General features: G+C 61.4%; 101 protein-coding genes and 1 pseudogene (2 of these 102 only partly in view). 52 read left to right on the top strand and 50 right to left on the bottom strand.

Annotated features, from left to right (window positions below):
• From rfbG to BLR69_RS21460, 7 genes are all read left to right on the top strand, one after another.
• Window positions 1–291, top strand: partial view of a CDP-glucose 4,6-dehydratase gene (gene rfbG, locus BLR69_RS21490; protein WP_197681374.1) — the end only. It extends 795 nt beyond the left edge of the window; the window shows 291 of its 1086 coding nt (coding positions 796–1086); its start codon lies beyond the left edge, outside the window; the stop codon is at window positions 289–291.
• Between the two features lie 23 nt (window positions 292–314).
• Complete coding sequence (rfbH, locus tag BLR69_RS21485) at window positions 315–1631, top strand: lipopolysaccharide biosynthesis protein RfbH (RefSeq protein ID WP_071494817.1); 1317 nt, start codon at window positions 315–317, stop codon at window positions 1629–1631.
• Window positions 1632–1642: 11 nt separating this feature from the next.
• Window positions 1643–2446 carry an ABC transporter permease gene (locus tag BLR69_RS21480; protein WP_166794293.1) on the top strand — a complete coding sequence of 268 codons (804 nt, stop codon included), beginning with the start codon at window positions 1643–1645 and terminating at the stop codon, window positions 2444–2446.
• 3 nt (window positions 2447–2449) lie between these two features.
• The gene (locus tag BLR69_RS21475) at window positions 2450–3196 is read left to right on the top strand and encodes an ABC transporter ATP-binding protein (RefSeq protein WP_071494715.1); all 747 of its coding nucleotides are present in this window, start codon (window positions 2450–2452) and stop codon (window positions 3194–3196) included.
• Window positions 3180–4964, top strand: coding sequence for a thiamine pyrophosphate-binding protein (locus tag BLR69_RS21470; RefSeq protein ID WP_071494714.1), 1785 nt, complete (start codon window positions 3180–3182; stop codon window positions 4962–4964). Before BLR69_RS21475 ends, BLR69_RS21470 begins: the two co-directional genes overlap by 17 nt.
• A 154-nt stretch (window positions 4965–5118) precedes the next feature.
• Entirely contained in the window at window positions 5119–5700 is a 582-nt protein-coding gene (locus BLR69_RS21465) for a LemA family protein (protein WP_071494713.1), read from the top strand.
• Window positions 5697–6863 (top strand): hypothetical protein, encoded by a 1167-nt coding sequence (locus BLR69_RS21460; protein ID WP_071494712.1) that lies wholly within the window; start codon window positions 5697–5699, stop codon window positions 6861–6863. The genes BLR69_RS21465 and BLR69_RS21460 overlap by 4 nt, the downstream gene beginning before the upstream one ends.
• Here BLR69_RS21460 and pbpC read toward each other — a convergent pair whose 3' ends face one another.
• The 3 genes from pbpC to BLR69_RS21445 all read right to left on the bottom strand — a co-directional run bounded on the left by pbpC (window position 6864) and on the right by BLR69_RS21445 (window position 15656).
• Window positions 6864–9164: a penicillin-binding protein 1C gene (gene pbpC, locus BLR69_RS21455; protein WP_071494711.1), complete on the bottom strand. Its 2301-nt coding sequence runs from the start codon at window positions 9162–9164 to the stop codon at window positions 6864–6866.
• A complete protein-coding gene (locus tag BLR69_RS21450) occupies window positions 9145–14949 on the bottom strand; it encodes an MG2 domain-containing protein (RefSeq protein ID WP_071494816.1) in 5805 nt (1934 codons plus the stop codon). Before BLR69_RS21450 ends, pbpC begins: the two co-directional genes overlap by 20 nt.
• A 77-nt stretch (window positions 14950–15026) precedes the next feature.
• A complete protein-coding gene (locus BLR69_RS21445) occupies window positions 15027–15656 on the bottom strand; it encodes a LysE family translocator (protein ID WP_071494710.1) in 630 nt (209 codons plus the stop codon).
• A gap of 136 nt (window positions 15657–15792) precedes the next feature.
• Between BLR69_RS21445 and BLR69_RS21440 the strand changes: the two genes are divergently transcribed.
• The gene (locus tag BLR69_RS21440) at window positions 15793–16266 is read left to right on the top strand and encodes an Lrp/AsnC family transcriptional regulator (RefSeq protein WP_025854407.1); all 474 of its coding nucleotides are present in this window, start codon (window positions 15793–15795) and stop codon (window positions 16264–16266) included.
• A gap of 138 nt (window positions 16267–16404) precedes the next feature.
• Here the strand turns inward: BLR69_RS21440 and BLR69_RS21435 are convergent, their stop codons facing one another.
• From BLR69_RS21435 to BLR69_RS21410, 6 genes are read right to left on the bottom strand one after another with little or no spacing between them, the layout of a single operon-like run.
• Entirely contained in the window at window positions 16405–17337 is a 933-nt protein-coding gene (locus tag BLR69_RS21435) for a phosphatidate cytidylyltransferase (RefSeq protein WP_017528659.1), read from the bottom strand.
• A gap of 1 nt (window position 17338) precedes the next feature.
• Complete coding sequence (locus BLR69_RS21430) at window positions 17339–17959, bottom strand: lysophospholipid acyltransferase family protein (protein WP_071494709.1); 621 nt, start codon at window positions 17957–17959, stop codon at window positions 17339–17341.
• A 9-nt stretch (window positions 17960–17968) separates the two neighbouring features.
• Window positions 17969–18412, bottom strand: a complete 444-nt coding sequence (locus BLR69_RS21425; protein WP_071494708.1) for a hypothetical protein — start codon at window positions 18410–18412, stop codon at window positions 17969–17971.
• Window positions 18402–19700: a phosphatase PAP2/dual specificity phosphatase family protein gene (locus tag BLR69_RS21420; protein WP_071494707.1), complete on the bottom strand. Its 1299-nt coding sequence runs from the start codon at window positions 19698–19700 to the stop codon at window positions 18402–18404. Before BLR69_RS21420 ends, BLR69_RS21425 begins: the two co-directional genes overlap by 11 nt.
• Window positions 19701–19702: 2 nt before the next feature.
• Window positions 19703–21451 (bottom strand): bifunctional alpha/beta hydrolase/class I SAM-dependent methyltransferase, encoded by a 1749-nt coding sequence (locus tag BLR69_RS21415; protein ID WP_071494706.1) that lies wholly within the window; start codon window positions 21449–21451, stop codon window positions 19703–19705.
• A gap of 11 nt (window positions 21452–21462) precedes the next feature.
• On the bottom strand, window positions 21463–22086 hold the full coding sequence (locus BLR69_RS21410; protein ID WP_071494705.1) for a CDP-alcohol phosphatidyltransferase family protein: 624 nt from the start codon (window positions 22084–22086) through the stop codon (window positions 21463–21465).
• A 320-nt stretch (window positions 22087–22406) separates the two neighbouring features.
• Between BLR69_RS21410 and hflK (BLR69_RS21405) the strand changes: the two genes are divergently transcribed.
• From hflK (BLR69_RS21405) to cfaB, 8 genes are all read left to right on the top strand, one after another.
• Entirely contained in the window at window positions 22407–24311 is a 1905-nt protein-coding gene (hflK, locus tag BLR69_RS21405; RefSeq protein WP_071494704.1) for a protease modulator HflK, read from the top strand.
• A gap of 12 nt (window positions 24312–24323) precedes the next feature.
• The gene (hflC, locus tag BLR69_RS21400; RefSeq protein ID WP_071494703.1) at window positions 24324–25313 is read left to right on the top strand and encodes a protease modulator HflC; all 990 of its coding nucleotides are present in this window, start codon (window positions 24324–24326) and stop codon (window positions 25311–25313) included.
• On the top strand, window positions 25310–26344 hold the full coding sequence (gene hflK, locus BLR69_RS21395; protein ID WP_071494702.1) for a protease modulator HflK: 1035 nt from the start codon (window positions 25310–25312) through the stop codon (window positions 26342–26344). The genes hflC and hflK (BLR69_RS21395) overlap by 4 nt, the downstream gene beginning before the upstream one ends.
• Window positions 26341–28227: a cation-translocating P-type ATPase gene (locus BLR69_RS21390; RefSeq protein ID WP_071494701.1), complete on the top strand. Its 1887-nt coding sequence runs from the start codon at window positions 26341–26343 to the stop codon at window positions 28225–28227. Before hflK (BLR69_RS21395) ends, BLR69_RS21390 begins: the two co-directional genes overlap by 4 nt.
• A gap of 116 nt (window positions 28228–28343) precedes the next feature.
• Entirely contained in the window at window positions 28344–28598 is a 255-nt protein-coding gene (bufA2, locus tag BLR69_RS21385; RefSeq protein ID WP_071494700.1) for a BufA2 family periplasmic bufferin-type metallophore, read from the top strand.
• Window positions 28599–28662: 64 nt separating this feature from the next.
• Window positions 28663–29508, top strand: coding sequence for an MNIO family bufferin maturase (gene bufB / locus BLR69_RS21380; RefSeq protein WP_071494699.1), 846 nt, complete (start codon window positions 28663–28665; stop codon window positions 29506–29508).
• Window positions 29499–30287, top strand: coding sequence for an HvfC/BufC N-terminal domain-containing protein (locus BLR69_RS21375; protein WP_071494698.1), 789 nt, complete (start codon window positions 29499–29501; stop codon window positions 30285–30287). Before bufB ends, BLR69_RS21375 begins: the two co-directional genes overlap by 10 nt.
• Window positions 30288–30374: 87 nt before the next feature.
• The gene (gene cfaB / locus BLR69_RS21370) at window positions 30375–31559 is read left to right on the top strand and encodes a C17 cyclopropane fatty acid synthase CfaB (protein WP_071494697.1); all 1185 of its coding nucleotides are present in this window, start codon (window positions 30375–30377) and stop codon (window positions 31557–31559) included.
• 133 nt (window positions 31560–31692) lie between these two features.
• On the opposite strand, the gene cls is transcribed toward cfaB, so the two are convergent.
• Window positions 31693–33132, bottom strand: coding sequence for a cardiolipin synthase (cls, locus tag BLR69_RS21365; RefSeq protein WP_071494696.1), 1440 nt, complete (start codon window positions 33130–33132; stop codon window positions 31693–31695).
• Between the two features lie 130 nt (window positions 33133–33262).
• Between cls and BLR69_RS21360 the strand changes: the two genes are divergently transcribed.
• Entirely contained in the window at window positions 33263–33784 is a 522-nt protein-coding gene (locus BLR69_RS21360) for a DUF3617 domain-containing protein (protein WP_071494695.1), read from the top strand.
• Here the strand turns inward: BLR69_RS21360 and BLR69_RS21355 are convergent.
• From BLR69_RS21355 to folE2, 8 genes are read right to left on the bottom strand one after another with little or no spacing between them, the layout of a single operon-like run.
• Window positions 33768–34586 carry a His/Gly/Thr/Pro-type tRNA ligase C-terminal domain-containing protein gene (locus BLR69_RS21355; protein WP_071494694.1) on the bottom strand — a complete coding sequence of 273 codons (819 nt, stop codon included), beginning with the start codon at window positions 34584–34586 and terminating at the stop codon, window positions 33768–33770. The two genes, BLR69_RS21360 and BLR69_RS21355, sit on opposite strands and share 17 nt — an antisense overlap.
• Before the next feature lie 11 nt (window positions 34587–34597).
• Window positions 34598–35935: a dihydroorotase gene (locus BLR69_RS21350; RefSeq protein WP_071494693.1), complete on the bottom strand. Its 1338-nt coding sequence runs from the start codon at window positions 35933–35935 to the stop codon at window positions 34598–34600.
• A 3-nt stretch (window positions 35936–35938) separates the two neighbouring features.
• Window positions 35939–36499 (bottom strand): gamma carbonic anhydrase family protein, encoded by a 561-nt coding sequence (locus BLR69_RS21345; RefSeq protein ID WP_058424331.1) that lies wholly within the window; start codon window positions 36497–36499, stop codon window positions 35939–35941.
• Entirely contained in the window at window positions 36496–36909 is a 414-nt protein-coding gene (gene hisI / locus BLR69_RS21340) for a phosphoribosyl-AMP cyclohydrolase (RefSeq protein ID WP_071494692.1), read from the bottom strand. Before hisI ends, BLR69_RS21345 begins: the two co-directional genes overlap by 4 nt.
• The gene (locus BLR69_RS21335) at window positions 36906–37784 is read right to left on the bottom strand and encodes a metal ABC transporter substrate-binding protein (protein ID WP_071494691.1); all 879 of its coding nucleotides are present in this window, start codon (window positions 37782–37784) and stop codon (window positions 36906–36908) included. The genes hisI and BLR69_RS21335 overlap by 4 nt, the downstream gene beginning before the upstream one ends.
• Window positions 37785–37795: 11 nt before the next feature.
• Window positions 37796–38662 (bottom strand): metal ABC transporter permease, encoded by an 867-nt coding sequence (locus tag BLR69_RS21330; protein WP_071494690.1) that lies wholly within the window; start codon window positions 38660–38662, stop codon window positions 37796–37798.
• Entirely contained in the window at window positions 38662–39330 is a 669-nt protein-coding gene (locus BLR69_RS21325) for a metal ABC transporter ATP-binding protein (protein ID WP_071494689.1), read from the bottom strand. The genes BLR69_RS21330 and BLR69_RS21325 overlap by 1 nt, the downstream gene beginning before the upstream one ends.
• Window positions 39327–40223, bottom strand: coding sequence for a GTP cyclohydrolase FolE2 (gene folE2, locus BLR69_RS21320; RefSeq protein WP_071494688.1), 897 nt, complete (start codon window positions 40221–40223; stop codon window positions 39327–39329). The genes BLR69_RS21325 and folE2 overlap by 4 nt, the downstream gene beginning before the upstream one ends.
• Before the next feature lie 127 nt (window positions 40224–40350).
• Here folE2 and BLR69_RS21315 point away from each other — a divergent pair, with 127 nt between their 5' ends.
• Entirely contained in the window at window positions 40351–41553 is a 1203-nt protein-coding gene (locus tag BLR69_RS21315) for an N-acetylmuramoyl-L-alanine amidase (protein ID WP_071494815.1), read from the top strand.
• On the opposite strand, the gene BLR69_RS21310 is transcribed toward BLR69_RS21315, so the two are convergent.
• Window positions 41550–41918 (bottom strand): glutamine synthetase, encoded by a 369-nt coding sequence (locus BLR69_RS21310; RefSeq protein WP_071494687.1) that lies wholly within the window; start codon window positions 41916–41918, stop codon window positions 41550–41552. The two genes, BLR69_RS21315 and BLR69_RS21310, sit on opposite strands and share 4 nt — an antisense overlap.
• A gap of 127 nt (window positions 41919–42045) precedes the next feature.
• Here BLR69_RS21310 and dksA point away from each other — a divergent pair, with 127 nt between their 5' ends.
• From dksA to BLR69_RS21290, 4 genes are read left to right on the top strand one after another with little or no spacing between them, the layout of a single operon-like run.
• Window positions 42046–42450 (top strand): RNA polymerase-binding protein DksA, encoded by a 405-nt coding sequence (dksA, locus tag BLR69_RS21305; RefSeq protein ID WP_071494686.1) that lies wholly within the window; start codon window positions 42046–42048, stop codon window positions 42448–42450.
• Window positions 42451–42477: 27 nt separating this feature from the next.
• Window positions 42478–43686, top strand: a complete 1209-nt coding sequence (gene zigA, locus BLR69_RS21300; RefSeq protein ID WP_071494685.1) for a zinc metallochaperone GTPase ZigA — start codon at window positions 42478–42480, stop codon at window positions 43684–43686.
• The gene (locus BLR69_RS21295) at window positions 43686–44330 is read left to right on the top strand and encodes a DUF1826 domain-containing protein (RefSeq protein ID WP_071494684.1); all 645 of its coding nucleotides are present in this window, start codon (window positions 43686–43688) and stop codon (window positions 44328–44330) included. Before zigA ends, BLR69_RS21295 begins: the two co-directional genes overlap by 1 nt.
• Window positions 44331–44374: 44 nt before the next feature.
• Window positions 44375–45337: a CobW family GTP-binding protein gene (locus BLR69_RS21290; RefSeq protein WP_071494683.1), complete on the top strand. Its 963-nt coding sequence runs from the start codon at window positions 44375–44377 to the stop codon at window positions 45335–45337.
• Here BLR69_RS21290 and BLR69_RS21285 read toward each other — a convergent pair.
• Complete coding sequence (locus BLR69_RS21285; RefSeq protein WP_058424321.1) at window positions 45331–45726, bottom strand: DUF3301 domain-containing protein; 396 nt, start codon at window positions 45724–45726, stop codon at window positions 45331–45333. The genes BLR69_RS21290 and BLR69_RS21285 overlap by 7 nt on opposite strands.
• 118 nt (window positions 45727–45844) lie before the next feature.
• Between BLR69_RS21285 and pdxY the strand changes: the two genes are divergently transcribed.
• Together pdxY and BLR69_RS21275 are read left to right on the top strand one after the other, a co-directional pair.
• The gene (gene pdxY, locus BLR69_RS21280) at window positions 45845–46717 is read left to right on the top strand and encodes a pyridoxal kinase PdxY (RefSeq protein ID WP_071494682.1); all 873 of its coding nucleotides are present in this window, start codon (window positions 45845–45847) and stop codon (window positions 46715–46717) included.
• Between the two features lie 82 nt (window positions 46718–46799).
• Window positions 46800–47828: a hypothetical protein gene (locus BLR69_RS21275; RefSeq protein WP_071494681.1), complete on the top strand. Its 1029-nt coding sequence runs from the start codon at window positions 46800–46802 to the stop codon at window positions 47826–47828.
• 33 nt (window positions 47829–47861) lie between these two features.
• On the opposite strand, the gene BLR69_RS21270 is transcribed toward BLR69_RS21275, so the two are convergent.
• A complete protein-coding gene (locus tag BLR69_RS21270) occupies window positions 47862–48347 on the bottom strand; it encodes an acyl-CoA thioesterase (RefSeq protein WP_033897247.1) in 486 nt (161 codons plus the stop codon).
• A 291-nt stretch (window positions 48348–48638) separates the two neighbouring features.
• On the opposite strand from BLR69_RS21270, the gene BLR69_RS21265 reads away from it, so the two are divergent.
• Window positions 48639–50402 carry a cation:proton antiporter gene (locus tag BLR69_RS21265; protein ID WP_071494680.1) on the top strand — a complete coding sequence of 588 codons (1764 nt, stop codon included), beginning with the start codon at window positions 48639–48641 and terminating at the stop codon, window positions 50400–50402.
• A gap of 84 nt (window positions 50403–50486) precedes the next feature.
• Here the strand turns inward: BLR69_RS21265 and BLR69_RS21260 are convergent, their stop codons facing one another.
• The 3 genes from BLR69_RS21260 to uvrD all read right to left on the bottom strand — a co-directional run bounded on the left by BLR69_RS21260 (window position 50487) and on the right by uvrD (window position 54384).
• Entirely contained in the window at window positions 50487–50894 is a 408-nt protein-coding gene (locus BLR69_RS21260; protein ID WP_028618538.1) for an SMI1/KNR4 family protein, read from the bottom strand.
• Between the two features lie 135 nt (window positions 50895–51029).
• Window positions 51030–51899, bottom strand: coding sequence for a Tim44 domain-containing protein (locus tag BLR69_RS21255; RefSeq protein ID WP_058424317.1), 870 nt, complete (start codon window positions 51897–51899; stop codon window positions 51030–51032).
• Between the two features lie 301 nt (window positions 51900–52200).
• Window positions 52201–54384 carry a DNA helicase II gene (gene uvrD, locus BLR69_RS21250; RefSeq protein ID WP_071494679.1) on the bottom strand — a complete coding sequence of 728 codons (2184 nt, stop codon included), beginning with the start codon at window positions 54382–54384 and terminating at the stop codon, window positions 52201–52203.
• A 247-nt stretch (window positions 54385–54631) separates the two neighbouring features.
• Between uvrD and BLR69_RS21245 the strand changes: the two genes are divergently transcribed.
• The 3 genes from BLR69_RS21245 to BLR69_RS31225 all read left to right on the top strand — a co-directional run bounded on the left by BLR69_RS21245 (window position 54632) and on the right by BLR69_RS31225 (window position 58935).
• Window positions 54632–57505, top strand: coding sequence for a GGDEF domain-containing phosphodiesterase (locus BLR69_RS21245; RefSeq protein WP_071494678.1), 2874 nt, complete (start codon window positions 54632–54634; stop codon window positions 57503–57505).
• Window positions 57506–57666: 161 nt separating this feature from the next.
• Window positions 57667–58533 carry a transcriptional regulator HexR gene (hexR, locus tag BLR69_RS21240; RefSeq protein WP_003177007.1) on the top strand — a complete coding sequence of 289 codons (867 nt, stop codon included), beginning with the start codon at window positions 57667–57669 and terminating at the stop codon, window positions 58531–58533.
• Window positions 58534–58737: 204 nt separating this feature from the next.
• On the top strand, window positions 58738–58935 hold the full coding sequence (locus BLR69_RS31225) for a PA3496 family putative envelope integrity protein (RefSeq protein WP_076955234.1): 198 nt from the start codon (window positions 58738–58740) through the stop codon (window positions 58933–58935).
• Here the strand turns inward: BLR69_RS31225 and BLR69_RS21230 are convergent.
• A complete protein-coding gene (locus BLR69_RS21230; RefSeq protein WP_058424314.1) occupies window positions 58865–59839 on the bottom strand; it encodes a LysR family transcriptional regulator in 975 nt (324 codons plus the stop codon). The genes BLR69_RS31225 and BLR69_RS21230 overlap by 71 nt on opposite strands.
• A gap of 195 nt (window positions 59840–60034) precedes the next feature.
• On the opposite strand from BLR69_RS21230, the gene BLR69_RS21225 reads away from it, so the two are divergent.
• On the top strand, window positions 60035–61450 hold the full coding sequence (locus BLR69_RS21225; RefSeq protein WP_003195732.1) for an acetyl-CoA carboxylase biotin carboxylase subunit: 1416 nt from the start codon (window positions 60035–60037) through the stop codon (window positions 61448–61450).
• 11 nt (window positions 61451–61461) lie between these two features.
• Window positions 61462–63270, top strand: a complete 1809-nt coding sequence (oadA, locus tag BLR69_RS21220) for a sodium-extruding oxaloacetate decarboxylase subunit alpha (protein ID WP_071494677.1) — start codon at window positions 61462–61464, stop codon at window positions 63268–63270.
• Window positions 63271–63345: 75 nt separating this feature from the next.
• On the opposite strand, the gene BLR69_RS21215 is transcribed toward oadA, so the two are convergent.
• On the bottom strand, window positions 63346–64638 hold the full coding sequence (locus BLR69_RS21215) for an autotransporter outer membrane beta-barrel domain-containing protein (protein WP_071494676.1): 1293 nt from the start codon (window positions 64636–64638) through the stop codon (window positions 63346–63348).
• Window positions 64639–64894: 256 nt separating this feature from the next.
• Between BLR69_RS21215 and BLR69_RS21210 the strand changes: the two genes are divergently transcribed.
• Complete coding sequence (locus BLR69_RS21210; protein ID WP_071494675.1) at window positions 64895–66220, top strand: type II toxin-antitoxin system HipA family toxin; 1326 nt, start codon at window positions 64895–64897, stop codon at window positions 66218–66220.
• Complete coding sequence (locus BLR69_RS21205) at window positions 66217–66492, top strand: helix-turn-helix domain-containing protein (RefSeq protein ID WP_071494674.1); 276 nt, start codon at window positions 66217–66219, stop codon at window positions 66490–66492. The genes BLR69_RS21210 and BLR69_RS21205 overlap by 4 nt, the downstream gene beginning before the upstream one ends.
• Window positions 66493–66563: 71 nt before the next feature.
• Here BLR69_RS21205 and BLR69_RS21200 read toward each other — a convergent pair whose 3' ends face one another.
• From BLR69_RS21200 to BLR69_RS21190, 3 genes are read right to left on the bottom strand one after another with little or no spacing between them, the layout of a single operon-like run.
• A complete protein-coding gene (locus BLR69_RS21200) occupies window positions 66564–67235 on the bottom strand; it encodes a GNAT family N-acetyltransferase (protein WP_071494673.1) in 672 nt (223 codons plus the stop codon).
• Between the two features lie 10 nt (window positions 67236–67245).
• Window positions 67246–67692, bottom strand: a complete 447-nt coding sequence (locus BLR69_RS21195) for a GNAT family N-acetyltransferase (RefSeq protein ID WP_071494672.1) — start codon at window positions 67690–67692, stop codon at window positions 67246–67248.
• Complete coding sequence (locus tag BLR69_RS21190; protein WP_071494671.1) at window positions 67689–68327, bottom strand: FMN-binding negative transcriptional regulator; 639 nt, start codon at window positions 68325–68327, stop codon at window positions 67689–67691. Before BLR69_RS21190 ends, BLR69_RS21195 begins: the two co-directional genes overlap by 4 nt.
• An 87-nt stretch (window positions 68328–68414) precedes the next feature.
• On the opposite strand from BLR69_RS21190, the gene pdxR reads away from it, so the two are divergent.
• Complete coding sequence (gene pdxR, locus BLR69_RS21185) at window positions 68415–69950, top strand: MocR-like pyridoxine biosynthesis transcription factor PdxR (protein ID WP_071494670.1); 1536 nt, start codon at window positions 68415–68417, stop codon at window positions 69948–69950.
• Window positions 69951–69958: 8 nt separating this feature from the next.
• Here pdxR and BLR69_RS31220 read toward each other — a convergent pair whose 3' ends face one another.
• The 9 genes from BLR69_RS31220 to aspA all read right to left on the bottom strand — a co-directional run bounded on the left by BLR69_RS31220 (window position 69959) and on the right by aspA (window position 87055).
• On the bottom strand, window positions 69959–70813 hold the full coding sequence (locus BLR69_RS31220; protein WP_232000929.1) for a hypothetical protein: 855 nt from the start codon (window positions 70811–70813) through the stop codon (window positions 69959–69961).
• A complete protein-coding gene (locus tag BLR69_RS21180) occupies window positions 70732–74607 on the bottom strand; it encodes a dermonecrotic toxin domain-containing protein (RefSeq protein ID WP_232000928.1) in 3876 nt (1291 codons plus the stop codon). Before BLR69_RS21180 ends, BLR69_RS31220 begins: the two co-directional genes overlap by 82 nt.
• A 94-nt stretch (window positions 74608–74701) precedes the next feature.
• Window positions 74702–79306 carry a dermonecrotic toxin domain-containing protein gene (locus BLR69_RS21175; protein ID WP_071494669.1) on the bottom strand — a complete coding sequence of 1535 codons (4605 nt, stop codon included), beginning with the start codon at window positions 79304–79306 and terminating at the stop codon, window positions 74702–74704.
• A 104-nt stretch (window positions 79307–79410) separates the two neighbouring features.
• Complete coding sequence (locus BLR69_RS21170) at window positions 79411–80502, bottom strand: polyamine ABC transporter substrate-binding protein (protein WP_071494668.1); 1092 nt, start codon at window positions 80500–80502, stop codon at window positions 79411–79413.
• On the bottom strand, window positions 80499–81533 hold the full coding sequence (locus tag BLR69_RS21165) for a histone deacetylase family protein (protein WP_071494667.1): 1035 nt from the start codon (window positions 81531–81533) through the stop codon (window positions 80499–80501). The genes BLR69_RS21170 and BLR69_RS21165 overlap by 4 nt, the downstream gene beginning before the upstream one ends.
• Before the next feature lie 131 nt (window positions 81534–81664).
• The gene (locus tag BLR69_RS21160; RefSeq protein ID WP_071494666.1) at window positions 81665–82657 is read right to left on the bottom strand and encodes an AraC family transcriptional regulator; all 993 of its coding nucleotides are present in this window, start codon (window positions 82655–82657) and stop codon (window positions 81665–81667) included.
• A gap of 50 nt (window positions 82658–82707) precedes the next feature.
• Window positions 82708–83685 carry an asparaginase gene (locus BLR69_RS21155; RefSeq protein WP_071494665.1) on the bottom strand — a complete coding sequence of 326 codons (978 nt, stop codon included), beginning with the start codon at window positions 83683–83685 and terminating at the stop codon, window positions 82708–82710.
• A 77-nt stretch (window positions 83686–83762) separates the two neighbouring features.
• Window positions 83763–85214: an alanine/glycine:cation symporter family protein gene (locus tag BLR69_RS21150; protein WP_071494664.1), complete on the bottom strand. Its 1452-nt coding sequence runs from the start codon at window positions 85212–85214 to the stop codon at window positions 83763–83765.
• 416 nt (window positions 85215–85630) lie between these two features.
• A complete protein-coding gene (aspA, locus tag BLR69_RS21145; protein WP_025854459.1) occupies window positions 85631–87055 on the bottom strand; it encodes an aspartate ammonia-lyase in 1425 nt (474 codons plus the stop codon).
• Between the two features lie 182 nt (window positions 87056–87237).
• On the opposite strand from aspA, the gene BLR69_RS21140 reads away from it, so the two are divergent.
• On the top strand, window positions 87238–88149 hold the full coding sequence (locus BLR69_RS21140; RefSeq protein ID WP_071494663.1) for a LysR substrate-binding domain-containing protein: 912 nt from the start codon (window positions 87238–87240) through the stop codon (window positions 88147–88149).
• Between the two features lie 7 nt (window positions 88150–88156).
• Here the strand turns inward: BLR69_RS21140 and BLR69_RS21135 are convergent, their stop codons facing one another.
• The gene (locus BLR69_RS21135) at window positions 88157–89899 is read right to left on the bottom strand and encodes a zinc metalloprotease (RefSeq protein WP_083365820.1); all 1743 of its coding nucleotides are present in this window, start codon (window positions 89897–89899) and stop codon (window positions 88157–88159) included.
• A 362-nt stretch (window positions 89900–90261) separates the two neighbouring features.
• Here BLR69_RS21135 and purE point away from each other — a divergent pair, with 362 nt between their 5' ends.
• The 4 genes from purE (at window position 90262) to BLR69_RS21115 (ending at window position 92816) form a co-directional block, all read left to right on the top strand.
• Window positions 90262–90753, top strand: a complete 492-nt coding sequence (purE, locus tag BLR69_RS21130; RefSeq protein WP_003176980.1) for a 5-(carboxyamino)imidazole ribonucleotide mutase — start codon at window positions 90262–90264, stop codon at window positions 90751–90753.
• 11 nt (window positions 90754–90764) lie between these two features.
• Entirely contained in the window at window positions 90765–91850 is a 1086-nt protein-coding gene (locus tag BLR69_RS21125) for a 5-(carboxyamino)imidazole ribonucleotide synthase (RefSeq protein WP_071494662.1), read from the top strand.
• A gap of 105 nt (window positions 91851–91955) precedes the next feature.
• Window positions 91956–92201 carry a GlsB/YeaQ/YmgE family stress response membrane protein gene (locus tag BLR69_RS21120; protein WP_058424295.1) on the top strand — a complete coding sequence of 82 codons (246 nt, stop codon included), beginning with the start codon at window positions 91956–91958 and terminating at the stop codon, window positions 92199–92201.
• 78 nt (window positions 92202–92279) lie between these two features.
• Window positions 92280–92816 (top strand): DUF3299 domain-containing protein, encoded by a 537-nt coding sequence (locus BLR69_RS21115; protein WP_010207590.1) that lies wholly within the window; start codon window positions 92280–92282, stop codon window positions 92814–92816.
• A gap of 122 nt (window positions 92817–92938) precedes the next feature.
• Here BLR69_RS21115 and BLR69_RS21110 read toward each other — a convergent pair whose 3' ends face one another.
• Entirely contained in the window at window positions 92939–93838 is a 900-nt protein-coding gene (locus tag BLR69_RS21110) for a D-hexose-6-phosphate mutarotase (RefSeq protein ID WP_071494661.1), read from the bottom strand.
• A gap of 58 nt (window positions 93839–93896) precedes the next feature.
• Window positions 93897–94301 (bottom strand): acyl-CoA thioesterase, encoded by a 405-nt coding sequence (locus BLR69_RS21105; protein WP_003176975.1) that lies wholly within the window; start codon window positions 94299–94301, stop codon window positions 93897–93899.
• 458 nt (window positions 94302–94759) lie between these two features.
• On the opposite strand from BLR69_RS21105, the gene BLR69_RS21100 reads away from it, so the two are divergent.
• The 10 genes from BLR69_RS21100 (at window position 94760) to BLR69_RS21055 (ending at window position 105815) form a co-directional block, all read left to right on the top strand.
• Window positions 94760–96049, top strand: a complete 1290-nt coding sequence (locus BLR69_RS21100) for an MFS transporter (protein WP_058424292.1) — start codon at window positions 94760–94762, stop codon at window positions 96047–96049.
• A 219-nt stretch (window positions 96050–96268) separates the two neighbouring features.
• Window positions 96269–97255 (top strand): phosphate ABC transporter substrate-binding protein PstS, encoded by a 987-nt coding sequence (locus tag BLR69_RS21095; RefSeq protein WP_016978637.1) that lies wholly within the window; start codon window positions 96269–96271, stop codon window positions 97253–97255.
• Window positions 97256–97742: 487 nt separating this feature from the next.
• On the top strand, window positions 97743–99776 hold the full coding sequence (locus BLR69_RS21090; protein ID WP_172832163.1) for an ABC transporter permease subunit: 2034 nt from the start codon (window positions 97743–97745) through the stop codon (window positions 99774–99776).
• Between the two features lie 15 nt (window positions 99777–99791).
• Window positions 99792–101462: a phosphate ABC transporter permease PstA gene (gene pstA / locus BLR69_RS21085; protein WP_071494659.1), complete on the top strand. Its 1671-nt coding sequence runs from the start codon at window positions 99792–99794 to the stop codon at window positions 101460–101462.
• Window positions 101463–101531: 69 nt separating this feature from the next.
• Window positions 101532–102365 carry a phosphate ABC transporter ATP-binding protein PstB gene (gene pstB / locus BLR69_RS21080; protein WP_025856391.1) on the top strand — a complete coding sequence of 278 codons (834 nt, stop codon included), beginning with the start codon at window positions 101532–101534 and terminating at the stop codon, window positions 102363–102365.
• A gap of 70 nt (window positions 102366–102435) precedes the next feature.
• On the top strand, window positions 102436–103197 hold the full coding sequence (gene phoU / locus BLR69_RS21075; protein WP_058424288.1) for a phosphate signaling complex protein PhoU: 762 nt from the start codon (window positions 102436–102438) through the stop codon (window positions 103195–103197).
• A 168-nt stretch (window positions 103198–103365) separates the two neighbouring features.
• On the top strand, window positions 103366–104277 hold the full coding sequence (locus BLR69_RS21070) for a response regulator (RefSeq protein WP_071494658.1): 912 nt from the start codon (window positions 103366–103368) through the stop codon (window positions 104275–104277).
• A gap of 192 nt (window positions 104278–104469) precedes the next feature.
• Window positions 104470–104793 carry a type II toxin-antitoxin system RelE/ParE family toxin gene (locus BLR69_RS21065; protein WP_071494657.1) on the top strand — a complete coding sequence of 108 codons (324 nt, stop codon included), beginning with the start codon at window positions 104470–104472 and terminating at the stop codon, window positions 104791–104793.
• Between the two features lie 4 nt (window positions 104794–104797).
• Window positions 104798–105097, top strand: coding sequence for a helix-turn-helix domain-containing protein (locus BLR69_RS21060; protein WP_071494656.1), 300 nt, complete (start codon window positions 104798–104800; stop codon window positions 105095–105097).
• A gap of 55 nt (window positions 105098–105152) precedes the next feature.
• Window positions 105153–105815, top strand: a complete 663-nt coding sequence (locus BLR69_RS21055) for a M23 family metallopeptidase (RefSeq protein WP_071494655.1) — start codon at window positions 105153–105155, stop codon at window positions 105813–105815.
• A gap of 3 nt (window positions 105816–105818) precedes the next feature.
• On the opposite strand, the gene BLR69_RS21050 is transcribed toward BLR69_RS21055, so the two are convergent.
• The 3 genes from BLR69_RS21050 to phoB all read right to left on the bottom strand — a co-directional run bounded on the left by BLR69_RS21050 (window position 105819) and on the right by phoB (window position 109486).
• Window positions 105819–107159, bottom strand: coding sequence for a hemolysin family protein (locus BLR69_RS21050; protein WP_058424283.1), 1341 nt, complete (start codon window positions 107157–107159; stop codon window positions 105819–105821).
• A gap of 269 nt (window positions 107160–107428) precedes the next feature.
• Window positions 107429–108715, bottom strand: a complete 1287-nt coding sequence (gene phoR / locus BLR69_RS21045) for a phosphate regulon sensor histidine kinase PhoR (RefSeq protein WP_232000994.1) — start codon at window positions 108713–108715, stop codon at window positions 107429–107431.
• A gap of 81 nt (window positions 108716–108796) precedes the next feature.
• Entirely contained in the window at window positions 108797–109486 is a 690-nt protein-coding gene (gene phoB, locus BLR69_RS21040; RefSeq protein WP_003176964.1) for a phosphate regulon transcriptional regulator PhoB, read from the bottom strand.
• A gap of 155 nt (window positions 109487–109641) precedes the next feature.
• Here phoB and BLR69_RS21035 point away from each other — a divergent pair, with 155 nt between their 5' ends.
• Entirely contained in the window at window positions 109642–110022 is a 381-nt protein-coding gene (locus BLR69_RS21035; protein WP_071494653.1) for a COG4315 family predicted lipoprotein, read from the top strand.
• Between the two features lie 113 nt (window positions 110023–110135).
• Here BLR69_RS21035 and ubiA read toward each other — a convergent pair whose 3' ends face one another.
• Both ubiA and BLR69_RS21025 read right to left on the bottom strand, forming a co-directional pair.
• Window positions 110136–111026, bottom strand: coding sequence for a 4-hydroxybenzoate octaprenyltransferase (gene ubiA, locus BLR69_RS21030; RefSeq protein WP_071494652.1), 891 nt, complete (start codon window positions 111024–111026; stop codon window positions 110136–110138).
• Window positions 111026–111589 (bottom strand): chorismate--pyruvate lyase family protein, encoded by a 564-nt coding sequence (locus BLR69_RS21025; protein ID WP_071494651.1) that lies wholly within the window; start codon window positions 111587–111589, stop codon window positions 111026–111028. Before BLR69_RS21025 ends, ubiA begins: the two co-directional genes overlap by 1 nt.
• Before the next feature lie 194 nt (window positions 111590–111783).
• Between BLR69_RS21025 and BLR69_RS21020 the strand changes: the two genes are divergently transcribed.
• From BLR69_RS21020 to BLR69_RS21010, 3 genes are all read left to right on the top strand, one after another.
• Window positions 111784–111951 (top strand): rubredoxin, encoded by a 168-nt coding sequence (locus BLR69_RS21020; protein ID WP_015886569.1) that lies wholly within the window; start codon window positions 111784–111786, stop codon window positions 111949–111951.
• 37 nt (window positions 111952–111988) lie between these two features.
• On the top strand, window positions 111989–113137 hold the full coding sequence (locus tag BLR69_RS21015; RefSeq protein WP_071494650.1) for an NAD(P)/FAD-dependent oxidoreductase: 1149 nt from the start codon (window positions 111989–111991) through the stop codon (window positions 113135–113137).
• Window positions 113138–113328: 191 nt separating this feature from the next.
• A complete protein-coding gene (locus BLR69_RS21010; protein ID WP_071494649.1) occupies window positions 113329–113604 on the top strand; it encodes an HU family DNA-binding protein in 276 nt (91 codons plus the stop codon).
• 109 nt (window positions 113605–113713) lie between these two features.
• On the opposite strand, the gene BLR69_RS21005 is transcribed toward BLR69_RS21010, so the two are convergent.
• The 4 genes and pseudogenes from BLR69_RS21005 to BLR69_RS20995 all read right to left on the bottom strand — a co-directional run.
• Window positions 113714–114190 (bottom strand): Imm26 family immunity protein, encoded by a 477-nt coding sequence (locus tag BLR69_RS21005; RefSeq protein WP_071494648.1) that lies wholly within the window; start codon window positions 114188–114190, stop codon window positions 113714–113716.
• Window positions 114187–114549 carry a GIY-YIG nuclease family protein gene (locus BLR69_RS31580; RefSeq protein ID WP_367889371.1) on the bottom strand — a complete coding sequence of 121 codons (363 nt, stop codon included), beginning with the start codon at window positions 114547–114549 and terminating at the stop codon, window positions 114187–114189. The genes BLR69_RS21005 and BLR69_RS31580 overlap by 4 nt, the downstream gene beginning before the upstream one ends.
• Window positions 114550–114634: 85 nt before the next feature.
• Entirely contained in the window at window positions 114635–115204 is a 570-nt protein-coding gene (locus tag BLR69_RS21000; RefSeq protein WP_071494647.1) for an imm11 family protein, read from the bottom strand.
• 1 nt (window position 115205) lies between these two features.
• A pseudogene (locus tag BLR69_RS20995) lies at window positions 115206–115343 on the bottom strand (RHS repeat-associated core domain-containing protein) (its annotated part continues 609 nt past the right edge of the window); the annotation flags it as partial.

Genomic DNA, 115343 nt, shown 5'->3' with positions numbered 1-115343 from the left:
TTCGGCCCCGCAGAGTCCGATGCCCAACCCGTGAGCTGGATTACCGAACGTATGACTCAGTGTTGGTCCGATGGTGCTCAATTCCGTATCGAGGCCAATGCTGCGGCACCTCACGAGGCGAATTACCTCAAGCTGGATTGCTCCAAGGCCCGTGCACGGCTGTCTTGGACACCACGCTGGTCCCTCGCTCGAGCGTTGGATGAGGTCGTGTACTGGCACCGTGAATTCCTGGCCGGTAGCGACATGCGACAAGTGTGTATTGATCAAATTTCGAGCTTTTCTAAAGCTTGACCATAATGAACACGGATTACCTGATGACCACCCAAGACGACCTCAGAAAACAGATTGACGATCTGGCCCAGCAATACTCCAAGACCGCCTTTGCGCGTCGCGAATTCGTACCGGGCGTGACCGCCATTCCACCCGCAGGCAAGGTGATCGACGGTGCCGAAGTGGGCCTGATGATCCAGGCCTCTCTGGATGGTTGGTTGACCACCGGCCGTTTCAATACCGAGTTTGAAAAGCGCCTCAGCAAGTTTCTGGGCGTCAAGCATGTGCTGACCACCAACTCCGGCTCTTCAGCCAACCTGCTGGCGTTCACTGCGCTGACTTCTCCAACCCTGGGCGATCGCGCAATCAAGCCGGGTGACGAAGTGATTGGCGTGGCTGCGGGCTTCCCCACCACCGTCAACCCGATCATCCAGAATGGCGCCGTCCCGGTATTCGTCGACGTTGACCTGGAAACCTACAACATCGACCCGGAGCTGATCGAAGCGGCCATTTCGCCGAAAACCAAAGCGATCATGCTGGCTCACACCCTGGGTAACCCGTACAACCTGCGCAAGATCCGCGAGCTCTGCGACAAGTACAAACTGTGGTTGGTCGAAGACTGCTGCGACGCCCTGGGTTCTACCTATGACGGCAAACTGGTCGGCACCTTTGGCGACATCGGCACCTTGAGTTTCTACCCCGCGCACCACATCACCATGGGTGAGGGCGGTGCGGTCTTCACCAACAAGTCCAAGCTACGCCTGGCGGTCGAATCCATTCGTGACTGGGGTCGCTCGTGCTTCTGCCCACCGGGTGAGGACAACACCTGCAAGAAGCGTTTTTGCTGGCAGCTGGGTGACCTGCCGTATGGTTATGACCACAAATACACCTACTCCCACCTCGGCTATAACCTCAAGATTACCGACATGCAGGCTGCTTGCGCGTTGGCGCAAATGGACAAGCTGCCGTCTTTCATCGAGGCCCGCAAGCACAACTTTGCCTACCTGAAAGAACGACTTGCGAGCTGCGCGGAATTCCTGGTGCTTCCTAAAGCCACTGATGGCGCAGAGCCATCCTGGTTCGGCTTCCCGATCACCTTGAAGGATCACATTCCGTACCAACGTCTGGATCTGCTGACCTACCTGGACGAGCACAAAATTGGTACCCGTTTGCTCTTCGCCGGGAATCTGCTGCGCCAACCGTATATGATTGGCCGCGAATATCGAGTGTCGGGCACCCTCGAAAACACCGACCGGATCATGAGCAAGACATTCTGGGTCGGCGTTTGGCCTGGACTTACCCCTGAAATGCTTGACTACGTCGTTGATCGTATCGAAACGTTCTTCGGTATCAATAAATAATAGGACGCCCCTTGAGTAAGCGCTTTTCTAAACGAGTCAGTGAAGCCTGGAGTGATTTGCGCACCGCTTTGGTTGCGACGGAAACCTGGATTTTCCTAGGGAGCCATGACATCAAGCAGCGGTATCGGCGGTCCGTGTTGGGGCCGCTGTGGATCACCCTCAGCACCGCCGTATTGATCGGTGGCTTGGGGGTGATGTATGCCGGGTTATTCAAACTGGATGTGCATGACTACATCCCCTACCTTGCTGCGGGCATGATTACCTGGAACTTCATGACTCTGGTGGTCACCGAAAGTTGCTTCGTGTTCACAGGGGCGGAGGGCAGTATCAAGGCGGCACGGATACCCTTGTCGTCGTATGTGCTGCGGCTGGTGTGGCGCAATATTCTTGTGTTCCTGCACAACGCGGTGGTGCTGGTCGCGGTGGTGGTGTGGTTCCTGCCGTTCAATTTCATGAACTTGCTGATGGCCCTCGTCGGGCTGGCGGTGATCGGGGTTTTCCTGTTCTGGCTGGCATTACTTGTCGGCTTGCTCAGCGCGCGTTTCCGCGATATCCCGCTGATCGTTTCGAACGTGATGCAGGTGGTGTTTTTCATGACGCCTATCATGTGGAAGGCAGATGTTCTGAATTCCCGGATGTGGATCGCCGAGATAAACCCCTTCTACTACATGCTCGAACTCGTCCGTAATCCGCTGCTGGGCCAACCATTGACATGGTCCCTCTGGGGGAATGTGGGTGGGGTTCTGCTGGCTACCGCGGTGGTATCTTTTCTTTTGTTTGCGCGTTTTCGTACGCGCATTGTTTATTGGTTGTAGTCCATGGCCCACATCATTGCTAAGGACCTGGTGGTCGAATTTCCGATTTACCAGGGCGCGCAGCGGTCGATGCGCAAAACGTTCCTCAAGGCGGCGACAGGCGGCAAGCTGGCTGGCAACGACTCTCGGGTTACGGTACGTGCGGTTGACGGTGCCACGTTCTCGATCAACGACGGTGAGCGAATTGGTTTGCTGGGTCACAATGGCTCGGGCAAGACCACACTGCTCCGCGCCTTGAGCGGTGTGTTCGAGCCGGCCAGTGGCACGCTAGACATAGAGGGCACGATCACGTCGCTGCTGGATATCTCCCAAGGGTTTGACCTCGATTCCACGGGTGTCGAGAACATCACGCTGCGCGCGATAACCATGGGGCATTCGCCCAAGCGGATCAAACCCTACATCGATGAAATCTGCGATTTCTCCGGGTTGGGCGATTACCTGAAGCTGCCTGTTCGCACCTACTCCAGCGGGATGATGATGCGGCTGGCGTTTGCTATCTCAACCTGCGCCGAATCCGACATCCTGTTGATGGACGAATGGCTGAGTGTTGGCGACGACGACTTCAAGGAACGCGCCACAGAGCGGCTTACCCATCTGTTCAACCGTGCAGCGATCGTCGTGATTGCCTCGCATGACAAGACGATGCTTGCGCGCACCTGTACGCGGATTTTGCACGTGGAACACGGAAAGGTCATTCGTGACGAAACCGCCAAAGAGTTCTCTGGGAGTGATCATGCAGAAAAAGTATAGCGATTGGATTAGCACCTGGTTGGCAGAAGCGGGCTACACACACTGCTTCTTCGTGGCGGGCGGCAACATCATGCACCTGCTGGAAAGCCTCAGCCACAACCTCACCTGCGTCCCTGTGGTGCATGAGGTGGCGGCAGGTATCGCGGCGGAATACTTCAACGCCACCAATAGCCAAGGGCACAAAGCCTTGGCGCTGGTCACCGCAGGTCCGGGCCTGACCAACATCGTCACGGCGTTGTCCGGCGCCTTCCTTGAGAGCCGTGAACTACTGGTCATCGGTGGGCAGGTCAAGACCGCCGACTTGAGCCATGGCCAATTGCGCCAGCGCGGTATCCAGGAAATCGACGGCATTGCTATCGCTCGCCCGATCACGGTTGCAGCCGAGCGCCTGGACACCCAGCTCTCCCGCGAAGCCTTCCTGGCCCTCTGCGCAGCGACCGAACGTGGCCGTCCTGGGCCTGTCTTTATCGAGCTGCCGCTGGATGTGCAAGGCCGCTTGATGAGCGCCGAAGAGCTGCCGACCACGCCAGCGGCGGCCATTACTGGCAAGCCGCTGCCGTTGCCGACGGGTGTACGCACTGCCGAAACTTCGCTTGATGAAGTCTTGGCCCTGCTGCGAGGCGCTCAGCGCCCGGCGGTGTTGATTGGCGGTGGCGTCAGCCTTGAAGCGGCTGCAGCGTTGGCCGCCGTGGCCGAGCAACACTCCCTGCCGTTGTTCACTACTTGGAATGGCCTGGACCGTATCGCTGCCGACCATCCATGCTATTTCGGTCGACCGAATACCTGGGGCCAGCGCTATGCCAACTTGCTGCTTCAGCAGGCCGACGTGGTCCTTGCGCTGGGTACGCGACTGGGTCTGCAGCAGACGGGTTTCAACTGGCAAGAGTTCGGGCGTGGCGGCAAGGTCGTGCAGGTGGACTGCGATGTGGCCGAGCTGACCAAGGGGCATCCTCGTGTCGATGTGCCAATCTGTGCCGACGTCAACCCATGGCTCAAGAGCCTGGCTTCCAAACTCGATGGCCAGTGGAGCGAGTGGCACGGTTACTGCCGCGAAGTTCAGGCGGCGTTGCCACTGATCGAAGAAAACGTCACTCACGAAGGGTATCAGTCACCCTTCAAGCTGGTGGAGCATCTGTCCACCTTGCTCAAATCGGACGATGTAGTCGTACCTTGCAGCAGCGGCGGTGCATTCACGGTCATGATGCAGGTGTTTGCGCAAAAAGCCGGTCAGCGCGTGGTGACCAACAAGGGCCTGGCCTCAATGGGCTATGGCTTGAGTGGTGCCATAGGCGCGGCATTTGCCAACCCCGATCAACGTGTGGTGCTGGTTGAGGGCGACGGCGGCTTCGCTCAGAACCTCCAGGAGATCGGTACGGTTGGTGTCAATCGTCTGAACGTCAAGATCTTCATCTTCGACGACTCGGGTTATGCGTCTATTCGCTCTACCCAGCGCAGCTACTTCGGTGGCCGTTACGTCGGCTGTGACATCGAGACGGGTCTGGGGTTGCCAAACTGGGCTGCTCTGTTCAAGGCCTATGGGATTCCAGTCGTGCATGTGGAGCCTGGCTTCGAGCGTTCGCAGGATTTCAGCGCCCAACTCGATGGCGAAGGTCCTGCGGCCTTCATTGTGAAGGTCGACCCTGAGCAGACCTATTTCCCGAAAATCACCAGCCGGGTTACTCCGACGGGGATGGCGTCCAATCCGCTGCACCAGATGTCGCCTGATCTGGATGAAACGTTGGCAACACAGGTTGCGCGTTTTCTGTAATGAGCCGTTGAACGGGCGGCCTTGAGGCCGCCCGATTCTCAAACACTTGCCGTGAGCCCGCGTCGCGTTCTCCCAGAACAGTGATCTCGATACATTCCCCCCTTTACCCCTAGAATGCCTCCTGTGGATAACTCATTCAGGGACGCCTTCTACCATGAACATCGAACTGCTTATCGCCGGTATCGTCGTGCTGATCATTGTCGTCGGCCTGGTCGGCTGGATGGTGGGGGTCTACAACGGCCTGGTGATGCGGCGCAATGATGTGGACAAAGCCTTTGCCAACATCGACGTGCTGCTCAAGCAACGGGCCGATCAGATCCCGGACCTGATGCGCGTGGTGCAAACCGCCATGAACCATGAGCACGCGCTGTTCACGCGCCTGAGCGATGCCCGCCAGCAGTACCTCAACGCCGGTAGCCTCAACGATAAGGTCGACGCCTCCAACCAGTTGAATGCAGCGCTCAAGTCGGTGATTGCGGTGGCAGAGGGTTACCCCACGCTCATCTCCGGCCCCAACATGGTCGAGTTGCAGCACGCAATCTCTGCGGTCGAGGAGCGTATTGCCGACCGTCGCGAGTTCTTCAACGAATCGGTGAACCTCTACAACATTGCCATCGCGGTGTTCCCCGACCTGTTCTTCGCGCGGATGCTCAGCTATCAGCGCATCCCACTACTGGCCATCAGTGCTGAAGAAACGCGTTACGAAGGCGTGAAGCTTGAGGTGCCGGGGGTATGAAAACCACTCAGGCAGGTGAGGAGAAAAACAAATCGCGGTGGAAAACCGTGCTGGCGCTGCTGTTTTTGGCGGGCTTCGCGTTCTTGCTGGTCTACGCGCCGATGAGCGTGGTGGCGATGTTTTTCCCGGTGCTCGTCCTGGTCTGCCTGCTGGCCAGCTTTGGCCCCAACTTTTACAAGACCGAACAACGGCTGGCCACCAGTCAGATACGTTCACTGGCCATGGGCCTGGTGGAAATCCGCGGCAAGGTGCTAGTGGATACACCGCTGTTGTCGCCGGTGCATGGCAAGCCTTGCGCGGGCTATGTGTGGATCATTGAAGAGGGCGAGAAGGACGACGACGGGCGCTGGAGTTGGAGCCGGGCCAAGAGCGAGGCGCGTTGCAATGACTTCCGCCTGCAGGACTCCACCGGGGAAATCAGCGTGGTCGCCGAGGGTATCGACCTGTTTGGTAATAAATCACCTGACGACTACGAGCCCATCGGCAGCTCCCGCCGCCAGGGCGAGATCCTGTTGAGCCAAGACCTGGATGTGATGCTGATTGGCGATGCTGGCGAGCGCGATGGCCGCACGGTGATTGCCCAGGGCAGGCAGCCCAAGTCGGTGTTCGGCGTAGCGCTGACAGCAGATGTGGAAAACCGCCGCGTGCTGGCGCCGCTGTGGCGTGTCGGCAGCTTCTACGCTGCAGTGGTGGCGATGTTGGCCGTGGGTGTAATGGCCATGACCCCCGCGCATTTCGCCCAACTGCATCTGCCGGGCCCCGACACTTATCAACAGATGGAATCACTCGGCCCTGTGTATAAGCTGCTGGCCTGGCTGTACCGTGAGGGTGGCTTCCCGATTCCGTTCATGGCGGCCTTCGGCTTCATGCTGACGCTCTTTATAGTGTTGATATGGGCTCGATTGCTGCTGCCCAAGGGCATGCGCCTGGCGGTAGGCCGCGTGCTTGGCGCGTGGATGGGGCTGGGCATGGTGATCGGCGGCGTGGTGACCCTGTTGCTGTTTGTCGCCCATGTGGATGCCTTGAAACAGTTCCTGGTGTGGATGCTGATCTTGCTCGGCACTCTGGTGTTCTCACTGTTCGAGCAGCGAAAAATGGGCGTGGCGTACAAGCATTTCGCCAAACGTGTGAGCAAGAGCAGTTTCGGCGACGAAGACGCCTGATCACGGCACAAATTCCACTTTCAACCCCCGGCTCGCACTGCGTCCCTGATCATCACTGACCCGCAACCGATACTCCCCCGACTTGCCCGGCCGCCAGTTCAGTGTGGCTTGCGGCGAACCCTGGCCGATCAAGGTTTGATCAGCAAACCAATACAGCGTTGCCGCGTCGCTGGCCGCGTTGGCATTCAGCGGGATACTTTCCTGGGGTTGAGACAAGCGCAACTGGTAGCTCACCTGGGTCAGCGGCGAACGGATCTGCGGCGCTTCGCTTTGGTCACTCAAGCGGTTGGGCTGGCAGTTTTTCAGCACGTTGGGTGGCCTGCGCCTAGGCAGGCCGGCGGCGCGGTACAGGCGTTGCACGTCGCTGGGCCAGAATTCGAAGACTTCTTCGCGGGTGTACTGCGGCTCGAACGGCGGGCAGGCGGCCTTGCCGGTGCGGGTGTCGATCAGCACCGGGCGGTGCAGGTTGGACACGCGAATCGGCGAGACGCCGGGGATGTACCAGGTCTTGCGGGTTTGCGGGCACCAGCGGTTGGGCAATTCGCCGGACGCGGCGCAGACGTTGATGCGTACCAGCCCGGCGGGCGGTTTGTCAGGCTTGATGACGGTGGTGGGCAAGGCCAGGGGCAGGGCGTCGGCGATGCGGAAGAACAGTGGTGCAGCGGTCTTGGCGCCGATAAACGCCGGGTTCGGGCGGCCATCGAAGTTACCCACCCACACCACCAGCACGTAAGGGCCGACCAGCCCCGCGCTCCAGGCATCGTGAAAGCCCCAGGAGGTGCCGGTTTTCCAGGCAGTGCGCCAATGGCGGCCGGGCAGGCCATCCGGGCGTGGATTACGGCGCAGCATGTCGCGCACCATGAAGGCGGCCTGGGGCGTGAGCAACGGCGCACCGGTGGATTGCGGTTGTTCCTGCAAATAGCGCAACGGCCGCAGGTGCCCGTCACCGGCCAGCATCACATACAGCCGCGCCAGTTCTTCCGGGGTCATCTCGCCGCCACCAAGGGCCAGGGCCAGGCCGTAGTGGCTCTCGTCGCGCAGGCCCTTGATGCCGGCGCGTTGCAGCAGTCCATACAAGGAGGGCGATTTGACCTGGCTGGCGAGCCACACCGCCGGAATGTTGCGACTACGGATCAACGCATCTCGCGCTGTCAGTGGGCCGACAAAACTGCCGTCGAAATTTTCCGGTTGGAAGTAGCCGAAGTTACTGGGCAAGTCTTTAAGGATGCTCATGGGGTGGATGACCCCCTGATCCAGCGCCAACCCGTATAGAAACGGTTTGAGCGTCGACCCCGGTGAGCGTCGCGACAGCACGCCATTGACCTGACCGTGCAGGCTTGTGGATAAGTAATCCGCCGAACCTACCAGCGCCTTGACGCTCTGGTCGCGGCTGTCGATCAGGATGGCCGTGGCGTTTTCCACCCCCGTGCTGCGCCGCTCGGCGATAAATCCGGTGATCAGGCGTTCGAGCAATTGCTGCAACGGCAGGTTGAGAGTGCTGTTCAGCTCATTGCCGGTTTGGGAGGCCAGCAGGTGTTCACTCAAGTGCGGGGCGAGGAACGGGATCTGCTGGCGGTTGCGCGCCTCCAGGGGCAAATCGAGCAAACTGTCGTTACGCGGGTCCCGTGGATAAGTCTCGCGCCAGTCCGCCATCAAGCGCAGCCGCGCATGTTGCAGTGACGGCCCGAAGCGCGCCCGACGCCCCGGCTGCTGCGGAATCACCGCCAGCGCCAGCGCTTCGGACAACGACAACTGCGCCGCCGACTTGCCGAAGTAGATGCGGCTCGCCGCCTCGGCCCCTTCGATATTGCCGCCCATGGGCGCCAGGTTCAGGTAGGCCTCAAGGATGTCGTGCTTGCTGTAGCGCGCCTCCAGCCACAGCGCCAGCGCCATCTGCTGCAACTTGCCCGGCACCTGGCGGGTGTTCAGGTCCCACAGGCGTCGGGCCAGTTGCATGCTCAAGGTCGAGCCGCCCTGGCGCTGACCACCGCTGTAGGTGGCCAGGGCCGCCCGCAGCAACGCCGGGGGATTGATCCCCGGGTGCCAGTAGAAATTGCGATCTTCCTTGAGCAGCAAGGCTTCGACCAGTGACGGCGATATCCGCTCCAGGGGTAGCCACAGGCGGTATTGACCGTCATCCGCCAGCGTCATGCGCAACAGCGAACCGTCGTCGGCCAACACCACTCGCGATGAGGTGACAGCCTGTTCCAGCGGGGCATGGGGCCAAAGCCGCAGGCCCGCCAGCACCACCGCCGCTACAAGCAGCGGCGGCGCCAGGCGCTTAAGGCTTGGTAATTTCAAGCTGGCCTACTTTGCCGCGCCCTTGCAGGGTGGTTTCGTACATGCCTTCGGCGTAGGCCGGTGGCGTGTTGAAGGTGCCGGCGTTGGTGGCGCGCACGCGGTAGACGAAGGTGCCGACATCACGCAGCGCAGTGCCGTACAACACCACGCGATCATCACGCACATCCACATACTCCGGCTGCCAGTTGCTCAGCTCGGTTTCACCGATGGGCGCTTGCCAGCTTTGTTCTTCCTGGCTGTCTGCTTCCACGTACTCGGATTCTTCACCCTCACTTTCCTCCGTGCTGGCGGCTTCTGGCTCCGGCGGCAAGTTATACACAGGCTCGACACCGCCGGGCAGCAGGTCGACCACGGCCACTTGTTGCACCTGATCACGGTCGGTAGCGCGCAGGCGCAGGCGTACCAGGAACTCATCACCCACCGCGACTTTGCTCACCGGTTCGCCCTTGAGGTCGAGGTATTCGTGGATGATTTCCAGGCCATTGTTGATCGGCTTGAGCTTGGCGCCCTTGTCGAAACCGGCTTCGCTGAGCATGTAGAACGCCGCTGGACCGTCGGATTTTTCCATCACCAGCTTTTGCGTGGCGCCCGGCACGGCGGCGCGCGGTGGCTGACCGGCCATCTCCAGCAATTGCTGTTGCTTGTCACCCAGCCAGGCGGTGGCCTTGAGGGTCATGTCGCTTTGCGCACGCTGGCCGTAGTTGTCCAGGGCACGTAGCAGCAGGGCCGCAGACAGTGAGTTGTAACGCTGCTCGTTGAGGCGCTTGCCGAGTTTATCCAGCAGCGCTGCAGGCACATCGTCCATCAACTCAGTGAAATGTCGCGCCAACAGGTGCAGGTGTTCGGCGTCGTGCACCAGCGGGTCGTAATACAGGCCGTCGCTGTCCCACTTATCCACAAGCGAGCGCCATGGGATTTTACGGAACAGCGTGTCAGCCTGACGATCCTGCTTGAGTAGCTTGTAGCTGGCTGCCAGGTAAGCGGCGCCGAGGTCGTTCTGCCAGCTGTCCTTGAAGTAGCTTTCGTAGCGCTCGCGGATATCGCTCAATGCACCACTCACCAGAATCCCCTGACGGCTCAGCAGGTAACTGGCGTAGGCGCGGTTGCGTAATTCCGACAGGCCTTCGCTAGGACCGTTGGCTAGGTCGGTCAGATACGCGTTCGAGCGCACCAGCAGGTCTTCCGGCACTGGCAGCCCGCGCTCCTTGGCTTCGATCAGGAAGTCGGTGGCGTAGAGGCTAGCGTACGGCGCCACATCCGGGTTGGCCGCCCACAAGCCAAAGCCACCGGCCTGGTTCTGACGCTGGCGCAGCATGCGTACCGCACTGCCGAAAGCGTGCTCGGCTTCAGGTGCATTGCCGCCCCAGATCAACGCCGGCATGGCCTTGGACACCAGTTGCTCGGTGCAGGCGTAGCCGTAGTCGTCCAGGTAATGCTTGAGGCCGTTGGCCCATACCAGCGGCGAGGCAGCCACACCCAGTTGCACATCGCGCAGTTGGCTGAACAGTTCGCGGGTCGGTTTCAGCTCTTTGCTGGCGCTGTCGAAGCGGCCCAGGCTCAGGGCGACGCGATGTTCGCTCAGTGGACGGATCGAGGTGGTTTCGGCGACCTGAATGCGCTTGCCATCCGGCAACACCGCGACAAAGCGCAAATCCGCCGAGCCGAGGGTGTCGCCGACCTTGATCTTGAACTCGGCCGTGCCTTCCTTGCGCGGTTGCAGGGACAGCGTGCTGCCCTTGTCACCCTGCACCACCAGACCGTTGCTGGTCTGCACTTCAAACTTAACGTCCGTCGCCGCATCGAGGTTGCTGAACACCCCGGCGCTGACGTTGAACACATCCCCCGGTGCCACAAAGGCCGGCACGTTCGCCGTGATCACGATGGGCCCGCGCACGTCGGTACTGGCTTCGCTCACACCCACGCTGTCGCTGTCCACGGCCACGGCGAACAGGTGCAGCTTGCCGTTGAAGCTGTCCGGCACCTGGTAGTGCAGCACGGTTTCACCGGCTGGCAGGTCGACCAACCCGGACCACCAGGCCACTGGCGGCTGATGTTTACGCTTGAACGGGTTGAGGTGACTGGCCAGCGCACCTTCCGTATCACCACCCGGCGCCGCCCCACTGAGCAAACGGCTGAATTCCGGCAGGATCAGGTCAAGGATCTGACTGGTGCCGACTTCCAACGCACGCTTCTGGAAGAAGAAGCCCAGCGGGTCCGGTGTCTGGTAGCGCGCCACTTGCAGGATGCCTTCATCGACGGCGTACACCACGGCACGGCCCGGGCGGTCGGCGTTGACCTTGATATCCAGCGTCTGCCCCGGTTCGATCTTCGCCGGGCCTTCCACCTTCAAGGCCATGCGCCGCGCATCCAGGTTGATGCTGAACGGTACCACGCCATAGGACAGCGGGCTCATGTACACCTCGGCCGAGCCCATGTCGCGCACAAACTGCACGTTGACGTAGGCATTGCCCTCAAGCCCTGCGGGAACACGGATATGTTGCACGCTGTTGGTGCTGTCGGCCTTGAACCACTGCTGGGTGTAGACCTTGTCGCGCTCGATGGTGATCAAGCCGGCACCGGTGTACGGGGCACGGATACTGATGGCGATCTCATCACCGGTGGCGTAGCTGCGTTTATCCAGGCGCAGTTGCAGTTCGGCGTTGCGTTCCAGGGAGCGCGAGGTGTTGCCACGCCCGGCCACGCTGTAGTCGATCTGGTTCAGCAGGTTGCCGTTGGCGTCCTTGAGTTGCAGGGTAAAGTCGCCCGGCGCTGAGGTGTTCAGGGTCTGTTTGGCGCCTTCTTTCGTCATCACCAACGGTGACGCGGGCTGGCTGATGTTCTTGATGCGTGACTCGTACTTGTAGGTGCCGTTGGACTGTTTCACCAGCACCGACACATAACGGTGCTCGACCACTTCGCTGGTCAGGCCGTCCACCGCCAGCGGTGTCAGGTCTGGCGCGACAGCCAGCCATTGCACTTGTCGCGGTGCGTCCTTGGCGACGTACGACAGCGAGTCCTGACTTTTCACACCCACCAGGTAGGGCGCGGACGACACCAGCAAGGCACTTTGCGCCGCCACATTGCGACCGCCTTCGGCCTCGAACACCTGGGTCATCACCTGTAAACGATAGGTGCTGTTGGCGAAGCGCTGCAGGTTGAGGTCGAGCACGGCCTGGCCGTTGTCGTCGACGTTGGTTTCGGCCAGGTCTTCGGTCGTGGCGTCTTCCAGCGAGTCGTTAAGGCGGAAACGGTAGTCCGGGTAGCGATCAAACGCTGCGAGCGTCGGGCTCAGGGACATCTTCGCGGTAACACGACGGCCGGCTGCTGGCGCGCCAAACAGGTGCATGGCGGTGACCTTGGCCACCACTTGGTCCGGTGGAATCCAGCCTTGCACCGGCGTGTCATGCAGGCTCAGGCTGACCTTCATGCGGTCCGGCTCGAAGTCGCGGACCTTGAAGCTCACGCTGCCCAGGTCGGTGCGGGTCTGTTTCTGGCCGATCAACTGCAAGGTCGCGGTGTACTCCCCGGCGGGGGCGACTTCGCTGCTGGGGAAATCAAAGGTTTCAAAGCCACTGGCGGATAGCTTCAGCGGCTGGCGAATCACCTCCAGCCCACGCGGGTCGGTGATTTGCAGCTCCACCGGCAGGCCTTGCAGCATGCCCTTCCAGTTGCCGCTGCGCACGATCATGCCCAGGTGCGCGGTTTCGCCGGGCCGGTACAGGCCACGGTCGGTAAACAGGTAGGCGCTGAGGCGATCAATCGCACCGTCTTCTTCCAGGCCGCCGACGTCGAAACGCGACAAGTCCAACTGCTGAGACTGGCGGGCGATCGGCAGGAACGACTGGTCATTGCCGCGCGTGACCACATACATCAGCGGCGTTTTCTCACGACGCAGTTCATCCAGCTTGGCGAAGTGCGCGTGGCCTTCGGCGTCGGTGCGGCCACTGCTTACCGGCAAACCGTTGCGACCGATGATGTCCACTTGTGCGTCGGACACCGGCGAACCATTGCCGATCGACTGCACGTACACGTCATGGCTGCCATCGCTGGAGCGCTTGGCGATGATGCCCAGGTCCGTCACCACGATGAAACGCAGGTCGCTGGTGCTGCTGCGGTCGTACTCGAACGTGCGCGTGGCCGGGTCGTCCTGCGGGCTGAGCTTGAGCACGAAAATGCCGCGCCGACCGCCGTTGGCCGTGAGGTAGTGGCTGAGGTCGACATTGTCGTAGACGGTTTTCGCCGGGTCATTGGATGACAGCGGGATATCCAACGCCTGACGCTCGACCATGCGATCAAAATATTCGTTGCCGAAGTTCGGCCGGGCAAAGCTGCCGCTGCTCTGGTCCACCAGGTGTTGCAATTGGTTGGGCAGCAGGCGGGCGATTTCCACATGGGCGCCGGGCACGCCACGGGCCATGAAACCCAGGCGTTTTTCGCCGTTGAGGCTGAGCAAGGCGCCGTCGGACAAGAACTGCAAGGTACGCGGATACGCCGGCATGCTGATCAGCGACGCCGTAGGACTTTTTGCCAGATAGCCGCCGATGGCTTCCAGATTGGCAGGAACGCGCACATACACCGCGCGACCGGCCGGGGCCTTGAACTTGAAGGCGTGCAGGGTGTTCAGCGGTTCGACGCTGGGCACGTGGGTCAGGTTGACCTTGGTGCTGCGGGCGAGCAGGGCGTCATCGATGTCGTTGCTGCTGTAGGGGCGCGTGTCGTCCTGGGCTTTTTCCGGCAGGAGCCAGGCCTGCACCTTACCGGCGATGGTCTCATCGGCCACGGCGCTGGAACTGCTGAACATCAGCACCGGCTCCGGCTCGCCACGTTGGTTGTCGACAAAACTCACTTCGGCGCCGGTAAAGGTCAGGCGATAGCGACCGGGCACGGTGACTTCCGCCACCAGCGGAGCGGTGCTGGCGTTGCCGCCGTCGCGGGCCTTGATGCCTTCGTCGAGCTTGGCGTTGACCGGCGTGCTTTCCAGCGGTGTGGCCAGGGCGGCGGAGCGTACGTAGGCGTTGAGTTTCTTCTCGTCGAAGGTGATTTCCGGGCGGTTGGGCAACTGGGCGTCGCGGTAGGCCAGGCCTTTGCCGAGGGTCACGCTCACCCGCTTGCGTAGGCTGTCCTCATCCACAGGGTGGGAAAAGCGGAAGGTCGCCACCAGCTGTTTCAGTGTTGGGTTGGACGGGTCCTGGTACAGCTCGTTTTGCGCCAGGGTGGCGCGGAATGGTTGGGTGGAGAACTGCGTGCTGTACTGGTCCAGCAACACGCCATCGGCCAGCAGGTTTTTCTTCGCCAAGTCGAGGGTGTAGTGGGCATCGATGGGCCAGTCTTTTTCCGGTACGAACAACAGGCTGCGGTCGTCCGCCCAGCGCCAGGTGCCCGCCACCGCCGGTTTGAGGGTGATGCCCTCGGTGACCGGCTTGCCGATGGCCGCCAGCGGGGCCACGGATTCGCCGAAACGCACCTGCAAGTTATCCACAACCGGCGTGGGCTGGGTGTAGTCGGTGAGGTTCGGTTTGTGCAGCGAATAGCTCGCGGTATGCGGTTGCGGCAGGTTGGAATACCAGTGCCAGCCGTAGAAACCAGCGGCCGCCAGCAACGCCAGGCCTACTACGCCGGCACCGGTTTGACGTGGATAAGCGCGGGCTTGCCTGCCCAGGTTAGCCAGCCCACGGCCGATGGCGCGCAGCCAATGGGGCGGATGCCACTGGCCAAAGACGGCCCCCACCACAGTCAATAACGCACCGACAATACGGCGGCTGATCGCTTTGAACGAATCGAACATGGTGAGCATCCCTGGCTAAGTGCGGCGTATCTTACACGCGTCTTTGATACAAAAGATGACGCAGATACGCCGACCCGCTAGGCGTGTTGCACAAAGGTGAGGCGCACCGCAAAACCGATCAAAAGACTGCCGAATAACCACTGTTGCACACGCTGCGCCGAGCGATTGCGTGCCAGCCACTGACCGATGCGCGCTCCGGCCAGGGCGTAGCAGCAGTCGAAGGCAAAACCGACGGCCACCAGGATTACGCCCAGCAACGCAAACTGCGCCGCCACCGGGCCGGCCTGGGGGTTGATGAACTGTGGCAGCAGGACCGAACAGAACAGCAGAGCCTTTGGGTTGAGCAGGTTGGTGAGCAGGCCGCGTTGAAACGCTGCCCGCCAGGCATGGGCGGCCAGCGTGGTGTTAGTTGTATCGAGTGCCGGCAGCATGTTCGCTCGCAAGCACTGCACGCCGAGCCACAGCAGATACGCCGCGCCGCCGAGGCGCACCACGTCGAAGGTCCACGGCGCCACCTTGAACAACGTCGCCAAGCCCATGCCCGCCAGCGCCACATGACAGGCGCGGGCCAATCCCAAGCCAATCGCCGTGGTCAGCGCCAAGGCCTTGCCCTGGCGTGCGCCGGTTTGCAGCAGCAGGATCATGTCCGGCCCTGGCAGTAGATACGCCACCGAAAGAGCCACCAGGAATAACCAGAGTTCCGCCATGTTTCACCCCCCGTGTGTGTCGGCCAATTCTAGGGCGCAAGGGCGGGGCAGGTGGTTGCGTAGTCAGCCAGAAAAGCGTCTAGTCTTGGCACTCTCTGCCACTGAATATCTAATCTGCCATTCATTTATGCCAAATCTGAAACTCGATGCGTTTGACCGCAAGATTCTCGAAGCCCTGCAACGTGACGGCCGCTTGAGCAATGTGCAACTGGCTGACGAAATCGGCCTGTCTGCTTCACCTTGCCTGCGGCGCGTACGCCTGCTGGAGGAAGCCGGCGTTATTCGCGGCTACCAGGCCACGCTGGACCGTGACGAAGTGGGCCTGGGGATGATGGTATTCGTGGGCGTGAAGGTGGAGCGGCATAACGACACCGAGGCCAATGCCTTCCGCGAAGCGGTAACGGCGTTGCCGGAAGTGATCTCGGCGTTCCTGGTGTCGGGGGAGTCGGACTTTCTGTTGCAGGTGGTGGTGCCGGATTTGCGTGGGTATGAGCGGTTTGTCACTGGCAGCCTGCTGAAACTGCCAGGGGTAAGGGACATCCGCAGCAACTTCGCGATCCAGACCGTGAAAACCCCAGGCGCATTGCCGCTGGGGCATTTGCCAGGCTAATGCCGGTGAATCACTGTAGGAGCGAGCTTGCTCGCGAAGAACGTCAACGATAACGCCGGCATTCTGGATGCACGCGGCGCTCTCGGGTTTTTCGCGAGCAAGCTCGCTCCTACAGGGTTATGCGGTGGTGATGTGACTTCAGGTCCACCAGTAGCGCACAAGATGGAAGAAGATCGGCGCCGCAAAGCATACCGAATCCAGTCGATCCAGCATCCCGCCGTGCCCTTCGATCATGTGCCCCCAGTCCTTCACGCCTCGATCACGCTTGATCGCCGACATCACGATGCCGCCGGCAAAGCCGAGCAGGTTGATCAGCAGCGCAATCAGGAACGACTGCCACGGGTTGAAGGGTGTGGTCCACCATAGCGCGGCGCCGATCAGGGAGGACAGCAGAATCCCGCCGACGAAGCCTTCGACGGTTTTGGACGGCGACAGGTTGGGCGCGATCTTGTGTTTGCCGAACAACTTCCCACATACGTACTGCAGCACGTCCGACAGCTGCACCACGATCACCAGGTAGGCGATCAGCAGCAGGTTACGGCCTTCGTAGCCGGGGATATCGAGGGTGAGCAGGGCGGGCACGAACGACACGCAGAACACCGCGATCATCAGGCCCCATTGCACTTTCGAGGCGCGTTCGAGGAAGTGCGTGCTATCGCCGCCCAGGGAGGCGAGGATCGGCAGCAGCAGGAACACGTACACGGGGATGAAGATCGAGAACAGCCCGTACCAGTCCGAATAGATCAGCAGGTATTGCAGCGGCAGCGCCAGGTAGAACGCGGCGACCAGCGCGGGGTAATCGCTGCGGCGCGTGGGGGTGAGGGTGAGGAATTCGCGCAGGGCGTAGAACGACACCGCGTAGAACAGCAGGATCACCGCGCCGGTGCCGAGCCAGAAGGCGATGCCGATGACCACCACCATCACCCACCAGGCGTTGATGCGGGCGTTGAGGTTGTCGATCACCGCGTTGGGCGTACCACGGGTGCGCAGTTTGAGGATCAGGCCGATCAGCGAGGCCAGCACCAGAATCGCGCCGATACCGCCGAACAACATCAGGGTTTGGCTATCCATGTCAGACGTGCTCCGGGGCGAGGGCGAGCAGAGCATCGCGGGTACGGGCGAGGAAGGCGGCTTTGTCTTCGCCGTCTGCCAATTGCAGTGGCGCGCCGAAGCTGGTGGTGCACAACAAAGGCAGCGGCAGCACGCGGCCCTTGGGCATGACGCGGTTGAGGTTGGCGATCCACACCGGGATCAACTCGGCCTGTGGGTAACTTTTCGCCAGGTGGTACAAGCCGCTCTTGAACGGCAGCAGGCCGTCTTCGAGGTTGCGCGTGCCTTCCGGGAAGATGATCAGCGAGTCACCGCCTTCAAGGGCGTTGAGCATCGGCTGTAGAGGGTTATCCACAGGGTCCTTGCGTTCGCGGTCGATCAGCACGCCGTTGAATACGCGGTTGATGATGTAGCGGCGCAGGGCGCTCTTGTTCCAGTAATCGCTGCCGGCCACCGGGCGCGTGAATTTGCGCAGGTTCTGCGGCAATGATGCCCACAGCAACACAAAGTCGCCGTGGCTGCTGTGGTTGGCGAAGTAGATGCGTTGCACCGGCACTGGCGCGCACCCCAGCCACAGGCTGCGCGCTCCTGTGACGGTGCGGGCCATGGAGGTAATCAGCGTGGCGACCACGGGTTCGAACATGGGAATTCCTTATCCGGCGAAGGGCAGCCAGGGGCTGGCGAGGATCACGCCCAGGGTCAGCAGCGCTTGCGCGCCGAGCAGCCAGGCTTGTTTGCGCAACAGTTTGAGCGCGCCGCGACGGCGTTCGGTCCAGGGTCGGCCGACACGCTTGGCTGATTGCAGGCCAAGGGTCAGCAGGGCCTGGTCGAGGTCTGGCGTGCGTTCGATGTCGCGGGCCAGCAGGGCGAACAGATCGGCGTCGAACGCCACACGCAGCGCCCAGTATTTTTGCAGCAGGCCGAGGATAATCATCCACAGGCTGAGCAGCAGGCAGATCGTCGAAATACTCGCCATCAACAATTGGGCCAGACCGAACAGCACACCGGCCAGAGTCAGGCCTGTGGATAACTGATCCAGCGAACGGCCACGACGCAGCAGGCTGGCAACCATCTGCAGTTCCATATCAGCGGGCATGGGGCAAACCCTCCAAAGCTTCACGGTGTGCGGGGTGCAGGACCACATCGGTCCGTGCTGTACAAATGATAGCCAGCGCACTCTCGACCGTCGCGGCGCGCCCGGTGTGCAGCAGCCAGGCGCCGACGGCGGTGGCGCTGCGCGAGTAGCCGAGGGCGCAGCACACCAGCACGGGGCCGCTGGCGCGCAGACGCTCGATGGCTTGGGCGGCTTGCAGGCATTCGGCAGGCGTGGGCGCGATCAGGTCCAGCACCGGGACGGATTGATAGGCGTGCCCCTGTGGATTAATCGGCAATTCGGCACACAGATCGACGATGGCCGTGAAGGGCGCTTGCTCGCTTGTGGTAGGAATACGCCCGAGCCAGACGTTATCCACAATCAGGTCAGGCTGTGGATGTTTGCGTGTCCACAGGCGCGAGTTGATCCAGGCGGCGGCCAGATACGGTGCGTACAGCCAGCGTGCGGCGGGGGTCAGTTGGCCGTCGGTGCGTTTCTGGAAACCCGCAGCGCCCAGTACGAAGTAATTGGCCTTGATCAAGGCGAGGGAAACCGCTGGCCACAGTAGCCACAACCAGGCGCCGCCCAATACAAATGCTGGAATCGCCAACAGCACCGCGCCAAGCCCATAGCGCACGCCCAACCGCCAACGCGTGGGATCCCGCGTCAGCCGTGCACTCAACAACGGGCTCGGATGTTCCACCGGCCACAACCATACGCAGATCCACCCGGCGAGGGCGCCTGTGGGTAAGTCGATAAAGTGATGTTGATAAGTGGTCAGCACCGAAATGCCGATCAACGCGAACCAGCCATGCACCAGCCAACGCCAAAAGCCTTGGGTGTGGCGCTGGTACATGACCCACAGGATCACCAGCAGCGCGATATGCAGCGACGGTGCCTGGTTGAACGGTTTGTCGAACCCGGCCAGCACCGCGAACAGCCAGCCGAACACACCGTCCAGTTCCGGCCGTTCGAAGGTGAAACGCAGCGGCCAGATCAGGAAGCAGCTCACGGCGATCACCTGGGCACTCAGCAGGCGCAGCGCATGCTGCTTCAACTCATGCCGGGTGTTGGGCAATAACAACGAAAACCCATAAAGCAGGTCGATGGACCAGTAGGGCACGATGGTCCAGGCCCAGAACGGCATATGGGTTTCCCAGCCGAACACCAGCGTGCCGACGTCGCTGCGCTGGCTGGTGACCCAGGTGGCAAAGCCGTAGGTGCTGAAGAACAGCGGCGCCAACAGCAGCAGCCACAGCACCGCAGGCTTCAATAAACCGGGTTCGCGCATGTTCAGATCTTCTGTGCCAGGGACACGGTGAAAATGCCCCACTCATCCACACGCTGGGTGATCTTGCGGAAACCAGCCGCTTCCACCAATTGATCCATTTCCGCCTGGCTGCGCCGGCGCATCACCCAGGCCTGGCCCTGGCGGTGGCTGGTCAGGGCGCGGGCGATCAATTCCAACTGCGGGTGCCACGGTTGGCCGGTGTAGACCAGGTAACCGCCCGGTTCCACCGCTTCGGCCAGCCCGGCCAGCGAACCGCCGACCATGCCGTTATCGGCAAACAACTCATACAGCCCGGACACCACCGCCAGGGTCGGCTTGGGGTCGAGTGCCGCCAGGTCCTGGCGGTCGAACGCATCACCTTTGACGAACTGCGCGATATCCCCCAAACCCTTCTCGCGAATCAACGCGCCACCGTCGCGCACGTTGATGTCGCTGTAGTCGCGCAGCAGGATCGATTCCGGCAGTGGCGACACGCCCTGCAAGGCTTCCAGGATGTAGCGACCGTGGCCGGCGGCGATATCGACGATGCGCACTTCACGATCTTCACCGCGCAACCTGGCCATGGCCAGGCGCAGCAGTTCCTCCACATTCAGCTTGCGCTGGCGAATACCGCGCCAGCCGATGGAGTTGAGGTAATTGGTGTCGACCATCCGCCCCAGCCCACCCTTGCCGGTGGGCGTGTTGCGGTACACGTAGTCCAGGGTGCTGCCGGAGTCGAAACCGGTGTCGAAGCCCAGTTTCACCCCGTCCGACAGGTTCTTGCCCAGGCCCATGCTGGCGCGGGTCATGCGCCAGTAGAGGTCGCGCAGGGAGTTGCGCGGCAGCGGTGCGGCAAGGGCTTCGGACTCGGCGCAGGTGGCGCCGAGTTTGTCGGCGTCCAGCAACGAAGCGCGATCCAGCGGGTGTTCGAAGTTCTGCAGGATGAAGCGCCGGGCGCTGCTCACGGCGCTGGCGCGATCACGTTCGCCGAGGGTGTCGTGGAAGAAACCGGGGAGGATGTGCAGCTCTTTTTTCAAGCTGCCCAAGCGGTCGAAGAACTGCTGCTGGGGTTTGCGGTGCACCACGAAGTCGGAGCCGGAGACCAGCAACTGGGTAGGCACCTGGATCGCCTGGGCATCGGCGACCACACGGTCGGCCGCTTCATACAGGCCCAGCAGCACATTCACCGAGATCGCCTTGGTAATCAGCGGATCGCTGTCGTAGGACGCCACGCGTTCCGGGTCATGGCTGAGGAACTTGGCCTTGACGTAGCTGTTGACGAAAAAGTTGCCGCGAAACTTGCGCATCAACGCCAGGCCCGGTCGGGCGAACGGCACGTAGAGCTTGACCTTGAACGCCGGCGAGGCGAGCACCAGGGCACGGATTTTCGGCGCGTAGTCGTGCACCCAGGTCGCCGCGATCACCGCGCCGACGCTTTGCGCGATGACGGCGAAGTTTTCTTCCTCGATGCCATACGTGGCGCCGATGTGGTCGCAGAAGGTCTGCACATCGCGGGCGCTGGTGGCGAAGCTGGGGCTGTCACCGCGCTCGCCGGGAGACTGGCCGTGGCCACGGGCGTCCCAGGCGAAGAAGTCGAATTGCGGCAGGTTCAGCTCATCCACCAGGTGGGCGATACGCCCTGAGTGCTCATGGCCGCGATGGAACAGCACGATGGCCTGGCGCTGGCCGGTGTTCTCGGTGGCCGGCCAGTGCCGATAAAAAAGCTCGACGCCATCATGGGTACTGAAGGTGTGCTGCTGCTGTTCGCGCATCGCAAAAATCCTTATGCAATCGGTGAGGTTTCTTGTTGTTCTTTAAGGCCCTGGCGCACCCGGTTGACCAGGGTGTAGGCGAGCAGGGCGGCCACCAGCCACATCACCGCGTCGACCCAGCCGGCGCCCAGCCAGCCCAGTGCCACACCGGTGGCCAATACGCCGAGTACAAAGGCACGATCACTTTTGCCCATCGGCCCGTCATAGCGGCGCGATGCACCGACCATCGGCCCGAGCACACCGGCGTACTCGCTGAACACCGCCAGCAGCGCCACCAGCAGCACCGGCGCCAGGCTCACACCGGGGATCAGCGCAAACGGCAGGATCAGCGCGCTGTCGGCGATCACGTCGCACAGTTCATTGAGGTAGGCGCCCAGACGCGACTGCTGGCCGAATTCCCGGGCGAGCATGCCGTCGATGGCGTTGAGGGCCATGCGCAGGATCATCCACAGCGGAATCAGCGCGAACAGCCACAGGTGGGTGGCGAAGCTGGCGATCAGCAGGCCGACCAGCAGCGAAATCACGCCGGCCAAGACAGTGATCTGGTTGGCGGTGGTGCCATTGTCGTAGAGGCGCTGCACCAGTGGGCGCAGCAGGTTTTGAAAACGCGGTTTGAGCTGATAGATCGAAATCATGGGGGGTGACGCTTCCTTGTCCGTGGACCCGCGAAAAACTGTTCTGGAGTGTGCCGATTAATCCTCGCCTGCACCAGTGATGGCGCGTGTTTCTGGGGGGTTAGTCACGATCTTGACGGTGCGGGAGATCAAATGTGGGAGGGGGCTTGGCCACGATGGCAATGGGCCGGTTGAAACCGGTGTTGGCTGACACACCGCTATCGGGGGCAAGCCCCCTCCCACAGGGGAACGGTGTACCGCTTAAAGCGATGTTTATCGAACAAAAATTTCACGCACCGTGTTATATCGTAACGAACTGTGTACGGGTGGGCGTTGAGTCGATGCAAGTGGATCTGGAAGCTGACGGCGCTTCGGTAGAAGGCCTTCCGCGTTTTCAACAAGGGCAGTTCCATGCCCGTCGATTGCGCCAGGCCGGTATCAGCCTGACGGTGCTGGCTGTTGCCGGTTGGGTGCTGGCGCTGTTTGTCGCGCTGTTTGCGCCGCTGTCGATCTGGCCGGTGGTGTTGATCAACTGCGCATCGGCGTTGCTGTTGCTGGTGGCCGGGCTGCAGTCGGCGTGGTGGGTGGCGGATTGGCGCGCCCAAGCGTTGGAAGAACCTGCGGTTGAAGTGCCGCTTGAAGACCCGGGCCGCTATGCACGCTTTATGCTGCGTTTTGCCAAGCAGATCGGCGCACCCGTGTTGTGGCTTGGTGGCTGGTCGTTGCTGGCGCTGATCAGCGTTGTCGAGTTCTGGAACCTGGGGTTGCCTGCCGCACCGGTCGGCCAGTCGGCCAGCATTGGCGCAGCGCTGGCGTTGGCTTTGGCGTTTGGCTTGCTGGTATTTGAACGCCGCCTGGCCCAGGAAACCACCGCGCAATGGCCCGAAGCCGCGCAACTGGCGCAGTTGAGCCGGGTGGCGATTGTGTGCCTGGTGCTCAGTGCGATTTGCCTGCTGTTTGCCGGTGCCGAGTCCGTTTGGCCATTGCGCCTGGCGGTGTTGATCGGCCTGCTGCCGGCGCTGGTCTCGCTGGAGTTTGTGCTCAGGGCCATGTTGTCGCTGTTCAGCCCACGCCAGCCCCGCCTTGAACCGCGTCTGATGGCACAAAGCTTCATCGCCGGTCTGCTGCGCTGGCCGCCTCAACCCTTGCTCGCCTTGCAGCACGAATTGCACAACCGCTTCGGCATCGACCTGCGCCAGATCTGGGCGTTTACCTACATGCGCCGGGCGTTCCTGCCGGTGCTGCTGGTGGTGCTGGCGGTAGGTTGGGCGCTCACCGGCGTGCACGAAGTGCCCCTGCAAGGCCGTGGGATTTATGAGCGCTTCGGCAAGCCCGTCGAGGTGTTCGGCCCCGGTTTGCATGCTGGCTTGCCCTGGCCGTTGGGTCGTGTGATCAGCGTCGAGAACGGCGTGGTGCATGAGCTGGCCACCAGCGTCAGCGACGCTGCTACGCCAGAGTTGGCGCCGGCAGAAGGCCCGGCGCCGCTGATCGCCAACCGCTTGTGGGACGCCAGCCATGTGAACGACAAGTCCCAGGTGATCGCCAGCAGCAGTGGCGACAAGCAGAGCTTCCAGATCGTCAACATGGACGTGCGTTTCGTCTACCGCATCGGCCTCACCGACCAGGCTGCGCTCGCTGCCACCTATAACAGTGCCAATGTGCCGAGCCTGATCCGCAGCACCGCCAGCCGCATCCTGGTGCATGACTTTGCCTCGCGCACCCTCGACGAGCTGCTCGGCGAGCAACGTACGAGCCTGGCCGACGAAATCGGCCGCGCCGTGCAGGCCGACCTGCAAAGACTCGACAGCGGCGTGGAAATCCTCGCCACGGTGGTCGAGGCGATCCACCCACCGGCCGGCGCCGCCAACGCCTACCACGGCGTGCAAGCTGCGCAGATCGGCGCCCAGGCGCTGATCTCCCGCGAGCGCGGCGCGGCCAGTGAGCAAACCAACCAGGCCCTGCTGCAAGCCAGCACCGCACGCGACCAGGCCACGGCCACCGCCCGCGAAGTCAACGCTGGTGCCCAAGCCGCCAACCTGCGTTTTGCCGCCGAACAAAAGGCCTACGCCACCGCCGGCCAGGCGTTCGTGCTGGAACAGTACCTGGGTCAACTCAGCCAGGGCCTGGCCCACGCCAAGCTGCTTATTCTGGATCACCGCCTGGGCGCCGATGGCGCACCAACGATCGATCTGCGTTCTTTTACCTTGCCGGCCGATCCTTCGCAGCCGCGTAAAGCCGTTCAATAAGGAGTCGGTCCGTTGAGCGCTCATTCTCACGATCACGGTCATCATCATGGCCATCACCACCACCATCATCACGCTGATGAGCACGCCGCCGGCCCATTCCCCTGGCGGCGCATGGCCTTGGCGGTGCTGCTGGTGCTGTTTGCGGCCGCGGCCGCCAGCCTGGTGCAGGTACGGTCCGGCGAGGCCACGGTGATTACCCGGTTCGGCAACCCGGCGCGGGTGCTTCTGGAGCCCGGCCTGGGCTGGCGTTGGCCGGCGCCGTTCGAGGCGGCGATCCCGGTGGACTTGCGCTTGCGCACCACTTCCAGCGGTTTGCAGGACGTGGGCACCCGCGATGGCCTGCGCATCATCGTGCAGGCCTACGTGGCGTGGCAGGTGCAGGGCGATGCGGATAATGTGCAGCGCTTCATGCGCGCGGTGCAGAACCAGCCGGATGAAGCGGCGCGGCAGATCCGTACCTTTGTCGGCTCGGCGCTGGAAACCACGGCGGCCAGCTTCGACCTGTCGAGCCTGATCAACACCGATGCCAGCCAGGTGCGCATCGCTGATTTTGAAGCACAACTGCGTCAGCAGATTGATCAACAATTGCTCAATACCTACGGCGTGCGCGTCGTTCAAGTCGGGATCGAACGGCTGACGCTGCCGTCGGTCACGTTGACGGCCACCGTCGATCGGATGCGCGCCGAGCGTGAAACCATCGCCACCGAACGCACCGCCGTGGGCAAGCGCGAGGCGGCGCAGATCCGCTCTGCCGCCGAACGCGATGCGCGCATCGTGCAGGCCGACGCCACGGTGAAAGCCGCCGACATCGAAGCGCAATCCCGGGTCGAAGCCGCGCAGATCTATGGCCGCGCCTACGCCGGCAATCCCCAGCTATATAACCTGCTGCGCTCGCTGGATACCTTGGGCACCGTGGTCACGCCGGGCACCAAGATCATCCTGCGCACCGACGCTGCGCCGTTCCGCGCGTTGGTAGACGGGCCGAAGGACATCCAGCCATGACCGAGCGTGACAGCCCGGACAGCCCATGGATCCAGGCTGGGCGCCTGACGTTCCTGGCGCTGTACGCGGTGACGGTGCTGGCGGCACTGGCCTGGGCGTTTTCCAATGTGCGCCAGATCGACCCGCAGAACCGCGCTGTGGTGCTGCACTTCGGCGCCCTCGACCGCATCCAGAATGCCGGGCTGTTGCTGGCCTGGCCGCAGCCGTTCGAGCAGGTGGTGCTGTTGCCGGCGGCCGACCGGGTGATCGAGCGTCGGGTGGAGAACCTGTTGCGCTCCGATGCGGCGACCCAGGCCGACCGCGTCGCCAGTTTCGCCACGCCGTTGAGTGATGCACTGGCCGGGTCCGGTTACCTGCTGACCGGCGATGCCGGCGTGGTGCAGCTGGATGTGCGGGTGTTCTACAAAGTCACCGAGCCTTACGCCTTTGTGTTGCAGGGCGAGCATGTGCTGCCGGCCCTGGATCGACTGGTGACCCGCAGCGCCGTGGCCCTGACCGCCGCGCGTGACCTGGACACGATCCTGGTGGCCCGCCCCGAGCTGATCGGCACCGACAACGGCGCCGCCGAACGTCGCGAACGGCTGCGCGGCGACCTTGTGCAAGGCATTAACAAGCGCCTCGTGGAGCTGGCTTCCACAGGCTTGGGGTTGGGCATCGAAGTGACCCGCGTCGACGTGCAGTCGAGCCTGCCGGGCCCGGCGGTGAATGCCTTCAATGCGGTGCTCACCGCCAGCCAGCAGGCGGATAAAGCCGTGGCCAACGCGCGCACCGACGCCGAGAAACTCACCCAGACCGCGACCCAGCAGGCCGACCGCCTGGTGCAAGTCGCCCATGCCCAGGCCAGTGAACGCCTGGCCAATGCCCAGGCGCAAACCGCCACGGTCGCCAGCCTGGCCCAGGTGAAAGACCCGGGCTTGCTGCTGCGCCTGTACCGCGAGCGCCTGCCGAAGATTCTCGGCCAGGCCGGTTCGGTGACCACGGTCGATCCGAAAGACGACTCCCGCTTGATCATCCAGGGAGCCGAGCAATGAGCGCACCCATGCTGACCTCCGCCGAGCAGCGCAGTGCTGCCCGGCAATTGACCCTGGCCATGCTGGCCCTGGGGTTGCTGGTGCTGGGCCTGGTGTGGCGCTGGCTGGCGCCGGACCAGAGCGGCGTGAGCCAGTTGCTGCTGGGTGTCGCGTCGCTGTTGGTGGCGGTGCCGGTGATGCGTTCGGCCTGGTACAGCCTGCGCTTCCCGAGCCTGCACGGTATCACCGACCAGTTGATCGCCCTGGCCATGCTGGGCGCCTGGGCTACGGGTGACCTGCTGACCGCCGCGTTGCTGCCGATCATCATGATTTTTGGCCATGTGCTGGAAGAACGCAGCGTGATCGGTTCCCAGGAGGCGATCCATGCCCTGGGCAAGTTGACCCGCAGCCATGCGCGTTTGGTGCAGGCCGATGGCAGCATCCAGGAAGTGGACAACGGCACGCTGAATACCGGTGACATCGTCGAGGTACGCGCCGGCGACCGCGTGCCGGCGGATGGCGTGGTGCTGTCGGGCCAGGCGAGCCTGGACACGGCGCCGATTACCGGTGAGTCGGTGCCGCTGGAAGCCAGCATGGGTGTGCAGGTGTTTGGTGGGGCGATCAACCTCGATGGCTTGCTGCGCCTGCAAGTGACCCGCACCGGTCACGAATCTACCCTGGGCAAAGTCATCGCGCTGATGCAGAACGCCGAGCGCTCCAAGCCGCCGATCACGCGGCTGCTGGAGCGGTATGCTGGCAGTTATATGGTGCTGGTGTTGTTGCTGGCGGCGGTGACCTGGTTTGTGACCAATGACGCCCAGGCGATGCTCGCCGTGCTGGTGGCGGCGTGCCCATGTGCGTTGGTGCTGTCGGCACCGGCCACCGCGATTGCCGGGATTGCCGTGGCGGCGCGGCATGGGATTCTGATTCGCAGTTCGGCGTTCCTCGAAGAGCTGGCGGACCTGACCTCGCTGGTGGTCGACAAGACCGGCACCCTGACCTTTGGCACCTTGCGCCTGCAATCGATTGAAACCACGGCGCCGGATCGGCAGGTGTTGTTGAACCTGGCGGCGAGCCTGGGCTCGGCCAGCAGCCACCCGGTCAGCCGGGCGTTGGCGGGGTTGGCGACGCAGGAACAAATGCTGGCGTTGACGGACATCCGCGAACGCCAGGGCCTCGGCGTGGTGGCGCACACCGATCAGGGCGAAGCGGCCTTGGGCAGGCCAGAGTTGTTCGAGCAGTTGGGCATCGAGACCACCGCCGTGCCGAACCACGATGGCCCTATCGCCGGGCTGGCGTTGAACGGTCAGTTCCTGGCCTGGCTGCTGCTGGCCGATAGCGTCAAGCCGGAGGCCCGCCAAGCCCTGCAAGAGCTGCGTGACCTCGGCCTTGGCCGCCAACTGTTGCTCACCGGCGACCGCCAGAGCGTGGCGGACAGCCTGGCGCTGGACGTGGGCATCAGCGATGTCGAAGCCCAGGCCCTGCCGGAAGACAAGCTTAACCGTGTGCTGGGTGAAATCGGCAGCGGCTTCCGGCCCATGGTGGTGGGCGATGGCATCAACGATTCGCTGGCGCTCAAGGCCGGAGTGGTCGGCGTGGCCATGGGCGCAGGCGGTGCGGACATCGCCCTGGCGTCAGCGGACGTGGTGTTGATCGGCAGCGACCTGCGGCGCCTGGGGACGTGCGTGCGCTTGAGCCGCCAGTGCCGGCAGACGCTGCAGGTCAACGTGATCATCGGTCTGGGCTGGACCTTGGCTATCGTGATATTCGCCGCGTTTGGCTGGTTGGGCGCTGCCGGGGCGATGATTGCGGCGGTGTTGCATAACCTCAGTACCTTGCTGGTACTGGGTAATGCCGGGCGTTTGCTGCGCTTTCAGGAACCCCTTTTGAAGCTTGAAGAATAATTTTCAGAAATTTTTGCACACAGCTGTAACGCGGATGAGGGGCCTCACTCTAGTGGTGTGTCGAGACTGAACAATCCGTTCAGACCGACACCCCTACGATCATGAGGAATACAACAATGAACATCAAATCCGCTGCTGCTGGTGCCGCTCTCGCTATGGCTGCCGCCACCATGTTTGCCGGTGTTGTGACTCAGGCCCAGGCCGCTGATACCGCTGTGCACTGCTACGGCATCAACGCGTGCAAAGGCCAGAACGACTGCAAAACCAAGGACCACGCCTGCAAAGGCCAGGGTGCTTGCAAAGGCCAGGGCTTCAAGGCGATGGCCAGTGCCGATGCCTGCACCAAGGCTGGCGGCAAAGTCGGCGAATAACCGACAAACGAGTGCAACCGCAGCGGGCCCCCCGCCGCTGCGGACACTTTCCCAGGAGTGTCTTATGCCTGCCTCCCTTTCAAGCCTCGGCTACGGCCTGGGTTTACGCAGTGAGTACTACCAGCAGATCCTCGAACAGTCGCCGACCGTGGACTGGTTCGAAGTGATCTCCGAGAATTACCTGGTCCAGGGCGGCAAAGCCTTGTACTACCTGGATGCGATAGCCGAGCGTTATCCCCTGGTGATGCATGGCGTGTCCCTGTCCATCGGCGGGCCGCATGCCCTCGATACCGACTACCTCAAGCAGATCAAACAGCTTGCCGAGCGCATCCAGCCAGCGTGGGTGTCCGATCACCTGTGCTGGAGCCGTGGCAGCGCCCATCAGTTGCATGACCTGCTACCGCTGCCTTACACCGAAGAAAGCCTCTACCACGTGGCCGCCCGGGTGCGCCAAGTGCAGGAGGTGTTGGAACGTCCGCTGGTGCTGGAAAACGTTTCCAGTTACGTGCGTTCCAAGGCCGATGAATTCACCGAGTGGGAATTCCTCAACGCCCTGGCCCACCTGTCGGGGTGCCAGTTGTTGCTGGACGTCAACAATGTGTACGTCAGCTCGCGCAATCATGGCTTCGATGCCTGGACGTTTATCCGCAACCTGCCGCCGCACAGCATCCGCCAGCTGCACCTGGCAGGGCACATGGACTACGGCGACTACGTGGTCGATACCCATGACCACCCTGTGTGTGATCCGGTGTGGGCGCTCTATCAACAAACGCTGGAGCACCTGGGGCCGGTGTCGACGCTGCTGGAGCGGGACGATCATTTCCCACCCTTCGAAGAGTTGCTCACCGAGCTGAGCAAGGCCCGTGAACTGGGGGCCATGGCGTTGGCCAGGAGACCGTTATGCGCCTGACCGATTGGCAGTTGGCCTTTGAACAGCACCTGTTATCCGAAACACCCGTGGCCAACAGTGGCTTCGCCGCGACCCTGCTGGGCGGGCCGACGCTGGATGTGGACACGGGCCTGGCGATTTATCACAACGCCTATATCTCGCGATTGCAGGACGTCTTGCGGCATGACTACAGCGCCATTCTTTATTGGCTGGGGGATGACGAGTTCGCAGCACTGACCGAAGCCTACGTGCGCCGCTACCCTTCGGCCCATTACAGCCTGCGCTGGCTGGGCGAACGTTTCCCGGCGTTTATCCTCGAGCATCTGGTGGCGGAGCAAAGTGCGCCGCTGGCGGAGCTGGCGCGGTTGGAGTGGGCGTTTACCCTGGCGTTTGATGCGCCGCAGGGCAAACCGCTGACCCTCCACGACATGGCAAGCCTGGCGCCTGAAGACTGGCCGGGCCTGCAAGTCACGCTGGCGCCCTCCGTGCAACAGGTCCTCTGCGACTTCAATACCGTGGCGATCTGGCGCGCCAGCAAGGACGAGTCTGACTTCCCCCACAGCCAGGCGCTGGACCCGGCGCACATCTGCCTGGTATGGCGGCACCAGAATGTGTGCCAGTACCGCAGCCTGGAACCTGCAGAAATCTGCGCCCTGGCGGGCATGGTGACCACCGGCTGGAGTTTTTCAGAACTGTGCGCCGAGCTGGCAGTCACTTATGCAGAGGGTGCCCCATTGCAGGCCGTGACGTGGCTGAAACAGTGGGTCCAGGACGGTTTGCTCGAGCGCCGAGCCCCATAGAAGACCGCTATCAAATCGATAGCCTCCTACTTTGTCTTGGGATGGTCTACCCTCACAGCAGACGTCTGAAACAAGGGGGGACTACTCATGCTCGCGCAACTTCCACCGGCCTTACAGAATCTTCAGCTACCGCTGCGTCTTCGACTCTGGGACGGCCATGAATTCAACTTGGGCCCCGAGCCCAGTGTGACCATCGTGGTGAAGGACCCCACGGTCGTGACCAAGCTGACCCATCCCACGCTCGATTCACTGGGCGAAGCCTTCGTCGAGGGCAAACTGGAGCTGGAAGGCTCTATCTCCGAGGTCATCCGGGTGTGTGACGAATTGAGTCATGCCCTGATCGAAGACGACGAGGGGAGTCGTCCGGTGCGCTCGATCCACGACAAGGCCACCGACGCAGCGGCCATTTCCTATCATTACGACCTGTCCAACGAGTTCTACCAGCTGTGGCTGGACCAGGACATGGCGTACTCCTGCGGTTATTTCGAAACCGGCAGCGAATCCATCGACCAGGCGCAACAAGACAAATTTCGCCACCTGTGCCGCAAGCTGCGGCTGCAGCCGGGTGAGTATTTGCTCGACGTAGGCTGTGGTTGGGGCGGGTTGGCACGGTTTGCTGCGCGGGAGTTCGGGGTCAAAGTGTTTGGCATCACCCTGAGCAAGGAGCAACTGGCGCTGGCCCGTGAGCGGGTCAAGGCCGAAGGGCTGCAAGATCAGGTGGACCTGCAATTGCTCGACTACCGCGACCTGCCGCAAGACGGCCGTTTCGACAAAGTGGTGAGCGTGGGCATGTTCGAACACGTCGGCCACGCCAACCTGGCGCAGTACTGCAAAACCCTCTTTGGCGCCGTGCGCGAAGGCGGCCTGGTGATGAACCACGGCATTACCGCCAAGCACACCGATGGTCGCCCGGTCGGTCGTGGTGCCGGGGAGTTCATCGAGCGTTATGTGTTTCCCAACGGCGAGCTGCCGCACTTGGCGATGATGACCGCCGAAATCAGCGAAGTCGGGCTGGAAGTGGTCGACGTCGAAAGCCTGCGCCTGCACTACGCGCGCACCCTGGACCATTGGAGCGAGCGCCTGGAAGACAACCTGGAAGCGGCGGCGAAGATGGTGCCGGAGCAGGCGTTACGCATCTGGCGGCTGTACCTGGCCGGTTGTGCGTACGCGTTTGCCCGGGGCTGGATCAACCTGCACCAGATTCTGGCGGTGAAACCCCATGCCGATGGCAGCCACGAACTGCCGTGGACGCGGGAAGATATCTACCGCTGAGCCTCTGGGAACACTGAGGATCCAAATGTGGGAGCGGGCTTGCTCGCGAATGCGGTGTGTCAGTCACTTGTGATGTAACTGATCCACCGCATTCGCGAGCAAGCCCGCTCCCACATGGGTTTTAAGTTGCCTGCTAGAGAATCGGTGAAATAAGCCGCGCGACCCGCATGCCCAGTTGTTGCAGGCGGCGGGTCTCGCGGCTTTCTTGCTGGCTGACCTCGTGGGCCAGGGCGAAGTCGTCCAGCAGCATCTGCTCGACTTCCCGGGCGAAGGCTTCGTCGACCGTCAGCAACATCACTTCAAAATTCAGTCGGAACGAACGGTTGTCCATGTTCGCACTGCCGATGGCGCTGATTTCGCTGTCCACCAACACCACCTTCTGATGCAGAAAGCCCGGCGTGTAGCGGAACACCCGCACACCGGCGCGCACCGCTTCGATCGCGTAAAGGCTGGACGCCGCGTAGACGATGCGATGATCGGGCCGTGAGGGCAGCAACAGGCGCACGTCGACCCCGCGCAGCACCGCCAGGCGCAGGGCGGCGAACACGGCTTCGTCGGGGATGAAGTACGGGCTGGTGATCCATACGCGTTCGGTCGCCGCGTGGATGGCTTCGACAAAAAACAATGAGCAGGTTTCATACGGGTCGGCGGGACCACTGGCAAGCAATTGGCAGAGCACGCCGTCTTCCGGGTAGGTATCCGGCAGGATCAGCGGCGGCAACTCGCGTGCCGCCCAGAACCAGTCTTCGGCAAACGACTCCTGCAAACACGCCACCACCGGGCCGGTAACCTGCACATGGGTGTCGCGCCACGGCGCCAGCGGTGGTTTCTTGCCCAGGTATTCATCGCCGACGTTATGCCCGCCGACAAACCCGGTGATGCCGTCCACCACCACGATCTTGCGATGGTTGCGGAAGTTGACCTGGAAGCGATTGAGCCAGCCGCTGCGGGTGGCGAACGCTTTGACTTTTACCCCGGCGTCGCGCAGCGATTGCACATAACGATGGGGCAGGGCGTGGCTGCCGATGCGGTCGTAGAGCACGTGGATGTCTACGCCTTCAGCGGCTTTTTCCTTCAACAGGGCGTGGAGTTGGCGGCCCAACTCGTCGTCATGAATGATGAAGAACTGGAACAGCACCGCTGTCCTGGCGTTGCGGATCGCCTCGAAGATCGCGCTGAACGTGGCCTCGCCATTGATCAACAAGCGCACTTCATTGTTGGCCAGGCACGGCATGCGGCCCAGCTTGGGCATGGCGCGCAGCGAGGTGTAGGCGCTGGAGTTGCGTGCCGCCAGGGCTTCCTCGACCCAGGGGCGCCAGTTCAGCGCGGTGATCGCGGTGTGCATTTCCTGGTTGGCTTGGCGGCGGGCCTGGATGTAGGCGTCAAACGTGCTGCGGCCGAAGATCAGGTAGGGGATCAGCGTGAGATAGGGCATGAACATCAGCGACAAGGCCCAGGCGATCGAGCCTTGGGCGGTCCTGACGGTCAGCACCGCGTGGATCGCGGCGAGAGTCCCGAGAAAGTGCAGCGTGGCGATGAAGTAGGCGAGCAGGTGCGGGCCAAAAAAATCCATGGACGACGGTACTCCAGACAATCCAGTGCCTAACAGACCATGTTCGGTCACGAATGTCGCTATTTTATTTGGCGTGCAACACTGACGCCTTTGCGGCGTCTAACGCCAACAATTGCCCAGGAGTTACCCGATGAATGCTCGTCTGCTTGGTTTAGCCATGGTTATTGGTTTGTCGCTGCCCGTGGCAGCACAGGCGCAGATGCTGGCGCCGGGCTTGTGGGAATTGACCACCAGCAATATGAAAGTCGATAACCAGGACCTGCCGGATCTGTCGCTGATCCTCGGTCAACTCAAGCAACAGATGACCCCCGAACAGCGCGCCATGCTTGAAAAACAGGGCATCACTATGGCCGGCAAAGGCGTTCAGGTGTGCCTGACACCGGCGCAGGTCGCTTCTGATTCTATCCCCCTGACCGACCCGCAATCGGGCTGCAAACAGCAAGTGACCGACAAGACCGGCAACCAGTGGAAATTCCGCTTCAGTTGTCCGAAAGCCCAGGGCACGGGCGTGGCGACCTTCCAGAGTCAGAAGGAATTCACCACCACCGTCAACGGCACCTTCAATGCCACCGGCATTCAGCAGAAGGGCAGTCTCGACAGCCACGCTCAATGGCTGGGCAACGACTGCGGTACGGTCAAGCCTCGCGCGTAAGCCTTTCGCACAAGGCCTCGACACTCATCTGACCGAGGTCTTCTCCCTGGCGGCTACGTAGACTGACGTAGCCACCCGCTTTCTCCTTCTCGCCCAATATCACCAAATACGGCGCTTCGTGGAGGCTGTGTTCACGGATCTTGTAGCCGATCTTCTCATTGCGCCGGTCCATGACCGCCCGTACGCCCACGCCCTTTAATGCATCGCATACCTGTTGGCCGAAGTCGGCCTGCTGTTGACTCATCGTGAGCACCGCCACCTGTTGGCTGGCCCAGCAGGTGCCCGTGATACGTTGCAGTGACGCATTGCTGGCAACCCTGGTCAGTTTGAAGGCGCGGATCACCCCCGTGCTGGGCACATGGGGGCCTTGGCCCAGGGCCTCGAAATCTCCCAAGCGCCGTACCGGATGATTGGTGTTTGCCAGTTGGCGCATACGCACCTCAAGCCGTCTCAGGTCGGTGGGCGTGAAGGTGTGTTCGTAGACTGAGTCGTAGTAAAAGCCATCTTCTACTACCGCTCCGGCTACCCGTTGAGCGGCGGGAAACAGTTGCTTGATGGCCATTGCCAACAGGCTCGCGCAGGAGCGCCGCAGAATCTCCAACCCCTCGCGATCCTGGGTGGTGATGATCTGGAGCCGGGTGTCCTGTTCCAGCACGTGCTCGCAACCCACCAGCTCACCCTCGACGCGGCCGGCAACCGCTGCCTTGGCCAGCCCCACCCCGATACTGGCAGCCACTTCATAAACTGACAAAGCGCCGTCGTACTCGCGTTGGGTGCCGTCTGGCAGGGTGATGCGGATCATCGCCGTCGTCTCTAGCGCTGGAAATGCAAAGGTAATCCTTGGCAGCTGTCTATTACCTGACCGTTATCAAAGGCCATGTGCCCGGACACCAAGGTGGTGCTGACGCTATGGCGGAAGCTGCGCTCGGCGAAAGGCGTCCAGCCGCAGCGGGCCAGGATTGGTTGGCTGCTGACCGGTTTGCCGTCGGGCTCGGGTTTGATCAGCACCAGGTCGGCCCAATAACCTTCGCGCAGATAGCCGCGATCAGGGATGGCAAACAGATCGGCGACGCGATGGCTGGTTTTCGCGACCAGGGTCGCCAGCGGCAGGTGCCCATCGGCTACCAACTCCAGTAGCGCGGGCAGGGCATGCTGAACCAGCGGCAAGCCCGCCGGCGCTTCACGGTAATCCAGCTGTTTTTGCGCCCAGCTATGTGGTGCGTGGTCGCTGCCGATCACATCCAGGCGGTTGCTCAACAAGGCCAGGCGCAAGGCGTCGCGGTCGGCGCGGCTCTTGATCGCCGGGTTGCATTTGATCTGGTGGCCGAGGCGGTGATAGTCGCGGTCGTCGAACAGCAGGTGGTGCAGGCAGACTTCGGCGGTGATGCGTTTTTCGGACAGGGGCTTGTCTTCGAACAGTGCGAGTTCACGGGCGCTGGTCAGGTGCAGCACGTGCAGGCGTGTGCCATGACGCTTGGCCAATTCCACGGCAAAGGACGACGAGCGATAGCACGCCTCGGCATCGCGGATCAGTGGGTGCGCGACGGCGGGGATCTTGTCGCCGAAGCGTTCGCGCAAACGTTGTTCGTTGGCCTGGATGCTCGGCGTGTGTTCGCAATGGGCCAGCAGGATGGTCGGCACTTCGGCGAACAGTCGCTCCAGGATCCGTGGGTCATCCACCAGCATATTGCCGGTGGACGCCCCCATGAACACTTTCACCCCGGCGACCTCACGCGGGTCGAGGGCGGCGACGGTGTCGAGGTTGTCGTTGCTCACGCCGAAGTGAAAGCCATAGTTGGCCACCGAATGCAGGGCGGCGCGGCGTTTTTTATCGGCCAGGGTTTCCAGGTCCAAAGTGGCCGGGCTGGTGTTGGGCATGTCCATGAAGCTGGTGATGCCACCGGCCACCGCGGCGCGGGATTCGCTGTAGAAGCTGCCTTTGTCCGGCGCGCCGGGTTCGCGAAAGTGCACTTGGTCATCGATCATGCCCGGCAGCAGCCACTGGCCTTGGGCGTCGATTTCCACTGGCTCGTTATAGCCGTCAAGGCTACTGGCGATCTTCTCGATGCGGCCATTGGCGACCAGTACGTCGGCGTCGAATTCCTGGCCTTCATTCACCAGGCGGGCATTGCGAATCAGCACGCGGCTCATGGCTCAGAACTCGTTTTGCAGGGCTTTGTAGCCGCGCACCAGATCGACGTTGGTACGCGCCACGTCTTCGGAAAACTCCGAGGCGCTCACGCTCACCGGCGGGAATTGCGACAGGTCGGTGTTGGGCCCTATGCGGGTGGTGGAGGGCACGTAGAAGGCGGCGGGTAAATCGCGGCCGTCGACCACCGAGTTGTGGCGCACTACGCAGCCATCGCCCACGGCACAGTTGAACAGCACGCTGTTGAAGCCGATGAACACGCGGTCGCCGACGCTGCAGGGTCCGTGGACGATGGAGCGGTGAGCAATGGAGGTGAACTCGCCGATGGTCACTGCTGCGCCGGACTTGGAGTGGATGACCACGCCGTCCTGGATGTTGGAGTTGGCGCCGATGGTGATCGGGTCCATGTCCCCGCTGGCGTCGACTTCATCGGCGCGAATCACCGCGTAGGGGCCGACGAAGACGTTCTCGCCGATGATGACCTTGCCGCAGATGATTGCGGTCTTGTCGACGTAGGCCGATTCGGCAATGACGGGAAGATCGCCGGACGGGTTTTTGCGGATCATGCTGAGGGCTCCGTGATGATGTGAACGTGGTCGCCATCGATAGCGTTGTAGAAGCAGGTAGGGCGGCCGGTGTGACACGCCGGGCCTTGCTGGTCGACGATCAGCAACACAGCGTCGCCGTCGCAATCCAGGCGTGCTTCGACCAGCTGTTGCCAATGGCCGGAGCTTTCGCCCTTGCGCCATAGCTGTTGGCGCGAGCGCGACCAGTAGCAGACTTGCCCGGTGGCCAGGGTTTCCTTGAGGGCCTGGCGGTTCATCCAGGCCAGCATCAACACCGCGCCACTGCCGTGTTGCTGGGCAATGGCGGCGATCAGGCCGTCGCTGTTCCACGGCAGTGCATCGAGTACAGGTTCGAGTGGAAAGCGGCTGCCCACGGCAGCCCCTTCCAGGTCGAGCATGCTCAGGGTCATGGCTTGCTCAGGGCCGCACACAGGGTGTTGAGGTTGTACTCGAACAGTCCGGTAAAGGTGCTGGCCGGGCCTTGGGCGGCGAGTGCGTCGGAGTACAGCGTGCCGCCGATCTGCGCGCCGCTTTCGTCAGCAATCTGCTTGAGCAGGCGTGAGTCTTTGATGTTTTCCATGAACACGGCCTTGACCTTGTCTTTGCGGATCTGGGTGATCAGCGCGGCGACTTCGGCGGCCGAGGGTTCACGTTCGGTGGATAAGCCCTGAGGCGCAAGGAACTCAATGCCGTAGGCCTGGCCCAGATAGCCGAAGGCGTCATGGGAGGTGACGATGCGGCGGTTGCCTGGTGGCAGCGCACCGAACTTGGCCTTGGCTTCGGCCAGCAGGCGGTAGATCTCTTTCAGGTAGGCCTGGCTGTTGCGCAGGTAATCCGCCTTGTTCGCCGGGTCGGCGGCGACCAGCGCCTTGGTGATGTTGTTCACGTAGATTTCGGCGTTGGCCAGGTTGTGCCAGGCGTGTGGGTCAGGAATGGTTTCGCCGTCTTCTTCCATGGTGTGGGAAATCACGCCTTTGCTGGCGGTGACCACAGTGGCCTTGGTTTCGGTGCTGGCCACCAGACGGTCCAGCCATGGCTCGAAGCCCAGGCCGTTCTTGATGATCAGCTTGGCCTTGAGCAACGCCTTGGCATCGTCCGGCGTTGGCTCGTAGGTATGGGCGTCGGCGTCGGGGCCGACCATGTTGCTGATCTGGATGTGATCGCCACCGATCTGGTGGGTGATGTCATCGAGAATACTGAAACTGGTCACCACCTGGAGTTTGTCGGCGGCCTGGGCCATCGACAACGGCAGCAGCAGACTGAACAGCACGAGTAAAGCGCGCATCGGGAAACACCTCATTGGGATGTAAGGGAGGGCGGGCGGCGCAGCAAGCCGTGCACCGGACCGAAGACCACGGACAGCAGATACCCGGCGCCAGCCACCAGCACGATGGCCGGGCCGCTGGGCAGCGAGTAGTAGAACGAAAGCAACAAACCCAGCCATACCGACAGGCATCCCAGCACCGCCGATACTGCGATCAACACCGGCAGGCGCCGGCTCCAGAAACGCGAAGCGATGGCCGGCAGCATCATCAAACCCACCACCATCAAGGCGCCGATGGCCTGGAAACCGATCACCAGGTTCAGCACCACCAGGGTCAGGAACAACCCGTGAGCCAGTGGGCCGAGGCGGCTGACGGTTTGCAGGAACAGCGGATCGAGGGTGTCCAGCAGCAACGGTCTGTAGATCACCGCCATGGCGATCAGGCTGAACCCCGAGACCCAGAGCATGCCGGTGAGGGTGGTTTCATCCACGGCCAGGGCGGAGCCGAACAGCAGGTGCAGCAGATCCAGACGCTTGCCGGCGATGCCGAGGATCAACACGCCGGCGGCGAGGGAGATGGGGTAGATGGCGGCCAGGCTGGCGTCTTCACGCAGGCCGGTGCGGCGGGTGATCCATGCGGACAGGCCGGCCATGCTCAAGCCGGCACCCAGGCCGCCGATGGTCAGGGCCGGCAGGCTAAGGCCGGCAAACCAGAAACCGAGGGCGGCGCCGGGCAGGATGCCGTGGGCCACGGCGTCACCGATCAGGCTCATGCGTCGCAGGATCAGGAACACCCCGAGCGGTGCGGTGCTGCAGGCGAGTACCAGTCCGCCGATCAGCGCGCGGCGCATGAATACGAAGTCGAGGAAGGGCATCCACAGGTGGGCGGCGAAGTGCATCAGGCCACCTGCATTTGGGGCTGTGGGCGGATCAGCTCTTTGCTGGGGCCGAACAGGCAGCCGGTGTTTTTGATCTGCACCACCTGCTGGGTGTGGTGGCGCACGGAAGCGAGGTCATGGCAGACCACGATCAGCGTACGGCCTGCGTCGTGCCAGGCGTGAATATGTTTCCAGCACAGCGCCTGGCCTTCTTCATCGAGGGCGGCGTGGGGTTCGTCGAGTAACAGCACCGGCGCTTCGGCCAGGCTCATGCGGGCGAGCAGGGCGCGTTGCAGCTCACCACCGGACAATGCCATCAACGGGCGGTGTTCCAGGCCGCTGAGGCACCAGTCCTCCAACACGGCTTCAAGGCGCTGGCTGCGTTGTTGCGGGGAGAGCTGGGTGCCCCAGAATCCGGCGGCGACCAGTTCCTGCAGGCTGATGGGGAACTGGCGGTCCAGGTGTTGTTGCTGGGGCAGAAACGACAGGCCGCCACGGCGTGGAACCGCCACCGTGACCTTGCCCGCCAAGGGTTTTTGCAGGCCGGCGATGACTTTGAGCAGGCTGCTTTTGCCGGTGCCGTTGGCGCCGATGATGCCGGTGAGGCTGCCTTTCTCAAGGGTGAGGTCGAGGGCGGGCGTCAGTGGTTGGCCCGGGGCGCCCCAGCGTAAGGTGGTGCAGGTGATCATGCAGGGTTTCTCGTCCAGCGGCTTTCAGCCACGGCATCGTGCGCGTGCAGGCTTCCGGCGTGGATCACTTTCAGGTGGAAGGCTTTGACGGCATCCGAGCGTTTCAAGGCGAGGTTCAGGCGGCGGGCGGCGTCTTCGCAGAACATCAGGTTCTGCCCGTTGGCCAGGGCGAAGGCTTGTTCGTCCGCGCGTTTTACAGCGGTTTGTACGGCCGTGCCGAGGGCGGCTTCGACGTTATCGATCAGTTCGGTGATGGGCAGGCTGGGTTGGTCGCCATCCAGTTCGATCAGCAACTGCGCGTTGCTGCGCTGGCTGTGGGGTGTGGCGACGATGCCGTTGGCGCTGCCGAGCCAGGTCAACACGTCCTCATGCTGCAGCGGGGTGTTGCCAAAGTCTTCAAGAAATTGCTGCTGAATCAACTGCCTGGCGAGGGCAGCCGAGCACGGGCAGGTTGAGGAATAGGTAACGTCAATTTTTAGTTCCACGTGGAACATCTGTTTTTCCAGGCGCGCTTCGATGCTCACCGGGTAGCCTTTCCAGCCGGCCAACGGGCTGACCAGCGCCGAGCGCTTGAGCAGCAGATCAGTGTGGATGCGCAGGTAGGCGTTATTAGATAAACCTTCATGACTGTCGAGAAAACGCTGCAGTACAGTACGCAGAAGTGCAGGCGTAAGGGGCTGCTGGTCGAGCATCTCCAGTGCCAGGTACAGGCGTGACATATGAATGCCACGGGCGGTGCCATCGTCCAGGCTCACGCCGGCATCGGCGGTGGCGGTGAGGCGCTGGCCGTCGATGAGGATTGGCAGGGCGATGCCACACATGCCTACCCAGTCGAGTGGCAAGGCCTGGCGTGAAGCCTGCGCGGCGATATCCGGCAGAGTCAGCGCATTCATGAGCAGGTCCATCATTGGAAATAAAAAGACATGTTATAGTATAACTATTGTGTCGACGATGGTTTTTCTGCGCCAGCCTTTTTTCAGTCATGTAGAGCAGGGACGCTCCTTTTTTGCGGTACTTTTCATGCACAGACGTCAGCTTCTTAACCTGCTTCTGGCCAGCCCTCTTTTCACCTTGCCATTCGCCGCCCACGCCACGCAGATCAGCAATGCCCGCCTGTGGCGCTCGGACGACAAGCTGCGGCTGGTGTTCGACCTCAGCGGCCCGGTGCAATACAAGACCTTCACCCTGAGCGCGCCGGAACGCCTGATCATTGACCTGAGCGGCGCCGGCCTCAGCGGTGATTTCTCTCAGTTGGCGCTGAAGAACAGCGGCATCACCTCGATCCGCTCGGGGCATTTCGGCAAAGGCGATACGCGCATCGTGCTGGACCTGGCCGCACCGATGCAGCTCAACAGCTTTCTATTGCCACCCCAGGACGGCCAGGGTCATCGCCTGGTGCTGGACCTGACCAGCGCCACTCAGGCGCCTCGCCAGATTGCCGCCGAACCTGCGCCGCGCGTGGATAAGGCGCACCCCAAGCGCGACATTATTGTGGTGGTCGACCCCGGCCACGGCGGCAAGGACCCGGGGGCGGTCGGGTCCAAGGGCCAGCGCGAAAAAGACGTGGTGCTGTCCATCGCGCAACTGTTGGCCAAACGCTTGAAGCGCGAGAAGGGCTTTGATGTGAAGTTGGTGCGCAACGATGACTTCTTCGTACCGCTGCGCAAACGGGTGGAGATCGCTCACAAGCACAATGCCGACATGTTCATCTCCGTGCATGCGGACGCGGCGCCGCGCATCACCGCCTCGGGCGCGTCGGTGTATGCCCTCTCCGAAGGCGGCGCGACTTCAGCCACGGCGCGGTTCATGGCACAACGGGAAAACGGTGCCGATTTGCTTGGCGCCACCAGCCTGCTCAATCTGAAGGACAAGGACCCGATGCTGGCCGGGGTGATTCTGGATATGTCGATGAACGCCACCATCGCTTCCAGCCTGCAACTGGGCAACTCGATCCTGGGTAGCCTGGAAGGCATCACCAGCCTGCATCAGAAGCGCGTGGAACAGGCGGGATTCGCGGTACTCAAGTCACCCGACGTGCCGTCGATCCTGGTGGAAACCGGGTTTATCTCCAATGCGCGGGACAGTGCGCGGCTGGTCACCGCGCGGCATCAACAGGCGGTTGCCGATGGGTTGTTCGAAGGCTTGAAAAAGTATTTCCAGAAGAACCCACCGATGAACAGCTACATGGCGTGGGTGCAGGAACAGAAGAACGCCCAGGTCTAGCAACCCGTTATACGGCTGCAGGTGAATTTGGCGCTGGCGCCACCCGAACTGGAAAACCGGTTGAGGGTGGTCCAGCCCACGCGCCGCGTGTAGCCGACCCACGCCTCACCATCCGACGCCAACCCGGTAAAGAACGTCAGCTGCCCGTAGCGGCTGTTGGTCTGCGCCCAGTAGCGCTTGCCGATCACCTCATACCCGCGCAAATACGTGGTACTGCCGACGGTCGCCACGCTGTAGGCATTGCCCAATGGATCCACACAAGCCAGCAGGTTGGCGCTGCGCGTGCAGTGGGCCAACAGGCTGGGGGCCTGGGCGCAGGCAGGTCCCGCCGCAGCCAAAAACAGGGCGCACACCAGGTATTTCATCAGGTTTCTCGCGGCAGGGAAGTGTTCAAGCATTGCGCCCTTCGTCGTGGTGAGCAAGAGGGTATTGGCTTATTTGTATTGTTATACTATAACATAAAAGCACAGCCTGACCCGTGAACCGCTCTCCATGACCGAACAAGACCTGCTGGCCCAGCTGCCCGACGACTACATGAATGAGGCCCAACAAGGCTTCTTCCGTGAGTTGCTGCTGGCCCAACGCAATGAGCTGCAAACGCGTATCGACGCCCAATTCCTGCTGCTGCGTGAGCAGGAAACCAACAGCGACCCGGCCGATGTCGGTAGCGCTGAAGAACAGCGTCAATGGCAACTGCGCCTGCTGGAGCGGGAAAAGAAGCTGCTGGACAAGATCGACGACGCCCTCGAATTGCTGGCGCGCGGCGAGTACGGCTGGTGCCGCGAGACTGGCGAGCCCATCGGCCTGAAGCGCTTGTTGCTGCGTCCTACCGCAACCCTGTGTATCGAAGCCAAAGAACGTGAAGAGCTGCGCGAACGCCATAAACGGGCGATCTGACCGGCCAACCCTGATGAGGAATACCTGATGCCCAATCGTCTCCCCGTTACTGTGTTGTCCGGCTTTCTCGGCGCCGGTAAAAGCACGCTGCTTAACTATGTCCTGCGCAACCGCGAAAATCTGCGGGTGGCGGTGATCGTCAACGATATGAGCGAAATCAACATCGATGGCAGCGAAGTCCAGCGCGACGTCACCCTCAACCGTGCCGAAGAAAAACTGGTGGAGATGAGCAACGGCTGCATCTGCTGCACTTTGCGTGAAGACTTGCTGGAAGAAGTCGGAAAACTCGCCAAGGAAGGTCGGTTCGATTACCTGCTGATCGAATCCACCGGCATCTCCGAGCCCTTGCCGGTGGCCGAGACCTTCACCTTTCGTGACGAGAACGAGCAAAGCCTGGCCGACATCGCCCGCCTGGACACCATGGTCACCGTGGTCGACGGCATGAACTTCCTGCTCGACTACCAGGCCGCCGAAAGCCTGGCCTCGCGCGGTGAAACCCTGGGTGAAGAAGACGAACGCTCCATCACCGACCTGTTGATCGAGCAGATCGAATTCGCCGACGTGATCCTCATCAGCAAGATCGACCTGATCAGCAGCCGCGAACGTGAAGAGTTGATGGCAATCCTCGAGCGCCTCAACGCCCAGGCGGAAATCATCCCGATGGTCATGGGCGAAGTGCCGCTGAACAAGATCCTCAACACCGGCCGTTTCGACTTCGAGCGCGCGGCCCAGGCTCCGGGCTGGTTGCAGGAATTGCGCGGTGAACATGTGCCGGAAACCGAAGAGTACGGCATTGCCTCCACCGCTTACCGCGCGCGCCGCCCGTTTCATCCACAGCGCTTTTTCGACTTTATCGACCGCCCGTGGGTCAACGGCAAACTGCTGCGTTCCAAGGGGTTTTTCTGGCTGGCCAGCAAACACCAGGATGCGGGCAGTTGGTCCCAGGCCGGCGGTCTGATGCGTCATGGTTTTGCCGGCCGCTGGTGGCGCTTCGTGCCAAAAAGCCAGTGGCCTCAGGACGAAGAAAACGTCGCGGCGATCATGGGCAACTGGCAACTGAGCACCGGCGACTGCCGCCAGGAGTTGGTGTTTATCGGCCAGAACATCGACTTCACCCGCATGCGCGCCGAGTTGGATGCGTGCCTGCTCAACGATGAAGAAATGGCCTTGGGCGTCGACGGTTGGCGCCTGCTGGCCGATCCTTTTGGCCCCTGGTATGAGGAGGCAGCCGCCTGATGCTGGCCCCGGTTATCCCCCTGCGTCCCGTGATTCGCCAGACCCGCGGTGACACCCCGCTGGCGCTGTCCGACATTCTCGAAGACGGCGTCAACCTGGCGCTGTGGCAGCGCCACCTGCCACTGCACATCGCCGAGTTCGGCGCCTTGCTGGTGTCGCTCAACGAGCCGTTGGCCGATTCCATGGTCATCGAGCTCAACAACGAAGACGCCGAGCCAAACTTGCAGGGCTTGGCGTCGAGTTGTCGTGATCTTGAGGGCTACGAAGGCTTTATCGCCGATGTGTCGTGGCTGGTCAGTGCGTTCGCCTGCCTGCTCGGCGCCAAGCGTATAGGCGTGCGCCTGCGTCTGCTGGATAAAGCCATGTGCCCGCGTTTTCACGTCGACCACGTGCCGGTGCGCTTGATCACCACCTATGCCGGGGTTGGCAGCCAGTGGTTGCGTGAAGGCGTGATGGACCGTCGCAAACTCAGCCAGCCGGATGCCGAACCCACCGAGCGTATCGAGCAGATCCACTGTGGCGAAGTGGCCTTGCTCAAGGGCACCAAATGGCATGGCAATGAAGGTCATGGCCTGATTCACCGTTCGCCCGCACTGAGGGCCGACGAGCGCCGCTTGATCCTGACACTGGATTGGCTCGCATAACCGCGTAGGATCAAACGCTCTACACGGTCCGAACGATGCCTCTCATGCTGCAGAACATTCCCACCCACGTGATTGCCGGGCCCTTGGGCGCCGGCAAGACCAGCCTCATCCAGCACCTGCTCGGCCAACGCCCGGCCAATGAGCGTTGGGCTGTGTTGATCAACGAGTTCGGGCAGATCGGCCTGGACGCTGCCTTGCTCACGCGAGATGACGACGGCATTGCCTTGGGCGAAGTTGCGGGAGGTTGCCTGTGTTGTGTGAATGGCGCTCCGTTCCAGGTAGGTCTGGGCCGTTTGCTACGTAAGGCTAAGCCCGATCGGTTGTTTATCGAACCCTCGGGCCTGGGTCATCCGGCACAGTTGCTCAAGCAGTTGCGCGAAGCGCCGTGGCAGAACGTGCTGGCCGTCCAGCCGTGTGTGGTGGTGCTGGATGCGCAAGCGCTGGCGGCGGGCAAGCCCTTGCCCCCAGCGCAGCAGGAGGCGTTGGCGAGTGCCGGGTTGCTGGTATTGAACAAGGACGAAGCACTGGACGCGGCGCAGCGCGAGGTGATCGAGCGCCAGTTACCCGAATGCCCGCTTTACTGGACTCGCCAGGCGCATCTACCGCTGGCGCATTTACCTGGGCTTGGCGCACGAGGTGTTGCGGCTGTGGATAACTTCGCCGTACCCCAACGCCTGGGGCAAATGCCGGCCATCTGGACCGATCCAGGCCAGCCCATTTGCCTGAGTCAGGCTCAAGAGGGCGGTTGGAGCATTGGTTGGCGCTGGCACCCCAGCCAGCAGTTCGACACCCAGCGGCTGCATCACTGGCTTACAAGCCTTGATTGGCGCCGCGCCAAACTGGTTATCCACAGTGCCGAAGGCTGGGTGTCCGCCAACGCTGTGGATAACGGCCCGCTCGCCTGGCAACCCAGCGAATGGCGTCGCGATTCACGCATCGAATTGATCTTCAGCGAGCCACAGGACGTGGACACGTTACAGCGTGCGCTGGCCGCCAGCCGTCAGTGACGGTTCTTGGACGCATGGTCCTGGCGCCACTGGCTCAGCTCAATCACTTCGGCGCTGGGCAGCGGCGTCTTGATCTCGAAAGGGTAGGGCGCCAGTTCGATCTGTGCGCTGTGGGCACCGAACTGGGTGATAGTCCCCGGATGGCGGGTTTCGCCGGTCACGGTGAACTCGAAGTTGTAGATGCGTGCCAGGCGCCGCCGACCGTTGGCATCCTTTACAAAGCCGATGCGCTTGAGTGCCACTGCACCGTCGAGCAGTTCGATGTCGAGCTTGGCGCAATGCTGCTTGACCCGCTCCAGCGCCCGCTCGCGCAGGCCGTGGTTGTGCCATACCCAGGCGGCACCGGTCGCCAGCAGCATCAACACGAACATGTTTCCCAGGGTCAGCATGCGAAAAAACTCCAACAAAGTGAGAGCAGCTTAACTGTGTCGCCGGTCTGTCGTACAGGCTGCGTTTAGTCGCATACTGCGCGGCCAGAATTTCATTGGTTTTACGGAAATCTCCCGCATGAAACGCACACCTCATCTGCTTGCGATCCAGTCTCATGTGGTCTTTGGCCACGCCGGAAACAGCGCCGCCGTTTTCCCCATGCAGCGCGTCGGGGTGAACGTCTGGCCGCTGAACACGGTGCAGTTCTCCAACCACACCCAGTATGGCCAATGGGCGGGAGAAGTGTTGGCGCCACAGCAGATTCCGGCGCTGGTGGAAGGCATTGCCGCTATCGGCGAGCTGGGCAATTGCGATGCGATTCTGTCCGGCTACCTGGGCAGTGCGGATCAGGGCCGGGCGATCCTGACCGGCGTGGCGCGCATCAAGGCCATCAACCCAAAGGCCTTGTACTTGTGCGACCCAGTGATGGGGCATCCGGAAAAGGGCTGCATCGTGCCTCAGGAAGTCAGCGATTTCCTGCTGGACGAAGCCGCGGCCATGGCCGACTTCCTGTGCCCCAACCAGTTGGAACTGGACAGCTTTGCCGGGCGCAAGCCGCAATCGCTGTTCGATTGTCTGGCCATGGCCAAGGCGTTGCTGGCGCGTGGGCCGAAGGCCGTATTGGTCAAACACCTGGATTATCCAGGCAAGCTGCCGGACGGTTTCGAGATGCTACTGGTGACCGCCGATGGTAGCTGGCATTTGCGTCGGCCGCTGCTGGCGTTTCCCCGTCAGCCGGTGGGCGTCGGCGATTTGACCTCGGGGCTGTTCCTGGCGCGTGTTCTGTTGGGTGACAGCCTGCTCGCCGCCTTTGAATTCACCGCCGCAGCGGTCCATGAAGTGCTGTTGGAAACCCAGGCCTGCGCCAGTTACGAACTGGAACTGGTGCGCGCCCAGGACCGCATTGCCCATCCTCGCGTACGTTTCGAAGCCACGCCTATCGGGTTGTAGGAATATTCCTGATTGAGCCAGGCAAAGGGCGTCCGGTACTATCGGGCGCCTTTTAGTCCCCTGTGTTTTTCAAGGAAGAACCATGTCCCCTGTATTTCCTTCGCCACGGGCGCTGACCGCCCTGGTGCTGACATCGTTGCTGGCCGGTTGCAGTGTGAACGGTACTTACCCTGACGCTACCGAGCCGGACGCTGCCAAGCTGCGCTTCATCTCCAATACCTCCAACACCACCATCGACGTCTACGACGCGCAGCATTGCATGGGCCAGACCACCGGCATGCTCAACAATATTTTCCTGGTCGATACCCGGCGGCGTGTCGGCATGTCGGTGCCCCCGCCTGCCAAGGCCAGGGGCTTGCTGGAGTTCAAGCTGGCGCCCGGCAAGGAAACCATGTTGATGATCAACACCAATGGCGGCAGCTATGTCTGCGGCAAATCAATGAGCATCACGCCAAAGGCCGGGGAAGAGTACGAAGTGACCTTCGATATGGCGCGTGGCATTTGCACGACCTCGTTGCAGCGCCTGACGCGCTCGGGTGGCAAGGATGTGCGCATTCCACAGCCGATATTCGAGAACGGCATGCCATCGTGCGCGGGCAAAAGCCCGATATTCGGCAAGGTAATCCCGGACACGCCACACCGTACCGCGATGATCAACGCAATCGTTGAAACCCATATGCAACTCATCACGTTGATGGAGCCTGACACGGCGCAGCGCCCGCAAGCCGTCGAGGAGGAAATCGCCGAGCGCAAGGCGCGATTCGGCCAGTTCACTCCGCCTGAGGCCTATTGGACTCAATACCGTCAGAACTATGCACTGGTAAATCAGGAAATGGCCGGCCGCAAGGCGCGTACCCTCGCGCTGTATGAGCGGGTTTACCGCATGCGCCTGAGCGGCACCGAAGATGCCATCCTGGAGCAATGGCAGAACCCGACGGACGCCGCCGTGGTCGAGCGCGTCAAGGCGAACGACAAGTTGATGGCGCAGTACTACAAGAACACCAGCAAAGCGGTGATGGTGGACATCGTGAACCATCATATGGAGCGCATGAGCCAGTTGGACCAGCGCTTTGATGTGTGTGCCCACGACGATCAATGCTGGCGGTTGTAGGAGCGGGGGCTCGCTCCTACAGGGGGAAAGGGCCTACAGCGCGTCTGCCTTGATTTCCTGGTAGCGCTTCTCCAGTTCCTGTCGGATCTGCCGGCGCTGCTGGGCCTGTACGAATCGGCGCTTGTCTTCGCTGTTCTGAGGTTGCAGCGGGGGCACGGCGGCCGGTTTGCGCTGGTCGTCCACCGCGACCATGGTGAAGAAGCAGCTGTTGGTATGGCGCACCGAGCGTTCGCGGATGTTCTCGGTCACCACCTTGATGCCTACCTCCATCGAGGTGTTGCCGGTGTAGTTGACCGACGCGAGGAAGGTCACCAGCTCGCCGACATGGATCGGCTCGCGGAAGATCACCTGGTCCACCGACAGGGTGACCACATAGCGGCCGGCATAACGGCTCGCGCAGGCGTAGGCCACTTCGTCGAGGTACTTGAGCAGGGTGCCGCCGTGGACATTGCCTGAGAAGTTGGCCATGTCAGGGGTCATCAATACCGTCATCGACAGCTGGGCGTTTCCGGGTTCCATAGCACACTCACGGGTTGTAGGCATTGGTTGGGGGGCACCTCTGCGGGTGCTGGAATCTTTGCAGCGCCATCCATAACGGGACGCCGGTGGGCGGCTTGCCGTCACGCGCGCACCGATCTGTTTCCATATATTGCACCGGCTTTCCGGCGGAAGTCGCGGTGTTAACCTTCAAAAGCCCATCCCAGGGCATTTCTTACGATCAAGGCAGACTTTTCCTTCCGCACTTTGCGATATTTCAAAGGCGCGCGCGGAAGTGAGAAAAGCACCAGTACCCTCAAGGAGCCCCTCGCCATGCACGCCATCAGCTTTATCCAGGACTTGGCCGTGATCATGCTGGTGGCAGGGGTTGTCACCATTCTGTTTCACCACCTCAAGCAGCCGGTGGTGCTGGGCTACATCGTCGCCGGGTTCATCATTGGCCCGCACACCCCGCCGTTCGGCCTGATCCACGACGAAGACACCATCAAGACCCTCGCCGAGCTGGGGGTGATCTTCCTGATGTTCTGCCTGGGCCTGGAATTCAGCCTGCGCAAACTGTTCAAGGTCGGCGCCACCGCGTTTATCGCGGCCTTCCTGGAAATCATCCTGATGATCTGGATCGGCTACGAAATCGGCCGCTGGTTCGACTGGAACACCATGGACTCACTGTTCCTCGGCGCGATCCTGGCGATTTCCTCGACCACCATCATCGTCAAGGCGCTCAATGACCTGAAGATGAAGAACCAGCGTTTCGCCCAACTGATTTTCGGCGTTCTGATCGTCGAGGACATCCTCGGCATTGGCATCATCGCCTTGCTGTCGAGCATCGCCGTCAGCGGCACGGTCAGCTCCGGCGAAGTGTTCTCAACCGTCGGCAAGCTCTCGCTGTTCATGATTGTCGCGCTGGTCATCGGCATTTTGCTGGTACCGCGCTTGCTGGCCTACGTGGCCAAGTTCGAAAGCAACGAGATGTTGCTGATCACCGTACTGGGGTTGTGTTTCGGTTTCTGCCTGCTGGTGGTCAAGCTGGAATACAGCATGGTCCTAGGCGCTTTTCTGATCGGCGCGATCATGGCCGAATCCCGGCAGTTGATTAAGATCGAGCGCCTGATCGAGCCGGTTCGCGACATGTTCAGCGCCATCTTCTTTGTCGCCATCGGCTTGATGATCGACCCGCAGATCCTGCTGCAATACGCCTGGCCGATTGCGGTGATCACCGTGGCCGTGGTGCTGGGCAAAATGCTGTCCTGCGGCCTGGGGGCGTTTATCGCCGGCAACGATGGCCGTACCTCACTGCGCGTGGGCATGGGGCTGTCACAGATTGGCGAGTTTTCCTTCATCATCGCGGCGCTGGGGATGACGCTGCAGGTGACCAGTGATTTCCTCTATCCCGTCGCGGTAGCGGTTTCGGCCATTACCACACTGCTCACGCCGTACCTGATTCGCGGTGCCGACCCGCTGTCGTTGAAGATCGCGTCGGTCATGCCCCAGCGTATGAGCCGAGTATTCGGCATGTATGGCGAATGGCTGCGCAGTATTCAGCCACAAGGCGAGGGCGCGATGCTGGCGTCGATGATCCGCAAGATCATCCTGCAAGTCGGGGTGAACCTGGCGCTGGTGGTGGCGATCTTCTTTGCCGGCAGCTTTTTTGCGGTGCGTATCGGTGGGTATCTGGAAGGCTGGATCAGCGATCCAAGCTGGCAGAAGGCGTTGATCTGGGGCGGGGCGTTGCTGTTGTCACTGCCGTTCTTGATTGCCGCGTATCGCAAGCTCAAGGCGCTGTCGATGCTGCTGGCGGAGATGAGCGTGAAGCCGGAAATGGCCGGGCGGCATACCCAGCGTGTGCGAAGAGTGATCGCGGAACTGATCCCGATCCTCTCGTTGCTGGTGATCTTCCTGCTATTGGCAGCCTTGTCGGCCAGTATTCTGCCGACCAACAAGTTGCTGGTGCTGATCGCCGTGGTCACGGCGGCTGTGGCGGCGGTGCTCTGGCGATGGTTCATCCGCGTGCATACGCGGATGCAGGTCGCCTTGTTGGAGACGCTGGATAACCATAAGGATACGCCGGAGCATTGAGGGGCTTTTTTGGGGGGCTGCTTCGCAGCCCGACGCGGGGCAAGCCCGCTCGCCACAGCAAGCCTCTTTAGCCAGAGAGCGCTGTCAGCTTTCCAGCCAGACGTCTCGCGCCCAGTGCCACACCGATTCCCAGGTTTCTTCGGTGACGATTTCTTCTTCGCCGGACCACAGCACCACGGTGCCGTCTTCTTCGACGCAGTAGTAGTCGTCGCCGTCCTGGCAGATCGGGATCAGGCTGCGGTCGACACCGGCGTCCCAGGCGTTGGCGGCCACGTCCGGCAGGTAGGTGTGGGACTGCGGGTCGGTGACGGTCACCGGCTCCAGGCTGCCGTACACCACGTCGCTGACGGTCAGCAGGAATTCACGGAAGACAAACGGGATGTCGATGAACAGTTGTTCCTCGATCTCCACCAGTTGGTCTTCGTCAGGCAGCTCCAAGGGAACCGGGACCGGTTCGTTGGCTTCACGCAATTGTTCGATGATTTCTTCCACGGCCGGGATCCTCTTGCTAGATGGCGCGGTTTATAGGGGCGTTTTATACAGTAGCTCGCTATAAGTGCAACCGTGAAATAGAAAACCCCGGACAGGTCCGGGGTTTTTTGTATCTGTTTACCAAGCGTGCAGGGATCAGCCGTTCTGGCGGATACCGGCGACCAGCCATGGCTGGTTGTCGCCCTGGGCACGTTCCATGTTCCAGCTTTCGCTGAACACTTCGCCCTGGTCGAAACGCGAGGACTTCGACACACCGCTGAAGGTCAGGGTGGCGATGGTCTTGTCGGCGCGATCATCCACACCGTCCAGCTGCACGCGCAGGTCGTCGATGTAAGTTGATTGGAATGCATCGCCAATCTCGGCGCGTTCGCGCTTGAGGAACTCCAGCAGTTGCGGGGTCACGAACTCGGCGATCTTGTCCATTTCGTTGGCGTCCCAGTGCTGTTGCAGGGACTGGAAGTGGCTGCGGGCCGCTTCGACGAAACGTTCCTCGTTGAACCAGGCCGGTGCGTTGATCACCGGACGGGCCGCAGCAGGTGCTGCTGAACCACCGAAGATCGAACCCATGGCTGGTTTTTGCTCGAACACTTCACGCTGCATCGGCGCGCCGGCTGGAGCCAGGTGCTCCTGCTGCTTGCGGCGACGGGCGGCGATAAAGCGGAAGACCAGGAAGGCGATGACCGCCATGATCAGGATGTCGAAGATCTGCATGCCCTGGAAGCCGCCGCCCATGAACATGGAGGCGAGCAGGCCACCGGCGGCGATGCCGGCAAGAGGGCCCAGCCAGCGCGAAGCACCGCCGGCCTTGGCGGCAGCGCCTGCAGCACCGGCGGCGCCTGCGGTAGCCGCAGCACCGCCGGCACCGGCGGATGGAGCCATTTGGCTGGTCTGGTGAGTCGGTGCTGCGCCTGAGCTTTTGCCGCCACCGAAGCGTTTGGCGTTGGCGTCGAGGCTCATCGTCAGGCCGATGCACAACGCCATGGCGATGCTAAGAAAACGTTTCATAAAGGGAATTCCCATTTGTGGATTGCACGCGCGCCATGTTGCACAGGTGTGGTGACAGTGGCTAGCGGCATAATGTTTCGGGCTTTTGCGTAGGACCGATTCGGAGTGGTCTGTAGGACTTATTACAGATATTGGCCCGAGTGGATGAAAAACAAGGGCGGGCCAACCATCTTCATGTCCATGCGCCCTCTTTAGGCGCGAGCTTGCTCGCGAAAAACGCCCAGGCAACGCGTTCATCCAGAATGCCCGCATTATCGTTGACGATCTTCGCGAGCAAGCTCGCTCCTACAAAGGGAAGGTCTCAAATGGCTTCGAGTTTCGCGTAACCCATCATCAGCCACTTGCTGCCTTCGGCGAAATTCACCTGCACACGGGCCTGGGCACCGGCACCTTCGAAGTTGAGGATCACGCCTTCGCCGAATACCGAATGCCTGACCTGTTGGCCAAGGCTGAACTGGGTTTCCGGAATCTCGGAGCCGGCGAACATGCTGCTGGAGTTCTGCTGCTGTCCACCACCGAACGGGCGGCTGACGCTGTTGGACAGGCGCACTTCCTGGATCAGGCCCTTCGGTACTTCACGTACGAAGCGCGACACCTTGTTGTAGGTTTCGCTGCCGTACAGGCGTCGGGTTTCGGCGTAGGTCATCACCAGGTTCTGCATCGCCCGGGTGATGCCCACATAGGCCAGGCGGCGTTCTTCCTCAAGGCGGCCGGGTTCTTCCAGGCTCATCTTGTGCGGGAACAGGCCTTCTTCCATGCCCACCAGGAACACGTAAGGGAATTCCAGGCCCTTGGCGCTGTGCAGGGTCATCAGCTGGATGCTGTCTTCATGCTCATCGGCCTGGGTATCACCGGCTTCCAGCGACGCATGGCCGAGGAAGGCGGCAAGCGGCGTCAGTTCTTCGTCTTCCTCGGTGTTTTCGAACGCACGGGCGGCGCTCACCAGTTCCTCAAGGTTTTCTACCCGGGCCTGGCCTTTCTCGCCTTTTTCCGCTTCGTGGTAGGCGATCAGCCCGGATTGCTCGATCACGGTCTGGGTCATCAAATGCAGTGGCATTTCTGCGCATTTGGCCGCCAGGTTCTCGATCAGCTCGACAAACACACCCAGCGCACCCGCCGCACGACCGGTCAGGCCTTTATTGGCGATGAGCAGGCGCATGGCTTCCCACATCGACACATCGGCGTGGCGTGCGTGGTCACGAATGGCTTCGACGGTTTTTTCGCCGATGCCACGGGCCGGGATATTGATCACCCGTTCCAGCGCCGCATCGTTGCCACGGCCTTCCAGCAAGCGCAGGTAAGCCATGGCGTTCTTGATCTCGGCCCGCTCGAAGAAGCGCTGGCCGCCATAGATGCGGTACGGGATGCGTTCGCGCAGCAAGGCTTCTTCCAACACTCGCGATTGGGCGTTGGAGCGGTACAGGATCGCGATGTCGCTGCGTGCCAGGCCGGTTTTCAGCGCACTTTCGATGGTTTCCACCACGTAGCGCGCTTCATCGTGTTCGTTGAACGCGGCGTACAGGTTGATCGCTTCGCCTTCGCCGCCGTCGGTCCACAGTTCTTTGCCCAGGCGCCCGGTGTTGTTGGCGATCAAGGCGTTGGCCGCCTTGAGGATCCCGGCAGTGGAGCGGTAGTTCTGCTCCAGGCGGATGGTGACCGCGTCCGGGAAGTCTTCGGAGTACTGGTAGATGTTCTCGATTTTCGCGCCACGCCAGCCGTAGATCGACTGGTCGTCGTCGCCCACCACCATCAGGCTGTCGCCACCCTTGGCCAGCAGGCGCAGCCAGGCGTACTGCACGGCGTTGGTGTCCTGGAACTCGTCCACCAGGATGTGTCGGAAACGTTTCTGGTAATGCGCCAGCAAGCCTGGGTTGTCGCGCCACAGGTCGAGGGCGCGCAGCAGCAGTTCGGAGAAGTCGATGACCCCGGCGCGCACGCAGGCGGCCTCGTAGGCTTCATAGATGCTGCGCATGGTGGCCAGGAACAGATCGCCGCTTGCCTGGATGTGTTGCGGGCGCAGGCCTTCGTCTTTCTGGCCGTTGATGAACCATTGCGCCTGGCGCGCCGGCCAGCGTTGTTCGTCGAGGCCCAGCTCGCGGATCACCCGCTTGACCAGGCGTTGCTGGTCATCGCTGTCGAGGATCTGGAAGGTCTGGGCCAGGCCCGCCTCCTGCCAGTGTGCCCGCAGCAAGCGGTGCGCCAGGCCGTGGAAGGTGCCCACCCACATGCCGGCCGGGCTGATGCCCATCAGCTGTTCGATGCGGTGGCGCATCTCGGCAGCGGCCTTGTTGGTGAAGGTCACCGACAGGATGGAATGCGGGGACGCGTTTTCGACCTGGATCAACCAGGCGATACGGTGCACCAGCACTCGGGTTTTACCGGAGCCAGCACCGGCCAGGACCAACTGACGGCCAACGGGGGCCGCTACGGCCTGGCGTTGGGCATCGTTGAGGGAGTTCAGCAAAAGGGAGAGATCATCGCGCATCGGCGCATTCTATGGCCCCCGGGGAAGTGGGGCAAATGCCAATGCCGGGTGGTCGACGGAAAACCTTCGGGGTGATGACCGGTCGGTCGATGGCCGCAGCCCGCGCAGCGTCTCGCTCAAGCCGTCTGGCCCGGAAGTTTGCGCTGCACGACCGTGCGGTTTTTATGACATGGAGCAGTTTGGCCCAAGCGCTTGCTTGTGTATGCTCCGTCGACGTTTCGGGCTCACCATTATAAGAACACTGCCTATGACCCTCAGCACCGACCTGCTTGGCCCCTCGGCGGCTCCCGCGCAGGTTATCCGTAAACACTACGCCACGGAGATGGCGGTCGAGCGCACACGCCTGCTGTATCAAGGCTCGCTGCTGCCGACCCTGTTGATGTTGGTCAATGGCCTGGTGTGCGCCTGGCTACTGTGGAACCCCCAGCAATACCTGTTGGACAGCGTCTGGTTGGTCTGGCTGCTGGCCCTGGTGGCGATGCGCGTGATCCAGGTGGCCGCGTTTGACTCGGCGATGCCCAGCCGCCAGGCCCAGCCGGTGTGGCAACGCATGTTCCTGCTCGGCTCGGCGGTCAGTGGCCTGACGCTGGCAACGGCCGCCATCGCCCTGGTGCCGGTGGACAGCTTCATGCAACAGGCCTGGGTGTTCGGCCTGATCGGCGCGGCGACCTTGTCGGCCAGCGTGGCGTACGCCGTGAGCCTGCCGGCGTTCCTGTCCTTTGCCTTGCCGTGCCTGGTGCCGTCCATCCTCTACCTGTTCTGGAGTGGCGACCCGCAGCAGCGCGGTTGGGGTGTACTTGGCCTGATCCTGCTGGCGTCCTTGAGTCTGGTGGCGTGGCAGGTCAATCGCCTGATCCAGCGTGGGCTGCTGCGCCGCTTCCAGAACCAGGCGCTGATCGAGCACCTGCAACAGGCGCAGCAGCGCAGCGAGCAACTCAATCAGGAACTGGTGCGCGAAGTCGAGCAGCGCCGTCAGGCCGAGCAGGAGCTGCGTGACGCCCAGATCGGCCTGCAAGACCGCGTAGCACAACGCAGCCAGGAACTGGACGCCGCCAGCCTGGCCCTGAATAAAAGCGAAGCGCGCCTGGCCATGGCCCTGCAAGCCAGTGAACTGGGCCTGTGGGACTGGAACCTGCAAACCGATGAGGTCCATCACACCCAGCTCAAGGAACTGTTCGGCCTGGAGCCAGAGTACGTCACGGCAATGCTCAGCCACCTCAAGCCGCGCCTGCACCCCGAAGACCTGCCGCTGCTCAAGCGTGCCCTGGTGGAACACCTCAAGGGGCGCAGCGAGGACTACCAGGTGGAATACCGCGTGCGCCATGGCGATGGGCACTGGGTGTGGATCGAAGACCGTGGCCGCGCCGTGGAACGTGCGCCCAGTGGCCGGGTCACGCGCATGCTCGGGACGCGCCGCGATATCAGCGCCGGCAAGGCCCTGGAGGAACAGCAGCGTTTGGCCTCGACCGTATTTGAAGCCGCCAGCGAAGGCATTGTGATCCTTGATCCGGACTACAAGCTGATCGCCGTCAACCAAGCCTTCAGCCGTGTCACGGGGTTCGAAACCGACGACATGATTGGCCGCAACGTGGTGGAACTGCCCAGCAGCCGTGACGCTCGCCGCCATTTCCCGGTGATCCGCCAGGCGTTGCTCAGCCACGGTACGTGGCAGGGTGAATTAGTGGAAACACGCAAGAACGGCGAGCTTTACCCGCAGTGGCTGCAATTGAACGTTGTGCGTGATATCCGAGGAAAAGTCAGCCATATCGTGGGCTTCTTCGCCGATCTTTCCGCGCGGCGTGAGTCGGAAGAGCGTATGCGTTACCTCACTCACTACGACGAACTGACCGGCCTGGCCAACCGCTCGCTGTTCCGCGAAAGGTTGCGCGAGGCTCACCAGCGTGTACGCCAGGGTGGGCGCAGCCTGGCGCTGCTGCACATCAACCTCGACCGCTTCAAGCTGTTGAATGACAGCCTGGGCCATGAAGTGGCCGACCAGTTGCTGCAAAAAATGGCGCGACGCCTGATCAATGCCTTGCCCGAGGCCGACACCATTGCGCGCCTGTCCGGCGATGAGTTTGCCGTGTTGTTCGACGCCTATGGCAACCTGTCGAGTCTGGCGCGGGTCGCCACGCGGCTGCTGGCCAAATTGCGGGTGCCGGTGACGGTGGAGGGGCATGAGTTGGTGTTCAGTGCTTCGATGGGGGTCAGTCTGCTGCCGGACAACGCGCGGGAAATTTCCGCATTGGTCAGTCAATCGAACATGGCCATGCAGCACGCCAAACACCTGGGCGGCAATAATTTCCAGTTCTACACCGACAGCCTGCAAGCCAGCACCCTGGAGCGCTTGCAGCTGGAAAACCACCTGCGCAAGGCCATCGAAGAGCGTCAGCTCACGGTGTTCTACCAACCGAAGCTGTGCCTGGCCAGCGGCAAGCTGAATGCGGCCGAGGCGCTGATCCGTTGGGAGCACCCGCAGTGGGGCATGGTGCCGCCGGGGGATTTCATCGGCCTGGCCGAAGAGACCGGCCTGATCGTGCCGCTGGGTGAATTCGTGCTGCGCGAGGCCTGCTGGCAAGCCTGCGAGTGGCAGCGCCAGGGGTTGGCGCCGATCCGGGTATCGGTGAACCTCTCGGTACACCAACTGCGCCAGGGCAAGTTGGTCAGCCTGGTACGCCAGGTGCTCGAAGAAACCGGCCTGGACCCGCAATACCTGGAGCTGGAGCTGACCGAAAGCCAATTGCTCGACAGCGTCGAACACATCATCGCCACCTTCCAGCAACTGCGGGACCTGGGGGTGAAGCTGGCGATCGACGATTTCGGCACCGGTTATTCGTCCCTCAGCTACCTCAAGCGCATTCCCGTGGACTACGTGAAGATCGACCAGACCTTCATCCGCGGCCTGGGTCAGGGGCGCGAAGACGCGGCCATCACTCGGGCAATCATCGCCATGGCCCACGGGCTGGCGCTGAAGGTGGTGGCGGAGGGTGTGGAAGATCAGCAACAGCTGGATTTCCTGCGGGGTGAGCGTTGTGACGAAGTGCAGGGCTATCTGATCAGTCGGCCGATGCAGGCTGATGGGTTGGCAGATTTGTTACGGAAAAATGCAGAATTTCCTTAACGACGCCAGGGACGTCCCTGTGGCTACAACGCGGCTGCCCTTAGATTCAAAGGGGAGCAGGGCGATTTAGTGATGCGTCGGACGGGCAAAACGGCAATTCTTGTAGTATAACTACAAGCTTGCTACATCCCTGGCCCTGCCCATAACAAGAGTCCTGCCCTTTGAACCTGTTGCAACATATCGCCCAGTCGCGCCACCTGTTACGCAAATCGGAGCTCAAGGTTGCCGATCACGTGCTGCTTGACCCTGCGGCTGTGATGCACAGTTCCATGGCCGACCTGGCCCACAGCGTGGGCATCAGCGAACCGACCATCGTGCGTTTCTGCCGCGCCATCGGTTGCTCCGGGTTCCAGGACTTGAAGCTCAAGCTGGCGCAAAGCCTGGCCGCTGGCGCCAGCTTCGGCCAATTCGCAATCCATGAAGACGATTCTGTCGCCGATTACAGCCTGAAAATCTTCGACACCACCTTGCACACGCTCATGGAAGTGCGCGAGAAACTCGACCCGGTGGAGTTGCAAAAGGCCGTGACGGCCATGTCCCAGGCTCAGCGCGTGGAGTTCTATGGCTTCGGTGCTTCAGGTGCAGTGGCAGCCGATGCCCAGCACAAGTTCTTCCGCTTGCTGCTCACCGCCGCGGCTTACAGTGACCCGCACATGCAGGCCATGTCGGCGGTGACCTTGAAGCCTACGGACGTGGCCATCTGCATTTCCCAGTCGGGTCGCTCCAAAGACCTGCTGATCACCGCCAACCTGGTGCGTGAAAGCGGTGCATCGCTGATCACCCTGTGCCCGAGCCAGACGCCGTTGGCGGAACTGTCCACGGTCAACCTGGCGATCGATGTGCATGAAGACACCGAGATCTATACCCCGCTGACCTCGCGTATCGCCCACCTGGTGGTGATCGATGTACTGGCGATGGGCGTGGCCATGGCGCGTGGGCCGAGCCTGGTCAACCACCTCAAGAGCGTGAAGCGCAGTCTGCGCAGCCTTCGCCTGTCACCGAAATCCGTCAAAGCCCTCGACGATTGACCTGAGGTCAAAATGTGGGAGGGGGCTTGCCCCCGATAGCAGTGGGTCAGTCAGTAAATCTGGTGACTGATACACCGCAATCGGGGGCAAGCCCCCTCCCACATTTGGATCTCCTGCGAACCCAGAATCTTCATCAGGCTGTCATCGCTGCGTCATCGCCCAGGGCCATCCTGAACTCCCCGTACTCGCATTGGGAGACTCCAAATGGCCCGGACTTACGAAGACAGCAACAGCTCCGTCAAAACCCGTCGTCAGCAGGAAGACCAACGCCGCATGGCGTTCCGTCGCGCAATCGAAGACCGTTGTGAGGAGCGCCAGTTGCTCCAGAGCATCAGTGACTACCCGGAACTCCACTGGCAGGCACCCGCGGCTGCCCAGCGAAGCGCTCAGCCAACACGCTGATCTGCACCCGTTCGCTGCGGATAAAGCCCAGGAACGCATGGGCCACCGGTGACAGGCGCTTGGCCTTGGCCTGCACCAGGCACCAACTGCGATACAGCGGCAGTTCTTCCACCGGCAGCTCCTTGAGCCCGCCGGTGGCCAGCTCCATGTTGACCGCGTGGCGCGTCAGCAGGGCAACGCCCAATCCTGCACAGACACACTCACGCTGCGCCTCGGCCGAGGCCACTTCCACCGTCTGGGTGAAGTGCACGCGTTTTTCCTTGAAGTACTCCTCGCAGGCCAGTCGCGTGCCGGAACCCGGTTCGCGCAGCAGCAGCGTGTAGGGCTCCAGGTCCTGCAGGCGCAGCGGGCCTTGCAGGCTCAAGGGATGGTCGGGAGGCGCCACGGCGACAATCGGGTTGTTGAGGAACGGCAGGAATTCCAGGCCCATGTCCTGGGGCACCATGGACATGATCACCAGGTCGTCGCGGTTGTCCGAAAGCCGGCGAATCACCTGGGCGCGGTTCACCACCGTCAACTGCAACTGCACTTCCGGATGCTGGCGCTTGAAGGCGGCAAACAGATGCGGCACGAAGTACTTGGCGCTGGATTCAATCGCCAGTTTCAGCTGGCCCTGCAACGAACCCTGCATGTCCGAGAGCTGCATATCGAGGTTTTCCAGGCGCCCGAAGATGTCGCGACTGGCGCGCTGCAGGGCTTCGGCAGCCTCGGTCATGTAGAGCTTTTTGCCAACGTAATCGAATAGCGGCTGGCCGATCAGCTCTTCCAGTTGACGGATTTGCAGGCTGACGGCTGGTTGCGTGAGGGACATTTCCTCGGCCGCACGGCTGTAGGAGCGTAAATCGCACACCTCATGGAAGATCTGCAATTGACGCAATGTCAGTCGCATCAATGACTTACGCATTTTCTAATTCTCTCGCCACCGGCTGTTCGGGCAACTATAAGTCTTTACTTATGCCCAGCCCAATAATTATTGATTTTTGTTAATCCCTTGGCAGGCTTAGTGTGTGTCTCGCGACTGTCATGAAACATTTGGTCACGCGCCGACCCGGCTCCAGCGGGTCGAAGAACGCAGCAATCGGCTCAAGGGAATTTCCAAGTGATAAAAAAGATCCTGATCGCCAACCGTGGTGAAATTGCCGTACGAATCGTGCGTGCCTGCGCCGAGATGGGCATTCGCTCGGTCGCGGTCTACTCCGACGCCGACCGCCACGCGTTGCACGTCAAGCGTGCCGACGAAGCCCACAGCATTGGTGCCGAGCCCCTGGCCGGCTACCTGAACCCGCGCAAGCTGGTGAACCTGGCGGTGGAAACCGGCTGCGATGCGCTGCACCCCGGCTACGGCTTCCTGTCGGAAAATGCCGAACTGGCAGACATCTGCGCCGAACGCGGCATCAAATTCATTGGGCCATCGGCTGAAGTGATTCGCCGCATGGGTGACAAGACCGAAGCGCGCCGCAGCATGATCAAGGCCGGTGTGCCGGTCACGCCGGGCACCGAAGGCAACGTCGCGGATATCCACGAGGCACTCACCGAAGGCGACCGCATTGGTTACCCGGTGATGCTCAAGGCCACGTCCGGTGGTGGTGGTCGTGGTATCCGTCGCTGCAACAGCCGCGAAGAACTTGAACAAGCCTTCCCCCGTGTGATCTCCGAAGCCACCAAGGCCTTCGGTTCGGCGGAAGTGTTCCTGGAAAAATGCATCGTCAATCCCAAGCACATCGAGGCGCAGATCCTCGGTGACAGCTTCGGCAACGTGGTGCACCTGTTCGAGCGCGATTGCTCGATCCAGCGCCGTAACCAGAAGCTCATCGAAATCGCCCCGAGCCCGCAATTGACACCTGAACAGCGCGCCTATATCGGCGACCTGTCGGTGCGCGCCGCCAAGGCCGTGGGCTACGAGAACGCCGGTACCGTGGAGTTCCTGCTCGCCGAGGGCGAGGTGTACTTCATGGAGATGAACACCCGGGTGCAGGTGGAACACACCATCACCGAAGAAATCACCGGGATCGACATCGTCCGGGAACAGATCCGCATCGCCTCCGGCCTGCCGCTGTCGGTGAAACAGGAAGACATCCAGCACCGTGGTTTCGCGTTGCAGTTCCGTATCAACGCCGAAGACCCGAAAAACAACTTCCTGCCCAGCTTCGGCAAGATCACCCGTTACTACGCGCCCGGTGGTCCCGGCGTGCGTACCGACACGGCGATCTACACCGGCTACACCATCCCGCCGTTCTACGACTCCATGTGCCTGAAACTGGTGGTGTGGGCGTTGACCTGGGAAGAGGCCATGGACCGCGGCCTGCGTGCCCTGGATGACATGCGCCTGCAAGGCGTGAAGACCACTGCCGCCTACTACCAGGAAATCCTGCGCAACCCGGAATTCCGCAGCGGCCAGTTCAACACCAGCTTCGTGGAAAGCCACCCTGAGCTGACCAACTACTCGATCAAGCGCAAACCCGAAGAGCTGGCCCTGGCCATCGCCGCCGCCATCGCCGCCCACGCAGGCCTGTGAGGAATACAACAATGTCCAAGAAAATCTTTGTCACCGACACCATCCTGCGCGACGCCCACCAATCGTTGCTGGCCACCCGCATGCGCACCGACGACATGCTGCCGATCTGCGACAAGCTCGACAAAGTCGGCTACTGGTCCCTGGAAGTCTGGGGCGGCGCGACCTTTGACGCCTGCGTACGCTTCCTCAAGGAAGATCCGTGGGAGCGCCTGCGCAAACTGCGCGCCGCATTGCCCAACACCCGCCTGCAAATGCTGCTGCGCGGCCAGAACCTGCTGGGCTACCGTCACTACAGTGACGATGTGGTGAAGGCGTTCGTGGCCAAGGCGGCTGTGAATGGCATCGATGTCTTCCGCATTTTCGACGCCATGAACGACGTGCGTAACCTGCGCGTGGCCATCGAAGCGGTGAAAGCCGCCGGCAAGCATGCCCAAGGCACCATCGCCTATACCACCAGCCCGGTGCACACCGTCGAAGCCTTCGTGGCCCAGGCCAAGCAGTTGGAGTCCATGGGTTGCGACTCCATCGCGATCAAGGACATGGCTGGCCTGTTGACCCCGTATGCCACTGGCGAGCTGGTCAAGGCGCTGAAGGCCGAGCAGAGGCTGCCGATCTTTATCCACTCCCATGACACGGCAGGTTTGGCCGCGATGTGCCAACTCAAGGCCATCGAAAACGGTGCGGACCATATCGACACCGCCATCTCCAGCTTCGCCTGGGGCACCAGCCACCCAGGGACCGAGTCGATGGTCGCCGCCCTTAAAGGCAGCGAGTTCGACACCGGCCTGAGCCTGGAGCTGTTGCAAGAGATCGGCCTGTACTTCTACGCCGTGCGCAAGAAATACCACCAGTTCGAAAGCGAATTCACCGCGGTCGACACCCGTGTGCAAGTCAACCAGGTGCCGGGCGGGATGATTTCGAACCTGGCCAACCAGTTGAAAGAGCAGGGCGCTCTCAACCGCATGAGCGAAGTGCTGGCCGAGATCCCGCGTGTGCGTGAAGACCTTGGCTTCCCGCCGCTGGTCACCCCGACCTCGCAGATCGTCGGCACCCAGGCGTTCTTCAACGTGCTGGCCGGCGAGCGTTACAAGACCATCACCAACGAAGTGAAGCTGTACCTGCAAGGCGGCTACGGCAAGGCGCCGGGCACGGTGAACGAGAAACTGCGGCGCCAGGCCATCGGCAGCGAAGAAGTGATCGACGTGCGCCCGGCCGACCTGCTCAAGCCGGAAATGACCAAGCTGCGTGGCGAAATCGGCGCGTTGGCCAAGTCCGAAGAGGACGTGCTGACTTACGCGATGTTCCCGGACATCGGGCGCAAGTTCCTCGAAGAACGCGACGCCGGCACCCTGGCGCCGGAAGTGCTGCTGCCCATCCCTGAAGCGGGCGGTGTGGCGCGTGCCGGTGGCGAAGGCGTCCCGACCGAGTTCGTCATCGACGTGCACGGCGAAAGCTACCGCGTGGACATCACCGGTGTTGGCGTCAAGGCAGAGGGCAAGCGCCACTTCTACCTGTCCATCGACGGCATGCCGGAAGAAGTGGTGTTCGAACCGCTCAACGAGTTCGTCAGCGGCGGCAGCAGCAACCGCAAGCACGCTACCGCGCCGGGCCATGTCAGCACAGCGATGCCGGGCAATATCGTCGATGTGCTGGTCAAGGAGGGCGATGTGGTGAAGGCCGGCCAGGCCGTACTGATTACCGAAGCCATGAAGATGGAAACCGAAGTGCAGGCCGCGATTGCCGGCAAGGTCACCGCCGTTCATGTGGCCAAGGGCGACCGGGTCAACCCGGGCGAAATCCTGATTGAAATCGAAGGCTGAATAACAGCCTTCGACACTACAGCTTAATCCTCGGGGGGGCAGGTGCCCCCCTTTTTTTGCCTGGAGTTTGGTGGGTCAGAAGCTCATCTTCCATTGCCCCATCAGGCCTTGGTTACGGCTGTTGGTAGCGGCCTGGGCGCTGTAGGTCAGGCCGACGGTGTGTTGTTTCGACAGGGCCAGGTCCAGCCCTGCTTGCAGATCCAGGCTGTTGCGATCCAGCGAGGTACCCTTGACCGTGAAGCCGTCAACCAGCCCCGGCAGGGCGCCGTAGGACTGGCGCACCTGGCTGTCGACCTCGCCGTAGAGGTGTTTCCAGCCGGTGCTGAGGTGGGGCGTAAGGCTGACCTGGTTATCGAATCGATACACCGTTGCCAGGCGAAGGCCCACGGTGCTACTCAGGTTCTGCTGGGTTTGTGCGCCAACGTTCAGTGCAGTCAGGCCACCGGCTTCCTTGAAGCTGTCGCGGTGGTAACGCTGGAAGCCGAGGCCGGCGAAGGGTTCTACGCTGACATCCGCGCTGCCCAGTTGATAGCCCAGTTCGGAAAACAGGGTTTGGCTCTGGGCGTTGTATTGGCCCCTGAGTTGTTCCTTGTAATCCAGCAGGTTGACGCTGCGTTTGTTCTTTCCCGCATGGTCGCTGTAGATCGCGCCCAGGCGCAGGGCCAGTGGGCCGTCCTGGCGCACGGCATAACCGCCCAGATGCCAACTGTCCAACTCGGAGGCGAAGCGTGGAGTGTCGAAATGGCTGGTGGATTTTGCGCCCATCACACCCACGCGCCAGGCGTGATCCAGTGCCCAGTCGGCGCCCAACAGCAGGCCTTCGGTGCTGTATTTCAAGCCGGCGCTGCCGCCTTGTTGGTCGAGGCGGCCGTCGTGGCCCAGGCCTTGAACCCAGAAGTGTCCCTCGTCGTCGGCGGGCAATGTGCGCAGGGTTGAAAGCAATTGGTTGCCGAGTTGCTGCGTGGTGTTTTGCGTTGCGCCCGCGAGGTTGGCGTTCTGGCTGCCAGCCAATTGCTCAAGGCTGGCACCGATTCCGCCGGGTTGTTTCTCCAGCGCATCACCGAATTTTTCCAGGGCTTTGATTTGCTCGGCGGTCAGTTTTCCGGACTGCAGTAAACCAGTCAACGCAGGCTCTAGCACCTTGGCCACTTGCAGGCCATTGTGCGATGTGGCCTTGCGGGTGAGATAACCGTCGAGGGGTGTCGCTTTGGTTTCGGGCACGTAGACCCACGCGTCATCCAGTGCATCGTAGGGTTGATACCAGTACGGCGTGTATTCGATATCGCCCCGCGCCTGTGCGGTTTGAAGGCTGGCGGCGCTGAGAGCAAGGGCAATGACAAGGGCAACTCTGTGCGGTGTAAAAGGCATGAAATCCCAACCTCTGATGAATGAGGCCGGGAATTTAGCGAGATGGTGGGGTGATAACTGTCAGGCCATCGACCCCTGGTTTGCGGGAGTTGTCTCTAGTGCGTGGCGATTAAAAACTCATCTTCCTTTGGTCGATGCTTTTTGAGTCTGCATTTTATTGCGTTCATAGCGGGTGCGTGGGTTTCATATCTGCACTATATTGCAATTTCAGTTCACCTTTTCAGCTGGTGAATGCATTAAATTGCAGGTGAGAGCCATGGTCCGTCTGACACTACAAATCTACGCCGAAGGAAAATGGCAGGACGCCATGCTCCTGACATTTGATACGCCGCAACTGGGTTTCGAAAGTCGATGCAGTTTTGGTTATGGCCAGCGCTATCTGGTGGAACACCTTGATGAACTGGCGACACCCTTCGCCACCTCGGTGAGTGCCGCGTTCCCACTGCAATGGGAGGGTGGTAGAGCCCAGCATGCTCCCGCTTTTGTACATGACATCGCACCTGCGGGTGCCGCTAAACGTTTTCTGATGGCGCGTATTGGTGGGGATACACCGGATGACATCAGTGCAGACCTTTTTCTGCTGATGCGCAGTACGCCTGCCCCCATTGGACATATGCGAATCAAAGAATCGGTTGAGGCTTTGGACAATCGAACCCCCATGGGGTTTGAACGTCATGAGGTAATCCGGCGGGACAACCGATTCCTGGAGTATGCCTATGAGCAAGGCGCAGCTATCGGCGGAGCCACGGGGGCGGGCGGGGAGGCGCCAAAGTTACTGCTGACAGAAAACCAGGACGGTTTGTTATTCCCGGATGCGGTGCTGGACGACGAGCAGGTCAAGCAACATTGGTTTGTGAAGTTTGCACGCAATAAAGGCACACAGACGGATCAGGACATCCTGCGTAGCGAATTCCACTACTACAAAGCCTTGCAGGCCTTGGGTATTGATACCGTGGCGGAGTCGGGGTTATCACTGGAGGAAGCGAGCAAGCCCAGTGTGTGGATGCACCGTTTTGATCGGCGCGTCACTGCGCAGGGGGTCGAACGCTATGCCGTGGAGTCAATCTACTCATTGGCGGGTGTCACGGTGCCCGGCAGCGCCATGGCGCATCGTGAGGTGGTGACGTTGTTGGTTGAATTGTGGCGAGAGGCTGGTCAGTCCAATCAAGTACCGGTGTTGGTCTCTGAGTATCTCAAGCGCGATCTGTTGAACAAAATCCTCGGCAACTCGGACAACCATGGTCGCAATACCTCGATCATTCGCGAAGCGAACGCCCTGCGTCTTGCACCCATCTACGATTTGGCGCCGATGGTAATGGACGACGAAGGCATCACGCGCACGACCAAATGGCCCAGGGAGCTGGAGCGGGCGGGCGACGTGGATTGGCGGGGTGTATGTCATTTGCTGGGTGATCTTGTCGACAGCGAGAAGCTGTTCGAAGACCTGAGGGAGGCGGCGCAACAGCTTTCAGCCTTGCCAGACATACTCAGTGCCAGCGGCTTGCCTGCGGTGACTATGAACCATCCCGGCATTGCGTTGAAACATCTGCCGCAGCGGTTGAAAGAATGGGGACTGAAATGAGCTTGACCGTTGAAGAACGCACCCAGTTGATTGAAAGCATTCAGGATGCCTTGGCAGAAGGCACACTGGAAATCGCCGAAGCGGTACGCCGCTTGCGTACCGAAGTCACCGGCCTGCATCAAAGCCAGTTTGCCAGGATGTGCAAAATCTCCGTGCGCACCTTGGTGCATATCGAGCATGGCGAAGGCAATCAGACACTGAAATCGCTCAATGCAGTGTTCCGGCCATTCGGATTGAAGATGGGGGTGGTGAAGGTGCGCAGAAGCCTCTAGGTAACGGCGCTGGCACTGAAGACCCAATGTGGGAGCCCGGCTCCCACATTGATCAACGCAGTGTTGGCGATTCAGGCACGGCACTGCGCCAATGTTTTCACCTGCCCATCCCCGCGCTGATTCTCTTGCGACAACCACTTCTCAAACCCCGCTCCAACCTTCAGCCACTCCGAATCGATGATCGAGTACCACGCGGTATCGCGGTTCTTGCCCTTGACTACCATGTGCTGGCGGAACACCCCTTCGAAGCTGAAGCCCAACCGCTCGGCCGCGTATCTGGAGCGATCGTTGGCGTTGTTACACTTCCATTCCAGGCGGCGGTAGCCCTGTTCGAACGCGTGTTTGGCCAGCAGGTACACCGCCTCGGTGCTTTTCGGCGAGCGCTGCATCGGTGCGCCGAAGGTGACGTGGCCGATTTCGATGCGGCCCTGTGCGGGAACGATGGACATCAGGCTGAGGAGGCCTTGCGCCTGGCCAGTCTGGCGGTCGATCACGCAGAAGAAGTACGGGTCGCTGTGGGCCGCGTGGTTGTTCAGCCAGTCATTGAAGGCGCTGCGCTCCGGGAAGGGGCCGTACGGCAAGTAGTCCCACAGCTTGGGGTCGGCATCGGGGCCTTGGAGGGCCTGGAACAATTCGTCGCCATGGCGGGCCGGGTCGAGTTTTTCCAGGCGGATGAAGCGCCCTTCAAGCAGTTTGACGGTAGGCGCCGGGGCGCCTTTCCAGTCGGCGAGGGAAGTAGTCATGCTGCGCTCCTTAAAGACCTTTGCGAAATTGGATGAACCCAGGGCGTTCGGCGATGCGTTCGTAGAGTTGGATCGCGGTGGCATTGGTCTCGTGGGTCAGCCAGTGCACCTTGGCGCAGTCATCGGCCTTGGCGGTGGCGTAGACGAATTCGATCAGCTTGCGACCGACGCCGGTGCCGCGTTGGGCCGGGTCCACCAGCAAGTCCTGCAGGTAGCAGGAATTCTCGATGCTCCAATTGGAGCGATGGTAGATGAAATTGACCATGCCCACCGCCTTGCCGTCCTGCCAGGCCAGGGCCGAATGGGTCGGCTCGCTGGCGTCGATCAGGCGTTGCCAGGTGCTTTGGCTGACGGCGTCCGGCAGTTCGGTTTCGTAGAACTTCAAATACGCCTGCCACAGCGGCAACCAGGCAGCGTGGTCGGCGGCGGTGACCTGGCGGATGTCGATCGGGCTCATTCTGGGGCTCCTTGAGGAATAAAACGGGCGAGGGTCTGGTCGCGCACATCGGCGCTGGTTGCCAGACCCGCACGCACGCCGGCCATGTCGGCCGCACTGCGGTTTTGGCTGAGTTTGCGTTTGCCGATCAGGCGCTCGATCGGCAGGGCGAAGCCGACGATGGCCTTGAGCATGCCGTCGATGTAGTCGGCCGGGGCGTCGCTGACTTTCCAGGGCTGGGCGCGGCCGCCTTCATGGCGATCGGTCAGCGCAGTGACCACCGCGAGCAAGCGCTCGGCATCGTTGAACACCTCGGCTTTGCCATAGGCGTGCACGGCGATGTAGTTCCAAGTGGGTACCACTTTGCCGTGCTCGGCCTTGGCCGGGTAGAACGCCGGGCTGATGTAAGCCTCGGCACCCGCGAAGATCACCAGCGCTTCGCTGCCGTCCTGCAGGTCTTTCCACTGTGGATTGGCCTTGGCCAGGTGCCCGTAGAGCGTGCCGTTCGGGCCTTCATCGGGGTTGAGCAGCAACGGCAAGTGGCTGGCTTGCAGGCCTTGCTCGCCAAAGGTCACCAGTTGCGCCAGGCGGGTGTGCTGGATCAGTTGCTGCAGTTCGGGCAAATCGTCGAGGGCAAAGGCGCGAGGTGTGTACATGGAAATATTCCTTGGCGAATGCTTGCATCCTAGGCAGGCTAATGGTTCGTTGAAAGAGCCATCTGGCACTCATTTCATAGGTCCAATATGTCACCTGTCTCGCCGCCCCTGTCGTTCAACCCCGCCGGCATTGAACTGGATCGCCGCCAAGGCCTGACGCGCCAGCTGTATGACGCCCTGCGCCAGCGCGTGCTGGACGGCCGATTGGTCAGCGGCACGCGCTTGCCGGCCACCCGTGACCTGGCGACGGCGTTGTCGATTTCCCGCAACAGCGTGGTGCGCGCCTACGATCAGCTATATGCGGAGGGATTTATTGAAAGCCGGGTCGGCGATGGTACCTATGTCGCCCAATTGCCCACTGCAAAAAAACTATCCACAAAAGTATCCACAGGGTTTTCAACAGGCTTATCCCCAACCTTATCCACAAAATGGGCGGATTTGCCGGAAGACCTCGACAGTGAAGTTATCCACAGTGCGGGCTTGGCGCGGATAAGAACCAACCACCTGTCCCTGCCTCCAGCGGGGCCGCCACGGGCATTTCGCGTGGGCGTGCCCGCCTTCGATCTGTTCCCTTTCGAGGTCTGGGCCAAGCTGAATGGGGCGTTCTGGCGCAAGCCGGACCTGGAACTGTTGTGCTACGGCGACCCGGCGGGCGACGGTCGCCTGCGCGGACTGATTGCCGCCTACTTGCGCAGCTCACGCGGCATGCAGTGCACGGCTGAACAAATAGTGATCACCAGTGGCGCGCAGCAGGCCATCAGCCTTTGTGCACAGTTGCTGGTGGAGCCCGGGGACGGCGTGGCGGTGGAAAACCCCGGCTATCGTGCGGCCGGGCATGCGTTCGCCCTGGCGGGCGGAAAATTGCATGGCGTGCCGGTGGATGGCGAAGGTATTGATTGCCAGGTGCTCAACACCTTGAGCGATTGCCGCGTGGCCTATGTCACACCCTCCCACCAGTACCCGATGGGGGTGGTGATGAGCCTGGCGCGGCGCCTGGAGTTGCTCGCCTGGGCCGAGCGCACGGGCGGATGGATCATCGAGGACGACTACGACGGCGAGTACCGCTACAGCGGCGCACCGTTGTCGCCCCTGGCCGCGCTGGATCGCAGTGGGCGCGTGCTCTATGTCGGTACTTTCGGCAAGGTGGCCTTCCCCGCGTTGCGCCTGGGCTATCTGGTGTTGCCGGCGGGCCTGGTGGATGCGTTCGCCCGGCGCCGTGCTGTCGACATGCGCCACTCCGAGGTCAGCACCCAGGCGGTGATGGCTGAATTCATGGCCGCTGGGCATTTCCAGCGCCATATCCGCCGCATGCGCCGTGCCGCGTTGAGCCGGCGCAATACCTTGTTGGCGGGCTGGCCAAGCGGGGTGGCCGGTGTCGGCGAGTTGCCCAGTGTCGCTGCCGGGCTGCACCTGACGGTGCGCGTGGACAGCCTGGCCCGCGAGCAGCAGTTGCTCGAACTGGCGCGGGCCGCTGAGGTTGAAATCAATGGCCTGAGCAGCTACTGGCTGGCGCAATCCAGCCCGCCTGCGGACCAACGTGCCGGCCTGGTATTGGGGTTCGCCGCCGTACCGGAGCCAGCGATTGTCCAGGCGCTGGAGCGCTTGCGCAGGGTATGGCAGTGAGCGAGCCCTCAGGTTTCGCTGTGAGGGTGCGTGTTGAAAAACATCGACTTGGCCAATGGTTTGCCAATGGCTGCGCGCTCAATGGCAATCTGCTCTTTGTCTGAGAGCCCTGTGGTCTGAAAGGCACCCCCGAGTTTTTGTTGTGCAACGGTCTTGAAGTGCCCGGCGACAAAGTCTTCGTTACCTGCCTGCATCGAGTGGTAATGAAAGTGCGCATACCACAACACGGCCTGGGTCTTGCGATCGTGGACTCCGTATTCGTCCAGGAAGTCTCTACGGCTTTTGAGGCGTCGGCGCGTGAGGGTTTTCCTGACGATCACCTCGCCCTGTTCATACAGCCACTGAATACGAGGTGCGACGGGAATCTGCTCCTTGATCATCCTGATGCGCGTGGCTTTGCCCTCTTCGTAAAGCTGCTGCACGGCTGCATTGAGCTTGAGCTTGAGTTGGGCCGCGGCGGGGTGGTCGATTTCAGTCAGATTGCGTTGGGTGAGGGCCTCCTCGATGTTTTCAATCGCGCGCTCAAGGGGGGGCACCTCCAGGTGAAACATCCCTTCGATGTCTGTCGGCAGGCGCCAGGGTTTATTGGAATGGCCCTCAAGACGTTTGATTGTGGCGGGTATTGCATCCAGAAGCGCCTGGCCCTCTTTGAGGCTGGTGTCCAGGCTGATCGGCTTCGAGGCTGGCGGGCGGGCACGCTCCTCGACCCGCTGCGCCCACTGCCCCGGCGATTTTTCATGGAAGGTGGCTATCACCTTGCCGGTCAGCGGTGCTTTGACATCTACCAGGGAAGGGTCCGACTCGCGTGGCTCGCCGACCACAACGCCGTGAAAGCGTGTCTTGATGACCTTGCGGGGGGCCACCGGTGCGGGCCGAGAGGGTCCTGGCTTGGGCTCCAGTGCCTTGCGTTCGCGCAACAGTCGCGCCAAGTCGTGAGTCGCACGTTGGTTGAATTCGTCGACGAGTCGTACAGGTCGTTGAGCGGTTCCCTGAGCACCTGTTCGGGTGCATCGGCATGCAGGTCAAGCAGGCGCTGGTCGACAGTGGTGAATTGGTCGACGAGGCTATCGAGCACCTCGATACGCTCCGACAAGGGGCTGTCGGCATCGTTTTGCAGGGTATCGAGGTAGCTCTGCACAGCGAGGTCGGCCATACCCACGATGGTGCTCAGCTGGGTGCGTGCCTGCTGCTGTTCCGGCGCGTTGCCGTTTTTGATGCACAGGAAGCGCGACACCATTATTTGCAAGGCTTTCAGGTCGTGCAGGTTGAGGTTGGGCAGTGCCTTGGAAGTTGTCTGCATCACCTGCGCACCGGCGCTGCCCAGCTTCGAAAGTTCCTTGAAGCGTGAGTCGACGTACTCCAGGCGGCTGATCATTTCCAGGTTCAGCGTGGACATTTCCTGGGCCAGATCGGTGGTGCTCTGGGGGATCTCGGAGGTTGCTTCGTCCAGCAAGCCGACCGTATCGAGCAAGGTGTCTCGATAGGGGCGCAGGCGCTCCTCGACGGCGGAGCGGGTGAGCAGCAACTGTTTGTTCAAATAATCGACCATGGCGATCTGGTAGTTGGGCACCGTGTCGATAACGCCCAGTGCCGTGAGTTGGCGGATTGGCACGTCGTATTCCTCCAGCCGCCGGTCGACGTCGCCGATATAGGCATCGCGCCTTTGCGCGGTCGAGGGGCCAGGCTCGGAGCCGATGGCGGCGAGGGATTCGGAAAGCTCCGCCTGGCGACGACTCTCGTTGGCATCGAAGTCAGTGAGGCTTTTCCTCAGCTCAGTGATGCGCTGCGGCTTCTGCCCCTGAGCGGCACGCCGCCGATTGCGAAAGCCTCCCCCGCGCAGGCGTAGCCGTACGTCGACGAACCATTGGCCGGACCGGTTGCTGACCAGCAACGGGCCAGTGCGCGCGGGGTCGTTGGGGTCGGCTATGATCACGTTGTCGTTGTCGTCCAGATTGACCTCGAACCAGCGCTCGCCGACCGGGGCGTACCACTTGTCCTTGTCCGGATACAGATGCAGATGAACGCCGGGTGTTCTGTTCTGCTCGCCAAGGGTGGCGGGTTTGTCGGTTTTGAATGTGTCCAGCCGTGTACCCAGGCTCGAAGGCGCGCGACTGAGTGCGCCGCTGATATGCAGGGTTTCCTGGTGTAACGGGGTCAGGTCGGTGCCCGGCAGGTCCGGCAATTGCTGGTTGGCGACCACGGGGGGCTGCGGTAGCGGGTCTTTGGGCTTGATCGGTTTCTCGGGGATGGGTTCAAGCCGGGGTTTGGAGGGTTCGGTCACGGGCTCACGGGTTGGATGACGCAGCCCTACGTGCAGGGCCAATGCCATGCCGAGGTTGAGCCACAGGTCGACGAGCGCGTTCCAGCCCTCGGATTTGTCGGATTTGTCCACCGCCTGCTCGGCCTGCTCCAGGTCTTCCATGATTTGCCACATCCACGCGGCAACCCCCACGGTAGGCCCCAGAAACGGCAGCACGGCGTTGAAGATCTGCCAGCCGGTCTGGCGAAAGGTCGCCCAGCGCTTCTGCTCATTGGAGATCGATTGACGGGTCGCCAACTCGACCATCGCGTTGGCGTTGGCCTTGAACAGCGTGATCAGGGCGCCGTCGCCCAACACGTCGTCGCTCAATTCGATAGGTCCGCTCATATCCACCACCGTCGCCGGCTCGACAATCACTCGCACAACGGTCCAAGGCGACGGCAGGGTGTCGGGAAACACGTACTGCTCGTAGTTGAAGCGGACGTCTTCGGGTAACCAGGCCAGCACTGATTCGCGCAGGTCTTGGTCCTGCTTGATCATGTACAGCAGGTTTTGCCGGGATGGGAACTGGGCAAGCACTGGTTCGAGCAAGGGGCGGTACAGCATGCAGGGGCCGGCGGAAGGGTCCAGCGGGCCGATCACAAACATATTGGCGACTTCATCCCTCTGAATGCCGCTGCGCAATGTCGGGACAAAGGCAAGCGGTCGGATCACGATCGGCTGCCCGTCAACCTGCTGGTCTTGCTTCTCTACCTGCATCACTGCGGCGACATAGCGGTAGCCGAGTTCGTCGATGCCCTGGCGTTGCTGGATCTTCAATTGCAGAGCCAACAGTGGCAGTTGCACGCGTAAATGACTGATGTACAGCAATTGCCTGGCCCTTGACTGGACCGGATCGTCGAGCAAGGTGCTTTTGATCAGCGCCGGGTAGTGTTCGCCGATATCGACTGTGCCGATCACCTCCTTCAGGAACCTGAAGTTCAACCATTGCGGCGCCACTGAATCGTTGTAGTACACCGTGGGTTGGCCGGTGGGCAGGCCGGTGAGGTTCTCCAGGGCCAGGTCGATCAGGCTGCGCTGGGTCACATCCACCTCGCCCGGTATTGCGAAGGTGCCCCAGATCACTGGGCTCTGGATCGTCACTGCAACCTTGTTCAGGTTCAGGTGTGCACCTTCTTTGTGAGCGCGGATCTGCTCCTGCAGCTTCTCAAGGGCGTAGTCGCGTATTGGCGGGATTCCGTCCTGAAAAGAACGGCCTTCGTTGAACGCGTGGATCTGTGCCAATTCAATGATGTAGCGGCTGTAGAGGGCGATGTCCTGGTCCGAAGCATTGGCCAGCCAGTCCGGCATTTGTTGATGTATCTGGCGGATATGGGAGAGCGCATGGTCGCTCAGGTTTTCAATGCTGGGCACAATCCGGGAGAGAGTGGTTGGCATCTCAGGCTGCGGTGCGGTGGAAGCGGCAACGAACCTCTCGGCCTCACCGATGGCTTGGATTTGCATGGCTATCAGGGCACAGGCGAGGCTGTCGAAAAAGCTGTCGGCGGGCTCGTACAACTTCCACTGCAATGTTGTATCCGATTGCAGTTGCACGACCTTGGCCGGCAGTGCCTTGCCCAGCTCTTCGAGAGATCCGAAGCGCTCGTAGCCACTGACCAGTGAGTACGCCAGGATCATCGTCTGTTCGTTGAACTCACCAATCAGCACCGCCATATCCAGCACCCCCACATGCACGGTGACGTTGTCGCGCAGCAGGCTGACATCCACCACGTAGGCGCGGCTGTTGTAGCGATCCTTGACCCTGCGCTGGGCGCGCAATGGAAACCGATAAAGCCCTCTCGCCATTTCACACTCAAGCACATCCCAGTCTTCAACGGTGGTGACATTCCAGGACTTGCGCAATGAATGGGAGAAGGTCTGCCAACGCGGCCAATTGTTGCCGTTCGATGCATTCCAGTAGTCCAGTTGGCGCTCCTGGAAGGCGGCGAACAGCAGGCCGGCCAACTCATTGATCAGGCGTGCGATGGCATCGATTTTCACCGGCAAGTGCACGGCTGTGGGGGACTCCGGGTGCAGCGTGAGGAAGTGTTCGCCTTCGAGGTAGATGACCGGGGTGGGTGATAGCATCTGGCGTGCCAGCACCGTGGTTATCGATTCGGCATGGGGCGGGAGTGGCATGATGACCGACTCAAGCACCCGCCAGCGCGGGGTGACGATCATCGTCAGGTCCGGATCGATATTGAGCGTGGGGTACTGCTCCTTGAGTACCCAGCGCAAGGTAAAAGACGCCACTTCCCGTGCAGACGGGCCGGTGGTCAATTGGGTGAGTAATTCGTAGGCGTTGGTGGGGCGCCCGTTCAGGGTGTGGTTATTGTTGTTGTGCGCGTTTTTGGACATTGGCGGCTCCTTCTGTCGTTGGCCAGGGCGAACTGCGAGCGCGCACGGTAGCGACAGCAGGAGTGGCCGGGACGGTAGATAAGTAACGGCGGAATCAGGTCTTTTTCTTCTCGAAAAACAGGCGCCTCGCTGGCTCCAGGCCGATCTCGCTGAGGTAGAAGTCAATCCGTTCGGCTTCGTTCAGGCCTACGGTTGTATCAGCGGCCACGCCCTGTAGGTGTTCGGCCACGGTTTTCAAACGCGCCGCGATGTAGTACTTGGCCGGTGTCCAGGCGGTGCTGTAGTGGAAGTGCGCATACCACAGGGGCTGGCCGGAGCGGCGATCGGTAATGCTGTACTCGTCCAGGAAATCGGGTCGCGGGCTCCTGAGCTTGCGCCGAGTAAGGGTCTTCTTGATCGTGACTTCATTCTGGGCGAGCAGCCACTCCAGGTTCTGGATCGTCGGAGGCAACTTCTTGTACAGCCTCAGTACATGCTCGCGGCTGCGGCGGTACATATCTGCAATGGCGTCGGTGAGTGCTTTGTTGACGGTACTGGCGGAATGGCTCTCGTTGTCCGTGATGTTGTTGTGGGTCAAGGCGCGGTCGATGGCTTCGCTGGCATGTTCCAGGCGCAGCGCGTGCTGGTGATAGAGATACTCGATACCCATCGGCGTGCGGGTTTCCTGGCGTGCCAGGGTGTCGGCCCGGCTATGGAAGTCGGGCAGCGCGTCCAGTAGGGCCTGGCCTTGGCTGATAGCCACCGGCGTGGTGACGAGGGTCTTGGACTTTGCCGGCACACGGAGGCGCTCGACCCAGACGCCAGGGGTTTTCTCGTGGTAGGTGGCGATGACCTTTTGGGTGATCGGGGAGCGGATATCCACAAGGTCGGTCTCCAACCCGATCTCCGTCAGGCGCGGTTCACCGATGCGGATGCCGTCGTAGTGTGTGCGAATGAAGCGGGTGACCGGTCGGGGTACCGTGGGTGGCGGTGTGGGGCGCAGCCTGAGGGCGTCTCGGTCGACGATCAACAGTGCCAGGTTCTGTGAGGCGCGCAGGCTGAACTCGCTGAGGTGTTCACGCAGGCCTCTTATCCGTTCCGGCTGGGCATTCCGGTTGAACGTTTCGGCAAAATCGCTCAGGCGTTCATCCAATATCTGGAACTGGCCGATCAGGCTGCCCAATGTGTCGATACGTTCGTCCAGGCGCGACTCACTGCGTTCCTGCAACGTATCGGTCAGGCATTGGATGACGATATCGGCGGAGTCGATGATCGCGTCTATGGTCGACCAGGCCTCACTAGCGGTGGTCAGCGTGTTCTTGGGCAGGCACAGATGGCGCGTGAGGGTGACCTGCAAGGCCTTGAGGTGTTCGCGGGTGTAAGCGGGCAACGTGCCCTTGGTGTCGCGGATCAGGGTCACGCCTTCCTTGGACAGCAACCTGAGTTCATCGAAGCGCGTGTTCATGTAGTCAAGACGGCCGATCATGTCCTGGGCCAGGTCGACCATCTGGTGTGCGTCGTCGATGGGCCGTTCTGTAGGGGACCCGGATGGGTTATGAAGTTGGTCCAGCACCGTGCGCATCTTCGGCGTGAAGCGAGTGAGGGCTTCGCGGATGCCTGCGTTGGTGAGTTCGATCTGTGCCTTGATATAGGTGTTTGCTCTGGCGGCGTAGTCCGACGAGGGGGCGAAGACGTTTAACTGTTTGAGCTGCTGCAGCGCCGACTCGTAGTTCTCCCGCTGAGTGACCAGGGTCTGCAAGTAGCTTTGCCGCCGTGCTTCGGCTGTGCTCGCGGAGCCTTCGTTCATGGTTTTATGGGCTTTTTGCAGTTCGGCCTGGGCGTCTTTCTTGGTTTTCTCGAAATCGCTCAGTTGGGTGCGCAGACGCTGCGCGCGTTCTTCGGCCCGGGCCTTGGCGAGCTTAGCCTTCAAGGAGGGGCCGCCGCCACGCAAGCGCAGCCGTGTGTCGATAAACCAGTTGCCTTGGCGATTGCCGACCAGTAAGGGGCCGAGGCGGGACAGTTCTTTCGGATCAACGATGATAACGTTGTCGCCTTCGTCAACGATCACCTGAAACCAGCGATTTCCCACGGGGGCGTAGTACTTGTCGGCGAGCTGGTAGAGGTGTTGTCTGGGGCCGCTTTCGCTGATCGGCTTACCCAGGTTGTCGGGCTTATCGATTTTGTAGCTGTCCAGGAATGTACCCAGTTGTGAAGGGTTGCGATGGGACGCGCCACTGGTGTGCAGCGGTTGCGAGCGGTCTGAAGGGATCTCGGAAGTGTTGACGTCAGCAATCTTGCGAAGGGTGGTCGGCATCCGTTCTACCGGCGTGGGCTCGACCGGTTTGGGTAGCTTGGCGATGGTGGGAGGCTCTGACTCCAACGGGCGCCGGGTCACGCGGTGCAACGTGATCGCCATGCCCAGGTTGAGCAGCAGATCGGTGAGGGCGCTCCAGCGTGAGCGGTGTTGCGGGTCGTCTTCGGCCTCCACGACTTCTTGCAGTTGATCCATGATTTGCCAGATCCACGCCGCGACCCCCACCGTCGACCCAAGGAATGGCAAGGCCGCGTTGAAGATCAACCAGCCGGTGTGCTTGAAGGTGGCCCAGCGTGCGTCGGCGTTGGACACCGATTCGCGATTGGCCAATTCCACCAGCGCATTGGCGTTGGCCTTGAACAGCGCGCTGAGCACATCGCCATTGAGGGTTTCATCGCCCAACAGCAGCGGGCCGCTCAATTCCAGGACCTTGGCGGGGTCCACCAGAAAGTCCACTACCGACCATGGAGAAGGCAAGGCGCCCGGGAACACATACCGGCTGTAATCCGTGCGCACGCTGTCAGGCAGCCAGGCGAGCACCGATTCGCGCAGGCTGGGGGATTGCTGGATCGCGTAGATCAGGTTGGCGGGGGAAGGGTATTGGCTCAGTGGTTCGTCGAGCAACGGGCGGTACAACAGACAGGGCCCGGCCAGCAGGTCTACAGGCCCGATCACGAACATATTCGCGACGGTGTCCCGCGTGCCCTTGTGGTGCCGGGTCAGGAAGGACAATGGCCGTACGACAATGGTATCGCCTTCCACCTTGCGGTCTGCGGCGCTCTCTTGCAGCGCGGCGATCACATAGCGGTAACCGCGTTCGTCGATGCCGCCTTGCTGGTTGAGTTTGTACTGCAGCGCCAGCATCGGTAGCTGGATGCGCAGTTGGCTGGTGTAGAGCTTCTCGCGTCGCCATGACTCCACCTGGTCATCCAGCAATGTGCGTTGGATCAGAGCCGGATAGGTGCGGCCGATATCGATACGGGTAATCAGCGTTTCCACATAATCGACAGTCAGCCAGTCTGGAATCGCCCCGCTGTTTTTCCTGCGCAAGGTCTTGTTGCCCAGGGGCAGGGCGATCAGGTTTTGCAGGGCCAACTGCGCCAGGTTGAACGTCGTGGTCACGGTCTGCCCCGGCACCGTGAACGAGCCCCAGATGACAGGGCTCTGGACCACTATGTCGAACCTGTCCAGGGGCAAGTGCCTGGCGTCGTCGTGGTCTTTGAGCATTTCGGCTTTCAGGGCGTCGAGTGCGTATTGCTCGATGGGCGCGATGCCGTCGTTGTAGGCCTGGCCCTCGTTCAGGCTGTGCAACGCCGCCAAGTCTTTGAGGTGGCGGCCATAGGCGTCCTGATCTGAACTGGAGGCGTTGCTGAGCCAGTCGGGCAAGGCTTCCCGGAACCAGTCCAGGCCGGGGGACTTCTTGATGACGCCGTTGCCGGCCGGTGCGGTGACAGGGCCGGGTAGGCTCTGGGTGTTGGTAAAGCGGATGGCGCCGATGGCGTCGATCTGGATCGAGATCAGAATGCAGGCCTGCTGGTCGAAAAAATTGCCGCTGGGTTCGTACAGTCGCCAGTCGATTGTTTTACCCAGCGCGTGTTCTGGCAGATAGTTTTCCAGCGCGTTGCCCAGCTCTTCGGTGGATTCGAATTTGTCATAGCCGTGCCCCGGCGAGTAGGTGAGCAGTACCTCTCGCCCCTGCTGTTTGCCGACCAGTACGGCGATCAGGCTGTCATTGAGGTGGGTGGCTTTGCCATCGTCTCCGATCAGGAAGATATCCACCAGGCAGGCCCTGGATTGGTAAGGGTCGTTACGCTTGCGCACCGCTGGGTCCGGGGCGGTGTACAGGCTGCGCGCCATGACGCAGTCCTCATGGGTCCAACCCTCCACCTCATCGACGTTCCAGAAGCTGCGCAGGGCGCTGGACAGTTCGTACCAATGGGGGCCGGAACTGCCGTTGGACTGGTTCCAGTATTCGGCCTGCTGTTCCTGGAAGCCGGTGATCATGACCGGTGCCAGCAAATTGATGATGTTGGCGATTTCTTCGATGCGCACCTGCAGGTGCACGGGCGGCTCGACAATCGGCAACTGCGTGAGGAAATGTTCACCCTCAATATAGATCGCGGGCACACCGAGCACGGCTTGCTTGGCCAGCACATCGGCGAGCGCTTGGTAGCGAGGTGGCCTGGCCACGACCTGATCGTCGACGATGTCCCAGACCGCCGTGCCCACCAGGGTGATGTTCGGGTCGATATCCAGGTTCGGGTAATGCGCCTTGAGTTCACGTCGCAGCAATACGGCGGCCACTTCCCGAAACGCCGGGCCGGTGGACAGTTGAGTGATCAAGGTGGCGGTGGAGTAGTAGCGCGGCGGCTGCTGCGTGGCAGAGGTTTTTTTAGTTGAGGTCATAAGGGAACCTGACATGCGTTAGATGGACAACACCCGAGGCCAGGCCCCGGGTGTTGCCATGCTAGAAAGCGCGCAGTCAGGCAGGCGGTGTTTATGTAGGCCCGTCAGGTACCGGACTTGATCTTGGTCCAGGCGCGGGTCCTGGCGCGCTCGGCATCACGGCCCAGGGGTTTCAAGGTATAAAGCGTCGCCATCGCCGCCTCGGTGGGGTACAGGTTGGGGTTGTTGCGGATCGCCGGGTCGACCTGCCCGGTGGCGTCCTTGTTCGGGTTGGGGTAGCCGACAAAATCGCTGATCGGCGCGATCACCTGGGGTTGCAGCAGGTAGTTGATAAAGGTGTAGGCGTCCTGCGGGTTCTGCGCGCCTTTGGGAATGGCAAGCATGTCGAACCAGATCGGCGCGCCTTCCTTGGGCAGGCGCATATCCACCACCACGCCGTTCTTGGCCTCCTTGGCCCGGTTGGCCGCCTGGGAAAAACTGCCCGAATAACCGACGGCCACGCAGATGTCACCGTTGGCGATATCGGCCATGTATTTGGACGAATGGAAATAGGTGATGTACGGGCGGATCTTCATCAACAGCGCCTCGGCCTTGACGTAGTCCTTGGGGTTGCTGCTGTTGGGGTCCAGGCCCAGGTGCTGCAGGGCCAGCGGCAGGATCTCCGAAGGCGAGTCCAGCAGGGCCACGCCGCATTGCTTGAGCTTGCTGATGTTCTCTTCCTTGAAGATCAGGTCCCAGCTGTCCACCGGGGCGTTGTCGCCGAGCGCGGCCTTGACCTTGGCCGGGTTGAAGCCGATCAGGATGGTGCCGTACATGTAGGGCACGGCGAACTTGTTGCCCGGGTCATTGGCCTCGATCAGCTTCATCAGCTTGGGGTCGAGGTGGTTCCAGTTGGGCAATTGGCTGCGGTCCAGGGGCTGGAACACGCCGGCCTCGATCTGCTTGGCGAGGAACACATTGGACGGCACCACCACGTCATAGCCGGAGTTGCCGGTCAGCAGCTTGGCCTCCAGTGCTTCGTTGGTGTCGAAGATGTCGTAGACCAGTTTGATTGCCGGGTTCTGCGCCTTGAAGTCCTCCAGCGCCTTGGGCGTGATGTAGTCGAACCAGTTATAGACCTTCAGGGTTTTTTCTTCGGCGTGCGCGGCGCTGCTCAGCACGGCGGCGCAGAGCACAAGCGACTTGAGCATGTTCATTTGGTTGCCCCCTCAAAACCTTCGAGCACGTTGACGGCATTGATGCCGATTTCTTCCACCGCGTAACCACCTTCCATCACGAACAGCGTCGGCTTGCCCAGGCGCGCGATGCGCGCGCCCATGGCGAGGTAGTCCGGGCTGTCGAGCTTGAACTGTGAGATCGGGTCATCCTTGAAGGTGTCCACACCCAGTGAGACCACGATGATGTCAGCGCCGTAGTGTTCGATCTCCCGGCAGGCCTGCTCCAGCGCCGCGTTCCAGGTGTCCCAGCCGGAGCCGGCGGGCAGTGGATAGTTGAAGTTGAAGCCTTCCCCGGCGCCTTCGCCCCTCTCATCGGCATAGCCCAGGAAAAACGGAAACTCGGCCTCCGGGTGCCCGTGGATCGAGGTAAACAGCACATCGCTGCGGTCGTAGAAAATCGACTGGGTGCCGTTGCCGTGGTGGTAGTCCACATCGAGGATCGCGACCTTGCGGTGGCCCTGGTCGAGAAACGCCTGTGCGGCAATCGCCGCGTTGTTCAGGTAGCAATAACCGCCCATCAAGTCGCTGGCGGCGTGATGCCCCGGCGGGCGGCACAACGCGAACGCACTATGGGCGCCGTGCTGGATCGCCTGTTGTGCGGTGAGTGCCACTTGCGCCGCCGAGTAGGCCGCCTGCCAGGTTCCGGCGGTAATCGGCGCACCGCCATCGAAGCTGTAGTAGCCCAACTGGCCGTGCAGGCTGGTGGGCAGCACCCGACGCAGGGTGCGCGCGGGCCAGGTGTAGGGCAGCAGGTCGCCGTCCTGGCCGTGTTCGGTCCAGCGCGCCCAGGCGCCTTTGAAGAAGTCCAGGTAATCGCGGCTGTGGATGCGTTGCAACGGCGCCAGGCCAAAGTCCTGTGGCGCCTGCACCGGGCCCAGTTCGCGGTCCTTGACCCGTTGCAGCACATGGTCGGCCCGCGAGGGCATTTCGAAGCAGGGCATCAGTTGCCCGTCCATCAATTCGCAGCGACCGTGGTGCAGGTGGTGATCGTCCGAGTAGATCGTCAGCATTCTTGTTCTCCGCAGGCTGTGTCGGTGCGTGCAGTCTTGCGGTGGGCGCGGTTTAAGAGAACGGCAGGAGCGGCCAAAAGGGGATGAATATGGCCAAAGTGTCTGTCCGCAATTCGCCCCTCAATGGCGCATCATGCTCGAAATTGGCTCGGTGCCACGCCGCTCCAGCGCACAAATGCATGCCGGAAACTGGCCGTTTCGCTGAACCCCAACGCTTCGGCAATCCGATAGATCGGCCACTGGTCCTCCGCCAGCAGCAGCTTGGCGCGTTCGAAGCGCAACTCGTCCAACAGCTCCTGGTAGCTGCAGCCCAGTTCGTGCAAATGCCGGCGCAGGGTGCGCGCCGAGCATTTCATCTGCATGGCCAGGCCTTCCAGGCCCGGCGCGGCGTTGAGTTGCGCGGTGAGCAACTGGCGAATCCTGCCCAGCCAGGCCTGGCGCCCGGTGAACTCCAGGTTCTGCTTGCGGCAGCGCTCGGCCATGGCCTGGTGGGTGACAGTGTCTGCCAGCGGCAGTGGCTGTTCGAGCCAGTGCCGGTCGAAGGCAAATGCGTTGGCGGTGGCCTGGAACTGCAACGGGCAAGGGAAGCTTTCGGTATAGCGCGCGCGGTAGTCCGGGGCGTCGTGCTCGAAGCGTGCGCCGAGCAGTGGCAGTGGCTGGCCCAGCAGGTCGTCGCAGATGACCTTCAGCGAGGCCAGGCACAGTTCGACATTGAACCGTTCAAGCGCCGGGTCTTCACGATAATCACGGGCGGTGAACCAGACGCGCTGGCCGTCTTCCTCCAGGCTCAACTCGAAAAGTGTTCCCAACAGCGCCGGGTAGTGCAACGCCAAGCGCAAGGCGTCACCAAAGGTGGCACTGGTGAGCAGGGCGTAGCCGAGCATGCCATAGGCCGATACATGCATCTGCCTCCCCAGTTCCAGGCCGATATCCCGCCGCCGCGCCACAGCATTGGCGCACACGCGCATCTCCTGGTTGGTGGTGATGCGCGTGTCGGCGCGGCTCAAGTCCGCCGCACAGATGCCGCTGCCGGCCAGCAGTTCCTGGGCCGGCAAGCCTTCGGCCTTGAAGGCATTGAGCACCAGGGACACGGCGTTGAGGGTGGTCAGGTGAGAGTGCAGCATGGGGGCTTCCAGCCAGGGGGTGGCTGGAAGGGAAGCAAGTTACAGGCCGATCAGCTCAGTTCGCCACACAGGTCGAGTTCCACCAGGCGGCGCACCTCGGCAGTGTCGAGTCCGGCACCGAGCAGTGCATTGAGCTTGCCGAACACCGCTTCGCGGGTCATGCCGCCACCGGACAACACGCCGACGCCGCGCAAGCGGCTGCCCGCTTCATACACATCCAGTTCCACGCCGCCTTCATGGCATTGGGTGATCGCCACCACCACCACGCCCTGATCCTGCGCCCGCTGAAGGCTGGCCAGGAACGCCGGGTTGTCGCTCGGCCCGGTGCCGCTGCCGAAGCACTCCAGCACCAGCGCCTGGATACCGCTGTCGATCACTGCGTCCAGTTGCTGGGCGGCGATGCCCGGCACCAGCGGCAGCACGCCGACGTTGGCCACGGTTTTGGGCTGGCGGTAATGCAGGGCCGCCGGAATCATTTCGGCCTGGGCGACGCCGCCATTGCGCTGCAGGGCAGCAAACGGATGGCGGCCGAAGCTGCGGATTTTCGCGCAGCGGGTCGGCGCCATCAGCGCGCCGTGGAAGAACAGCTGCACGCCCGGCGCCAGGCCTTCGCCGAGTGCCGCCAAGGCGCCGCTGACGTTCTCCCAGGCATCGCTGTCGGGCACGCCGGCGGGCAGCATGGAGCCGGTGAACACCACCGGCGCCGGCAGGCCGAGCAATTGGAAGCTCATGGCGGCGGCGCTGTAGGCCAGCGTGTCAGTGCCGTGCAGGATCAGTACGGCGTCGCAGCCGTTGTCCACGGCTTCGACCACGGCGGCGTGCAGGTGCTGCCAGTAGGCGGGGGTCATGTTGGCGCTGTCGATCAGCGGCGACATTTCCCGGAAGCACCAGGCGGGCACTTGCACGTCGGCAAGCTGCTCGCGCATGCGTGCTTCAAAACCGGACGCAGGCGCCAGGCCGTTGGCGCTGGCCTGCATGCCGATGGTGCCACCGGTGTAGAGCACCATCACGTTGTTAGCTGGGGACATCGAATTTTCTCCTGAACGAAAAACGCCGCCGGGCCCAGAGCATGCCCAAGGCCGGGCGGCGTGTCATCTATCTACACTCAGCGTTGCGCTTGAACGTTCAGTTCAGCACTTGCTTGAGCGCTTGGCTCAGGCTTGACCGGGTTGGCCGGCCAGGCCTTTCGGTCCAGGTCCAGGTCAGGGAACTGGCTGGAGTCGAACACCGGGGTCTTGATGCCCGCTGCGCGCTGGTTGTCGTAGTCGTTGAGGATACGCATGGCGATCTTGAACAGGAACGCCAGGGCGAACAGATTGACGAACGCCAGCAGGGTCATGGTGATGTCGGCAAAGGCGAACACGGTGCTCAGGTTCTCGATGGAACCCCAGAAGATCAGCACCAGCACCAGTGCGCGGTAGCCCATCAGCACCTTGCGGTTGTTGCCCACCAGGAAGCGCAGGTTGCTCTCACCCAGGTAGTAGTTGTACATGATCGAGGTGAACACGAACAACGCCAGGGCCACCGAGATGAACATGCGGCCCCAGTCGCCGACCACCGCCGCCAGGGAGTTCTGGGTCAGGGCAATGCCGTCGCCTTCAAAGCCCGGGGTGTAGAAGCCGGAGAGCAGGATCAGCAATGCGGTACAGGTGCAGATCACGAAGGTATCGAGGAACACGCTGAACGCCTGGACCACGCCCTGGGCGATCGGGTGCTCAACCGAGGCTACTGCTGCCACGTTAGGCGCACTGCCCAGGCCGGCTTCGTTGGCGAACACGCCGCGCTTCACACCCATGATGATCGCGCTGCCCACCAGGCCACCGAAGGCCTGGTCGAGGCCGAAGGCGCTCTTGACGATGGTCGCGAGCATGGCCGGCACATGGTCGAATTGCAGCACGATCACATAGAGGGTTACGGCGATGTAGACCAGGGTCTTGACCGGCACCAGCAGGTCGGCAATCGAGGCGATGCGCTTGATCCCGCCGATGAACACCAGGCCCAGCAGTACCGCCAGGGCCAGGCCGGTGTAGGTGGTGTCCAGGCCAAAGGCGTTGTTCAGCGAGTGGGTCACGGCGTGGGCTTGCAGGCCGTTGAAAGCGAAACCGAAGGTCACCAGCAACAGGAACGCCATGACCATGCCCAGCCAACGCTTGTGCAAACCGTGCTGGATGTAATAGGCCGGGCCGCCACGGAAGGTGCCCTCGGCGTCAGTGCGCTTGTACAACTGGCCGAGGGAGCACTCGATGAAGCTCGACGACATGCCCACCAGCGCGGTGACCCACATCCAGAACACGGCGCCCGGGCCACCCAGTGTCACGGCAATACCGACACCGGCAATGTTGCCGGCACCCACGCGGCCGGCCAGGCTGAGCATCAGCGCCTGGAAGGAACTGAGCTGGTCGGAGCTGCTCTTCAGGCTGTCTTTAAACACCGAGAACATGTGGAAGAAGTGACGCAGTTGTACGAAACGCGAGCGAATCGTGAAATAACCGCCGAGCCCGACAATGAGCACGATCAGTACTTTCCCTGAGAGGAAGTCGTTGATGACTTCGAGCATGGAGTGTTCCTCGCTGATTTTTCTAATGGCAAACGCAGGACGGTTCGACGCTATCGCTCAGCACCAGGCAGTGCACGACGCTTCGACCCCAATCCTTTTGCGGGTGTTGTTATTCATGCGGTTTCGCGCTGTCCAGGACCTCGTTACCGACGATCTCTGACGCGAAGAGGGGCGGCACTATACCTAGGCGAACGTGATCCGTCTGCTCGGGGCGATTAAAGGTTTGTAGGAGCGAGCTTGCTCGCGAAGGTCGTGAACGATGATGAGTACCTCTTGGGTGAACGCGGTGCCCTGTAGTTTTTCGCGAGCAAGCTCGCTCCTACAAGCAAAAAAAAGGGCCTGAAGAACGAGCCTTCAGGCCCTCAAAAGGTGAGAGGTGTCTAGTCCCTCAACCTGGTGAGCGGTGCAACAAACGCTTAGGCCTTCAGCGGGACCAAGCGTGGGGCAATCATGTTTTCGGGGCGCAGGATGTCGTCGAGCATGGCATCGTCGAGCAAGCCTTCTTCGCGCACCAGTTCCAGCACGCCGCGGCCGCTTTCGAGGGCGATACGGGCGATGCGGGTGGCGTTTTCATAGCCGATGTACGGGTTCAGCGCGGTGACCAGGCCGATGGAGTGCTCCACCAGTTCACGGCAGCGGGCTTCGTTGGCGGTGATGCCGACGATGCAGTGCTCGCGCAGCATGTCCATGGCGCGTTGCAGCAGGCGGATCGAGTCGAAGATCTTGAACGCGATCAGCGGTTCCATCACGTTCAGTTGCAGTTGGCCACCTTCGGCTGCCATGGTCAGGGCCAGATCGTTACCGATGACCTGGAACGCCACCTGGTTCACGGCTTCCGGGATCACCGGGTTGACCTTGCCGGGCATGATCGAGCTGCCTGGCTGGCGGGCCGGCAGGTTGATCTCGTTGATGCCGGTGCGTGGGCCGCTGGACAGCAGGCGCAGGTCGTTGCAGATCTTCGACAGCTTTACCGCGGTGCGCTTGAGCATGCCGGAGAACAGCACGAAGGCGCCCATGTCGGAGGTGGCTTCGATCAGGTCGGCAGCCGGCACGACCGGCTGGCCGCTGATCACCGCCAGGCGCTGTACGGCCAGGGCCTGGTAGCGCGGATCGGCGTTGATGCCGGTACCGATGGCGGTGCCGCCCAGGTTCACTTCGGTCAGCAGCTCCGGCGCCAGGGTTTTCAGGCGTGCCAGGTCTTCACCGAGGGTGGTGGCGAAGGCGCGGAATTCCTGGCCGAGGGTCATCGGCACGGCGTCTTGCAGTTGGGTGCGGCCCATTTTCAGCACGTGGCTGAACTCGACGCCTTTGGCGGCGAACGCCTGGATCAGGCTGTCGAGGCTGGCCAGCAGCGCGTCATGGCCCAGCAGCAGACCCAGGCGGATCGCGGTCGGGTAGGCGTCGTTGGTCGACTGCGCCATGTTCACGTCGTTGTTCGGGTGCAGGTATTGGTACTCGCCCTTGTTGTGGCCCATGGCCTCCAACGCGATGTTGGCGATGACTTCGTTGGCATTCATGTTGGTTGAAGTGCCAGCGCCGCCTTGAATCATGTCCACCACGAACTCTTCGTGGAAATCGCCGCGGATCAGACGGGCACAGGCTTCGCTGATGGCAGCGTGCTTGGCTTCGCTGAGCTGGCCCAACTCGCGGTTGGCGTCAGCCGCCGCTTGCTTGACCATTGCCAGACCGACCACCAATTTCGGGTAATGCGAAATCGGAACGCCCGAGAGGCGGAAGTTGTTCACCGCTCGCAGGGTCTGGATGCCGTAATACGCTTGAGCCGGTACTTCAAGTACGCCAAGCAGGTCTTTTTCGGTACGGAAAGATGCAGCGGAGGACATGACGGAAATCATCTCGATATGGACCCGGAACTGGCCGGAACGCTGCGAATGCTAGGCTTGTAGAACTTTTTGGGCCAATGCTGTTAAGCACTGGCCTATGCACAAACGGCATAATGTGCGTGTGACCCGGTTATCATGGCGGGCGTGTGTGCCAAAATGGTGCGTACCCACGGGAGGCAGTAATGAACCTTGAGAGCAAATGGCTGGAAGACTTCAGCGCCCTGGCGGCGACCCGCAGTTTTTCCCAGGCGGCGGAGCGGCGCTTCGTCACCCAGCCGGCGTTCAGCCGACGCATCCGCAGTCTGGAGGCGGCGTTGGGGCTGACCCTGGTCAACCGCTCCCGCACGCCGGTTGAGCTGACGGCGGCGGGCCAGTTGTTCCTGGTCACCGCGCGCACGGTGGTCGAACAGCTCGGTGAAGTGCTGCGCCATTTGCATCACCTGGAAGGCGGGCAGGGCGAGGTCATGCAAGTGGCGGCGGCGCACTCCCTGGCCCTGGGCTTCTTTCCACGCTGGATCGCGCAACTGCGCAACGAAGGCCTGAACATCGCCACGCGACTGGTGGCTACCAACGTCGGCGACGCGGTGCATGCTTTGCGTGAGGGCGGCTGCGACCTGATGTTGGCGTTCTACGACCCCGACGCCGCGATGCAGATGGACGCGGAAATTTTCCCGTCGCTGCACCTGGGCAATACCGAAATGCTTCCGGTGTGTGCCGCCGATGCCGACGGCAAACCGTTGTTCGACCTGGAAGGCGAAGGCAGCGTACCGTTGCTGGCCTACAGCGCCGGCGCGTTTCTCGGTCGCTCGGTGAACTTGCTGTTGCGCCAACGGGCACTGCGCTTTACCACCGTGTACGAAACCGCCATGGCTGACAGCCTCAAGAGCATGGCCCTTGAGGGCCTGGGCATAGCCTGGGTACCGCAGTTGAGCGTGCGCGCCGAGCTGGCGCGGGGTGAGCTGGTGGTGTGCGGCGGGCCGCAATGGCATGTGCCGCTGGAAATCCGCCTGTACCGCTGCGCCTTGGTGCGCAAGGCGAACGTGCGGTTGCTGTGGCGCAAGCTCGAAGGCGGAGCGGCAAGCCCCGCCGTATAGCCGTGCGTCAATCGAACTGGCTCAGGTAGGTGCGGATATTGTCCCGGTTCTTGTCGCTGAACCGGTAGGCGTTGCCCCTCAGGAACGAGAAAAAGTCACGATTCTTCATCAGGGTTTCGTGCCACCAGCCATTGAAAATATTGTCGCCGTCTTTATGCAGCGCGCCGAGCATATGCCCGACTTCATGGGCTGCGATGCGGTATGACGTTGTCGCGGCAATGCCGAAGCTGTCATGCAGATAAGCTACGCCGGCCGCTTGTGAGTCAATGTCATCGCGGGTCAGCAACAGATACAGGTCGAGCGGCGAAAGGGTGATCGAAGCGTGTTCCAGGTGCTGGAGGACGGTATGTTTCCAGGCAGATAGGCTGGCCCGATGATCCCCTCTGTATTTGAAATCGATTAGATAAGCCGGCCCGGTTTCCTGATGAAACGTGATCATGACTGTCCGGCCGGAAAGGTCTTCCAGTTCGGTTTGCAGCCAGGAAAAATAGTCTTCGCGCAGGGACGGCAGCCGGCTGTCGCCGTGCAAATCACGATGGATGTAGACGTTCAGGTTGATCGGCTTCGGCGCAGCAGGCGCCGGAATGGGCGCTGGGCGGGGTGGCAGTTTTCGTTCAAACGCCGCGATGGCGGGTGTCGCGTGGTCTTTGAAGGTGCTTTCAAGGGTCATCAATGACCTGAGGTCCGAGGCGGTCTCGATGTGACGGTTGATCCAATTGGCCTGCTGGAAATGCCGAGGCCGCGCCCATGACCACGCGTGCCGGATGTCTCGGCGTTGCTGGTTGATCAGCGCCAGGGTCACGTCCTCATAGAAGTGCGGGCTGAACACCATCGGTGACAGGCTGACGTGATCGTCCCGTAGCCCTTGCCTGGCCAGCTTTTCCAAGCGCTGAAGTTGATTGCGGTCGATACACGGCAGCAGACGGTGGAGGCTGGTCTCGCTCAACTCGGCAATCAGGTGGGCTCTGAGCAGGGCGGGCGAGTAGAACGCCTGCAACTTGAGCCCGGGCACGTAAAGGACACAGGGGTTCTGACCGGGTGCTGCGTTGGCGGGCGTGCGGGTGATCAGGAAGGCGCCGTACAGCGGGACATGCGCTTGTTGTTCTTCATCCTGAAACGCGATGCGGTAGAGATGGCAGCCGGAAATATGCCCGGGCGACGCCAGGAGCGTGATCAACGCCACGCTTTCATGGTCCAGCGACCCGTCTGCCAGCCTGAGCGATGCCGCACACTGAAGCTGGACCGCGAAGGCTCGGGCCACGTACGCCTGGTTGGTCATGTCGGCGTAGGGGTGCCGGGCTTGCCAGAAGTCGGCGAGGTCACTCAGGTAGAACTCGATACCCTCTAGGTTCTGCAGGGCTATCTTCAATAGCGTCTGGCACTCGGGCGGCAGGGCTTGCAAGGCGTCTGCTCCGGGGGTGTAGAACACCACCGTACTGGCGTTGTAGGTGGAGGGCAGAGCGTTAAACAGAACGAGGTGGTGGTAGAGGGCGTACAAAGTGTGTTGCGGGGTCGTGTCCGATGGTGGGCAGGCGTAGAAGATGCGGTCCAGCTCGGGCCTGGGCAGGTAGTGCTCGAGCACCTGGGTCAGTAGCTTCAGTGCGCTCACTGGGCGGGTAGGCAGATGGCCCAGGGTGTAGATGACATTTTTGTTCAGCGCCTTGAGCAATGTGGCCGTTTCGGGCGGTGTCAGGTTGAGGATGTCGTGGGGCGCGGGTAGGGTGCGGTAATACTCGACCGATGCAGGCATGGGGGCAGTCCTTGTCCTTGGAGATGTCAGTGGGGTGTGTCGCTGTCCACGATAAGGCTGCGCTCTGCCATTGCCTGTCGGTGCCATAGGCAAATGCGGTAGTGGCATTCGATGTTGGAGGGGTGAAGTTTCAGTGTTGGAGAAGACCTGTCGGGTTGACCTGCAAGTCAGTAAATCTGCCGCTTTGGCGCTTAAGACAGATGGTCATCCCAGGGGCTGTTTATCTGGATTATTACGGTATACTGCGCGGCCTTCGGCCGGTCCAACCGGCCTTAATTCGTACACCAAGCCACGCCGGATTTCCCGCGTGGCTTGTTGTTTTTTGACGCGCCTGCGGGCGCCCAGAGAGAAGAGGCACGACGATGAGTGCATTGGTTGGCGTGATCATGGGCTCCAAGTCCGATTGGTCCACCCTTAGCCACACCGCCGATATGCTGGAAAAACTCGGCATTCCCTACGAAGTGAAAGTGGTCTCCGCCCACCGCACTCCGGATTTGCTGTTCCAGTATGCCGATGAAGCAGAATCCCGTGGCATCGAGGTGATCATCGCCGGTGCGGGCGGTGCAGCGCACCTGCCCGGCATGTGTGCGGCCAAGACCCACCTGCCGGTACTCGGCGTGCCGGTGCAGTCGGCGATGCTCTCGGGCGTGGATTCGCTGTTGTCCATCGTGCAGATGCCGGCCGGCATCCCGGTGGCGACCCTGGCGATCGGCAAGGCCGGCGCGATCAACGCCGCCCTGCTGTCCGCCAGCATCCTGGGCGCCAAGCATCCGCAGTTCCACGCGGTGCTGAAAAAATTCCGTGCTGAACAGACAGACAGCGTGCTGGACAATCCAGACCCACGCATCGCCTGAGGTTGTTGACGATGAAAATCGGTGTAATCGGTGGCGGCCAACTGGGCCGCATGCTGGCCCTGGCGGGAACCCCGCTGGGGATGAACTTCGCTTTCCTGGACCCGGCGCCGGACGCCTGCGCGGCGGCCTTGGGTGAGCACCTGCGCGCTGACTACAGCGACCCGGACCACCTGCGCCAACTGGCCGACGAGGTCGACCTGGTGACCTTCGAATTCGAAAGCGTCCCGGCCGAAACCGTCGCGTTCCTGTCGCAGTTCGTCCCGGTGTACCCGAGCGCCGAAGCCTTGCGCATTGCCCGCGACCGCTGGTTCGAGAAAAGCATGTTCAAGGACCTGGGCATTCCGACCCCGGCCTTCGCCGATATCCAGTCCCAGGCGGACCTGGATGCCGCCGTCGCCAGCATCGGTCTGCCGGCCGTGCTGAAAACCCGCACCCTGGGTTATGACGGCAAGGGCCAGAAAGTCCTGCGTACCGACGCCGATGTGGTCGGCACCTTCGCCGAGCTGGGCAGCGTCGCCTGCCTACTGGAAGGCTTCGTACCGTTCACCGGTGAAGTCTCGCTGATCGCCGTGCGTGCCCGTGATGGCGAGACCCGCTTCTACCCGTTGGTGCACAACACCCACGACAGCGGCATTCTCAAGCTGTCCGTGGCCAGCACCGACCACCCGTTGCAGGCCCTGGCCGAAGACTATTCCAGCCGTGTGCTCAAGCAGCTGGATTACGTTGGCGTGATGGCGTTCGAGTTCTTTGAAGTCGACGGTGGCCTCAAGGCCAACGAAATCGCCCCGCGCGTGCACAACTCCGGGCACTGGACCACCGAAGGTGCCGAGTGCAGCCAGTTCGAAAACCACCTGCGGGCGGTGGCGGGCTTGCCGTTGGGTTCCACGGCCAAGGTCGGCGAGAGCGCCATGCTCAACTTCATCGGTGTGGTGCCACCCGTGGAAAAAGTCATCGCCATCGACGACTGCCATCTGCATCACTACGGCAAGGCCTTCAAGGCCGGGCGCAAGGTCGGCCATGCCAACCTGCGCTGCAAGGACCGCGCGACGCTGCAAGCGCAGATCCTCAAGGTTGAAGCGCTGATTGCCGAGCAATAAGGCAAGTCCGACGGGAACCATTGGTGACCGTCGTCTCTCTGATTGCAGGATGCCAAAGCCTGACTAGGCTTTGGCATAGCTCACCTACATTCAGAGGGAAATGCCATGGGTATCATCGGAACCATCTTTATCGGCTTGATCGTCGGCCTGCTCGCGCGTTTCCTGAAACCAGGCGACGACAGCATGGGCTGGATCATGACCATCCTGCTGGGTATTGCAGGTTCGTTGGTCGCCACTTACGGTGGCCAGGCCCTGGGCATCTACCAGGCAGGCCAGGGCGCCGGCTTCCTCGGCGCGCTGATCGGCGCCATCGTGCTGCTGGTGATCTACGGCCTGCTGAAAAAGAAATGATCTAAGCGACGAAGCTCTCTGCGCTGCGCAGGCGCAGGGGGCTAGAATGCTCGCCACCTGTATTTGTCGAGCCTCTCCATGCGCCGTCTTTTGTTAACACTCCTCCTGCTGGGCCCTGGCCTGGCGCACGCCGGTGAACTGCCGGAAACCGACTGGCTCGACCTGATGCCGCTGTCGGACCAAAAAGCCCTCGAAGCCATGCCCGAGATCGACCACAACTCCCCCGAAGCCCAAGGCACATTCACCGACAAGGGTGGCCTGAAGCAGAGCAAGGGCTTGCCGGCGGTGATGTATTCCACCAAGACCGTGGCGGCCATGAACGGCAAAAACATCCGTATCGGCGGCTACCCGGTGCCGTTGGAGACTGACGCCAAGGGCCGCAGCACCTTGTTCTTCCTGGTGCCGTACCCAGGCGCGTGCATCCACGTGCCACCGCCGCCGCCGAACCAACTGGTGTTGGTGCGCTATCCCAAGGGGCTGAAGCTGGATGATATCTATACGCCGCTGTGGGTCACGGGCACGTTGAAGGTGGAGAAGGTCAATAACGATCTTGCCGATGCGGCCTATGCGCTGGATGCGGGGAAAGTGCGGGTGGTCAAGGAATCCGATCTTTAAAGGGCAACATATAACCAATGTGGGAGGGGGCTTGCCCCCGATAGCGGTCTATCAGTAGCCAATGTGCTGACTGATCCACTGCTATCGGGGGCAAGCCCCCTCCCACATTTTGATTGGCGTTCTTACAGGGCGACAGCGCTGATGCTCACACCTAAGGTGTGGCTTTCGCCGGGCGCCAGGCTCACCACATCGTCCAGCACATTCGCCGTCTCGATGCACAGCATGCCCGGCCAGCCATCATCGGCCATGTCATCAAACGCCTTGGCACGTTCGGTCCAGGGGTTCCAGATCACCGTCGACTTTGAGCCCTCGGCAGTGAGCTGGATACGGCGCTGCCAGTCTTTGTCGACGATGCTTACCTGGGACGGCATATCGAGGTAGATGCGATCGGTTTCTGCGGTGAAGTGCAGCAGTCCGGATTGCACCTTCACGGCCCAGCCGTCCGCGGTATCGATATACGTCACGCCGTCCAGCCCATCGACATCTACATTGCGCACATCGCTCACCGCAAAGTAGGTGTGCAGCGCCTGGCTGAGGGTTACGGTGTCAGTGCCACGGTTATGACTGGTCAGGTGGATATGCAGTTGATCCTCCAGCAGCAGGCTCAGTTTCAGGTCGACCTGGTGCGGCCAGCCCGGAAAACCGCCCGTCGGCACCGGCAGTACCAGATCCACCCGTAGCGCATGGCCTTCGAGTTCCGTCGCAGCCAATTCCCAGAGTGCCGTACGCACAAAACCGTGAGCGCCGGCCGGCTGGTCGCTCTGGCGCATCGCCTTGACGCTCTGCGGGTTACGGTCGAACACACCAAACCATGGCCAGCACACCGGTACGCCGGTGCGAATGCCCTTGCCCCGCTTGAACACCGCTTCAGGGTTCGGCCAGATAAGCGGCTGCTCGCCGTCGCGCTGGTAACTGAATATATGCGCGCCCTGTTGGGCCACCATCAGTTCCGCGCCGTTGTGGCGGATGCGCCAGCAGTCCAGCTCGTCGATTTTCACGGATTCAACGTGGGGCGTCGGCATAACAAAGCACTCTTCATGGCAGGCGATGGGGCAATTGACCGTCAAAACCCGGTGAGGTTTAACGTGCGCGCGACGGCACCGAACGCGTGCGGCCGCTGCCATCGATGGCGACGAACACGAACACCGCCTCGGTGACCTTGCGCCACTCACTGGACAGCGGGTCGTCGCTCCACACTTCGACCATCATCTGGATCGAGCTGCGACCGATTTCCAGGGCCTGGGTGTAGAAGGAGAGTTGCGCGCCCACCGCGACCGGCACCAGGAACGCCATGCGATCAATGGCGACAGTGGCTACACGCCCGCCTGCGACCTTGCTCGCCATCGCGGTGCCAGCCAGGTCCATCTGTGCGACCAGCCAGCCGCCAAAGATATCGCCAAAACCGTTGGTTTCACGCGGGAGGGCGGTGATTTGCAGGGCGAGATCGCCTTGCGGGATAGGATCTTCTTGTTCGAGTTCGATCATGCCGAGCGTGCCTCTGACCCGTGACGCTTCATGGGTATTTCAAGTGGATAGCCGTCTTATGGAAAAACGTTTCAGCACCAACATACTCCGCGTGATGCGTTTCTCGTAAGGCGTACTAAAGGGAAACTCTGCCAAATCGGCTGGAGGGCTTCCAACGACGGTTTGGCACAGCAGCCCCTCAAGACTGGGCGTCTTGCGCTTGCAAGGGCCGAGTATATCGACACCCTGTCGCCACGACGACCTCTGGACGCTCATTTGGTCGGCAATTGGCGGCTGTATCGCGGCTTTTTCCGGCAACTGTGCTTCTGTGCGCAGATGCAGCGCAAAAAAGCCGAATATTTCATGCCGTCGAACTGTTATTCGCTCAGCGCTGTGCTTTTTCGAGCGATTTGCTATCTTGCCAAGCCTGCCGCAAGTCCCGGGCTTGCCGTCCCGACTACTATAAGAGAAGCCTTGCCATGTCCTCCGTGCCCGCAAGCAGTGCGCAACCGTCGCGCCCGCTGACCCGCAACGACTACAAAACTCTGTCGCTGTCTGCCTTGGGCGGGGCGCTGGAGTTTTATGATTTCATCATTTTCGTGTTTTTCGCCACCGTGGTCGGAAAACTCTTCTTCCCGGTCGACATGCCCGAATGGCTGCGCATGATGCAGACCTTCGGCATCTTTGCCGCCGGTTACCTCGCTCGCCCGCTGGGCGGCATTATCATGGCGCACTTCGGCGACCTGCTGGGCCGCAAGAAGATGTTCACCCTGAGCATCTTCATGATGGCCGTGCCGACCCTGATCATGGGCCTGCTGCCGACCTACGCGCAGATCGGCCTGTGGGCGCCGGTGCTGTTGCTGCTGATGCGCATCATCCAGGGCGCGGCCATTGGCGGTGAAGTGCCAGGCGCGTGGGTGTTCGTCTCCGAACACGTACCGCCACGGCATATCGGCTACGCCTGCGGGACGCTCACCAGCGGCCTGACAGCCGGTATTTTGCTGGGCTCTCTGGTGGCGACCGCGATCAACACTATCTATAGCCCTGAGCAGGTCTCGGATTACGCCTGGCGTATCCCGTTCCTGCTTGGCGGTGTGTTCGGCCTGTTGTCGGTGTACTTGCGCCGCTGGCTGCACGAAACGCCGATCTTCGCCGAGATGCAGCAACGCAAGACCCTGGCTGCCGAGTTGCCGTTGCGCGCCGTGCTGCGTGATCACCGAGGGGCCATCGTCTTGTCTATGTTGCTGACCTGGCTGTTGTCGGCCGGCGTCGTGGTGGTGATCCTGATGACCCCGACCGTGCTGCAGACTATCTATCACTTCAGTCCGACCGTTGCGCTGCAGGCCAACAGTCTGGCCATCGTCACCCTCAGCCTCGGCTGCATCGCTTCGGGCGCCCTGGCCGACCGCTTCGGCGCAGGCCGTGTGCTGGTCGCTGGTTGCGCACTGTTGCTGGCCACATCCTGGACGCTGTATCACAGCCTCATGGCCCACCCAGACTGGCTGTTCCCGCTGTACGCACTGACCGGCCTCTTTGTGGGCACCATCGGCGTGGTGCCCTACGTGATGGTCAAGGCTTTCCCGCCCGTGGTGCGTTTCAGCGGCCTGTCGTTCTCTTACAACGTGGCCTACGCCGTATTCGGCGGGCTGACGCCGCTGGCGGTGTCTCTGCTGATGAAGGAAAGCCCGATGGGCCCGGCCTACTACGTTGCCGCCCTGTGTGTGATGGGGATGGTGGTGGGTGGGTATCTGTGGAAGCGTTCGCGCTAAACCATGGGTGATGATCGTTCCCAGCCCTGGGAACGATCACGTCTCAACGTATTTCCAAGCCTTCACCTCTCCCTCCCAGGCCCCGTGCCTGCGCGCTTTTTTGTGTTGTCGTTGAATAGTGGCCTTTCATCTAATTGTCACATTCCAGACATAGAGTGTTCACACGGCCTCCCGATACTTGGCCCCGATCCAATTATCCCTATCTGCTAGGAGCAAGGCATGAAACTGAAACGTTTGATGGCGGCAATGACTTTTGTCGCTGCTGGCGTTGCGACCGCCAACGCGGTGGCCGCTGGTGTTGATCCGGCAATCCCGGCGTACGTCAAGACCACTGGTGTGTCGGGCAACTTGTCCAGCGTTGGTTCCGATACCCTGGCTAACCTGATGACCCTGTGGGCCGAGGGTTACAAAAAGGAATACCCGAACGTCAACATCCAGATTCAAGCTGCCGGCTCGGCCACCGCGCCACCTGCGCTGACTGAAGGCACCTCCAACCTGGGCCCGATGAGCCGCAAGATGAAGGACACCGAACTGGCGGCCTTCGAGCAGAAGTACGGCTACAAGCCAACCGCTATCCCGGTTGCTGTGGATGCCCTGGCGGTGTTCGTGCACAAGGACAACCCGATCCAGCACCTGACCATGGAACAAGTCGACGCGATCTTCTCCTCGACTCGCCTGTGCGGTGGTAAAGCCGACGTGAAAACCTGGGGTGACCTGGGTGTGACCGGCGACCTGGCCAACAAGCCGGTGCAACTGTTCGGTCGTAACTCGGTATCCGGCACCTACGGCTACTTCAAGGAAGAAGCCCTGTGCAAAGGTGACTACAAGCCAAACGTGAACGAACAACCCGGCTCGGCTTCGGTCGTGCAGTCGATCAGCTCCTCGCTGAACGGCATCGGTTACTCGGGCATCGGCTACAAGACCGCCAGCGTGAAGACCGTGGCCCTGGCCAAGAAAGGCAGCACTGACTTCATCGAAGACAGCGAAGAAAACGCCCTGAACGGCAAATACCCGCTGTCGCGTTTCCTCTACGTGTACGTCAACAAAGCCCCGAACAAGCCTCTGGCCCCGCTGGAAGCCGAGTTCGTGAAGCTGGTTCTGTCCAAACAGGGCCAGGAAGTTGTCGTGAAAGACGGCTACATCCCACTGCCAGCCAAAGTCGCCGCCAAGGCCCTGGCTGACCTGGGTCTGAAAGAAGGCAACTAAGCCTGCGGTACCCGGTGTAATACCGGGCCCCTGTGGGAGCGGGCTTGCTCGCGAAGACGGTGTGTCATTCAACACACCTGGCGACTGATACGACGCCTTCGCGAGCAAGCCCGCTCCCACACAAAGCCCGGTTACATCCCTAATTTTAAGTCCGCTGCCAGCCTTGCTTCGCGGCGGATTTGTTGCGTCACTTCACTGTCATCTTTCTGTCATACAGGATCGCTAGGGTGTGCGCATGAATGATCTGGCCAATTCCACCATGACGACGACTTCTCCCCCCAAGCGCATTGACTTCAATACGCCTGAGTTGCAACGCAAGCGCCGCATTCGCGCGCTCAAGGATCGCCTGACCCGTTGGTACGTGCTGGTCGGCGGCCTCGCCGTCCTCGGCGCCATCACCCTGATTTTCTTCTTCCTGGCTTATGTCGTCGCGCCACTGTTCCAGGGCGCTTCATTGACCAAGGAAGACGCCCTGACCCCGGCCTGGATCCAGGACGCGGGCAAGCCGCTGATGATCTCCCTCGAAGAACAGAACCAAGTCGCCATGCGGGTTTCCGACAAGGGCCAGGCGCTGTTCTTCAATGTCGAGACCGGTGCCGAGCTCAAGCGTGTCGACCTGCCCCTGCCGGCCGGCACCAGCGTTGCTTCTATCGGTGAAGACCAACCCGGCAGCCCGCTGGTGATCCTCGGTCTGTCCAACGGCCAGTCCCTGGTGTTCCGCCACACCTATAAGGTGTCCTACCCGGACGGCAAGAAAACCATCACCCCCGCGATCGAATACCCCTACGGTGAAACACCGATCGTGCTGGATGACGCCGGCCGCCCGCTGGAACACGTGGCCCTCAACGCCACGGATTCGTCCCTGGTGGTAGCAGGCTCCGCGGGTTCGCACTTGAACGTGCTGTCCCTGAGCCGCGAAGAAAACATGATGACCGGCGAAGTCACCAGCGAGCAGAAGCGCATCGAGCTGCCGCAGATGACCGAGCCGGTGAAGGCGATCTTCATCGACCCGCGCCAGCAATGGTTGTACGTGATCAATGGTCGTGCTTTGGCCGATGTGTTCAGCCTGCGCGACAAGAGCCTCAATGGTCGCTACAAACTGCTGGAAGACGGCACTGCTGAAGTCACCGCGAGCACGCAGCTGGTGGGCGGTATCTCGCTGATCGTCGGTAACTCCAAGGGCGGCCTGGCCCAGTGGTTCATGGCCCGCGATCCGGATGGCGAGCAGCGCTTCAAGCAGATCCGTACCTTCCAGATGGGCACCACGCCGATCCTTGAAATCACCGCCGAAGAGCGCCGCAAAGGCTTCACCGCCCTCGACGCGTCCGGCAAGTTCGGTGTGTTCCACAGCACCGCCCACCGCACCTTGCTGGTGGACCCGGTGGTCGACGGCCAGGGCGTGTTCGGCATGTCGCCACGGGCCAACCGCGTGATCGTGGAGGCGGGCGGCAAGCTGCAGCCGCTGATGCTCGACAACCCGCACCCGGAAGTGTCCTGGAGCGCACTGTGGAGCAAGGTCTGGTACGAGAACTACGACGAACCCAAGTACGTCTGGCAATCCACCGCCGCCAACACCGATTTCGAACCCAAGATGAGCCTGGCGCCGCTGACCTTCGGCACCTTGAAGGCCGCGTTCTACGCCATGCTGTTGGCTGCGCCACTGGCCGTTGCCGCTGCGATCTACACCGCCTACTTCATGGCCCCGAGCCTGCGCCGCAAGGTCAAGCCGGTGATCGAACTGATGGAAGCGATGCCGACGGTGATCCTCGGCTTCTTCGCCGGCCTGTTCCTGGCGCCGTATGTGGAAGGGCATCTACCGGGGATTTTCAGCCTGTTGATGCTGTTGCCGATCGGCATCCTGGTGGCCGGCTTCATCTTCAGTCGCTTGCCTGAATCCCTGCGCCTGCGTGTACCGGATGGCTGGGAAAGTGCGATTTTGATCCCGGTGATCCTGTTCGTGGGCTGGCTCTCGCTGTACATGAGCCCGTACCTGGAAACCTGGTTCTTTGGCGGCGACATGCGCATGTGGATCTCCCACGACCTGGGTATCACCTACGACCAGCGCAACGCTCTGGTGGTCGGCCTGGCCATGGGTTTCGCGGTGATCCCGAACATCTATTCCATCGCCGAAGATGCCGTGTTCAGCGTGCCACGCGGGCTGACCCTGGGCTCGTTGGCCCTGGGCGCCACGCCGTGGCAGACCATGACCCGCGTGGTCATCCTCACCGCCAGCCCGGGCATCTTCTCGGCGCTGATGATCGGCATGGGCCGTGCGGTGGGCGAGACCATGATCGTGTTGATGGCCACCGGTAACACCCCGGTGATGGAGATGAACCTGTTCGAAGGCCTGCGAACCCTTGCGGCCAACGTCGCGGTGGAGATGCCCGAGTCGGAAGTGGGTGGCAGCCACTACCGCGTGCTGTTCCTCTCGGCGCTGGTACTGCTGCTGTTCACGTTCATCATGAACACCCTCGCCGAGCTGATCCGTCAGCGTCTGCGCAAGAAATACTCGTCGCTTTAAGAAAGGTAGAAGTCTGTGAAACAGAACTCCCTGAATGGATGGTTCAAGAGCGGCGCCCCCGGTGTCTGGATCAGCGGTGGCGCGGTGTCCATCGCGGTCATCATGACCATTGGTTTGCTGGCCGTGATTGCCGTGCGTGGCCTGGGCCACTTCTGGCCGGCTGACTTGATCCAGGCCAACTACAACGTGCCGGGCCAGGCAAACCATATCGTCATCGGCGAAGTGGTGCAGAAGGAAGAAGTGCCCCGCGAACGCCTGAAAAGCGCGGGCCTGCCGGTGCCGGACCAAGGCCCGGAGTTCATGACCCGCGAGCTGATCAAGGTCGGCAACCGCGACCTGAACGGCAACGACTTCACCTGGATCGTCGGCGAGTGGCTCAAGGACCAGACCACCCCCGCGAACCTGATGACCATTGAGCGGCGTGAGTGGGGCAACTTCTATGGCACCCTGGTCAACGTCAAGCAGGACGGCAAGGTCATTGCCGAAGGCGAGGCCGCCTGGCCGGAGCTGCAGGCCCGCGTGGACCGCGTCAACAAGCTGGCTGCCCAGCTCAAGACCCTGGAAAAATCCGACATCGGCGCGATCAACGCCGGCCTGGAACGTATCCGCCTGCATGGCCGCAAACTGGAACTGGAAGGCAAGCTCGACGCCGCCGCCCAGGCCGATATGGACGCCGACCGCGCCGAGCTGAATGCCCGTTATCAGGACATTGAAGCGCGCCTGTCCGACCTGCACGCCCAGTTCAATCGGGATGCCCTGACGGCACGCGATGCGAACGGCAAGGAAGTGGAAATCGGCATCGGCAAAGTGGTGCACGCCTACCAGCCGAACGCCATGGGCACGATCACCAAGATCGGCTTCTACTTCAGCAAGGTCTGGGAATTCCTCAGTGATGACCCACGGGAAGCCAACACTGAAGGCGGGATCTTCCCGGCCATCTTCGGTACCGTGATGATGACCCTGATCATGGCGATGATCGTGACCCCGTTCGGCGTGCTGGCGGCGGTGTACCTGCGTGAATACGCCAAGCAGAACACCCTGACCCGCATCATCCGTATCGCCGTGAACAACCTGGCCGGCGTACCGGCCATCGTCTACGGCGTGTTCGGCCTGGGCTTCTTCGTGTATGTATTGGGGGGCTCGGTTGACCGCCTGTTCTTCGCCGAAGCCCTGCCGGCGCCGACCTTCGGTACGCCGGGCCTGTTGTGGGCCTCGCTGACCCTGGCGCTGCTGGCGGTGCCGGTGGTGATCGTGGCCACGGAAGAAGGCCTGGCGCGGATTCCTCGCACCGTGCGGGAGGGCTCCCTGGCACTGGGCGCGACCAAGGCGGAAACGCTGTGGAAGATCGTGCTGCCGATGGCCAGCCCGGCGATGATGACCGGCATGATCCTCGCTGTGGCCCGCGCCGCCGGTGAGGTGGCGCCGCTGATGCTGGTGGGCGTGGTGAAACTGGCGCCGTCGCTGCCGCTGGACGGCAACTACCCGTACCTGCACCTGGACCAGAAGATCATGCACCTGGGCTTCCATATCTATGACGTCGGCTTCCAGAGCCCCAACGTCGAAGCCGCCCGGCCGCTGGTGTACGCCACCGCGTTGCTGCTGGTACTGGTGATCGCCACGCTCAACTTGTCGGCGGTGTGGATCCGTAACCACCTGCGCGAAAAATACAAAGCGTTGGATAGCTAAAGCTTTTCAATGTGGGAGGGGTCAAGCCCCCTCCCACACACAATGAATTGGTAGCACAGGGAGCATCCCATGCAACAAGACACCCACACCCACGGCATCAACATGTCTGCCCTGGGTCGCGACAAGCAGAGCCTGAGCCTGGCCCAGGAAACCGTGGCCATCGAAGTGCCGGGCCTGAGCCTGTACTACGGTGAAAAACAGGCGCTGTTCGACGTCAGCATGAACATTCCCAAGCAGCGCGTGACCGCCTTCATCGGCCCGTCGGGCTGCGGCAAGTCCACGCTGCTGCGTACCTTCAACCGCATGAACGACCTGGTGGACGGTTGCCGCGTGGACGGTGCCATCAACCTCTACGGCACCAACATCTACCGTAAGGGCGAGGATGTGGCCGAGCTGCGTCGCCGCGTGGGCATGGTGTTCCAGAAGCCCAACCCGTTCCCCAAGACCATCTACGAAAACGTGGTCTACGGCCTGCGCATCCAGGGCATCAACAAGAAGCGCATCCTCGACGAAGCGGTTGAGTGGGCTTTGAAAGGTGCGGCGCTGTGGGACGAAGTGAAGGACCGCCTGCACGACTCGGCCCTCGGCCTGTCCGGCGGCCAACAGCAGCGTCTGGTGATCGCGCGCACCATCGCCGTGGAGCCGGAAGTGTTGCTGCTCGACGAACCCTGCTCGGCACTCGACCCGATCTCGACGCTGAAAGTCGAAGAGCTGATCTACGAGCTCAAGTCCAAGTTCACCATCGTCATCGTGACCCACAACATGCAACAGGCGGCACGGGTTTCTGATTACACCGCGTTCATGTACATGGGCAAGCTGGTGGAGTTCGGCGACACCGATACCCTGTTCACCAATCCGGCGAAGAAGCAGACCGAAGACTACATCACCGGTCGCTACGGCTAGGAAGCTGTGGTTCTGATTGCACTGACGCTGCGGTTCTCCGCACCTTACCGGACGCTCCAAGGACGCCAACATGATTAGCAAAGAAGGCCTTACCCACCACATCTCCGCGCAGTTCAATGCCGAGCTCGAGGAAGTGCGCAGCCACCTCCTGGCGATGGGCGGGCTGGTGGAGAAGCAAGTCAACGATGCGGTCACCGCGCTGATCGAGGCCGACTCGGGCCTGGCCCAGCAAGTGCGTGAGATCGATGACCAGATCAACCAGATGGAACGCAACATCGACGAAGAATGCCTGCGCATTCTCGCCCGGCGCCAACCGGCGGCGTCCGACTTGCGGTTGATCATCAGCATCTCCAAGTCGGTGATCGACCTGGAGCGCATCGGCGACGAAGCCACCAAGATCGCCCGCCGCGCCATCCAGCTGTGCGAAGAAGGCGAAGCGCCACGCGGCTACGTGGAGGTGCGCCACATCGGCGACCAGGTGCGCAACATGGTGCGCGATGCGCTCGACGCCTTTGCCCGCTTCGACGCCGAACTGGCCCTGTCGGTGGCCCAGTACGACAAGGTCATCGACCGTGAGTACAAGACTGCGCTGCGGGAGCTGGCCACCTACATGATGGAAGACCCGCGCTCTATCTCGCGGGTCTTGAGCATTATCTGGGTGCTGCGCTCCCTGGAGCGGATTGGCGACCATGCGCGCAATATCTCCGAACTGGTGATTTACCTGGTACGCGGCACCGACGTACGGCACATGGGCCTCAAGCGTATGAAGGCCGAAGTTGAAGGTTCCGTCGATCAAATCCCTAATGTTCCGGGCGTACCTGACGATAAGTAAGGTTGCCCGAGAAATTAACGCCCGGCCTTTGGTCGGGCGTTTTTGTTTGTGGGCCCGAATTTTTCCGCGCGGGGACACACGAAAGTCCCAACGTGACTGCAGAGTTTTTGGCAAAATGCCATCAGTCAGGCGTCTTGCGTGCCGAAGTTTTTATAGGATGAAGGGTCGATGAGTAAAGTCAGTGTATTGGTGGTGGATGACGCCTCGTTTATCCGCGACCTGGTGAAGAAGTGCCTGCGCAACTACTTCCCCGGGATCAAGCTTGAAGACGCGGTGAACGGCAAAAAGGCCCAGGCCATCCTGATGCGCGAGACTTTTGATCTGGTGCTGTGCGACTGGGAAATGCCAGAGATGTCCGGCCTTGAGCTGTTGACTTGGTGTCGCGAGCAGCCTCACCTCAAAGCCATGCCGTTCGTGATGGTCACCAGCCGTGGCGACAAGGAAAACGTAGTCCAGGCTATCCAGGCCGGGGTTTCGGGCTACGTCAGCAAACCGTTCACCAACGAACAGTTGCTGAACAAGGTCAAGCAGGCCCTGCACAAGATCGGCCGCCTCGACGCCCTGGTCGCCAGCGCGCCGACCAAGATGAACTCGGCGTTCGGCAATGATTCCTTGAGCGCCCTGACCGGCGGCAAGCCCGAAGTGGCGCGTGCGGCTCCTGTTGCGGCCGCCGCTCCTGCGCCTAACAAAGGTTTGCTCAATAGCCCACCGGTGCAGGCCCCGGTAGCGGCTGCGCCGGCGGGTGGACGTGGCCAGGGCCAATTGCGACTGTCCAGCGGCACCCAGCAATGCGTGATCAAGGCGCTGAGCATCAAGGAAGCGCTGCTGGTGGTGCGTCGCGGCGAAGTCCTGCCCCAGGTACTGGAAAGCGCCGTGCTCGACCTGGAACAAGGCGACAACGCCGAAGTGGCCCGCCTCAATGGCTACCTGCACGCCATCGTGGCCTTCGAACCGAAGCCGGACAGCGATTGGCTGCAACTGACCTTCCGGTTTATCGACCAGGATGCGCAGAAGCTCGACTACATCTCCCGCCTGATTGCGCGCGGTACAGCACAGAAGCATTTTGTGCCGGGTGCGTGATTCCCTGAGTGCCGGGAATCGACCGACTGTCTGATTCCCGGTACCTGCCTTGATTTATATCTGTTTCGATATAGTCTCTCGATAACGCTCCGGTGTTATCGAGCCTTTGCTATGCCTTGAAACAAACCTCCACGTCCCTTGGCCGAATCGTCGATTACGCTTTTTCTTTCCATGAAAGGAGAAGAGAAGCCAATGCCAAGGCACAAGGATGTGGTGTTTTTAGGAAGCTCGCTCAAGGATCTCAAAACGTTTCCGCTCGATGCCCGTAGGGCAGTGGGTTTTCAGTTGGATCTCTTGCAGCAGGGTGAGCAACCCTTTGACTGCAAGCCGATGAAGACCATTGGGAGGGGCGTCAGCGAGATTCGGATCACTGAGGAGTCGGGTGCTTTTCGGGTGTTTTATGTGGTCAACCGGCCGGAGGCCATCTATGTGCTGCACGCGCTGCGCAAGACCTCACAGAAAACCGAAGGGCGTGATATCGAGCTGGCTCGCGCCAGATTGCAGGAGTTAGGGTGAGCCCATGACAAATCAAAAAGTTTACGGCGAGCGTTTCAGCTCTGTTTGGGACGCTCTGGAAGAGACACCCCAGCAAGCCGCCAATATGCGGCTGCGTTCCAAATTGCTCTTGGAGCTGTGCCAAACCATTCGTAGCTGGGAGCTTTCTCAAAAAGATGCGGCGCAAAGACTGGGGATCAGTCAGCCCCGACTTAACGACGTTCTCACGGGCAAGATCGACAAACTCTCCCTGGATGCCTTGGTCAATTTGTCGGCGGCCGCCCAAATGAACGTGGATATTTGTTTCAACGGGCTGCCTGCCTGAAGTTGTCATCAAACCGCGCTAACCTGCCGTTCAGTCATCCCGGCAGGTTCACGCCATGCTCATGCGCTTTTTGCTGTGCTGCGGGCTGGCAACGGTCGCTATGTCGGCCCAGGCCATGACCCTCTACAAATCCGTCGATGCCAATGGCCTGGTGTTTATCAGCGACCGGTATACGCCGGGCGCCCTGGCGTTCGTGATCCAGGAGCGCAAGGTTGAGCGACCGATGCTTGTCGTGCCCAGGCCCAATCGTGCACAACAAGCCTATCGCTACCCCTTGCCCTGGCGTGGCGGTCCTTTCCGCATGACCCAGGGACCCAACGGCAGCTTCAGCCACACCGATGCCAAAAGTCGTTATGCGATGGACATCGCCATGCCCGAAGGCACGCCGATCATTGCGGCGCGTAGTGGAATGGTGGTGAAGACCGAAAACGCGCAGGCCGGGCGGGGCAGCGATGCGTCGGGGAATTTCGTGAGGGTGCGCCACGACGACGGCACCGAGGGCGTGTACCTGCACCTCAAGCAAGGTTCGGTCAGCGTCCGGGTCGGTCAGCGTGTGGCGGTGGGGAGCCCGCTGGCGTTGTCGGGCAATACCGGCAACAGCAGCGGGCCGCATCTGCATTTTGTGGTGCAGCGCGCCACCGAGGCGGGGCTGGTGTCGATCCCGTATGAGTTCAACCAGCCGGTCGGTGCATTGCCCAATTTTGCATTGGGCAATTGACGGTCAATCCAGCAGCAGCACCTTGGCCAACACGATCTTTGGCCCTTTCATCTTCTTGATGATGATGCGCAAACCTTCAACCTCCAGCACTTCCTCCTCTTCCGGCACCCGCTTGAGGGTGTCGTAGATCAGGCCTGCGAGGGTTTCGGCTTCGATGTGGTCCAGGTCCACGCCCAGCAGGCGTTCGACCTTGAACAGGGGCGTGTCGCCACGCACCAGCAGCTTGCCCGGCTGATAGGCCAGGATGCCGCGCTCGGCCTTGCGGTGTTCGTCCTGGATATCGCCCACCAGTACTTCCAGCACGTCTTCCATGGTGAGGTAGCCGATGATCTTGCCGTCGGCTTCTTCCACCAGGGCGAAGTGCGCGCCGCCTTTGCGGAACTGTTCCAGCAGCTGCGACAACGGCATGTGCCGCGACACACGCTCCAGCGGACGGGTCAGCTCGGCCAGGTTGAACGACTCGGGGATGTGGTCCAGGGCCGCCAGTTCCAGCAGCAGGTCCTTGATGTGCAGCAGGCCTACGAACTCGTTGCGCACCGCGTCATACACCGGGTAACGGCTGAATTTGTGACGACGGAACAGCGCGAGGATTTCCTTGAGCGGGGCGTTGAAGTCCAGGGTCACCAGGTCTTCCCGGGAGTTGGCCCAGTCCACCACTTCCAGCTCGCCCATTTCCACGGCGGAAGCCAGTACGCGCATGCCTTGGTCGCTCGGGTCCTGGCCACGGCTGGAGTGCAGGATCAGCTTGAGCTCTTCGCGGCTGTAGTGGTGCTCATGGTGTGGGCCAGGCTCGCCTTGGCCGGCGATGCGCAGGATGGCGTTGGCGCTCGCGTTGAGCAGGTAGATCGCCGGGTACATGGCCCAGTAGAACAGGTACAGCGGCACTGCTGTCCACAGCGACAGCAACTCGGGCTTGCGAATCGCCCAGGATTTGGGCGCCAGCTCGCCGACCACGATGTGCAGGTAGGAAATCACGAAGAATGCGGCGAAGAACGACACGCCCTTGATCACTTCCGGCGATTCGACGCCCACGGCGCCCAGCAGCGGCTCGAGGATGTGCGCGAAGGCCGGTTCACCGACCCAGCCCAGGCCCAGGGAGGCGAGGGTGATACCCAGCTGGCAGGCCGACAGGTAGGCGTCGAGCTGGCTGTGTACGGTGCGCAGGATCTGTCCGCGCCAGCCGTTTTTGTGGGCGATGGCCTCGACCCGGGTGGCGCGCAGTTTGACCATGGCGAATTCCGCCGCAACGAAGAAACCGTTGAGCAGTACCAGGACCAGTGCAAAAAGAATCATGCCGAAGTCGGCGAAGAGTGTCGCGAGGGTGATACCAGGGGAAGGGTCCATGATGGGGTTTTGCAGGTTCCGTATGTTCAGTAAGGGGTGGCAGGTGGGCCGCAAAGGCAGGCGCAAGTCGGCCAATGTAGCGGCTGACGGGGCGCTTGCCTAGTGCCCACTGCCGGGCGGGGCTTGGAATGCACTCTCTAAAACAACACCGGTCCACTGTGGGAGGGGGCTTGCCCCCGATGGCAGTATGTCAGGCAGCGCATTCATATCTGACCCGCCGCCATCGGGGGCAAGCCCCCTCCCACATTTAGGCCCGTGGTGTATTTGGATTACTCGTCGTTGCCGAGGGCTCGCGAACGCGTCATCTGCGCCGGCGGAAAATGGCAGGTAAACGTGCTGCCATGTCCCAGCACGCTGCTGATTTCCAGGCGTGCGCGGTGGCGCAGCAGCACGTGTTTGACGATCGCCAGGCCGAGCCCGGTGCCGCCGGTGTTGGAATTGCGGCTGGAGTCGACACGGTAGAAACGCTCGGTCAGGCGCGGCAGGTGCTTGGCGTCGATGCCAATGCCGGAGTCCTGTACGCTCAAGTGCGCCCCCTGTTCATCGGCCCACCAGCGGATGCGGATATTGCCTTTGTCCTGGGTGTATTTCACGGCATTGAACACCAGGTTGGAAAACGCGCTGCGCAACTCGCCTTCGCTGCCTTTGAGCAGCACGCTCGGGTCTGCCTCCAGGGTGATCTGTTGCCCACGTTGGCCGGAGAGGGCCTGGGCATCGTTCTTGATGGTCTGCAACAGGCTCTGCACCGCCACCGGGTGGTTGTCCGACGGGTAATCAGTCGCCTCCAGCTTGGCCAGCAACAGCAGGTCGTTGAGCAGTGTCTGCATGCGCGAACCTTGCTGCTGCATTTGTTGCAGGGCCCGGCTCCAGCGTGGGTTGATCTCGTCGACGTTGTCCAGCAGCGTCTCCAGGTAGCCGCAGATCACCGTCAGCGGCGTACGCAACTCGTGGGAGACGTTGGCGACGAAGTCTTTGCGCATCTGTTCCAGCTGGTGGATGCGGGTGACGTCGCGCACCAGCATCAGGTGTTCGTTGTTGCCGTAGCGCGTCAGGTACAGCTGGATGCGCACGCGGTCATTGGTGGGCGAGGGGATTTCCAGGGCTTCTTCGTAGTTCTCCTGTTCGAAGTACTCCTTGAAGCGCGGGTGGCGCACCAGGTTGGTCACCGGCTGGCCGCTGTCCTGGGGCGTCTTGAGACCCAGCAGGGTCTCGGCGGCACGGTTCCACCATTCCAGGTTGCCGTCGCTGTCGAGCATGATCACCGCATCCTTGAGCGCGGCGGTGGACTCCTGCACCCGGTCGATCACTGCTTGCAGGCGCCCGCGCACGCGCTGGTCGCGACGTTGCAGGTGGTAGATGCTGTCGAACACTTCGCCCCACAGGCCGTAGCCATCGGGAGGTGCTTCGTCGGGTTTATGCTGGCGCAGCCATTCGTGCAGGCGCAGCAGTTGCTTGAGGGTCCAGCCCAGGTACAGGGCAATGCCGACTGCCAGGCTCCAGCCGTAATAGCCGCTGACCAGGCCGACCAGCAGGCAGCCGGTGATCAGCAAAAGCATGTGGCGGATCAGGGTGCCATGCCAGTTTTGGTTCACTTGAACATGCGTCCTTGTCAGCTGTTAAGTCAGGCTGCGATTGGCTCAGCCCTTGGTAGAGAAGCGGTAACCAGTGCCGCGCACGGTTTGTACCAGATTCTCGTAGGCATCGCCCAAGGCTTTGCGCAGGCGACGGATATGCACGTCCACGGTGCGCTCTTCCACATACACGTTGCCGCCCCACACCTGGTCCAGCAATTGGCCGCGGGTATAAGCACGTTCCTGGTGGGTCATGAAGAATTGCAGCAGGCGGTATTCGGTGGGGCCCATTTCGGCCGGCTTGCCGTCGATGGTCACACGGTGGCTGATCGGGTCCAGCAGCAGGCCGCCGACTTCAATCGGCGCTTCGCCATCGGTAGGCCCGGCACGGCGCAGTACGGCTTTCAGGCGTGCGACCAGTTCCCGTGGGGAAAAAGGCTTGGTGATGTAGTCATCGGCACCCACTTCCAGGCCCTGGATCTTGTTGTCCTCTTCGCCCTTGGCGGTGAGCATGATGATCGGGATGTCCCCGGTCAGCTCGTCACGTTTGAGACGGCGGGCCAGTTCGATGCCGGAGGTGCCGGGCAGCATCCAGTCCAGCAGGATCAGGTCCGGCTTGCGGTCGACGATAATGGCATGGGCCTGCTGGGAGTTCTCCGCCTCCAGGCAGTCATAGCCGGCCATTTCCAACGCAACGGCGATCATCTCGCGGATGGGCGCTTCGTCGTCAACAATCAGAATGCTCCTGCCAACCATGCTCGAAAATCCTCTTGTCATTTAACTGTCTTGCGCCGCATTAGATAACGGAATTATTGCAGTCGTGTGACAGTAATTTAGTCGCTCGGGCAATTCCCGCCTCTCTGGACTACGCTTTGAGTCCGAATCCTGACAACCACAAAAGGAAGGTTCCGATGACTTACAGCACGATTTCCTGGAAAGCCCTGCTGGTGACGGCGGCATTGACACTGCCGGGCCTGGCGTTCGCGGCGGAGCCGGCGATGACCAAAGACGGGATGCTGGTGGATCATAAGGGCATGACGCTCTACACCTTTGCCAAGGACGCCGACGGCAAGTCCATGTGCAACGACAAGTGCGCCACCAACTGGCCCCCACTGATGGCCGAATCCACCGACAAGCCTATGGGTAAATGGACCGTCATCACCCGTGACGATCAAAAAAGCCAATGGGCATACAGCGGGAAGCCGCTCTATACCTTCATCATGGACAAGAAAGCGGGCGACATGACCGGTGAGGGCAAAATGGACGGAGCCTGGAAGGTCGCCAAACCTTGATCACGCGGTGCCACTGAAAGCATCGGGGGCAAGCCCCCTCCCACATTTGGAATAGGTTCCCCTGTGGGAGGGGGCTTGCCCCCGATGGCGCCGGTACAGCTGCCACAAAACCCTCAGCGAAATGCGTAATCCGCCACAATCCCGACAAATATCGCCAACCCCGCCCAGTGGTTATGCAGGAACGCCTTGAAGCACTTCATGCGGTCCTTGTCCCGGGTATACCAGAACTCCCAGGCAAAACAGCCCGCCGCGGCCAGCAGACCCAGGTGGAACCAGCCACCCAACTCGAATCGCGCACCCGCCAGTAACAGGCACACCAGCGACAGCCCTTGTAGCGTCAGAATGATCACGCGATCGGCATCACCAAACAAAATGGCGGTGGATTTCACACCGATCTTCAAGTCGTCATCCCGGTCGGTCATCGCGTAATAAGTGTCGTAGCCGACCGTCCAGAGCAGATTGGCGATATAGAGCAGCCACGCGGTGGCAGGCAGGCTGCCGGTCTCGGCGGTGAACGCCATCGGCATGCCCCAGGAAAACGCCGCCCCCAGCACCACCTGCGGGTAATAGGTGTAGCGCTTCATGAACGGGTAGCTCGCCGCCAGCGCCAGGCCACCGAGGGACAGCAGGATGGTGGTGGCGTTGGTCAGCAGCACCAGCAGGAAACTGATGCCCATCAGCACCGCAAAAAACACCAGCGCCTCTTTAGAGCTGATCTTGCCGCTGACCAACGGGCGTTGCTCCGTGCGCTTCACATGGCCGTCGACCTTGCGGTCGGCCCAGTCGTTGATCACACAGCCACCGGCGCGGGTCAGCACCACGCCCAGCACGAAGATCACGATATTGATTAAAGAGGGCGAGCCTTTGCCAGCGATCCACAGCGCCCACAGCGTCGGCCACAACAGCAGGTAAATGCCGATGGGCTTGTCCATGCGGGTCAACTGAATGAAATCCCAGGCCCTGGGGTTCAGGTGGTTCAAGGACTTGAGCAGTTGTTGATACATCAGCAATTCTCCGGATGGGCGTGCAGCGCGTGCCAGAAGCTGGGCAAGAAGATCTCCGCGACCAGCACGCTCAGCGGTCCCCGATCAAAGCGTGAGCGGCGAGCCCACAGTCCTTCGACCTGATCGGCCGCAGGCAACCACGGCCGTGGGTAATGACACACCTCGATAGCTTGGCGGGTGAACGCCCGGTCGCAGAACAGCAGTTCGCCCAGCGAGCGGCTTCCCAGCTCATCCATATGCAGGCCGTCGCCCTGCAAGGCACTGCGTGCCGCCACACTGCGTGCGAACACCCACGGCTGGCCATGGCCGCGCAGATACACCTCGCGCACCCAACCGACAGTCGCGGCGGGCAGTGCCAGGGCGGCACATTCGTCGTCCCGCAGCGGCTGCCAGCCTTCGAACAGTGGCGTGACGCTGAAACCGTCGCTGGACAGCCACTTCAGTCGCCGTGTCAACGAGTCTTCGTTGAACAGCCAATTGAGGGTCAAGGCCGTGGGCGCGGGAGTCAGAAGGCTCTGGGTCAGCCATTGGCAAGCATCGGGAAGGGCGATTGAGTGCGGCACGGTGAGTCAGTATTGGCAGCAAAAGAGGCGGCGAGCTTACCATGGCACCCTGGGCTTTTGCCGGGATGGGCCCGCCGTTTGCGTCGATCATGCTTGCATCTGCCGGCCACGATCAGTACAAAACGCCCTGAGCCGCACGGCAACGCGGGTCTATCGACCGTCGGCCAAGATGCCTGACCCTGAGGAAGCAAGTGATGAAGAAGTGGCAATGTGTAGTCTGTGGCCTGATCTATGACGAGAAAGACGGCTGGCCGGATGATGGAATTCTGCCTGGCACCCGTTGGGAAGACGTCCCGGAAGACTGGCTGTGCCCGGACTGCGGCGTGGGCAAAATGGATTTCGAAATGATCGAGATCGGCTGATTCTCGGTTTTCAGAAAAGTACTACAGGGAGAAAGGAATGAACGCACCTGTCGTGATCATCGGCACAGGGTTGGCCGGTTACAACCTGGCCCGGGAGTTTCGCAAGCTCGACAGCGAGACCCCATTGCTGCTGATCACTGCCGATGACGGGCGCTCCTACTCCAAGCCCATGCTCTCCACCGGCTTTGGCAAGAACAAGGAAGCCGATGGCCTGAGCATGGCTGAACCCGGCGCCATGGCCGAACAACTCAAGGCCGAAGTGCGTACCCACACTCGTGTCAGCGGCATCGACCCCGGCCACAAACGCTTGTGGATCGGCGAGGAGGCGGTGGCCTATCGCGACCTGATCCTGGCCTGGGGCGCCGAAACCGTGCGTGTGTCGGTTGAAGGCGATGCGGCTGAACTGATTTTCCCGATCAACGACCTTGAAGACTACGCACGCTTTCGTGCCGCCGCTGCCGGCAAGCGCCGTGTGCTGCTGCTCGGCGCGGGCTTGATCGGCTGCGAATTCGCCAACGACCTGATCCTGGGCGGTTATGAAATCGACCTGGTGGCGCCGTGCGAGCAAGTCATGCCGACCCTGCTGCACCCGGCCGCCGCTGCTGCGGTACAGGCAGGCCTTGAAGGCCTCGGCGCGCGCTTCCACCTGGGCCCGGTGCTCAATCGTCTGCAGCGCACCGCTGACGGCCTGGAAGCCCACCTGTCGGACGGTGAAGTGATCGCCTGCGACCTGGTGGTATCGGCCATCGGCCTGCGCCCACGCGTCGACCTGGCCGCCGCCGCCGGCCTGCAGACCAATCGCGGGATCATGGTGGACCGCCACCTCAAGACTTCCCACGCCAATATCTACGCCTTGGGCGACTGCGCCGAGGTCGACGGCCTGAACCTGCTGTACGTGATGCCGCTGATGAGCTGCGCCCGCGCCCTGGCCCAGACCCTCGCCGGAAACGCCACCGCCGTCAGTTACGGTCCGATGCCGGTGACCGTGAAAACCCCGATCTGCCCGCTGGTGGTATCGCCACCGCCACGGGGCACCGAAGGTGTCTGGAGCGTCGAAGGCGAGGGCGCCGACATCAAGGCCCTGTGCCGTGACGCCAGCGGTCGCCTGCTGGGTTATGCACTCACCGGCAACGCCGTCATGGAAAAACTCGCCCTCAATAAAGAACTTCCGCCGTTGCTGGCGTAAATACCGGTCGTTCTGTCGGAATAAGCACGTTTTTCCCCCCAGAAAGGTCGCAGCGAGACTGGCGGAGCGTGCGAGGGCATGCCATCCTCACTCCCGTCTGCCGCAGAGTAGAGCCTGCGGCGCTTTGGGCGCTGCTCCAACGATGAGCAGCACGGACATAACAACAAAAAACCGTCAAAGAGGCTTCACACATGCGTAAACCAGATCTCGCAGCCGCTATCGCTGAAAAAGCCGATCTCACTAAAGAACAGGCCAACCGCGTCCTCAACGCCGTTCTCGAAGAAATCACCGGCGCCCTGCACCGCAAGGACAGCGTCACCCTGGTTGGCTTCGGCACCTTCCTGCAGCGCCACCGCGGCGCCCGCACTGGCAAAAACCCTCAAACCGGTGAGCCGGTGAAAATCAAAGCCAGCAATACGGTTGCGTTCAAGCCGGGCAAATCGCTGAAAGACACTGTTAACGCGTAATGGCGTTACCGTCTCGAAGGGGCGGGAGGGTAGGAAAAAATGGGCACGCCGACTGGGTTGGGTGCCCATTTTTGTTGGTGACGTCAGGCTTTGCCCGAAAAGTAAGGCGTTATGCGAGCGCAATAAAAGACTTAACGTGTGCATCACTTTTTGGTACACAACTTGGATAAGCTTTTGCCTGGGCGTCGGATATGGGGCTGTCGTTACCTAGAATGTCGATTTTCTTCAGATCACCGGGAACCCCGTAGATGAAGTAAAAGCCTTCGATATTTTCAGGCGTATAACCGGGATCAGAAGCAATGATCCGCCACTCCCCCGAGCTCTTTTTATCAAAGAGTCCGTAGCTGTTCAGCAGTATTGGATGTGACACGCGCTTGGCTTGTTCCAATTGTTGTGCGGAGATAGCCGGCTCTGTGGAAAAAAAATCCAGAATCTCGGCGCAGTGGCCTTCGTCCATAGTGGACAGTATTCGCCCAAATCCGAAGGTGTCCTCTGTGAATTTGAAGCAGAAAATATCTCCGGGCTTTATGGCACGTAGTGTTGTCCTGGGTTTTTTGTCCCAGCCAAAAAAAGTCAGGTCACTCATGAGCACTTTCCTCCTTTACCGATGAGGCTCGTTTTTTTCCGGTTATAAGCCTCTTTGAAATATCGATGCCTATCCCGATCGCGAGTCGTGTTGTTGTGATCGAAGGAATTGTATTTATTTCCTCTGTTGCTTTGGGAGGTTGCGGCGCCAATTTCCCCTGTTTTTGTCTTGTAGCGCTCTATGTAGGCTTGCTCATAACCCCTGGCTTCGCCGTAGGTGACGTTTTTCTCAATGCGACGAAGACCTGTAGTGCTGTCGTCCTTCGTCAGTCGGCCGGAGGCTTGATGTTCTTCCGTCCTACGCGAAATGTCGTTAGTGATACCGATGTAATAAGGATCCCCTACGGTATTTCCATGTATATCCAGGTCGTATAGACCGACGATAAAGGGGTCAGATTTATTTATAGTCCCTATCCGGATTAAATAGATCCGTCCCCTTTATTGTTCAGACTTGGATACCTTTGGAACAGTCTACGAATCGAAGACCTTTAAGCTGGGACGCTTCGCATTGCTGCTTGAACTGCTGGGAAACAAAGATGCGTTGTGAATTTTCCTTAGCTCTCACGATATGGTGATTGCCTAAGGTAGCAGGTGGCAGACTTTGAATAGTAGTGAATCTCAGAGGACCATCCGGCATAAAGCTGAACATGGGACCATATTGAGAGTTATTCAAATCAATGCAAGGAAGCATCTGAATCACATTGAATACATAGTAACCTTCCAGCTTTTCTTCTTTTAGATAAGCGTTGGCAGGAAAAAGCTGAATATCTTTCGGGAATTTGCGCAGTACGTTGGCCATTGCCTCGCTTACAAATTCAAGCGTGTCACTTTGAAGAAGATCGAAGGACATTAATCGAGATACGCTGACCTTATTTTTATTTCTAAAGGTTGGAGTGGTAGCAATTGATGATTGCTTTTCTCCACTAATAAACAATAGGTGGTCGGGAGATTGTTTCTGGTCGTATTTGAACCAGTAAATTTCTGAATAATTTTCACTGATTTCTAATAGGTACATATTATTTCTCGCAGCGACCTGCTTGAGTTGAGTTTTTATTCAACCGAGTACGCCCATTGCGTAATCCCGACCTTTCAGAGCTGACAACCTCCCTCACTGCCTGCGCGTACTGGGCTTTTTTCCATTTTCCAGCCTTGCC

It is taken from the genome of Pseudomonas azotoformans, from assembly GCF_900103345.1.
Lineage (GTDB): Bacteria > Pseudomonadota > Gammaproteobacteria > Pseudomonadales > Pseudomonadaceae > Aquipseudomonas > Aquipseudomonas azotoformans.
Note: the sequence above shows the minus strand (reverse complement) of the source record. Positions and strands in the feature narration are given on the sequence as shown.

Bases quoted from the DNA above. Each gene is read 5' to 3' on its own strand.
- phoB (WP_003176964.1), bottom strand. From the start codon at position 109,486: ATGGTTGGCAGGAGCATTCTGATTGTTGACGACGAAGCGCCCATCCGC.
- BLR69_RS21095 (WP_016978637.1), top strand. From the start codon at position 96,269: ATGAAACTGAAACGTTTGATGGCGGCAATGACTTTTGTCGCTGCTGGC.
- purE (WP_003176980.1), top strand. From the start codon at position 90,262: ATGAGTGCATTGGTTGGCGTGATCATGGGCTCCAAGTCCGATTGGTCC.
- BLR69_RS21290 (WP_071494683.1), top strand. From the start codon at position 44,375: ATGCTGCAGAACATTCCCACCCACGTGATTGCCGGGCCCTTGGGCGCC.
- BLR69_RS21435 (WP_017528659.1), bottom strand. From the start codon at position 17,337: ATGGATAGCCAAACCCTGATGTTGTTCGGCGGTATCGGCGCGATTCTG.
- BLR69_RS21115 (WP_010207590.1), top strand. From the start codon at position 92,280: ATGCGCCGTCTTTTGTTAACACTCCTCCTGCTGGGCCCTGGCCTGGCG.
- BLR69_RS21460 (WP_071494712.1), top strand. From the start codon at position 5,697: ATGAAAACCACTCAGGCAGGTGAGGAGAAAAACAAATCGCGGTGGAAA.
- hisI (WP_071494692.1), bottom strand. From the start codon at position 36,909: ATGACCCTGAGCATGCTCGACCTGGAAGGGGCTGCCGTGGGCAGCCGC.
- BLR69_RS21355 (WP_071494694.1), bottom strand. From the start codon at position 34,586: ATGATCCGCATCACCCTGCCAGACGGCACCCAACGCGAGTACGACGGC.
- BLR69_RS21195 (WP_071494672.1), bottom strand. From the start codon at position 67,692: ATGAGCCCGATCGACATCCGCCAGGTCACCGCCGCCGACCACGCTGCC.
- BLR69_RS21200 (WP_071494673.1), bottom strand. From the start codon at position 67,235: ATGACTACTTCCCTCGCCGACTGGAAAGGCGCCCCGGCGCCTACCGTC.
- BLR69_RS21180 (WP_232000928.1), bottom strand. From the start codon at position 74,607: ATGTCCAAAAACGCGCACAACAACAATAACCACACCCTGAACGGGCGC.
- BLR69_RS21470 (WP_071494714.1), top strand. From the start codon at position 3,180: ATGCAGAAAAAGTATAGCGATTGGATTAGCACCTGGTTGGCAGAAGCG.
- BLR69_RS21410 (WP_071494705.1), bottom strand. From the start codon at position 22,086: ATGATTTCGATCTATCAGCTCAAACCGCGTTTTCAAAACCTGCTGCGC.
- BLR69_RS21125 (WP_071494662.1), top strand. From the start codon at position 90,765: ATGAAAATCGGTGTAATCGGTGGCGGCCAACTGGGCCGCATGCTGGCC.
- BLR69_RS21010 (WP_071494649.1), top strand. From the start codon at position 113,329: ATGCGTAAACCAGATCTCGCAGCCGCTATCGCTGAAAAAGCCGATCTC.
- dksA (WP_071494686.1), top strand. From the start codon at position 42,046: ATGACCGAACAAGACCTGCTGGCCCAGCTGCCCGACGACTACATGAAT.
- aspA (WP_025854459.1), bottom strand. From the start codon at position 87,055: ATGTCCTCCGCTGCATCTTTCCGTACCGAAAAAGACCTGCTTGGCGTA.
- bufB (WP_071494699.1), top strand. From the start codon at position 28,663: ATGCCTGCCTCCCTTTCAAGCCTCGGCTACGGCCTGGGTTTACGCAGT.
- BLR69_RS21445 (WP_071494710.1), bottom strand. From the start codon at position 15,656: ATGGCGGAACTCTGGTTATTCCTGGTGGCTCTTTCGGTGGCGTATCTA.
- BLR69_RS21140 (WP_071494663.1), top strand. From the start codon at position 87,238: ATGAACCTTGAGAGCAAATGGCTGGAAGACTTCAGCGCCCTGGCGGCG.
- BLR69_RS21335 (WP_071494691.1), bottom strand. From the start codon at position 37,784: ATGCGCGCTTTACTCGTGCTGTTCAGTCTGCTGCTGCCGTTGTCGATG.
- BLR69_RS21360 (WP_071494695.1), top strand. From the start codon at position 33,263: ATGAATGCTCGTCTGCTTGGTTTAGCCATGGTTATTGGTTTGTCGCTG.
- BLR69_RS21230 (WP_058424314.1), bottom strand. From the start codon at position 59,839: ATGCGTAAGTCATTGATGCGACTGACATTGCGTCAATTGCAGATCTTC.
- BLR69_RS21035 (WP_071494653.1), top strand. From the start codon at position 109,642: ATGACTTACAGCACGATTTCCTGGAAAGCCCTGCTGGTGACGGCGGCA.
- BLR69_RS21055 (WP_071494655.1), top strand. From the start codon at position 105,153: ATGCTCATGCGCTTTTTGCTGTGCTGCGGGCTGGCAACGGTCGCTATG.
- phoR (WP_232000994.1), bottom strand. From the start codon at position 108,715: ATGCTTTTGCTGATCACCGGCTGCCTGCTGGTCGGCCTGGTCAGCGGC.
- BLR69_RS21425 (WP_071494708.1), bottom strand. From the start codon at position 18,412: ATGCCCGCTGATATGGAACTGCAGATGGTTGCCAGCCTGCTGCGTCGT.
- BLR69_RS21190 (WP_071494671.1), bottom strand. From the start codon at position 68,327: ATGTACACACCTCGCGCCTTTGCCCTCGACGATTTGCCCGAACTGCAG.
- BLR69_RS21310 (WP_071494687.1), bottom strand. From the start codon at position 41,918: ATGAAATACCTGGTGTGCGCCCTGTTTTTGGCTGCGGCGGGACCTGCC.
- ubiA (WP_071494652.1), bottom strand. From the start codon at position 111,026: ATGTATCAACAACTGCTCAAGTCCTTGAACCACCTGAACCCCAGGGCC.
- BLR69_RS21100 (WP_058424292.1), top strand. From the start codon at position 94,760: ATGTCCTCCGTGCCCGCAAGCAGTGCGCAACCGTCGCGCCCGCTGACC.
- BLR69_RS21015 (WP_071494650.1), top strand. From the start codon at position 111,989: ATGAACGCACCTGTCGTGATCATCGGCACAGGGTTGGCCGGTTACAAC.
- BLR69_RS21170 (WP_071494668.1), bottom strand. From the start codon at position 80,502: ATGAACATGCTCAAGTCGCTTGTGCTCTGCGCCGCCGTGCTGAGCAGC.
- BLR69_RS21065 (WP_071494657.1), top strand. From the start codon at position 104,470: ATGCCAAGGCACAAGGATGTGGTGTTTTTAGGAAGCTCGCTCAAGGAT.
- BLR69_RS21150 (WP_071494664.1), bottom strand. From the start codon at position 85,214: ATGCTCGAAGTCATCAACGACTTCCTCTCAGGGAAAGTACTGATCGTG.
- BLR69_RS21390 (WP_071494701.1), top strand. From the start codon at position 26,341: ATGAGCGCACCCATGCTGACCTCCGCCGAGCAGCGCAGTGCTGCCCGG.
- BLR69_RS21475 (WP_071494715.1), top strand. From the start codon at position 2,450: ATGGCCCACATCATTGCTAAGGACCTGGTGGTCGAATTTCCGATTTAC.
- BLR69_RS21215 (WP_071494676.1), bottom strand. From the start codon at position 64,638: ATGCCTTTTACACCGCACAGAGTTGCCCTTGTCATTGCCCTTGCTCTC.
- BLR69_RS21160 (WP_071494666.1), bottom strand. From the start codon at position 82,657: ATGCTGCACTCTCACCTGACCACCCTCAACGCCGTGTCCCTGGTGCTC.
- cls (WP_071494696.1), bottom strand. From the start codon at position 33,132: ATGGATTTTTTTGGCCCGCACCTGCTCGCCTACTTCATCGCCACGCTG.
- BLR69_RS21345 (WP_058424331.1), bottom strand. From the start codon at position 36,499: ATGATCCGCAAAAACCCGTCCGGCGATCTTCCCGTCATTGCCGAATCG.
- bufA2 (WP_071494700.1), top strand. From the start codon at position 28,344: ATGAACATCAAATCCGCTGCTGCTGGTGCCGCTCTCGCTATGGCTGCC.
- cfaB (WP_071494697.1), top strand. From the start codon at position 30,375: ATGCTCGCGCAACTTCCACCGGCCTTACAGAATCTTCAGCTACCGCTG.
- pstB (WP_025856391.1), top strand. From the start codon at position 101,532: ATGCAACAAGACACCCACACCCACGGCATCAACATGTCTGCCCTGGGT.
- BLR69_RS21000 (WP_071494647.1), bottom strand. From the start codon at position 115,204: ATGTACCTATTAGAAATCAGTGAAAATTATTCAGAAATTTACTGGTTC.
- BLR69_RS21285 (WP_058424321.1), bottom strand. From the start codon at position 45,726: ATGCTGACCCTGGGAAACATGTTCGTGTTGATGCTGCTGGCGACCGGT.
- BLR69_RS21205 (WP_071494674.1), top strand. From the start codon at position 66,217: ATGAGCTTGACCGTTGAAGAACGCACCCAGTTGATTGAAAGCATTCAG.
- hflK (WP_071494702.1), top strand. From the start codon at position 25,310: ATGACCGAGCGTGACAGCCCGGACAGCCCATGGATCCAGGCTGGGCGC.
- BLR69_RS21450 (WP_071494816.1), bottom strand. From the start codon at position 14,949: ATGTTCGATTCGTTCAAAGCGATCAGCCGCCGTATTGTCGGTGCGTTA.
- BLR69_RS21420 (WP_071494707.1), bottom strand. From the start codon at position 19,700: ATGCGCGAACCCGGTTTATTGAAGCCTGCGGTGCTGTGGCTGCTGCTG.
- hflK (WP_071494704.1), top strand. From the start codon at position 22,407: ATGCAAGTGGATCTGGAAGCTGACGGCGCTTCGGTAGAAGGCCTTCCG.
- BLR69_RS21050 (WP_058424283.1), bottom strand. From the start codon at position 107,159: ATGGACCCTTCCCCTGGTATCACCCTCGCGACACTCTTCGCCGACTTC.
- BLR69_RS21275 (WP_071494681.1), top strand. From the start codon at position 46,800: ATGTCCCCTGTATTTCCTTCGCCACGGGCGCTGACCGCCCTGGTGCTG.
- BLR69_RS21465 (WP_071494713.1), top strand. From the start codon at position 5,119: ATGAACATCGAACTGCTTATCGCCGGTATCGTCGTGCTGATCATTGTC.
- BLR69_RS31225 (WP_076955234.1), top strand. From the start codon at position 58,738: ATGGCCCGGACTTACGAAGACAGCAACAGCTCCGTCAAAACCCGTCGT.
- BLR69_RS21005 (WP_071494648.1), bottom strand. From the start codon at position 114,190: ATGAGTGACCTGACTTTTTTTGGCTGGGACAAAAAACCCAGGACAACA.
- BLR69_RS21295 (WP_071494684.1), top strand. From the start codon at position 43,686: ATGCTGGCCCCGGTTATCCCCCTGCGTCCCGTGATTCGCCAGACCCGC.
- BLR69_RS21375 (WP_071494698.1), top strand. From the start codon at position 29,499: ATGCGCCTGACCGATTGGCAGTTGGCCTTTGAACAGCACCTGTTATCC.
- BLR69_RS21060 (WP_071494656.1), top strand. From the start codon at position 104,798: ATGACAAATCAAAAAGTTTACGGCGAGCGTTTCAGCTCTGTTTGGGAC.
- BLR69_RS21245 (WP_071494678.1), top strand. From the start codon at position 54,632: ATGACCCTCAGCACCGACCTGCTTGGCCCCTCGGCGGCTCCCGCGCAG.
- uvrD (WP_071494679.1), bottom strand. From the start codon at position 54,384: ATGCGCGATGATCTCTCCCTTTTGCTGAACTCCCTCAACGATGCCCAA.
- BLR69_RS21070 (WP_071494658.1), top strand. From the start codon at position 103,366: ATGAGTAAAGTCAGTGTATTGGTGGTGGATGACGCCTCGTTTATCCGC.
- BLR69_RS21175 (WP_071494669.1), bottom strand. From the start codon at position 79,306: ATGACCTCAACTAAAAAAACCTCTGCCACGCAGCAGCCGCCGCGCTAC.
- BLR69_RS21325 (WP_071494689.1), bottom strand. From the start codon at position 39,330: ATGATCACCTGCACCACCTTACGCTGGGGCGCCCCGGGCCAACCACTG.
- pdxR (WP_071494670.1), top strand. From the start codon at position 68,415: ATGTCACCTGTCTCGCCGCCCCTGTCGTTCAACCCCGCCGGCATTGAA.
- BLR69_RS21430 (WP_071494709.1), bottom strand. From the start codon at position 17,959: ATGTTCGAACCCGTGGTCGCCACGCTGATTACCTCCATGGCCCGCACC.
- BLR69_RS21270 (WP_033897247.1), bottom strand. From the start codon at position 48,347: ATGGAACCCGGAAACGCCCAGCTGTCGATGACGGTATTGATGACCCCT.
- BLR69_RS21020 (WP_015886569.1), top strand. From the start codon at position 111,784: ATGAAGAAGTGGCAATGTGTAGTCTGTGGCCTGATCTATGACGAGAAA.
- BLR69_RS21350 (WP_071494693.1), bottom strand. From the start codon at position 35,935: ATGAGCCGCGTGCTGATTCGCAATGCCCGCCTGGTGAATGAAGGCCAG.
- BLR69_RS21255 (WP_058424317.1), bottom strand. From the start codon at position 51,899: ATGAAACGTTTTCTTAGCATCGCCATGGCGTTGTGCATCGGCCTGACG.
- BLR69_RS21265 (WP_071494680.1), top strand. From the start codon at position 48,639: ATGCACGCCATCAGCTTTATCCAGGACTTGGCCGTGATCATGCTGGTG.
- BLR69_RS21155 (WP_071494665.1), bottom strand. From the start codon at position 83,685: ATGTCCCCAGCTAACAACGTGATGGTGCTCTACACCGGTGGCACCATC.
- BLR69_RS21210 (WP_071494675.1), top strand. From the start codon at position 64,895: ATGGTCCGTCTGACACTACAAATCTACGCCGAAGGAAAATGGCAGGAC.
- BLR69_RS21110 (WP_071494661.1), bottom strand. From the start codon at position 93,838: ATGCCGACGCCCCACGTTGAATCCGTGAAAATCGACGAGCTGGACTGC.
- folE2 (WP_071494688.1), bottom strand. From the start codon at position 40,223: ATGAATGCGCTGACTCTGCCGGATATCGCCGCGCAGGCTTCACGCCAG.
- oadA (WP_071494677.1), top strand. From the start codon at position 61,462: ATGTCCAAGAAAATCTTTGTCACCGACACCATCCTGCGCGACGCCCAC.
- BLR69_RS21135 (WP_083365820.1), bottom strand. From the start codon at position 89,899: ATGCCTGCATCGGTCGAGTATTACCGCACCCTACCCGCGCCCCACGAC.
- zigA (WP_071494685.1), top strand. From the start codon at position 42,478: ATGCCCAATCGTCTCCCCGTTACTGTGTTGTCCGGCTTTCTCGGCGCC.
- phoU (WP_058424288.1), top strand. From the start codon at position 102,436: ATGATTAGCAAAGAAGGCCTTACCCACCACATCTCCGCGCAGTTCAAT.
- BLR69_RS21330 (WP_071494690.1), bottom strand. From the start codon at position 38,662: ATGCACTTCGCCGCCCACCTGTGGATGCCCTTCCTCGACTTCGTATTC.
- BLR69_RS21120 (WP_058424295.1), top strand. From the start codon at position 91,956: ATGGGTATCATCGGAACCATCTTTATCGGCTTGATCGTCGGCCTGCTC.
- BLR69_RS21315 (WP_071494815.1), top strand. From the start codon at position 40,351: ATGCACAGACGTCAGCTTCTTAACCTGCTTCTGGCCAGCCCTCTTTTC.
- rfbH (WP_071494817.1), top strand. From the start codon at position 315: ATGACCACCCAAGACGACCTCAGAAAACAGATTGACGATCTGGCCCAG.
- BLR69_RS21105 (WP_003176975.1), bottom strand. From the start codon at position 94,301: ATGATCGAACTCGAACAAGAAGATCCTATCCCGCAAGGCGATCTCGCC.
- BLR69_RS21165 (WP_071494667.1), bottom strand. From the start codon at position 81,533: ATGCTGACGATCTACTCGGACGATCACCACCTGCACCACGGTCGCTGC.
- pdxY (WP_071494682.1), top strand. From the start codon at position 45,845: ATGAAACGCACACCTCATCTGCTTGCGATCCAGTCTCATGTGGTCTTT.
- BLR69_RS21415 (WP_071494706.1), bottom strand. From the start codon at position 21,451: ATGCGCGAACAGCAGCAGCACACCTTCAGTACCCATGATGGCGTCGAG.